The organism is Acidocella aromatica (assembly GCF_014201825.1).
Classification (GTDB): Bacteria; Pseudomonadota; Alphaproteobacteria; order Acetobacterales; family Acetobacteraceae; genus Acidocella; species Acidocella aromatica.
Window position 1 is genome coordinate 1 of record NZ_JACHFJ010000013.1, and the last position, 88,521, is coordinate 88,521.

Here is an 88,521-nt window from a genome sequence, read left to right on the forward strand (position 1 = left end):
TTCACGCCAGCCGTCTCAACGCCAGACTTATCCGACTTCACACGGACCTTCACGTTGTAATCAACCACGCGCTTCACAGCGACCAGCAATTTCATTTCTTATCTACCTCGCATCTGTCCCGAAATAGGGCAATATATTGATATGTGATGTTACAGGTTCTGGAAAGCCCGTCACCGCAGCCTGTAGAGCCGGTCCATCGCCGCCTCGATATCGGCCAGTTTCGCGCAATAGCTCATGCGCATGTAGCGCCCGCCACGCACGGGATCGAAATCATAGCCCGGCGTAGTCGCAATCTTGTGGTCCTCGAGCAACCGGGCGCAAAAATCAGCGCTGTCCTCGCCCCGGCCTTGCAGGTCCACATAGATGTAAAACGCGCCATCCGGTGGTGAAAATACGGTGAACCCGGCGGCACTCAGCCCCTCCGTCATCACCTTGCGGGCGATTGCGTAATTGCGCCGGTTGGCTTCCAGCTCCTCACAGCAATCCAGCGCCGCCTCGGCCGCCACTTGGGAGATATAGGGCGGGGAGACGAAGAAATTCGCCGCCAGACGCTCCACCACCTGCACCAGTTCCTCGGGCAGCACCATCCAGCCGATTCTCCAGCCGGTCATGGAGAAATATTTGGAGAAGGAATTGATGACAATGGCGCTCTCGGAGAACTGCGCCGCGCTGGCCTGCGGCTTGCCGTAAGTAAGGCCGTGATAGATCTCATCCGAGATCAGCCTTATGCCATTGGCATGGCAGTAGCGGGCAAGCTCAGCCAGGGCCTCAGGCGCCAGCATGGAGCCGGTGGGGTTCGCGGGGCTGGCCAGGATCAGCCCTTCTGGCTTACGCGGCAAGGCTTCGAGCATGGCGATCGTCGGCTGGAACCCGGTCTCGATGCCGCAGGGCACCACCACCGGCTTCAGCCCCAGCGCCACCGCGATATTCACGTAAGGCGGGTAATAGGGCGCGGCCAACGCAATCTCGTCGCCCGGATCGAACGCCGCGAGATAGGCCAGCGGAAACGCGCCCGAGGCGCCGAAGGTCACGGCGATGCGCGCGGGCGACACGTCCACGCCGTACCAGTCCTGGATATGCGCGGCGATGCTGCGCTTCAGCGAAGGGCGGCCCAGCGCCTCGGTATAGCCCAGCGTATCATTGCTGTTCAGCGCCGCCACCACTGCCGCCTTGGCCCCGGCGGGCAGACCGGTGCCGGGTTGGCCGACCTCCAGGCGCAGCACGCCGGGCGCGCCGGGCGGCTGCGCGGCCGCAAGGGCATTGGCCCGGATGACAACATCCATCACCCGGAAGGACGGCACATGCCGCCCAGCGCCGATCTTCATGATTTACCTGCCGCCGACAGCGAGGCCCTGGCCGCGGCTATCGGCCACCGCCATACAAGAACGCTCGCCGCCCGGCACACCGCCCGGGCAGGAGATGACATTGGCTCGCCCCGGCTCTGGCACCTGCGCCGCCGGATGGCCCGCCAGCGCGTTGGCCAGACCGATCTGCGCGGCCTCGGCGGCGCCACCCTGACCGGTGCCACTGGCGGCTGCACGGAAGGTACCATCGGTATAGGCCATGGCGGCGGCGAGATCGGGCGCCGGGTTGCTATGCGGCGAGGCAGCCAGCAGCACGCCCGTGCCCGGCGCAATGCGCCCGGTGCCAAACAAGTTGTTGAGCGAGGTCACGCAGATCACCACGCCGCCATTCTTGTCCAGCGCCATGAAGCTGGCGGAAGCAGGCAGCGTCTCCATGGCCGGGGTGGCCACGGGCAGCGCGGCGGTGCTGTAATTCTTCGCAGTGCCGAACACCGGCGTCTCAATGCGCGGCTTGGCGCTGCTGAGATCCTGCGCGGTCAGCCCGCCCCCGGCTTCCTGCGCGGCGGCGGCGAAGTTCTGTGCATACCCTCCGGCATAGAAGCCTTGCACGCCCTGGGTGCGCAGAACCTCCAGCGTCGCGGCAAGGTCTGGCTGCGCTAGATTTGCGCCGGCGGGCAGCAGCGTGCCGTTGGGGGCGAACACGGCGGCGGCGGATGGGTCGGCCAGCAGCGCGGTGCCGACCACCTGCAAATCGGTCTCCAGCACCGGCGAGAGCTGGGCGCTGGCGGCTAGGCGCTCGGCGGGGACGATGACGGCCGATTGCGAGAGCTGGCCATAGCCCGCCTGCAGCGCCAGCAGGCCGCGCGCCAGGGTAGGCACGGCGGCCGGGCGGTCACCGCTGGATGCGGCGGGCGAACCGGCGGGAAACATCAGCGCCACCGGCGGCTGCAACTGGCCTTGGGCGTTGGGCATACGCACAAGGCACGCGCCACCGCCGCCAAGTGCCGCGCGCGAAGGCAGCGTGACAGCCATGGCGAAACCCTCAGCCGCCGCAGCGTCGGCCGCATTGCCGCCCTGGTTGAGCACCTGCCGCCCGACCAGCGCCGCCTGCGGCTCATCAGCCACCGCATAGCCGAACACGGTCTGCCCCTCGCCGTTCTGGCTCGGGCCCGGAGAGGCGTTGGTGCCCAGGATCTGGTGGCTCAGCATGGCGCAGCCGGAAAGCGCGGTAAGGGAAACAGCGGCGGCTAGGCGGAAAAAGCGGCTGTGCAAGGTGGACTACCCTTTGGATTATGGCTGGAAACCTGCTTAGCGGCGAATGCCCCGCCCGGCAACGCGGGCCGGGGGGCAGGTTCAGGCCGCGGCCGGACGGCCAGGACGCAGTATGCCGCGCCGTTTGGCAAAGCCCTGGCGCAGCTTGGCGATGCGCCCGATTCCGGCCAGGCGTCGGTCGAGGAAAGCGAGCGTCCGCTCGGCGTCCACCGAGGTATCGGCCAACCAGTACAGCAGCGTGGCCAGATAAATGGCGCCCAGGCTGGCGCGCTTGGTGTACCAGGAGAAATCGGCGGATTTGTCACCGGCGGCAAACCAGATGGCATCCGCCGTAGCGGCAACAATGCGCGCCATGCGCGGCGCTTGCGAGGGCAGCGCCAGACAGGAGAGCGCGCGGCGGATGGCTTCCTTATCCCCTGCCGTCTGCTCCAGCCGCAGAGCGACAACGGCACGCACCCGCGCGGTCAGCCCGCCTTCCAGGTTCTGTGCGAACTCGATCATGCGCTGGTCGGCCAGGGCAAAATAGGACTCGATCATCTCCCCCGCCCCGCCAGCGAACACCAGCCCGGCCTCGGCGGCATCCCGCCCCAGCGCGCTCAGCGCCATGCCCAGCGCCCGGCTGGTCCAGCCATCGAAAGGCACGTTCGGCACCAGCGCATCCAGCACCTTGGCGGTTTCTTCATCGATCTGCATCGTCAAATCTCCGGCAGGGGCGCGGGGTTGCGCTCCAACTCTTCATTATAGCCAAAATAGCGAAAATCCTCCATCCGCATGGGGTAGAGGATGCCGTCCAGATGGTCCGTCTCATGCTGCGCCACGCGAGCGGCAAAACCGGTCAGCTCCTCGTCCACCCTGGAACCATCGGGGGTGAAGCCGGTCAGGCGGATATGCGTGAAACGCGGCACGGCGGCGCGCAGGCCGGGAAGCGAGAGGCAGCCCTCCCAGCCCAGCACTTTTTCGCCCGAAAGCGGCTCCACCACCGGGTTGATAACGGCGCGCCGGGGCAGCGCCACCCCGGTATCGGACCGGCTGGCCGGCACATGGAACAGGAAAACCCGTTGTGAAACAAACACCTGCGGGGCAGCCAGCCCCACCCCGCCGGAATCGGCCAGGGTGTCGGCCATGTCGGCCAGCAGGCGGGCCAGTACGGGGGTGGTGAGGTCACCAACCTCCGCCGCGCGGGCCAACAGAACCGGGTGCCCCATGCGGGCTATCTTCAAAATCGCCATATTTGCATGATTGCCCCGGCAGAAATGATTTGGCGAGAGGCGAATCTGTGCTATAGGCGCCTTCACCTTTGCGGAACCGGCCTTCCATGGGCCGCGTTCTGCTTTATCTTTTTGGCATTCTTTCAGGAGTTGGCGAGCCGGTGCAAGTTCTCGTTCGTGACAATAACGTTGATCAGGCGCTCAAGGCGCTCAAGAAGAAGCTCCAGCGCGAAGGCGTTTTCCGCGAGATGAAGCTCCGCCGCCACTATGAGAAGCCCTCCGAGCGCCGCGCCCGCGAGGCCGCCGAGGCCGTGCGCCGCGCCCGCAAAATGGAGCGCAAGCGCATCGAGCGCGAAGGCTTCTAAGACCTTTTCACGAGATTTCGCCGGATTGAGCCGTGGATGGGACACCATCCACGGCTTTTCCTGTTTCTACCCCTTCTGGATCACCAGCACCCAGCTCCCGTCCTCCTGCTCGATGAGGTCCAGCGGATCGTGCCCATGATCGGCGGCGGCGCGGGGAACGTTACGCAGCGGATCCTCGCCCTTGAGCCGTACGAGAAGGATCTGCCCGGTCACCATCGTCTCCAGCGCAAGGCGGGTACGCACATAGGTCATCGGGCAAGTCTCGGCGGTGATATCAATGGCTTTGTCGTGTTGCGGCAGGGTGGATAATGGCATGGTAATTCCCGATAAAGGCTGGACCGGAGCAGAAACTTGGGCCACAAGGCACCGCGATGGATATAAGCATCGAGCGCCTGTGCATAGAGAACGGGCTGAAGATGACAGGACCGCGCCGGGTTATCGCGCGGGTGTTGTCTGAGGCAACCGACCACCCGGATGTGGATGAGCTGCACCGGCGGGCTACGCGCGTCGATAGCCGGATCTCGCTTGCCACCGTGTACCGCACGGTGCGCCTGCTCGAATCCAAAGGCATCCTCTCCCGCCGCGACCTCGGCAGCCGCCGCGCGCGCTACGAGGCCAGCGGGGACAAGCATCATTTCCACCTGGTGGACAAGGAAAGCGGCACGATCGTGGAATTCGACGCGCCACAGGCCGAGGCCATGCTGCGGGAGATCGCCAAGGCCCAGGGCTTTGAGGTGGACACCATTAAAATCGAGCTTTTTGGCCGGCGGACGGCCAAATGAACCAGGTTCTCATGCCCGAGCTGCCGCGTTTCACCATCGGCAATGCCGCCCCGAGCTTCCCCGAGCTGCGCGCAGGGAATCTTGGCGTGCGCCTTGCCACCACAACCGATGAGCTGGAAGCCGCGCAAGGCCTGCGCTATCGCGTCTTCTATGAGGAGATGGGTGCGAAAGCTGATGCCGCCACTATCGCCACCCGGCTCGACCGCGACGAGTTCGACACCATCGCCGACCATCTGCTGGTGGTGGACCACGACCTCGGCGAAGGTGCGGCCAGCGTCGTCGGTACCTACCGGCTGATCCGCCAGGAGGCGGCGGAACGCTTCGGCCGGTTCTACTCCGAGAGCGAGTACGATATCAGCGCGCTGAAAGCCTTCCCCGGCAAGAAGCTGGAGCTTGGCCGCAGTTGCACCGCCGCCGCCTATCGTTCCCGCGCCGTGCTGCAACTGCTCTGGCGCGGCATCGCCGCCTATGTGTTCCATCACGGCGTCGACCTGATGTTCGGCTGCGCTAGCCTCTCCGGCACCGACCCGGACGCGCTGGCCGAGGAGCTGACCTATCTCGCAACCCATCACCTCGCGCCCGAGGCGATCCGCCCGCGTGCCCTGCCCTCGCGCTATGTGGAGATGAAGCGGCTGGATGCGGCCAGCATCAACCCGAAAACCGCGATGATGCGCTTGCCGCCGCTGGTCAAAGGCTACCTGCGCCTGGGGGGATTCGTCGGTGCGGGCGCCGTGATCGACGAGCAGTTCAACACCACCGACATCGCCGTGGTGGTGCAGACCGACCTCGTGACTGAAAAATATTACCGCCATTACGAGCGGGAAGCGCGCGAAGCCTAAGCCGCGCCCCGGGAGAGTGTAAAATGACCGACGATGATGTGACCATACCCGATTCGCTGCTGCCCTATGACGAATGGACACAGGATGCGCTGCGCCAAGTCGTGGTAAGCGCTTTGCGACATGTTGCGCATGAGGGACTGCCCGGCGGGCACCATTTTTATATCAGCTTCAAGACCACCTATCCCGGTGTGGTCTTGCCTGAGCGTCTGCGCGCCCAGTACCCGGACGAGATGACAATCGTGCTGCAGCACCAATTCCACGCCCTGAACGTGGACGAGGCCGCCGGCACAATGTCCGTTGGCCTTTCCTTCTCTGGAATCCCCTCCAACCTCACCATCCCCATCGCCGCCATCACCAGCTTCGCCGACCCGGAAGTGCGCTTTGGCCTGCATTTCGACGTGACGGTGCCCGAGCCGGTGAAGGTGGCGGACATTCCGGCGCCGGAGGGCGACGACGTGCCCGCCCGCCCGAATGACGGCCCGGCCGCAGTGGTGAGCCTGGACGCTTTTCGTAAACGGCAGAAAGACTGAAGCCATGAACGCAGTGACCAAGCCAAGCCCCGCTTTCACCTATTCGCCGATGTTCCCGCTGGGCGCGGACACCACGCCCTACCGCAAGCTGGACATTGATGGCGTCTCCACCATCGAGGTGGAAGGCAAGACCGTGCTCAAGGTCTCGGCCAAAGCGCTCGAGGAGCTGGCCTTCACCGCGTTCGACGACGTCTCCCACCTGCTGCGCCCCGGCCATTTGCAGCAGCTCGCCAATATCCTGAAGGACCCCGAGGCCAGCGAGAACGACCGCTACGTGGCCATGGAGTTCCTCAAAAACGCCGTGATCGCCGCCAAGGGCGTGCTGCCCATGTGCCAGGACACCGGCACCGCCCTGGTCTTCGGCAAGAAGGGCCAGCGCGTCTGGGTCGAGGGCAACGAGGAAGAGGCGCTCTCCTACGGCGTGCATCGCACCTATACCGAGACCAATCTGCGCTACTCGCAGATGGCCCCAATCTCGATGTTCGAGGAAAAGAACACCGGCAACAACCTGCCTGTGCAGTTCGACCTCATGGCCTCCCCCGGCGACTACCACGCCGATGAGTTCCATTTGCAATTCATGGCCAAGGGCGGCGGCTCGGCCAATAAGACCTATCTGTTTCAGGAAACCCGCGCGACGCTGACGCCGGAGAAGATCTACTCCTTCCTGGAAGCCAAGATCAAAACCCTCGGCACCTCGGCCTGCCCGCCTTACCATCTCTGCATCGTCATCGGCGGCACCTCCGCCGAGCTGAACCTGAAGACGGTGAAGATGGGCTCCACCCGCTATTACGACGCCCTGCCCACGCATGGCGACATTTCCGGCCATGCCTTCCGCGACCTGGAGATGGAGCAGAAAGTGCTGGAGATCACCCAGAAGATCGGCATCGGCGCGCAGTTCGGCGGCAAGTATTTCTGCCACGATGTCCGCGTCATCCGCCTGCCGCGCCACGGCGCGTCGCTCCCCATCGGCATCGGCGTCTCCTGCTCGGCCGACCGCCAGATCAAGGCCAAGATCACCAAGGACGGCGTGTTCCTGGAGCAGCTCGAGACCGAACCCGCCAAGTACCTGCCCGAGATCCACGATGAGCATCTGGGCGGCGAGGTTGTGGCCATCGACCTGAACCGGCCGATGAAGGACATCCTGGCGGAACTCTCCAAGCACCCGATCAAGACCCGCGTGGCGCTGACCGGCACCATCGTCGTCGCCCGCGACATCGCCCACGCCAAGCTGAAGGAACGGCTGGACCGTGGCGAGGGCCTGCCCCAGTACATCAAGGACCATCCGGTGTATTACGCCGGCCCGGCCAAGACGCCCGAAGGCATGCCCACCGGCAGCTTCGGCCCCACCACCGCCGGGCGCATGGATTCTTACGTGGACCTATTCCAGGCCGCCGGCGGCTCGCTGGTGATGCTGGCCAAGGGCAACCGCTCCAAGGCCGTCACCGAAGCCTGCCATAAGCATGGCGGCTTCTATCTCGGCTCCATCGGCGGCCCGGCCGCCGTGCTGGCCCAGAACAACATCAAGAAGGTCGAGGTTCTGGAGTATCCCGAACTCGGCATGGAAGCCGTGTGGAAGATCGAGGTGAAGGACTTCCCGGCCTTCATCGTGGTGGACGACAAGGGCAACGATTTCTTCGCCGGACTCGCATGAAGTTCACCGTCGACCGTATCGACCATATCGTGATGGTGTGCCGTGACCTTCAGGTCACGGCCGCTTGGTATCAGCGCGTGCTGGGCATGGAGCGCGAGGAGTACGGCGGCAAAAACCGCACGGCCCTGCGCTTCGGCGCGCAGAAGATCAACCTGCACGAAGCGGGGGCCGAGGTGGTGCCGCACGCGCAGGACGCACGCCCCGGCGCGCTGGATCTGTGCTTCGTCGTGGCCGTACGGCCCGAGGACGTGGTGGCGCAGCTCCATGCCTGCGGTGTTGCCGTGGAGCGCGGGCCGGTGACGCGCATTGGCGCGCTGGGGGATATCGTCTCCGTCTATTGCCGCGACCCGGACGGCAATCTCATCGAACTCGCCTCGTATCTGGGGGACTGATTCATGATTGCGCACGCCAAGGGGCGCGCGGCCCCTTTGGGGGCGCGGCCATGAACCTCTCCGATTTCGACTATCATCTGCCCGATGAACGCATCGCCGTGGCTCCCGCCCGGCCGCGCGACTCCGCGCGCCTGCTGCATGTGGCGGCTGACGGGCTGCACGACCTCATCGTGCGCGACCTCCCCTCTTTGCTCCGCCCCGGCGATCTGCTGGTGGTGAACGACACCAAGGTGATCCCGGCGCAGCTCTCGGCCATGCGCGGGAACGCCAAAATCGGCATCACGCTTGATCGCCGCCTGGATGACGGCTCCTGGCGTGTGCTGCTGCGCAACGCCAAGCGCGTGCGCGCGGGCGATGTGCTGGTCATCGACCCGGAATTCTCCGCCGAGGTGCTTCAGGTGCTGGAGGGCGGCGCCGCCCTGCTGCGCTTCCAAGCGGATAATTTCTACGCCGCCCTGGCCCGCTCCGGCGCGCTGGCCCTGCCGCCCTATATTGCCCGGCCCGGGGGCATCACCGAGCAGGATAAGGCGGATTACCAAACCCTTTTCGCCACCAATGAAGGCGCCGTCGCCGCCCCCACGGCGGGTCTGCATTTCACGCCCGAGCTGCTGGCGGCGCTGGCCGCGCGCGGGGTGGAGACCACGCGGGTGACGCTGCATGTGGGCGCTGGCACCTTTCTGCCCGTGCGGGTGGAGGATGTGACCCAGCACCGCATGCATGCTGAGCGCGGCTTCGTCACGGCGGAAACGGCCGCCAAGATCAATGCCACGCGCAAGGCAGGCGGGCGGATCATCCCCGTCGGCACCACGGCGCTGCGGCTGATCGAGAGTGCAGCAGACGCGGACGGCGTGGTGCACCCGTTCGACAGCGAGACGGACATCTTCATCATCCCCGGCTACCGCTTCAAGGTGGCGGATCTGCTGTTCACCAATTTCCATCTGCCGAAATCCACGCTGCTGATGCTGGTCTCGGCCTTCGCGGGCATGGAGCGCATCCGCAGCGCCTATGCCCACGCCATCGCGGCGGGATACCGGTTCTACTCCTATGGCGATGCCTGTTTGCTGGAGCGCGCATGAGCTTTTCCTACGACCTTCTGGCCACTGACGGTTCCGCCCGCGCGGGGATGCTGCACACCGCCCATGGCGACGTGCCGACCCCCACCTTCATGGCCGTAGGCACGGCGGGCACGGTCAAGGCCATGACCGCCGACGCCGTGCGCGCCACCGGCGCCAAGATCGTGCTCGGCAACACCTATCACCTGATGCTGCGCCCGGGTGCCGAACGCGTGGCCAAGCTTGGCGGCCTGCACAAGATGATGGACTGGCCCGGCCCGATCCTCACCGATTCCGGCGGGTTCCAGGTGATGTCCCTCGCCAAGCTGCGCAAGATGGACGAAAGCGGCGTCACCTTCCGCTCCCATATCGACGGCACGCCCTATCACCTCACGCCCGAGCGCTCGACGGAGATCCAGCATCTGCTGGACGCCACCATCACCATGCAGCTCGACGAATGCACCAAATTCCCCGCCACGCATCAGGAGGCGGCGGAGTCGATGCGCCTTTCCACCCGCTGGGCCAAGCGCTCGCGCGATGCCTTCGTCCGGCGCGAGGGCTACGGCCAGTTCGGCATCGTACAAGGCTCCACCTACCAGGATCTGCGCCGCGAATCCGCCGATGCGCTGGCCGCACTTGAGTTCGAGGGCTACGCCATTGGCGGCCTCGCCGTGGGCGAAGGCCAGGAGATGATGTTCGAGGTGCTGGACTACACCACCCCGATGCTCCCCGCCCACAAGCCGCGCTACCTCATGGGCGTCGGCACGCCGGACGATCTGCTCGGCGCCGTGGCGCGCGGGGTGGATATGTTCGACTGCGTGATGCCCACCCGCGCCGGGCGCACCGCCCGCGCCTTCACCTCGCGCGGCATCTTCAACCTGCGCAACGCGCGCTTTCAGGACGATACGCGCCCGCTGGACGACAACTGCTCCTGCCTGGCTTGCACGCGGCATACACGGGCCTATCTGCACCATCTCTTCCGCTGCGAGGAGATACTGGGGCCGATGCTGCTCACCGCGCATAACCTTACCTATTACCAAAGCCTGATGCAGGGCGCGCGGGATGCGATTCTCGCTGGCAATTACACGGAATATTGCGATACCGTGCGCGCCGCCTGGGCCGCAGGAGACACCGACACATGACCGACGACCGTTACGCCGGGCTGCAACAGCTCGGCACAAAAACCGAAGCCCCGCAAAGCCCGCAAGAGGCCGTGCTGGAACGCGTGGCCGCTCATACTGGCGGCAAGAATGCCGTGGTGCGCTTCGTCTGCCCGGAATTCACCTCGCTTTGCCCGATGACCGGCCAGCCGGATTTCGCGCATATCGTCATCGACTACATCCCCGACCAATGGCTGGTGGAGAGCAAGTCGCTAAAGCTGTTCTTCCACTCCTTCCGCAACCATGGCGGCTTCCACGAGGCCTGCACGCTGATGATCGCCGACCGGCTGATCGAGCTGCTAGCGCCGAAATGGCTGCGCATCGGCGCGTACTGGTATCCGCGCGGCGGTATTCCCATCGACGTGTTCTGGCAGACCGGCACCCCACCCGAGGGCGCCTGGATCCCAGACCAGGGCGTGCCGCCTTACCGTGGCCGGGGCTGACCTAAAAGCCCAGATCACGGCCCGCGCCGAGGCCCTGGGCTTCGACGCTATCGGTTTTACTGCCGCCACCCTGCCCGAGGCGGCGCGCGAGCGGCTGAACGAGTACCTCACCGCCGGATACCATGGCGGCATGGGCTGGATGGAAGAGCGCGCCGAGCAGCGCGCACATCCGCAAGCTTTGTGGCCCAAGGCGGTAAGCGTCATCTCGCTGGGCCTGAGCTACGCTCCGCCCGGCGATGCCCTGGCCAACCTCACCCGGCCAGAAGTGGGCAACATCTCCGTCTACGCCCGCAACCGGGACTATCACGACATCATCAAGGGCAGGCTGAAAACACTGGCCCAGTTCATCGCCGCGCGCGGCGAGGGCGTGAAAGTCTTCGTGGACACCGCCCCAGTGCTGGAGCGTCCCCTCGCCGCCCAAGCTGGCCTGGGCTGGCAGGGCAAGCACACCAATCTCGTCTCACGAACACATGGCTCCTGGCTATTCCTGGGTGAGATTTTTACGACTCTGCACCTGGAACCCGATGCCCCGCACCCGGACCATTGCGGCTCCTGCACCGCCTGCCAAAGCGCGTGCCCCACAGGCGCTTTCCCGGCGCCATACCAGCTCGATGCGCGGCGCTGTATCTCCTACCTCACCATCGAGCATGCCGGGCCAATCCCCGAGGAATTCCGCATCGCCATCGGCAATCGCATCTATGGCTGCGACGACTGCCTGGCCGTCTGCCCCTGGAACAAGTTCGCCCAGGCCGGACGGGAGCAGAAACTGGCGGCGCGCGAGGACCTGACAGCGCCCTTGCTCGCCGGGCTGGCGGCGCTAGACGACACCGCCTTCCGCGCCAAATTCTCCGGTTCACCGATCAAACGAATCGGCCGCAACCGATTCGCGCGCAATGTCGCCATCGCCATCGGCAACAGCCTCACACCGGCCCTGCTTCCCGCCGCCGAAACCTTGGCTACGGATGCCGACCCGGTGGTGGCGGAGGCCGGAGCCTGGGCGGCGAACAGGATAACCCTTAAACCAGAAAGATAAATTTCCGTTAGCAACGTTTTATACAAAAAACCAAAATTAGTAGCTCTACAACTAACACATAAATCGATATCGTTATTTTAATTTTATCGAGTCAAAAAGCCACATCTTTAAAATTTGACAAAGAAAATAATTAACCACAAAAAGTCAAAAATAGTTCGCAGACGATACACTTGACTCATCCAAAACAAATTAGCTTTAATTCATGTATTGTCGAACCAAGGATATTCATCTCGATGAAGAAGCAAACAAAAGTTGCCGTGATTTCAGCCTGCTTCATTCTCACTGCCTGCCAGCAGCCCGGCGCTAATCTGGGGGCAAATGTTTACCAAGCGGATCAACTAAACCAATCCCAGGACGCTAAGGTTATTAATATTCTCTCTCTGTCACCAGCCAAAGTTGAAGTCAGCAACGCGCAGAATCAACGAGCCGCTGAAGTTGCTGGCGGCGTTCTTGGCGCAGTCGCAGGCGGCCTGATCGCCGGCAATGTCGGTGGCGGCAGTGTTGGCACCGGCCTTGGCGGCGCGGCTTTGGGTGGCGTCGGCGGTGCAGCCGCAGGTTCCCTCGTTTCCTCCAGCACGCTGGTTGACGGGGTAACAATTGGCTACACTGAAGACGGAGGCCTTCATACCTCAACGCAAGTTGGCGAGATGTGCCAGTTCAAGACGGGCCAGGCACTCGTGGTGAGTACGCAACAAAACGAAACGCGCGTGCAACCCAACGCCGAGTGCCCGCCCAAAAACAGCTAACCTGAACATTTTGATATTTCCTGGCATAGTATGAAATATTTCGTTCCACTTCTGACCCTCGCTGCATTCGCCGCGCCTGCTTTCGCGCAGGACAGTCAGGATCAAGCTGGTGTGGGCCTTGCCGCGATGGCGCAAGCCCAGACGCAGAACCAAGCCGCGGCTGAAGCTGAGCAAGAAGCCGAGGCACGCGCCGAAGCCGCTGCCGAGCACAGGCGGGAAGCCGCAGCAGCAGTTGCCGAGCGTCAGCGCGAGGCCGCAGCCGCTGCTGCCCAGGCTGCGGCGGAGGCGGACAAAAAACGTGATCAGGGCTTCCAGGACCAGGAGCGGGAACTGCTTATCGAACAGCAGAAGATCGAGCTGCAAAAAGAGCAGACCGACGCCAACCGCGAAAACGACATCGTCAACGCACAGCTGAAACAGCAGAACGCGCAGGCCGATGTCACCCAGTCTGAGGCCGATACAAACCGCGTTACCGCCCAGGCCAACGCCACGGCCACGGTGGACCAGGCTCAGGGCGCGCAAGCGCTGATGACCGACACCGGCAAGGCAGCCCTGAAAAAGTCCAGCGGGTTCCTGGGTACCGGCCTCGGAAATTAACCCACGCAACGAACAGGCTGCCCTAGCGGCAGCCCGGCCTTGGGATAGCAAAACTAGCCAATCCTGCGCCATTACCTTCCCTTTTGCGCGCAAAACAGCTAATCCATTGCCCCATGAGCTGGCTTACCGAATTCGTCCGCCCCAAAATCCGCACTTTGCTTGGCCGCAAGGAGGTGCCAGATAATCTCTGGCACCAATGCCCGTCCTGCCAGCAGATGATCTTCCACCGCGAATTGGAGGCGGCGAAAAAAGTCTGCCCGCATTGCGGCCACCATATGCGCGCCACCGCGCAGGAGCGTCTGGCCTGGACCTTCGATGACGGCCAGTTCACCCGCATCGACCTGCCCAAAGCCGTGCCGGACCCGCTGAAATTCCGCGACCAGAAGCGCTATACCGACCGCCTCAAGGAAGCCCGCGACAAGACCAAGCAGGATGACGCCATCCTGGTGGCGCATGGCACCGTTGGTGGCAACAAGGCCGTGGTCGCCGCCATGTCGTTCGAGTTCATGGGCGGCTCGATGGGCTCCGCCGTGGGCGAGGGCCTCGTCGCCGCCGCGCGCCTCGCTGTGCTCCAGCACGCGCCGATGATCGTCTACACCGCCTCGGGCGGCGCGCGCATGCAGGAGGGTGCCATCAGCCTGATGCAGATGCCCCGCTCCACCATCGCCTCGATGATGGTGAAGGAAGCCGGGCTCCCCTACATCGTGGTGCTCACCGACCCGACCACCGGCGGCGTCACCGCCTCCTTCGCCATGCTGGGTGATATCCAGATCGCCGAGCCGAACACGCTGATCGGCTTCGCCGGGGCGCGCGTGATCGAGCAGACCGTGCGCGAGAAGCTGCCCCCTGGCTTCCAGCGCGCCGAATACCTGCATGAGCATGGCATCATCGACATGGTGGTGAAGCGCGGTGACCTCACCGCCACGCTGGCCCGGCTGATCGAGTTCACCACCGCCAATCAGCGCCCCGCGGCGTGACCAACGAGCTAGCGCGCGAGCCGGGCGCATCGGCCTCCCGTGTGCGCGTCAGCGCCGCACTGGAGCGCCTGCACAGCCTCTATCCCAAGCTGATCGACCTCAAGCTCGAACGGCTTGAGCGGCTGCTGGGTGATCTCGGCCATCCAGAGCGCCAGCTTCCCCTGGTCCTCCATGTGGCGGGCACCAACGGCAAGGGCTCGGTCTGCGCCCTTGCCCGCGCCGTGGCCGAGGCCGCGGGCCTACGCGTGCATGTGTTCACCTCGCCGCATCTGGTGCGCTTCAACGAGCGTATCCGCCTCGCAGGCAAGCTGGTGACGGATGAACAACTGGCCGAGGCGCTGGACGCCATCGAGGCCGTGAACGGCCCGCAGCAGATCACTGTGTTCGAGGCCATCACCGCCGCCGCCTTCTGGCTCTTCGCGCGCACGCCGGCTGATCTCTGCATCGTCGAGGTCGGGCTGGGCGGCAGGCTGGACGCCACCAACGTCCTCCCCCCCGCCGCCTGCGCCATCACCTCCATCTCGCTCGACCACCAGGATTTCCTGGGCGGCACGCTGGAGGCCATCGCCGCCGAAAAGGCCGGGATCATCAAGCCCGGCATCCCGGTTGTTACCGGCTTCCACCCGCCCGAGGTGCTGGCGCGCATCGCCGCCATCGCCGCCGAAAAAGGCGCGCCGCTGCTGCGCTGGGGTCATGAATGGAACACCGAACCCACCGCCACCGGCATGGTGTTCGACGGCATCGCCCTGCCCTCGCCCGCTTTGGCTGGCGCGCATCAGGTGGAAAACGCCGGCATCGCGCTGGCTGCCCTGCGCGCGGCTGGTTTCACCATCTCGCCGGAGGCCATGGCCAAGGGGCTGCAGGCCGCCGAATGGCCCGCCCGGATGCAGCGCCTGCGCGGCGCGCTGGCCAAGGCCCTGCCCGAAGGCTCCGAGCTATGGCTGGACGGCGCGCACAACCCCGGCGGGGCGGAAGTTCTGGCCGCCCAGCTCGCCTCCTGGAATGGCCCAACGACGCTGATCCTGGGCATGAAGCAGTCCAAGGACGTCTCCGAGGTTCTGCGCATCCTCACCCCCCGCGCCGCCGCCGTGTACGCCGTGGCCGAACCGGAGCAGCATCTGGCCTTGCCTGTGGACGCCATCATCGAGGCCTCGGGCGGCATCGCCAAACCAGGGCCGGATATTCGTGGCGCGCTGGCGCAGATCACCGCCCCCACCCGCGCGCTGATCTGCGGCAGCCTGTATCTGGCTGGTGAGGTTCTGAAGCTCGACGAGGCGTAAATATCGCCAAATTGTCGCGGACAAGCGGGGCGCGGTTTTGCTATCCCTCCCGCATGATGCTCACACGCCGCGAATTCGTCTCTTCCGCCGCCATCCTGGGTGCCGGAGCAGCGCTCTGCCCGTCCGCCAGCGCCGCCGAGACTGGCCTGCCCTTCATCCTGGTTGGCGATTGGGGCCGCGAGGGCAAGGACGGCCAAACCGCCGTGGCCCAGCAGATGAGCCGCACCGCCACCGCCATCGGTAGCCGCTATACCGTCTCGGTCGGCGATAATTTCTATGAGAACGGCGTCGCCTCTGTGGACGATCCGCAATGGCAAAGCTCCTTCGAGCAGATCTACACCGCCGAGTCGCTGCAAACACCGTGGAAGGTGGTCCTCGGCAACCACGATTACCGTGGCAATGTGCAAGCCCAGCTCGACTATTCCGCCCGCAGCCATCGCTGGCAGCTCCCCGCGCGTTATTACGCCGAAACTCTCGCTTTGCCCGACGGCGCCAAGGCAGCCTTCTACTACCTCGACACCTCGCCCTTCATCAAAAAATACTACGGCTCCAAGGTACGGGTGGAAGGCCAGGACACCCAGGCCCAACTCGACTGGCTGGACGCCAAGCTCACCGCCTCCACCGCCGAGTGGAATATCGTTATCGGCCACCACCCGGTCTTCACCGCACTCGAAAACGCCGATGGCGAGGAGCACGACCAGCCAGACCTCGTCGCCCGGCTCAATCCGATCCTGCTCAAGCACAACGTGCCGGTCTATATCTGCGGGCACGACCACACGCTGCAAGCCGTGAAGCAGGATGGCATCACCTATGTCATCACCGGCGCGGGCTCGCAAACCTACACGCCCAAACCCGCCATACGCGGCGGCTTCGCCTCCGGGGCGCACGGCTTCATGGCCGCCAAGCTCTCCGGCTCACGCTTCGACTACAGCCTCATCGACTCCACCGGCACCGCCCTGTTCTCGCAATCCATCCTACGGGCCTAAGGGGCTAGGGACGTAGGACCTCACCTCGGGGGACGCCGTCCCCCCTGCCAGGAACCGAGTTCCTGGACCTCAATATTCGGCAAATAAAAAGGGCTCCCTTGTGGAGCCCTTTTTATTTGCCGGGTGGGTTCCAAGGGCCTCTCGGCCCTTGGCGGGGGTTCGGGGGCAGCGCCCCCGAGGCAACGTCTACGCCCGCCCCTCAATGCCCCGCGTTGGTGGCGGAGAAATCGGGAGTGAGGCCGGAAGCGGCGAGCTGGGCGGCCAGCGCGGCCTTGAGGCGTTCCAGACCGGCCTCGGAGGTGCTTTCCGCGCGGGCGACCAGCACCGCCTGGGTGTTGGAGGCGCGCAGCAGCCACCAGCCATCTGCGGTGTTCACGCGCACGCCATCGGTGTCGGAGACCTTCTCGCCCGCGTCCTTCAGGCGCGCGGCGACCTCGGCCACCACGGCGAATTTGCGGTCCTCGTCGCAGTCGAAGCGCAGCTCCGGGGTGTTCAGCACGGCGGGCAGGCTGGCGCGGAACTCGCCCACGGTGCCCGGGGTGCGGGAGATCACGCCCAGCACGCGCACGGCGGCGTAGAGCGCGTCGTCGAACCCGTACCATTTGTCGTTATAGAAGATATGGCCCGACATCTCGCCCGCGAGCGGCGAGCCCAGCTCCGCCATCTTGGACTTGATGAGCGAATGCCCGGTCTTCCACATCAGCGGCTGGCCACCGGCCTTGGCCACTTCGTCGAACAGCACCTGGCTCGCCTTCACATCGGCGATGATCGTCGCCCCCGGATGCTGGCGCAGCACGTCGCGCGCCATCAGGATCAGGAACTGGTCGCCGAACAGGATGTGCCCCTCATTGTCCACCAGGCCGATGCGGTCGGCGTCGCCGTCGAACGCGATGCCGACATCCGCCCCTTCCGCCGCCACGGCGGCGATCAGCTGCTCCAGATTCTTCGGCACGGTCGGGTCCGGGTGATGCGCGGGGAAGGTACCATCGATCTTCGCGTTCAGTACCTTGTGCTCGCCGGGCAGCTGCTCCAGCAACTTCACCAGCACGTCGCCCGCGGCGCCGTTGCCGTTATCCCACACCACCTTCAGCTTGCGCTCGCCGTCCCAGTCCTGGACCATGCGGGCGACATAGGCGTCCGAGATATCCTTCTGCACCACGCCGCCCTGGCTGGCGGGCACCACCTGCCCCGCGGCGGCGCGGGCGCCGAGATCCTGGATCTGCTTGCCGAAGAACGGCTTGTTCTTCAGCATCATCTTGAAGCCGTTATAGTTGGGCGGGTTGTGGCTGCCGGTCACCATCACCGCGCCATCGGCGGGCTCGGTGAAGGATGCGTAATACAGCATCGGCGTCGGCCCCTGGCCGACATCGACCACATCCATGCCGCTCTCGGTCAGCCCCTTGATCAGCGCCGCCGCCAGAGCGGGCGAGGACAAGCGGCCATCGCGCCCCACGGCGACCTTGCGCCCGCCCGCCTCGGCGACCATCGAGCCGAACACGCGGCCAATGGCGAAGGCATCGGCCTCGGTCAGCGTCTCGCCGACAATGCCGCGGATATCATATTCGCGCAGCGAGCTGGCGTGGAATTTGTGGGAAAAGGTCATACTTGCCTCATGCGGTGCTGATCTAAAATCCAGCAGGGTTGTGGCTTGAATTTGCGGCTAATTTTGGGCCGCGCGGAGATAAAAAAGGCCCGCCGGTTTGGGCGGGCCTGCGGGCAGCCTTAGCTGTTGACGTAATTCTTGAGGAACTCGCGCACGGCGGGGCCGAGATCCGGGCGGGAGAGCGAGAAGGCGATCTGCGCCTCCAGGAAGCCGATCTTGTCGCCGCAATCGAAGCGCTTGCCCTCGAATTTCAGGCCATGGAACGGCGTGTGGCCGATCATCTTGGCCATAGCGTCGGTCAGCTGCACTTCGTTGCCGGCACCGGCCTCCATGCGGGAGAGATAGCCGATCACCTCCGGCAGCAGCACGTAGCGGCCGATGATGGAGAGATTGGAGGGCGCGTCCTCCGGCTTGGGCTTCTCGACCAACCCGGTGACCTCCACGCGGTCGCCTTCGGTTTCGCCCACCTTGAGGATGCCGTAACGGCTGGTGTGCTCGCGCGGCACCTCGGAGACGGCCACGACATTACCGCCGGTCTCGTTATACACCTTCACCAGCTGCTCGGTGCAGGGCGTCTGGCTCAGCACCAGATCATCCGGCAGCAGAATGGCGAACGGGTCGTCACCAATGAAGGTGCGGGCGCACCAGATGGCATGGCCCAAGCCCAGGGGCACCTGCTGGCGCACGGTGGTGATGGCGCCCGGCGGCATCGCCTCCTCGCGCAGCAGCTCCAGCGCCTCGCGCTTGTTGCGCTCGGCCAGGGTGGCTTCCAGCTCGAAGGCGATGTCGAAATGGTCGATCAGCGCCGTCTTGCCGCGGCCGGTGACCATGCAGAATTGGTCGATACCAGCGGCGCGCGCTTCGTCCACCGCGTACTGGATCAGCGGCTTGTCGACGACCGGCAGCATTTCCTTGGGCATCGCCTTGGTGGCGGGCAGGAAGCGCGTGCCGAGACCAGCAACAGGAAGCACAGCCTTACGCAACGGTTTTACCAAGAGTTCCTCCTTATTCGGTGGTCTCGTCGTTCAGTGCCACGCCCCAGCGGAGCGGGCAAGCTGAATGACACCCGAGCAATACGTTTCCAACAGAGAACGACTCAGGCCGGGTTGGCCTGGGCCTGATCGGCGGGCACCTTCATCATGGTTCCGGTCATCGGGATGAAGAAGCAACCCATATCGCGGCGGGAATGGATCTTCCCTGCGGCATCTTTATGGTAAACATAGAAAACCTGCCCCTGCTTGAAGGGCTGGCCGATGGGGATGATCATGCGCCCGCCCGGCTTGAGCTGCTGGAACAAAGCGGGCGGCGCGTACTGGGCCGCGCAGGTGACGATGATGACATCGAACCCGCCCTGCACCTCGGGCCAGCCGTAATAGCCGTCGCCCACCTTGGTGGTGACGTTGTCGTAACCCAGCGGCGCGAAAATCTTCTTCACCGCATTGCCCAGCGGCTCGATGATCTCGATGGAATAGGCATGGTCCACGATGCGCGAGAGCAGCGAGGACTGGAAGCCGGAGCCGGTGCCGATCTCGAGCGAGACGTCGCCCGGCTTCGGGGCGATCACCTGCGTCATGTAGGCCTGACCCAGATAATCCGAGAGGGCCGAACCATAGCCTAGCGCCCAGGGTTTGGGCGGCTGGTCGTACGCGTCGCCGCAGGTGGAGCGATGCTCCTGGTAGTTGTAGTGGTAATATTCGCGCGGCAGGGCCTCGAAGGCCGCCAGCACCAGCGGGTCGGGCTTGCCCAGGCGCTCGGTAAGGTACTGGGCGATCAGCTTCATCGCGGCGGGCTTGCGGGCCTGGATGGCGTTGAACTGGTCGTCCGCCAGCGTGACCGGACGGCCCGAGGCGGCCATCGCGGCCTCGAAGGCAGCCCTATCCCACGGCTTGCCGTTCGGGGTGGCCGGAGTGGGCAGCAGCGGGACGGCGGCCTGGGCCGGAGCCGGGCTGGCCGCGGGGGCTTCCGGGGCGATGGCGGGGGCGGGCGGAACGGCGCTGTTATCGGCGGCGAAAGCCGGGGCGGCGGCGCAGGCGGCAAGGCCCGCGATCAATCCGCGGCGGCTGAGCGTTTCAGAAATGGAGTCCAAGCAATCTGTCCTTCAAGCGCGGGAAAGCTGAGCGCGGCGATAGTGTACAGAAGAACGGCACCGCCTAAAACCGCATGCAAGCCTATAGTGCGGAGCAGCAAATTGGCAAAGGGGGTCGCAACGACCGAGAACGCCCCGTTCAGCCCCCAGGCCCAGGGCAGGAAGAACTCGCCCCTGAGTTGCCGCAAGCCCAGCGGGAATGGCAGCCCCATGGCGAAGCTGACCGGGGCGAGGCACAGCACGATCAGCCCCACGCGCAGCACCAGCGGCAGCCCGCCAGCGGCCAGGGCAGCGGTGCCGGAGAGCCAGAGCATCGCCACGCCCCAAAGCGCCACAGCCACCCAGGCGAGCCGCATGGCGGCGGTTGCATTGGCGATGCGCCCGGAGACAAAGCTGCCCAGGCCGGAGAACACCAGCATCGCCCCCAGCACCAGGGAGAAGCCCATGGCCCGGTCATCCAGCACCAAAGAGGCGCGCTCAATGGCGAACAGCTCTAGGAACAGGAAGCCCAGCGCCAGGACGGAGAAATACACGGCTGGGCGCAGCACCTCATGCCCCTGCCGCGCGCGCCGGGGGGCGGCCAACGGCACCAGCAGCACCAGTGCCGCGATGATCACCGCCTGGGCCAGCACGGCAAGGTTCACCAGCGCGCCAATCTCGGCCTGGGGCAGGATCTGCAACCGGGCCAGCAACAGCTTGAGCTGGCTGAGACGCAGAATGGCGTAGAAGGCCGGGCGGTCATCGGTGACGGGGCGCAGGTCGAAGGCGCTGGAGGAAGGCGTCACCTGCCCTGCCAGAACGCCGGGGGCCTCGTCGGCCAGCGAGTCGTCATCGCCCTGGGTATCCATGGTGCCGTCGGTAAAGGAGACGGCCGGGAGGTCGTTATACAAATTGGAGCGGGCCGCCACGGCGTCGAAGCCCTGGTAGTAGGAGATGTCGAAGGAGCGGTCGTTGCACCATTTCGCGGCGGCGGCGATGTCGGCGGCGGTGAACGGTGCCGGGCTGGCCAGTAGCCGCGCGTTCCAGGCCGAGCGGTAGAGGATGAGATGCGCCCCAGGATCCGCCACGCCGCGCAGGATCAAGGCCTCGCGCATGGTGGCCATCATGCGCAGCGCATAGGCCGGAAAATCCTGGATCGAGACCGGCACCGAGAGGACACCATTATAGGAGAGCGCCGCGAGATCGGCGGCGAAGGCCTGGGCCGAGACAGCATAGACATTGGCCGGAGCTTCGTCGAGGAAATCAGCGGAGATGTCGATGACATCATACCCCGCTCCCGGCGTGACCACGGCACGCGGATTGTCATTGAAAATTCTCAAATCCGGCGCGGATGGCACGGGCGGAGAACCGTCCAAGCCCTCGCGCAGGGCTTGGTAGAGCACCGGGTCCGGCTCCAGCGCGGTGAGCGGGCCAGCGCCCAGCGCCCGCGTCTCGGCGATTCGCATCCCGCCCGAGGCGCCGATCAGCAGCGTGTCGGGGTGCGGGCGCAGCGTGTAGGGCAGAGCGTCCAGCGCGCCAAGGGCGTAGCCCGTCTGCGCCCCCACGCCCGGCATGGGCAGCGAGGCGATACGGATACCGTCGCGGTACAGGCCATAAGAGCGCGGCGGACTGGGATAGCCCATCATGCCGGAATTATTGGAGATGTCGGTGTTCACCCGCTCGGTGAAATCGTCGAGCAGCATGTACTCGCCGCGCGGGCTATGCACGGTGGCCAGCACCTTTGCCCCGGGCGTGTGCAGCGGCGGGTAGATGGGCTTGTACTGGCTGATGGCCGCCTGCGGCCCGAGGCCCAGCAACGCCTCGCCCGCCAGCAAGGCGACCAATGCCGCCGCTCCTGCCCGCTTGCGCAGCCGCCCCGCCCCCAGCGCTGCCAATGCCAGCAGCGGCAGCAGGTAGGGGATGAGCGCGAAGGGCGAGACCAGATACATCAGCCCCAGCACCAGCACCGAGCCCAGCCCCGCGCCTAACAGATCCGCCGCATAGACCGCGCCCACCCGCGTGGCGTTGGTGGCGAAGCAGAGCGAGACATACAACCCGGTGAGGAAGAAGAAGGGCAGCAGCGCCACGTAATACAGCGCGATCAGCCCGAGCTGCGGCGCGTAGGTATCCGGGTTTTGCAGCGCCAGCGGGTTGAACGGATTAACGATGACGCCCGCATAACCCAGCGCCGCGCTCAGGCAGAGCAGCGCCGGGAGCGTGGCGAACAGCCCCGCCGCATGGCGCTGCAACCGCCCCTGCCCTAGCGCCAGCACCACGCCCGAGAGCGCGAACCCGACCATGACGATGGAGATGACCCAGTAGCCATAGTCCGACCAATTGGCCACGGCGAAGTAGCGCGTCAGCGCCGTCTCCATGCCGACGGCGGCGGCGGAGACAAGAAACAGCGGCCAGAATCTCATAAGCGGGCTTTGGTCTCCAGGAATTGCCGCATCAACGCGTCGAAGCGGCTGGCGTCATCGACGAACAGCGCATGGCCCGCATTCGGGAAAATCGCAATAGAGGTGTTGGGCCGGTCGATGAGCAGGTTCTGCGCCTGGCCCTGAAGGCGCGGGCGCACGGCGTAGAGCAGCGGCACATCTGTGGAAAGGATGGCGTCCTTCCAGTAGCTGCGCGGCACGGGATAGCGCAGCAGCTCCTCGGCCTGGGCCGGAGGCACGCGCAGGCAGGATACGGTAAGCCGGTTGAGATACGATTCCGCCGGGCAGGTGCGGAACATGCCCTCGACAAAAGCGCGCATCTTGGCCTCGCGGCTCCTTGGCACCGGCATGGGAGGCTGGCGCGAGCCGGGCTGCGGCACCGGGGCTGGGGTCTCGCCCACGGAATTGTCGATGAGTACCAAGCCAGCCAGCTTGTCGCTGCCGCCCTGGTGGATCCAGGCCAGCGTATCCAGCACGCCCAGCGACCAGCCGATGACCACCACCTTCCCCGGCAACCGGTCCACCAACTCGCCCAGATCCTCACCGCGCCGGTCCTGGTTATAGCCGGTGGCTGTGACCTCCGAGCTACCCTGGCCACGCGGGTCGAACAGCACGACATGATACGACTGGCTGAACGCCTTCAGCTGCGGGCTAAAAATCCAGCCTGGCATGGTCCAGCCCGGCACAAAAACGAGAAACGGCGCCCCGGCGGGGCCGGCTTCCGTGTAGTGCAGGCGTGCGCCGTCCGAGGTGGTGAAGTAGTAATCCGCCGCCCGCGCCGGGGTGGCCAGCAAAAGGCCAAGCAGGGCTGAGAGCCAGAACCGCATGCGCCATTTGCCCCTGTGCGGGGCAATGCTGTCAAATGAATTCCGGGACTGGTTTAGCGAGGTGCGGCGGCGCGGTTCAGCCGGTCGTTAATGGCCAGCCCCAGCCCGGTGGCCGGGATCGGCTGCACCGCGATGCATCGCAGCCCCAACGCCTGGGCACGGTCATCCAACTCATGCAGCCCCTCGAACAACCGGGCGGCGGCCTCGCGCAGATCGCCGCTGGCGGAGAGCTGGAAACACAGCTTGGCACCGGCCAGAGGCGGGCCGAAAGCGAGCAGCGCCTCGTCGGCACCGATTTCCGTGGCATTGAGCCGCACTTGCAGTCCGGGAGCGTAATGCGAGGCCAGCATACCCGGCGAGGCCGGGGCCGACGCCTCACCCATGGCCCGGGCGATGGGGCCGATCTCGGCTTCCAGCGCCTCCAGTGTCACCCCGCCCGGGCGCAGCAGCACCGGCGTTTCGCCCGAGAGATCCAGCACCGTGGATTCCACCCCCACCGGGCACGCCCCCGAATCGAGCACGGCGGCAATCCGCCCGCCGAGTTCCGCCAGCACATGCTGGGCCGTGGTGGGGGAGATGCGCCCGGAGCGATTGGCCGAAGGGCCAACAACCGGCCCGCCGAAAGCTTCCAGAAGTGTTAGCGCCACCGGCTGCGCGGGCACGCGCACAGCGAGCGTGGCCAGCCCCGCCCCCGCAAGCTGCGAGACAGGACAGCCCTCCTGCCGTGGCAGTACAAGCGTGAGCGGCCCAGGCCAGAATTTGGCCGCGAGCTTCTCCGCCAGGGCATTGGCTTTCACGTAGCGGAAGGCCGTAGCCGCTGAGGCAAAATGGCAGATCAGGGGGTTGAAGCTCGGCCGCCCCTTGGCGGCATAAACCGCCGCCACAGCATTGCCGTTACGGGCATCGGCACCGAGTCCGTACACAGTCTCAGTGCCAAAAGCGACGAGTTCCCCCGCGCGCAGCAGCTCCACCGCCCGGCCGATCTCGTCAGGGGTCAGGCGCTCGGTCATGCGCGGGAGGTCTAGTCTTTGGACTCACCGAGATCGCGCGCCACTTCCGGCTTGTGCAGGATCTCGTTGATCCGCGTCGCTTCCTCCATCGCCTCATCGGCGACGAATTTCAGCTCCGGGGTCACCCGCAGCCCCAGACGCGGCGCGATCTGCGCGCGCAGGAACGGCGATACGCGCTTGAGCGCGGGCAGCAGCGGGGCGATGTCCTTGTGCCCAAGCACGGTGGCGAACACCAGGGCGTGCTTCAGATCCGGGGACATCCGCACTTCCGACACGGTGATGTGCTCGCGTGCCAGCACAGGGTCGTGAAACTCGGTGCGCAGCATCACATCGGAGAGGATATGACGGATTTCCTCACCCACCCGCAGCTGGCGCTGCGAGGGGCCGGAATTAGGCTGGGATGATCTCGGTTTCATAGCACTCGACCACATCGCCCTCACGCAGATCCTGGAAGCCGGCGAAGGACAGGCCACACTCGTAACCGCGCGCCACTTCCTTCACATCATCCTTGAAACGCTTGAGCTGGGACAGCTCGCCCTGGTGGATGACCACGTTGTCGCGCAGCAGGCGGACACCGCAACCGCGCTTGACCACGCCCTCGGTGACGTAACAACCTGCGACCTTGCCGGTCTTGGTGATGTTGAACACCTGGCGGATTTCCGCATAGCCCAGGAACTTCTCGCGCACGATTGGCGCCAGCTTGCCCTTGACCAGCTTCTCGATGTCATCCGCGACCTCGTAGATGATCGAGTAATAGCGGATATCCACGCCCTCGCGCTGCGCCAGTTCCCGCGCTTGGCTGTTGGCGCGCACGTTGAAGGCGACGATGATCGCGTCCGACGCCTTGGCCAGCTGCACGTCGCTCTCGGTGATCTGGCCGACGCCCGAGTAGACGACGCGCACGCGCACCTCCTCGTTGCCGACCCGCGTCACCACCACGCCAATCGCCTCGGCAGAGCCCTGCACATCGGCCTTGACCACAAGGGCCACTTCCTTCTGCGCACCGGCCTGAATCCGGGCCAGCATCTCTTCCATGGTGCCGCGGCCGGCGGTCTGCGCGGCCACCTGGCGCTCGCGCAGCTTCTGCTGGCGGTACTCGGTGATCTCGCGAGCGCGCTGCTCGTTCTCCACGACCACGAAGGGCTCGCCCGCCGTGGGCGCACCGGAGAGGCCGAGAATTTCCACAGGCAGCGAAGGCGGAGCCTCCTTCACGGGCTGGCCCTTGTCGTTGAGCATGGCACGCACGCGGCCCCACTGGGCGCCTGCCACCACGATCTCACCCTGATGCAGCGTACCCTTCTGCACGAGCACGGTAGCCACCGGGCCACGGCCACGGTCGAGGCGGGATTCGATGATCGCGCCCTCGGCCGAGCGGTCCGGGTTCGCCTTCAGCTCCAGCACTTCCGCCTGCAGCAGGATCGCCTCTTCCAGCTTGTCCAGGCCGATCTTCTTCAGTGCCGAGACTTCCACATCGATGGTCTCACCGCCCATGTCTTCCACCACGATCTCGTACTGGAGCAGCTCGTTGCGGACGCGGGTGGGATCGGCGCCGGGGCGGTCGATCTTGTTGATCGCCACGATGATCGGCACGTTCGCCGCCTTGGCGTGTTTGATCGCCTCGATCGTCTGCGGCATCACACCGTCATCCGCCGCGACCACTAGCACAACGATATCCGTCGAGGCGGCGCCACGGGCGCGCATGGCGGTGAAGGCCTCGTGGCCCGGCGTGTCGAGGAAGGTGATCTGCTGGCCGGAAGGCAGCGTAACCTGATAGGCGCCGATGTGCTGAGTGATGCCACCGGCCTCACCCGCCGCCACGTCGGTGTGGCGCAGCGCGTCCAGCAGGCTGGTCTTGCCGTGGTCGACATGGCCCATGATGGTGACAACCGGCGGGCGCGGCTGCAGCTCGGTTTCCGTGTCTTCCTCGCCCTCCAGGCCGATTTCCACGTCCGAATCCGAAACGCGGCGCACCTTGTGGCCGAACTCCGTAACCACTAGCTCGGCGGTATCGGCGTCGATGGTCTGCGTGATGGTCACCATCACGCCCATCTTCATCAGGGCGCGCACCACATCGCGCCCCTGGGCGGCCATACGGTTGGCCAGCTCCTGCACGGTAATGGTCTCGGGCAGCACGACCTCGCGCACCACTTTCACGCCATCGGAGCGCAGCAGCTCCAGCTCGGCTTGGCGGCGCTCACGCTCGCGCTGGCGGCGCACGGAAGCGAGCGAACGGGTCTTCTCGTCCGTACCCTCGATGGCGGCCTGCACGTCGATGCGCCCGCTGCGGCGGTTGCCATCGCCCAGCTTCTTGGGCGGGGCCACGGGGGTGCCGCGCCGGGGCGCCGGAGTGGCGGGGCGGCGAACGCCGGAGCGCGCTGCTTCTTCCTCTTCCTCGGCACCGGCCGGACGGCCGCCTGGCTTGAGCTGCAACGTCTCCCGCGCAGCCGGAGAGACCGGGCGCGCAACCGGCGCGCCGGGGCGCGGCGGCACGGGCTTGACCGCAGCCGGCGCGGCGGGAGCCGCCTTCGGCGCGGGGACACCGGCCGCAGCAGCGGCCTGCGCCTTGGCCTCTTCCTCAGCCTTCAGGCGGGCTTCTTCCGCAGCCCTCACCAAGGCCTCTTCAGCGGCCTTGGCTTCTTCCTCTGCCTTACGGCGGGCTTCCTCGGCGGCGGAGAGGATGGAAATCTTTTCCTGTTCGCGGCGCTCGGCCTCGCGCTGCGCGGCAAGGCGCTGCTGCTCGGCCAGCACGCGCTGGCGAGTCGCCTGCTCGGAAGCTGTCAGGGCTCGGCCACCGGGGCCGGAGGCCTGACGCGGGCGCGGCGCCTGGGGCGCCGGGGCTTGGCCGGCGGGGCGCTCGGCGGCGGGTTTCAGCGCGACCGTGGCCGGTGCCGCTGGAGTGGGCGCCGCCGCGGCGGCGCCAGCCGGAGCCGGGCCCGGGCCACGCTTCTTGCGCACTTCCACCTGCACCACCTTGGAGCGGCCATGCGAGAAACTCTGGCGTACGGAGCCGGCATCGACAGTATGCCCCGCATCCCCACGCGCCGCTGGGCGCAGCGAGAGCCTGCCTTTGGTTTCATTCTGGTCGTTGCCGTCACTCATGCCTAATCCGGTCCAATCCACTCAGTCTTGGCCGGGGTCAACCGGCCTTGTTGGGCTCTACTGCCCGCTTGTTACTTCCACCGCAACACCTTGGAGGCGTCGGGCTTCGATTTCGATCATCCTGGCCAGCCGCCCGGGGGCGATAACCACATGCACCGTGTGCTCACGGCCAAATATCTTCCCCAGCGCGGCGGCACTCAGTACCACCGCCATGGGCACATCCCGCCCGCCGACAAACCTCGCCCGCTCTTCCGGGCTGCCATCCGCCGCCTGCACCACCAGCCCAGCCTTGCCGGCCTGCAGCCATTCCCGCGCCTTCTCGAAGCCGGATATGGCGACGCCACCGCGCCGGGCCAAGCCCAGCAAATCAGCCACGCGGCGAATGAGTGCCGCACGCACCTCTGCCAGGAGATCAGGGGGCAGAACAACCTGTCCCTTGGCGGCGCGGGCGAACACACCACGCCGGATCGCTTGGTGTAGCACATCGGCGCTGGCACTCAACCACAAGCCTCGTCCGGGCAGGGTTGCAGCGGCGTCGAACACCAAGCGCCGCTCCGGCCCCACGACGAAGCGCAAGGCCTCCTCGCGCGTGACTTCCTTGCGGGTGACAAGACAGCGGCGCAACGGACCGCGTTCCGGCTCGTCATCCAGCATGATATCGGGCGCGACGACCGTGGATCCGTCCGTCTGAACGGCGGATCGAAGGTCTGAATCGCGCCCGTTTTCAGGTTCAGCCTGCGTTGCCATTCTCCCCTTCGAACCAATGCGCGCGGGCGGCCATGATGATCTCGTTGGCCTGCTCTTCGGTCATCGTGTCCTTGCCGAGGATCTCCACCAGCTCGTCGCCGGCGAGGTCCGCTAGGTCGTCGAGCGTCTTCACGCCCTTTTCGCCCAAGGCGATCAGGTCCTTGGCGGAGAACACCTCGAAAGCGGCGATCTCGTCGGTCACACCGAGCGCGACGCGCTTCTCTTCCTGCTCAGCGGCTTGGCGCTCCAGGAAGGTGCTGGCGCGGCGCAGCAGCTCGGTGGCCACGTTCTCGTCGAAGCCTTCGATGGCGGCAACCTCCTCTTCCGGCGTGGCGGCGAGGTCCTCGATGGTGTCGAAACCCTCCTGCACCAGCAGGCCGGCGATCATGTCGTCCACGTCCAGCCCCTCGACGAACTGCCCGGTCTTACGGCGGAACTCCTCCTGGCGGCGCTCGGATTCCTCGGCCTCGGTCAGGATGTCGATATCCCAGCGGGTCAGCTGCGAGGCAAGGCGCACGTTCTGGCCGCGGCGGCCAATCGCCAGACTGAGCTGGTTATCCGGCACCACGACCTCAACCCGTCCAGCTTCCTCGTCCATCACCACCTTGGAGACTTCGGCAGGAGCCAACGCGTTCACCACGAAGGTGGCAACGTTGGGCGACCAGGGGATGATGTCGATCTTCTCACCCTGCAACTCAGCCACCACCGCCTGCACGCGCGAGCCGCGCATACCCACGCAGGCGCCGACCGGGTCGATCGAGCCATCGCGCGAGATCACCGCCATCTTGGCACGGGAGCCAGGGTCGCGGGCCACGGCCTTGATCTCGATAATGCCATCATAGATTTCAGGCACTTCCTGCGCGAACAGCTTGGCCAGGAAGCCGGGATGGGTGCGCGAGAGGAAGATCTGCGGGCCGCGCGGCTCTTCGCGCACATCGTAGATATAAGCCCGCACACGGTCGCCGTTCTTCAGGTTCTCGCGAGGAATGCACTCGTCGCGGCGCAGCAGCGCCTCGGCCCGGCCGAGATCGACCATCAGGTTGCCGTACTCGGTGCGCTTGACGACACCGTTGATAATCTCGCCAACGCGGTCCTTGAACTCGTTATACTGCTTGGCGCGCTCATACTCGCGCACGCGCTGCACGATCACCTGCTTGGCGGTCTGCGCGGCGATGCGGCCGAAATCGATCGGCGGCAGCGGGTCCACGATGAAGTCGCCGACCTCCTTCTCCGGCGCGAACTTCTTGGCGATGGCGACGGGGATCTGCGTCTCCTCGTTCTCCACGGTGTCCACGACCTCGGTCCAGCGGGAGAGGCGGACATCGCCAGTCTTGCGGTCGATGACGGCGCGGATGTCCTTCTCATGCCCGTATTTGGCGCGGCCGGCTTTCTGGATCGCCTGCTCCATCGCCTCGAGCACTTCATCGCGATCGATCTGCTTCTCGCGGGCCACGGCATCGGCAACGAGCAGCAGTTCCGGGCGGTTGACTGAGGTATCCATGAGTATCCTCTAGTTGGTCACATTAGGTTGGGTGGTGAAGGCGATCAGCGCGTCCGTCAGCACGAGCTTGGCCTTGCGGATATCGGCACGCTTGAGTTCGACGATCTCATCCTTCTCCAGGCGCAGGCGCACGGTTTCGGCATCGGCGTCCACCAGCTTGCCGGTGAAGCGCTTGCGGTTGCCGGGACCGGGGAAGTTCAGCTCGATGCGCGCGTCGAACCCGGCATAGCGGTTGAAATCCTTGACGCGGGTCAGGGGCCGGTCGATCCCGGCGGAGGAGACCTCCAGCGTCCAGGCGGAGTCGATCGGGTCTTCCACGTCCAGCACGGCGGAGAGCAGATGGCTCACCGCCTCGCAATCCTCCAGCGTGAAGGACGCACCGTCGGCCCGGTCGGCCATGATCTGCACGGTCGGGGTTTCGGTGCCCATCACCTGCACACGCACCAACTCGTAACCCTGGGCCTCCAGCGGCTCCATGATGATCTCGGCGATTCGGCCCTCGAGGCCGGTATGGGTCGGACGGTTTTCGGACAAGCGGCAAAAATCCAATAAAAAAGGCGGCCTGTTTAGGGCCACCCTGCGGGAATGCGGGTATTTGTTGGCCGTTATGTACGCCTGCCCGCCGCAAACGGCAAGGCATTTTTTTCCCGCTCCCAAAACAAAAACGGCGCCCGAAGGCGCCGTTTCCGCAAAATCCGTTATTAGGCGGAGTAGTACATCTCGAACTCGACCGGGTGCGGCGTGTGCTCGAAACGGTACACTTCCTTCCACTTGATTTCCATGTAGGACTCGATCTGCTCCTTGGTGAACACATCGCCCTGCAGCAGGAACTCGTGGTCGGCTTCCAGCGCCTGAAGCGCCTCGCGCAGCGAGCCGCAAACGGTCGGGATGCCCTTCAGCTCTTCCGGCGGCAGCTCGTACAGATCCTTGTCCATCGGGTCGCCCGGGTGGATCTTGTTCTTGATGCCGTCGAGGCCGGCCATCATCAGCGCGGCGAAGGAGAGGTACGGGTTGCAGGTCGGGTCGGGGAACCGGACTTCAACGCGCTTGGCCTTCGGGCTGGTGGTGTACGGAATACGGCAGGAGGCCGAACGGTTGCGGGCGGAGTAGGCCAGCAGCACCGGGGCTTCGAAGCCAGGGATCAGGCGCTTGTAGGAGTTGGTGGACGGGTTCGAGAAGGCGTTGATGGCCTTCGCGTGCTTGATCACGCCACCAATGAAGTACAGGCACATCTCGGACAGATCCGCATAGCCGTTACCGGCGAACAGCGGCTTGCCGTTCTTCCAGATGGAGGCGTGGGTGTGCATGCCCGAGCCGTTATCGCCATAGATCGGCTTCGGCATGAAGGTCGCGGTCTTGCCGTAAGAGTGGGCGACGTTGTGGACGCAGTACTTATAGATCTGCATCTGGTCGGCCATCTTGGTCAGCGTGTTGAACTTGGTGCCAAGCTCATGCTGGGACTGCGCCACCTCGTGGTGATGCTTCTCGATCGGCAGGCCCATCTCGCCCATGGCGGAGAGCATCTCGGCGCGCAGGTCGGCATCGCCATCCACGGGGGGAACCGGGAAGTAGCCGCCCTTGACGCCCGGGCGGTGGCCCATGTTGCCTTCCGGGTAGTCCTTCAGCGAGGAGCCGGGGCCCTCGATGGAGTCCAGCTGGTAGGTGCCAAAATTGCCGCCGGTGCCGAACTTCACGGAGTCGAAGATGAAGAACTCAGCTTCGGCGCCGATGAAGGCGGTGTCGCCGATGCCGGTGGACTTCAGGTAAGCCTCGGCCTTCTTGGCGGTGGAGCGCGGGTCGCGGGCATAGCCCTGGCCGGTGGCGGGCTCGACGATGTCGCAGAACAGGATCAGGCTCGGCTTGGCCGAGAACGGGTCCATCACGGCGGAGTCCAGGTCCGGCTGCAGGATCATGTCGGACTCGTTGATCGCCTTCCAGCCGGCGATGGAGGAGCCGTCGAACATGAAGCCGTCCTTCAGGGTGTCCTCGTCGATGGTGCTCACGTGCTGCGCCGTGTGCTGCCACTTGCCCTTCGGATCGGTGAAGCGCAGATCGACGTATTCGACCCCGTTCTCCTTGATAAGATTGAGAACCTTCGCGACGGCGTCGTCGCCTTCGGCCTTCTTAGCCATGTTTAACCCTCGTTATATGTAAATGTTACCCGTGAACCTCGCAGGGGAACACCATGCGCCCCCAACCTGATTACGCGCAGCGCCGGCATGTTAGCACGCGCGCCGTCGCGGGCAATGGCGGCTTAGACCGCCGCCTCACCCTTCTCACCAGTACGGATGCGGATCACTTCCTCGACCGTGGAGATGAAGATCTTACCGTCGCCGATGCGCCCGGTGCGCGCCGCGTTCATGATCGCCTCAACCGCGCGCTCGACCACGCCATCCTCGCAGATGACCTCGATCTTCACCTTCGGCAGAAAATCCACCACGTATTCAGCGCCGCGATAGAGCTCGGTATGCCCCTTCTGGCGGCCAAAGCCCTTGGCCTCGACCACGGTAATACCCTGAAGCCCGACTTCGTGCAGCGCTTCCTTCACCTCGTCGAGCTTGAACGGCTTGATGATCGCTTCGATCTTCTTCATCTGGTCCACGCCGGGCCGCAAGGCCCGCGTCCTCCTCTGTGTTTCCTGCGACAGCGCGAATGCGCGCCAGCCAATGGGCTGACAAGTGCCTTATAGCACGGTTCATGCCAATACCGATTACGGCCCGAAACCGTGGGCGAAGCTATTTAAGGAAAGATAAAACCGCCGTCCTGCCCCCTGAGGCGGCGATTTTTGCCTAAATTTTACGCTAACTTGCCGCCTTATAGTTGAGCAGGTTAATCTACCCTTCAGTAAGGAATTGCAGCCGTGAAACCCGCCAACACCCTCCTGGCCCAGACGGGCACCACCATCTTCACCGTGATGTCGGCCCTGGCCGCGCAGCATGGCGCGATCAATCTTGGCCAGGGCTTCCCCGACACGGAAGGCCCGGCCGACGTGGTGCGCGCCGCCGCCGATGCGCTGCTGGACAACCGCAACCAGTACCCGCCCCTCACCGGCATGCCGGAGTTGCGCCAAGCGGTGGCGGCGGCGAATGAACGCTTCTACGGGCTGAAGATCGACGCCAATACAGGGGTGTGCGTTACATCCGGCGCCACGGAGGCGATCACCGCCTGCCTGATGGCGTTGCTCAATCCCGGCGACGAGGCGGTGTTGATCGAGCCGCTCTACGACACCTATCTGCCGGTGGTGAAGCTGCTTGGCGCCACCGCCCGGCTGGTGCGGCTGGAGCCACCGCGCTGGGAGCTGCCACGCGAGAAACTGACCGCCGCCTTCGGCCCCAACACCAAGCTGCTGCTGCTGAACTCGCCCATGAACCCGACCGGCAAGGTCTTCACCCCCGAGGAGCTGGACTTCATCGCCAGCCTGCTGCGCGAACACGACGCCTATGCCGTGTGCGACGAGGTGTACGAGCATCTGGTGTTCAAGGGGGCCAGGCACATCCCACTGATGACCCTGCCGGGCATGGCGGAGCGGTGCGTGCGAATCGGCAGCGCCGGCAAGACCTTCTCCCTTACCGGCTGGAAGGTTGGCTACGTCTCCGGCCCAGCCGAGCTGATCTCGCTGGTGGCCAAGGCGCACCAGAACCTCACCTTCACCACCGCCCCCAACCTGCAACGCGCCGTGGCCTACGGGCTGGGCAAGGAGGACGCCTATTTCGCCAGCCTGGCGGACGAGCTCCAGGCCAAGCGCGACCTGCTGGAGACCGGACTGAAGCGCCTGGGCTTCGCCACCCTGCCCGCCGATGGCAGCTACTTCATCACCGCCGATTTCTCGGCCCTGGGCTATAACGGCGACGACGTGGCCTTCTGCCGCACCATTACCGAGGAAGCCGGGGTGACGGCGATTCCCGTCTCCGCCTTTTATGTGGACAACCCGCCCCGGCACTACGCGCGCTTCGCCTTCTGCAAGAAAAACGAGGTCCTGGAGGCGGCATTGCAACGTTTAGAGCGCTGGATGGCATCAAGGCCATTGACTGCATCGGCCTGACCGCGTTAGGACGCCCCACCCTGGATGGCGGACGTAGCTCAGTTGGTAGAGCGCCGGTTTGTGGTACCGGTTGTCGCGGGTTCGATCCCCGTCGTTCGCCCCAGGGTCTCATCTGAGAGCCAGCCCGCCCTTCCCGGCGGTTTTTTTGTTTTTATGCCCAACAAAAAACCCCGGCGCTTCCCGCCGGGGCTGTTCTGGCGCGTAAGCGCGTTACTTGAGAACGATCTCGACGCGGCGGTTCTGCGGCTCACGCACGCCCGGGCCGGTCGGCACCAGCAGATGCGTCTCGCCATAGGCATGGATCTCGATCTCGGAGGCAGGCACGCCATCCTGCACCAGCTGCGCGGCGACAGCCTTGGCGCGGCGCTCGGACAGGCCCTGATTGTACTGCGCGGTGCCCGAGGTATCGGTATAGCCGGAAACGTCCAGGGTGGTGACGTTCTGCGTCTTCGAGTCGGACGCTGCCTGGGCGATGATCTGCGTCGCGCGCGGGGTCAGGTTGTACTTGTCCCAGTCGAAGAACACCAAGTAGGTCTTGGCCGGAGCCGGGGCCGGGGCCGCCATCGGGGCCGGAGCGGGCGTGGGCGGCGGCGCGGGCGGCGGGTTGAAGAGCTGATAGCGCAGGCCCAGCAGGAAGGTATGACTGGATTGCTGCTCGACATTCATCCCCACACCAGGAATGGTGGTGGAATAGTCTCGATTAGCGGTCAGTTGCATGAAGCGGTATTCGGCGGTGGCGGAGAGGCCCGGCACCCACGGCAACGGATAGGACAGGCCGGCGATCACATCAAAGGCAAAGCTACCCTCAGTTCCGCCAACCTTGATGAGGCCGTTGCCAACATCCGAATTTGCCTTCGCCCACTGATACCCAAAGCCGCCACCGACATACGGATAAACCGGCCAGTCGGGGTTGAAATCATACAACGCGTTGACCATCAGGCCGTACGTGTTCTGGCCACCGAAGATACGGTTGTGAGTACCCTGGATATCGGCCTCATGTGCGGTGTTCCTGAGGAAATCCATACCCAGCTGCACGCGGAAGCCATTGCCAAAGCCGTAGCCAACATCCGCAACACCGGCATAGGACGGACGCCACAGCGCCTTGCCCGATATCGTGCCATTATCCTGAATCGACACGGTCGTCGGAGCCAGAATGCTCGTACCCGCCCCCAGGCTGATATACGGACCGGTAACGGGCTGGGCGTGGGCCGCGAGCGGCAGAGCAAGGCAGGTCGCCGCAGCAAGAGCCAGACGGATCTTCATGACATATCCTCCGTTGTTTTATTTTGTTTCTTGAGACTAATCCAAGGCTTTGGCCGGAGCCATCATAAATGCTGGGCGGCGGCGAAATCGTTTCTATTGTGTCATTTTTAACACAGTTCCGCCACCGTGACGTTATAGCTGCCGGGGCGGCGTGGGCGGCGGCAGGAAATCCTGCAGATGCGACCACAAAGCGCTGTCGGGCGTCTTGGTCAGGTCCTTGTTCAGCGTGCCGCCGAGCTTGGCATGCGTCTCGGTATTCAGCTCCCGGCGGATGACGTTGAGCGTATGCGCGGGGGCGGCGACGATCAGCACGTCGAACGCGGCCTCGCCCTCCATGACATTCAGCTCATGCGCAACATGCTTGGCGAATTTCTCCGCCTCCAGCTCCTGCGGATCATGCCGGGGCGCGATGCCGTGATGCACTGTGGCGTCGCTGTGGAACGAAGCGCCCGGATGGTCGCTGCGCAGATCGGAAGACTGCTTATGCGCGGCCGTGGACTCGATCCAGCGCTCGGTATGCAGCACGTTATGGGCATCGCCGCGGACGATGCGGGCGTGTTCGCCATCGGCGATGGCGACGAGAAAACGCTTCTGGGTGGACATCCCAACTCCTCCTCTTGACCCCTCAAGCCTAGTCTGTTGCCTGGACAAAAGGTTTGACCCAGGTCAAGTTTCTGTGTTCCGCGCGCTACGGTTTGTGTTCCACGGTTTAGCGTGCCGCTCCCTCCCCCGGATATGTTGCGCGACAGGAAAACGCCTTGAGGTACAAAACATCATGACTGCCCCCCTTCGTCTCGTCGCACTCGAAACCAGCCCGCCGGCCTTCTCCACCGAGGCCGCCGCCAGCATGGCCCGGGAGATTTTCGGCGTGGACGGCACGGCGCATCCGCTCTACGGCGAGCGCGACCAGAATTTCCGTATCAAGACCGCCTCTGGCCCCGGTATCATCTTCAAGATTCTCGGCCCCAACGAGGACCCGGGCAGCGTCGAGTTCCAGACAGAGGCGCTGGGGCATATCGCCATGATGGACCCCACCCTGCCCGTGCCCCGTGTGCGCCGCACCGTGAGCGGCGAGGCCTATACCCGCATTACCGACGAGCGCGGCGTACCGCATATCGTCCGCGCGTTGAATTTCCAGCCCGGCCGGGTGATGGACGGCGTTCAGCCCTCCCCCGCCCTGCTGCGCCATGCGGGCTCCACCCTGGCCCGGCTGAACCTCGCCTTGGGCAATTTCTTCCACCCAGCGGCGGGACAGCGCATCGTGTGGGATCTTCGCCGGATCGTCGATCTGCGCCCCTCGGCCAAGCTCATCGACGATGCCGAGACCCGCAAGCTCATCGAAGCCGTGCTCGACCGCTTCATCGCCTTCCTCCCCGATCTGTCCCGCCTGCGGCACCAGATGGTGCATAACGACCTGCACCCCGGCAACATGCTGGTGGACGACGACGCCACCCAGATCACCGGCCTGCTCGATTTCGGCGACATGATCCACGCCCCCTTGCTGTTCGACGTGGCGGTGACCGCCGCCGAGACGGTGGGGGAGATGCCGCCCCTCGACTACGCCGCCCAGATCGTGGCCGGGTACAACGCCGTCCTGCCACTGCGAGACGAGGAATTCCCCGCGCTGTTCGAGGCGATCATCGCCCGCCACGCGCTCGCCGCCACCATCCACGCCTGGCGCCGCCATAACGACCCGGCTGGAGCGGAGAAGCTCGGCGCGCTCTCGGCGCTCGGCGCTCCGGCCATTGATGCCCATTTGAGCGCCGGGCGCGACGCCGTGGTGGCCAAATTCCGCGCCGCCGCGGCGGCCAAGCCGGGTGTCACCAACCTCGCCGAACGACGCTTCCATGCGCTCGGGCGTGGACTGGAACTCTCCTATCAAGAGCCGCTGCATTTGGTGCGCGGCGAGGGCGTGTTCCTCTACACGCCGGATGGCACGCGCTATCTCGATGCTTATAACAACGTCCCCTCCGTCGGCCACGGCAACCGCAAGGTGGCGCAAGCCATCGCCCGGCAGATGGAAACGCTCTGCACCAACACGCGCTATCTGCACGAAAGCATTGTGGACTATGCCGAACGCCTGACAGCCACCATGCCCGATGGGCTGGATACCTGCCTGTTCGTCAATTCCGGCTCGGAGGCGAATGATGCCGCTTACCGCATCGCCAAGATCGTCACCGGCAAGACCGGCGCCATCGTCATGGAACACGCCTATCACGGCGTGACCGATGTTGTGGCCGCCCTCTCCCCCTATTACGGGCCGTTCGCCCAGCCGCTCGCCACCTTCGTGCAAACCCTGCCCTCGCCGGATACCGGTGCCGACCCAGCGGAAGCGGCGCGACGGGCGATCGCGGCGCTACAGGCGAGCGGCCATGGCGTGGCTATGCTGCTCATCGACTCCGCCTTCGTCTCCAACGGCATCGTCAACGTGCCGGAGGGCTGGTTCGCCGCCGTGGCGGAAGAGGTGCGCAAGGCCGGCGGGCTGGTGGTGGGCGACGAGGTGCAATCCGGCTTCGGCCGCCTGGGCGATGAGTTCTGGGGGTTCGCCACCCATGGCGTGGAGCCCGACCTCGTGACCCTGGGCAAGCCAATGGCCAATGGCCACCCCACCGGCGCGGTGGTGGCGCGGCGCGAGCTGCTAAAAACCTTCACCGACAAGATCGACTTCTTCTCCACCTTCGGCGGCAACCCCGTCTCGGCGGCGGCAGCGCTCGCCACGCTGGAGGAACTGCAAAGCCGCGACCTGCAAGGCAACGCCCGCGCCACAGGGCAAAAGCTGCGCGAGGGCATAGCGGTGCTGAACCACCCCGCCCTAGGCGAGGTGCGCGGCAAGGGGCTGATGGTCGGCGTGCAGGTGAACGGCAACGCGGCTTTGGCCAAGGGCATCGCCAACGCCATGCGGCGCAACCGCGTACTCATCGGCACCGAGGGGCCGCAGGGCAACGTGCTGAAAATCCGCCCGCCTCTGCCCTTCGGAGCCGAGCATGTGGAGATTTTTGTCGAAGCCCTGCGCGCCAGCCTGGATTAGTCGAGGAAATCCAGCCCTATATCCAGCACCCGCGCCGAGTGGGTGAGCCATCCGGCGGAGAGCAGGTCCACCCCGCTCTCCGCGATGGCGGGGGCGGTCTCGGCATTGATCCGCCCGGAGGCTTCGGCCACGGCGCGGCCATTTATGCGCAGCACCGCCTCACGCAGCATCTCGGGTTTCATGTTGTCGAGCAGGATCGCATCCGGGCCGAAGGGCAGCGCCTCGTCGAGCTGGTCCAGCGTGTCCACCTCGATCTCGATCTTCACCAGATGCCCCGCCGCCGCGCGGGCACGAGTCATCGCCGCCTCCACCCCGCCCGCGATGGCAATGTGGTTGTCCTTGATGAGAATGGCATCATCCAGCCCGAAGCGGTGATTCGCCCCGCCGCCCGCGCGCACCGCGTATTTCTCGGCAAAGCGCAAGCCGGGCGTGGTCTTGCGGGTGCAGCTTATCTTCGCCTTGGTGTGGGCGATGGCATCGGCAATGCCCCGCGTGGCCGAGGCGATGCCCGAAAGATGCCCCAGGAAATTCAGCGCCACACGCTCGGCGGTGAGGATACTGCGCGCTGGACCTTTAATGTCCGCGATAATGTCGCCGGGCGAAAGCCGCGCGCCATCGGCCAGACGCGGGGTAAAACGGATTTCCGGATCCACCAACTTGCAGGCGATGCGCGCGAAATCCAGCCCCGCCACCACGCCATGCTCGCGCGCCACCAGCGCCACGCGGGCCTGGGCCTCGGGCGGGATCACGGCGTCCGAGGTGATATCCCCCGCCCGGCCCAAATCCTCCAGCAGCGCGGCACGCACCGAAGGTTCGATCATGATGTCGGGGAGGGCAAGCAGGGTCATCAGGCAGCCTTGTGGATTTGGGTGGCATCGGCGCGGGCATGCGCGCCAACAGAGGTTTCGCGTGCCAACGCCGCCTGGGCAATGCGCAGGCAAAGCGCGGCGGCGGGATTGGCGGGCGCCATCGCGGCGAAAGCCTCGGCGGCTTCGCTCATCCCCGCCGCATCGCGCAGCACACCGAGATGCGCGGACATCAGCTCCTGCAAGGGCGCGGCGTCAGGCTTAGGCGGGGTTATCTCGGGCAGCGCCCGGACCGGCTTGGCCTCCATCCCCGCCATAACCCGCCCCGCCGCCTCACCGCAGATCGCGGCTTCCAGCAGCGAGTTGCTGGCCAGACGATTCGCCCCGTGCAGCCCGGTGCAGGCAACCTCACCCGCCGCGAACAGCCCCGGCACGCTGGTGCGGCCCTCGGCATCGACCGCCACGCCGCCCATATGGTAATGCGCCGCCGGACGCACTGGAATGGGCTGGGTCGCCGGGTCGATGCCCGCCCGGGCGCAGATGGCATGAATCGCCGGAAAGCGCGCGGCGAAGCGTTCGCCAATCCCCCGTGCGTCGAGATACACTTCATACCCGGCCTGGGCATGGGCGAACACGGCGCGGGCCACCACGTCACGCGGGTCGAGGTCGTTGCCGCGCATGAAGTACGCCCCGGTCTCGTCGATAAACCGCGCCCCCTCGCCGCGCACGGCCTCGGAGATTAACTTCAGCGAGCCGCTACCCGGCACATCCAGCGCCGTGGGGTGGAATTGGATGAACTCCAGATCGCGCAGCTCCGCCCCCGCGCCCATGGCCAGCATCAGCCCCTGGCCGATGGCCCCGGGCGGGTTGGTGGAGTAGCGGAACAGCCCTCCAATGCCACCCGTGGCCAGCAGCACGCGGTCGGCGGGCAGGGCAATGGTCTCATCGCCACGCGTGGCCAGCACACCGGTCACGCCGGAAGCATCGGTGAAGATATGCCGCGCCGTGGCATCCAGCACGGTAATGCTTGTCGTGGCGCGCACGCGCTCGATGAGCGCGCGCAGGATTTCGGCACCCGTGGCATCGCCATTGGCGTGCAGGATGCGATGGCGGGCATGCGCCGCCTCCAGCCCAAGCGCCAGCGCGCCGGATTTGTCGCGATCGAAGCGCACGCCCAGGCGCAGCAGTGTCGCCACCACCGCCGGTCCCGCGCCGATGATCCGCTCCACCGCCGCGCGGTCGCACAACCCCGCACCGGCGGCCAGGGTATCAGCCACATGCAGGGCCACGCTGTCGTCGCCCCCTATGGCAACCGCCATGCCGCCCTGCGCCCAGCCGCTCGCCGCCTGAACGCCCAGCTCTCCGGCATTCAGCAGCGTCACCGGATGCGGGGCGGCGGCCAGAGCGGCCATCAACCCCGCCACGCCACCGCCGATGATGATCATTTGACCGCCAGCATGCGTTCGACTGCCCGCCGCGCCGGTGCAAACAACTCGGCCGGAATGGTCACCTCGGTCTGCATCTCCTCCAGCGCCCGGCGGATATTCTTCAGTGTGATCAGCTTCATGTGCGGGCAGAGGTTGCAGGGGCGCACAAACTCCGTCTCCGGCGCGTTCTGGGCGATATTGTCGCTCATCGAGCATTCGGTGATCAGCGCCACGCGGGCGGGCTTCTTCTCGCGCACGTAATCGGCCATCACCGCCGTGGAGCCGGAGAAATCCGCGACCTCCACCACCTCGGGCGGACATTCAGGGTGCGCCAGGATCACCACGCCCGGATGCGTCTGCCGCAGTTGCAAAATCTCCTGCGGGGTGAAGCGCTCATGCACCTCGCAATGCCCCTTCCAGGCGATGATTTTTACCCCCGTCTCCTTGGCCACGTTCTGTGCCAGGAACTCGTCGGGCAGCATGATCACCTCCGGCACGCCGAGCGATTCCACCACCTTCTTGGCGTTGCCCGAGGTGCAGCAGATATCGCTCGCGGCCTTCACCTCGGCTGAGGTGTTCACATACGCGACCACCGGGCGGCCGGGGTACTTGGCGCGTAGCAGCGCGACATCGGCGGCGGTGATGCTCTCGGCCAGCGAGCAGCCGGCATGCGCGTCGGGGATCAGCACGGTCTTGCTGGGGTTCATCAGCTTGGCCGTCTCGGCCATGAAATGCACGCCCGCGAGCACGATCACATCGGCATCGGCCTTCTCAGCCTCACGCGCCAACGCCAAGCTGTCGCCCACAATGTCCGCCACGCCGTGGAAGATGTCGGGCGTCTGGTAGTTATGCGCCAGGATCACGGCGCGGCGCTCGCGCTTGAGCTTCAGGATCGCCTCGGCGTCCTCCGCCATGGTGGCCCATTCGATGGGCGGGATGACACGGGAAACACGGTCGTACAGATCAAGCGGCATGGCGCACTCCTTTTATACTCAACGTGAGTATAAATCTTACGGGCGCAGTTATACTCAGCTTGAGAATAATCGTGCAACAATTATTTCACGCGGGGCAGCTTTGTGCCGGAGACCCCACGCTCCTCCAGCACCGCCTGGCGGAAACGGAACAGCTTGGCCGGACGCCCCGCCAGCCCTGAGGTGGTCTTGCCGGTTTCCTCCACCAGCTCCTGCTGCTCGATCAAGCGGCGGAAATTTGGCTTGTGCAGGGTCTGCCCAGCCAGGGCCTCCATGGTCTGTTGCAATTCCAGCATGGTGAATTCGCGGGGCAGCAGCTCGAACACCACGGGGCGATATTTGATCTTGGCGCGCAACCGGGCGATGGCCGTGGCCAGGATGCGCCGGTGGTCATGCGTCATCTCCCGGCCCGGCACGGTCCCGCCCTCGTCCGTATGGGGGCGCCGCGCCTCTGGCACCAAAGCAGCCTCCCAGAGCAACTCGTAGCGTTGCAGCACCAACTCCTCGTTCCACCCCTCGGCGCCGAACAGCCCTTCCACCCGCGTCTGACGGGCGGCATCATCCCCTGCCCAGGCGCGCAGGCGTGGTAGGATGGCCGCCACATAAGGCGCGGAACGGCTATGGCGGGCATCCTCCCAGGGGAAGTATTCGTACCAGCCATGCCATTCCGCGCCGGGATATTCCGTCATCGCCTCGCGGCTCAGGCCTAGATACGAGATGGAAATCCCCCGCGCCGCGCCGGGAAGCTGACCCGCGAAGGTGTAGAGCTGCTCCACATAGCCCAGCGGATGATGCGTCTGCCGCTCCACCCAGGCGCGCAGGCCGGTTTGCAGGGAGCGATGCCCCTCCTCTAGCGGGCCCGAGGGCAGCGCATAGCCGGAGCCGATGGTCAGCACACGCGGCTCGCCATCCGTCACGGCGGCAAGCACCGCAATCAACTCCGCCTGGACCGCTCCACCTTCCATACCTCTTTCTCGCGCATTTGCGGGGATGCGGGAAGGCGCTCAATCAAGCGATTTCTGGAACCTCAGCACGCTGACGCCGAGCATGACGCCAGCCAGCAGCGCCAGCCCCAGGAAATCCGGCCACAGCACGGCAAACCCCACGCCCTTGAGGAACACGGCGCGCAAGATGACGATGAAATAACGCAGCGGGTTGATGAAGGTGAACCATTGCAGCGCCGCCGGCATGGCCGAGATGGGAAAGGCGAAGCCGGAGAGGATGAAGAGCGGATTCACCAGGAAGAAATTGAGCGCGAAGGCCTGCTGCTGCGTGCGCGAGGCAGTGGAGAGCAACAGCCCCAGCCCAATGGCCGCCAGCAGGAACAGCGATGAACCGAACAGCAGCACGAACGGGCTGCCCACGAACGGCACATGGAACCACGCGGCCCCCAGCACGGTAACGAGCGCGACATCCGCCAGGCCGATGATAAAGAACGGCACCGTCTTGCCCAGGATGAACTCCACGCGACTGATCGGGCTGACCATGATCTGCTCCAGCGTGCCCATCTCGCGCTCGCGCACCACGGCGAAGGCGGTCAGGCTCACCACCTGCATCAGCGCCAGCGTTCCGATCACGCCGGGGATGAAGAACCAACGATCCTCCAGCCCCGCGTTGAACCATGGGCGTTCTTGCAACGAGACGCTCACCGCCCCCGGCGCGGCACCGCTGCTGACCCCCAGGGCGTTGGCGTAATCAGCCTGGAAGATGGTGACGATCTGGCTGACATAGCCGAGCGCGATAAGCGCGGTGTTGGAGTTAGTGCCATCCACCACCACCTCCAGCGGCGCGCTCTGGCCGTTGAGGAGTTTCTTCGCGAATTCAGCATGAATGATGATCCCCGCCACCGCCGTGCCTGTATCGATATCGCGGTTGAGCGATTGCTGGCTCGTCACGTTATCCACGATCTCGAAACGTCCTGTCGCCGGGAAATGCGAGATGAGATCGCGGCTGGCCTGACTGCGGTCGAGGTCCAGCACCACGGTGGACACATGGTTCACGGTAAAGGTGGCTGCATAGCCGTAGATGAAAAGCTGGATGACTAGCGGCGCGACGAGGCGGAAGATCGCCCAGGGGTCGCGCTTGAGTTCCAGAAACTCCTTCATCAGCATGACGCGAATGCGTTCGAACATGGCTAATCCAGGCTTTTACGGAACGCCCGCGCCGCCGCGCGGATGATGACCGCCGCATAAATCAGCAAGGCGATGACCGGCACCGCCATATCCCACAGCGAACTGCCCTTGAGAAACACCGAACGCAGAATGGTGACGTAATAGCGCGCCGGAACCAGCCAGGAGATGGCCTGCACCGCCTGCGGCATCTGGTCGAGCGGAAAGGTGTAGCCCGAGAGCATGGTGGTGGGCAGCATGGTGAGCATCAGCGCGATCTGGCTGGCTCCAAGCTGGCTATGGATACGCACCGAGAGCAGATAGCCAATGCCCAGCACCACCAGCGCGAACAAGGCCGTGGTGAGGACGAGCGTGAACAAACTGCCCCTGAACGGCACATGGAACCAGAAGGCGGCGGTGCCAAGGCAGAACACCGCGTCCAGCAGCCCGATGACAAAATACGGCGTCAGCTTGCCGAACATCAGCTCCAGCCCCGTCACCGGCGTGGAGATGAGCTGCTCCATCGTGCCGCGCTCCCACTCGCGCGAGACGGTGAGCGAGGTAAGCTGCGAGCCGACCAGCGCCAGAATGATGGCGACCACGCCGGGCACGATGAAATTACGGCTGTCCAGCCCCTCGTTGAACCAGACGCGCGAGGCGAGATCCACCGTGCCCACGCCGCGCACCGTCTCGCCATGCGCCCCCTGCCAGTTCGCATTGAGATCGGCATCGAGTTGCGCGACGATGCCTTGCGCGTAGCCGGTGGCGATGTTGGCGGTGTTGGTGTCGGTGGCATCGAGCACCACCTGAAGGCTGTCCTGGCCGGTCATATACAGGGTGCGGGAGAAATTCACCGGTATCACCAGTGCTGCGATGCAATCGCCATGGTCCATGGCTGCGCGCAAATCGCGGTCGGTTTGCAGCACCGCGACTTGGCGGAACCAGTCGGAGGAGGTGAAGCGGTTCACCACGCCGCGGCTGAGCTGGCTGTTCTCCTGGTCGTACACGCACAGCGGCACGCGCTTGATGTCCAGGCTGACGCCGTAACCCAGCAGCCCCATCTGCATCAGCGGCATCAGCAACGCGATGGCGAGGCTGCGCGGATCGCGCCAGATCTGCAACGTTTCCTTATACGCGATGGCGAGCAGGCGGCGCAGGTTCATGCCGCCTCCGGCGCTGGTTTGCGCGAAACGAGGCGGACGAATACATCTTCAAGGCTTGGGATGATCGGCTTGGGCGGTGTAGCGGTGAGCCCGTGCGCCACGAGGAACCGCGCCAGCGCCGCGGCGTCCGTGCCCGGCGCCAGCAGCACATGCAGCCTGTCGCCAAAGATCGCCGCCTCCACCACGCCCGGCGCGCCATGCAGCGCCGCCAGCGCCGCGCCGGGCTGGGGGCTTTCCAGCTCCACCAGCGCGCCGCCGAGATCCCGCCGCTTCAACTCGCCGGGGCTGCCGATGGCGATGAGATGTCCGGCGGCGATCAGTGCGATGCGGTTACAATACTCCGCCTCGTCCATGTAATGGGTGGAGACGAGAATGGTCACGCCATCCGCCGCCAGACTGTGGATCAAATCCCAGAACCGCCGCCGCGCCTCGGGCTCCACGCCGGAGGTTGGCTCATCGAGAAACAGCACCGGCGGGCGGTGCAGAATGGCGCAGCCCAGCGCCAAACGCTGCTTCCACCCCCCCGCCAGCGTGCGCACCAGCGCGTCCTCGCGCCCGGTCAGCCCCGCCATGGTGACGGCGAATGCCATCCGCTCCTTCAACTCGGCCCTCGGCACCCGGTAGAGCCCGCCGAAGAAGCGCAGATTCTCCGCCACCGTCAGGTCGCCATAAAGCGAGAATTTCTGCGACATATAGCCGATATGCGCGCGCACGGTCTCAGGCTCGCGGACAATATCATACCCCGCGACGGTGGCCGTGCCCGCACTTGGCCGCAGCAGGCCGCACAACATGCGGATGGTGGTGGACTTCCCCGCCCCGTTCGGCCCGATGAACCCCACGACCTCGCCCTTGGCGATGTCCAGATCCAGCGCGTCCACAGCGACAAACGCGCCGAAGCGCTTGGTCAGTCCGCGCGCCTGCACGGCGGGCGGGGCGCCGTTCACGCCGCCCCCGCGCCGGTCAGGGCGACGAACACATCCTCGATCCCCGGCTCCACCTGGGCGATGTCGCCATAGGCCACGCCCCGCTCATGCAGCCTTGCGGCAAGCTCCGGGGCGCGGGCGGCGCTGTCGGCGCGCAAATTCACCCGGTCGCCCATCAGCAGCGCGCCCAGCACGCCGGGGGCGTCCTGTAACGCGGCGCGTACGGCACGCGGGTCCGGCGCGGTGACGGCGAAGAGCACGCCGGGCATGGCCTGCTTCAGCCGGGCTGGGGTGTCGCAGTCATGCACCCGTCCCTCATGCATCAAAGCAAGGCGCGAGCAGCGCTCGGCCTCGTCCATATAGGCGGTGGAGAGCAGAATGGTGACGCCGGATTCCCGCAGGCTGTAGAGAATCCCCCAGAACTCCCGGCGCGAGACCGGGTCCACCCCGGTGGTCGGCTCGTCCAGCAGCAACACGGTGGGGGTATGGATCAGCGCGCAAACCAACCCCAGCTTCTGCTTCATCCCGCCCGAGAGCTGGCCCGCCAGACGGCGGCGGAAGGGCGTCATCCCGGCGGCGTCCAGCAACTCCGCCGCGCGGGTTTTGCGGGCCTTGCGCTCCACGCCGAACAGTTCGGCATAGAAGAAGATGTTCTCATCCACGCTCAAATCTTCGTACAGGCCAAAACGCTGCGGCATGTAGCTCAGCCGCGCCTTCGCCGCCTCCGGGTCGGCCAGCACGTCCACGCCGTCCAGCACGATCTCCCCTTCATCCGGCCGCAACACCCCAGCCAGCATGCGCATCAGCGTGGTCTTGCCCGCGCCATCCGGCCCGACCAGCCCGAAAATCTCGCCCTGCTTCACGCTGAGGCTGATCCCATCCACCGCCGCCAGCGCGCCGAAATGCCGCCTCACCTCGCGGGCGGCGACCGCCACCTGCCCGCCTGCCCCGCTCATGGCCCCGGCGGCAGCAAAGCGATGCGCGCATCCGCCGGCATGCCAGGCAGCAGCTCATGCGTCGGGTTGGCGACGTCGATACGCACCCGGTACACCAGCGTCACCCGCTCGGCGTAGGTCTGCACGGTCTTGGGTGTGAATTCCGCCCGGGGCGAGATGAAGCTGATATGGCCGTGATAGATCTTGCCCGGATAGGTGTCGGTGGCCACGTCCACCGCCTCTCCCAGACGCACCTTGCCTATATTCTGCTCGTTCACATAGGCGCGCAGCCAGGGGTGGTCGAGATCGTCGAGCGTGAAGATGGAAACCCCTGGCCCGGCCAGCTCTCCCAACTCCGCCTCGCGTACCGAGATTGTGCCCGAGAACGGCGCGGCGAGCGTGGCATAACCCAGCGTCACTTCGTCGAGATGCAGCTTGGCCTGGACAGCGGCAAGATTGGCCTGCGCCAGCCCGATATTCGCCTGGGCCTGCAGCACCACCGATTGGTCGTGCGCCAGCGTGGCTGCGGATTGCTTGGCCGCCGTGGCGGCGAGGTCGCGCGTCTGCACTGAGACGGCCCTGGCCGTCACCAGCGCCTGGGCGCGTTGGTAATCGAGCTGCTTCTCGGCGTAATCGGCTTCGTCGCTCACCACATTGTGCTGCGCGGCGGCAAGGCTGGCCTCATTCACCACCACCTGCGCCTGGGCCACCTGCACATTGGCGCGGTCGATCTCCACCTGCCTTTGATAAAGCCGGTCATCCACCCGGGCCAGAACCGTGCCCTGCTTCACGTTGGCCCCTTCGTCGAAGGGCAGCTCCACGATCGGCGCCTGCACGCTGGTGAAGCTCAGTACGCTCTCATGCGCCTCGATATTGCCCGAGACGATGACATACCCCTTCCCCGCCGCGCCGAACGGCCCGGTCTGCTCCTCATTCCAGCGCCACGCCGCGTACAGCCCGGCGGCCAGAAGGCACGCGGCGGCAACCGCCAAGGCGCGGCGGCGGTTCATGCGGGGCGCGGCTTGCAAGACGTTATCATCCAGCAATCTCGTAATCGCCCGCCATTCCCGCCGCTTTGACCTGCGTCAACCGGCTTCTATTGATCCCGTGGGCGCGAGGGCATAGGTTGCGCCATCCCCGCCGCCCCCCCCCGCGCGGCTTTGTGTTTATTGGCGGCACCCGCCCATTTGATGGTCTAGCATGAGAGTTTTGTTCGCTTTCGAGAATCCTCTGCCGAACGCCGAGGCCGATGCCGAAGTGTTCGCCACGACCGCCAAATACCTCGCCCCGCACACGGACGGTGCTTGGCTGCATGCCCCCGTGGCCGAAACCTCGACGCCCGAGGCCGTGAGCCAGATGACCGGCATTCCGCTGGTGCGCGCCTGGGCTCCGCTCACGCCCGCCGCGCTGCGGCATTTCTGCTGCGGCATCACCATTCCGCTGCGCAAAGCCTTCCGGCGGGCGGACTTCATCTATACCCGCAATCTCTGGGTCTCCTGGGTCTCCATCCTCTGCGGCCAGCGCGTGGTGTTCGACCATTACCGCCCCTGGCCGGACCAGATCCCCCCGCTGCAATACTGGCTCTACAAGCTGTTCACGCATGAGCGCTTCATCGGCAGCATCTGCCACTCGGAATACACGCGCCAGAAATACATCGAGCTGGGCGTGCCGGCCTCCAAGCTGCGCTGCGTGCATAACGGCTTCGAGCCCTCGCGCTTCGCGGCGGCGATTCCGCTCGACGAGGCCAAGCGCCAAATCGGCGTGCCGCCCGAGGCGAAGACGGTCGTCTATACCGGGCGGATCAACCACAAGAAGGGGCTGGACCTGGTGCTCGACGCCGCCCGCCAGCTGCCCGAGCTGACCTTCATCCTGGTCGGCTCCTATGGCGAGGGGCCGATCGAGCGCATGGCCGCCACGCTGCCGAATGTGCGCATCGTGCCCTGGCAGACCGAAGACACGCTCGGGCGCTATATCTTCGCCGCCGATGTGCTGCTCATCCCGCCCTCCTTGCAGCCTCTGGCCAAGTTCGGCTCCACCGTGCTGCCGCTGAAGCTGTTCTTCTATCTCGGCTCAGGCCGCCCCATCCTGGCGGGCGACACGCCGGACGTGGCCGAGGTTCTGCGCAACGACGAGACCGCCCTGCTGGTGCCACCCGACTCCCTGCCCGCACTGGTGGAGGGCCTGAAGCGCCTGACCAGCGACGAGGCTTTGGCCGAACGCCTCTCCAACGGCGCGCGGGAACATAGCCGCAACTACACCTGGGCGGCGCGAGCCAAAAAGATCGCCGATATCATCACCCATTGGCGGCAATCCCCCCCGCACGGGCCGGGCCATTGGGGCAAGGCGCAAACGCGCAACTGGCTGGCGCAGTCGCGCCGCTGGTTCGTGCATTTCGTCCGTACCCGCTCCTTCATCCTGCCGCCCGGCAACACCTCATCCAGCTAATTCATGGCCGACGCGGAAAAGCCACCGCAGGATGCGATGGCGCAGCACCGGCGGCATCTGGGCCGTGGGTTCAACTGGCTGGGCGGCGCCACGATCATCGCCAAGGTCACGGATTTCTCCACCATCCTGGTGGTACTGCTGTGCCTGAGCAAGGCGCAGATGGGCATCGGCTCGCTGGTGGTGTCCATCGGCATGGTGGTGGAGGCGTTCGACGGTTTGGGCACGGGCGACGCACTGGTGCAGGCCAAGGGCGTGAACCGCCGCCAGCTTGATTCGCTGTTCTGGTTCATCCTGGCCGCCGCGGTGCTGATCGCGCTCCTCACCCTGGCCGCCGCCCCGCTGGTGCAGATGATTTACGGCGTGCCGGGCATGGCGGCGTATTTCGTGCTGGTGGCGGCCAAGCAGCCGCTGGTGGGCATGGCGGTCATCCCGCTGGCCCGGCTGAACCGGGCTTTGCGCTATGAGCGGATCGCCGCCATCAATGTCGGGGCCACGTTTGGCGCGGCGCTGGCGCGGGCGGGCATCGCCTTCGCGGGCGGCGGGGCCTGGGCCCTGGCGGGGGGCTATGCCGCGAGCGGCGTGTTCATCCTGGCGGGCGCGCTGCTGGCGAGCCCGTTCAGACCAAAACCGCGCTTCAACTTCGCCGAAATCGCACCGCTGCTGCAATTCGGCTGGCGCTCATCCTCGGCCAATATTTTCGAACAGATCTTCAAGAATATCGACTTCCTGCTCGTCGGCTGGTTTTACGGCGCAGCGCCGCTGGCGGTGTACCGCGTGGCGTTCGACGTGGCGATGGAACCGGCCATGGCCATCGGCACCATCATCAACCGCACCGCCCTGCCCGTCTTTGCCCGCGCCGCCGCCGTGCCCGAGCACCTCACTGGCGCGCTGTTATGGTCCTTGCAACGGCTCACCGTACTCAACGCGCCGCTGATGGCCGGGATCATGCTACTGGCAACACCACTTGCCTCTTTGCTGCACGACAGCCAGGGCCATAGCTACGCCGCCGCCGCGCTGCCAATGCAAATCCTGGCCCTGGCGGCGATCCTACGCATTACCTCGCAACTGCTCACCCCGGTGCTGCTGGCCAGCGGCCAGCCGGGACAAGCGGCACGGCTCTCCGCCGCCACGCTGGGGCTGCTGGGTACGGGTATACTCGCGGCCGGATGGTGCTTCCCGGCGCAGACCGGCATCGTCGCCGTCTCCACCGTGTGGCTGGCGGTGTATCCACTGCTGCTCGGCTGGGGGATGGTCTATCTGTACCGGCATTGGCGTATCCGCCCCGGCGCACTGGTCCGGCCCTTTCTCGCCCCAGGCCTCGGCATCGCCATCATGGTCATCGGCACGGAAACAATTCGCCATCTCACCGCCGGGTTCGGGCAACAGGTGCAGGCCGGAATCGCACTGGCCGCCACACTGCTCACCTATGGCGGACTCTCCCTGCATGCGCGCATGACGCAGCATGCAACGGTAACGGTCGGGTCTAAGCGCTAGTCCAGCACCCGCGCAGCTTTGCCCCAGCGCCATAGGCGCAAGCGGGAAATGTCGAGCAGCGTCTCGCCATGCAACGGGTGTAGCGCTCCCGCAGGGGGCTGGGCGTAGAGCGTCTCACGCCGGGGCCAGCGGTAAGAGAGTATCCAGGTCCAGGCGCCATGGCGCAGGTAGGTCCAGGCCCAGCGCCGGGCCAGGAGCACGTTGGGCCGACGGAGTTCGCGGCTCGTCCAGCAGGGCTGGGCAGCCAGTTGCCGGGCCAAAGGCAAGCTCAGTGGTGCCACATAGTTGGAGAACCAGACCGTAAAGCCCAGTTCCGCTTGCAACGCGCAGACCGCTCGGTACACCTGCACATGTTCAGGATGCCCGTATTCGCCCCAAGGATTATGGGTGAATACATTGCCATACCCCGCCAGCACGGGACGCAACGCCGACACCAGCTTGGCAAAATTCGCCTCGTAGCGCGCCCTGCCCTCAGGTTCGGCGATCTCGACGCCATAGGGCGTGGGCTCAGCGCGCTCCCAATCCACCAGCTTGCGCACCCCGCTCTCGGGTATTTGCAGGTCGGTGAGGTTGGGCAAAGCCAGCGCCGCCACGGCGCGGCGGCGGGCGGCGGAGCGCTTGGGATTGCCGTACAGGTCGCCGAAGCAAAACACGATCTTGTCGGCGGCGGGCAAGGCGGAACTCAGCCAGAGGATCTCGTCATCCGGGTGCGCCACCACCACGGCACTCTTGCCCGTCGTCATTCCTGTTCCAGCAGCGAGTCGTAGAGGTCTTCCAGCACCGCCGTCTGCCGCGTGATGTCGAATTTCTGCGCCGCACGTTCGCGGGCCGCAGCCCCCATGTTCCGGCGCAGCGTTTCATCGCCCAGCAGAGCGCCGATTTTTGACCCCAAAGCTTCCGGGGCACGCTCGGGCACCAGAAACCCGGTCTGCCCATCCGCCACCACCTCGGGGATGCCACCCAACGCCGAACCGATCACCGGCACGCCGGTCGCCGCCGCTTCCAGCGTGACCATGCCCAGCCCTTCGACCCGCCCGGACGAGGTGCGCACGCTGGACAGCACCAGCATGGCGGCCCGGCGCATGCGGGCGAGCACCTGCGCGTGCGGCATCGCGCCCAGGAACGCCACGCGCCCCGCCAAGCCGCAAACTTGGGCCAGCTTCTCCAGCTTGGCGCGCAACGGCCCATCGCCGATGATGACCAACCGAGCGTTAGGATGTTGGGGGGCTGCCAGAGCGAAAGCGCGGATCAGGTATTCCGTGCCCTTCACCTCCACCAGCCGGGCGACATGCAGGATTTCCAGCGCTTCTTCCTCGGGCGCGCGCGGGATGATCGCGCCGCAATCCACCCCGATATAATGCACGCGCGTCCGCTCTGCGGGAAAACCCATGCCGAGCAGCCGCTCGCGGATGAAATCCGACGCGCAGAGGAACATCTGGCCATACCGCGCCAGACGTTGCCGCCCCAGCGCGTAATGCGCATAGGCCGGCGAGGCGAGCAGGGCTGCGGTGGAGAGCGTGGCGTCGAAGCCATGGAAGGTGGTGACAAGCGGCACGCCCAGCCGCTTCGCGACCGGCAGGGCATAGACCCCCTCCACCCCGAAATGCGCATGGATCAGCGCCGGACTCCGACCTTTCAGCAGGCGCAGGTAGGGGGCCGGGTCCAGCGTGAGCATTTGCCGGGCGATGAAAGGGATCGGCCAACCTTTCACCAGATCGGACAGCGCCAGCGATTCCGCCCCCGGCGGTGGGGCGCCGTAGCGCAACCGCCCCACGTAAAGCGGGTGGTAACGGCGCAGATGCTCCGCCTGCTCGGTGATGAAAGGTTCCGACACCTTGAACAGATTGTGCCGGAAGATGGCGACCTGGCGCATCTGCCCCTCGGGCGCGGGCGGGGTTCCGCCCATGCCGTTACTTCGCTATGGCGAGGACGGGTTCGTCCTGGCTCTTGGCGCCGGCAGCCGGGATCAGCCCCATCTCGCGCCCGGCCTCGGCGAACATCTCGATGGCATGGTCGATCTGCGCCGGGGTGTGCGCGGCGCTGACGCTGGAGCGCAGCAGGGCCAGCCCCTTCGGCGTGGCTGGCGGCAGGCTGACATTGGTGTAGAGCCCGCCATGCAGAAGCCGCGCCCAGAAGGCGAACGCGGCTTCCGGCGAGGGCATAACGGTGGAGACCACCGGGCTCGGCTCCGGCCCAACGGTGAAGCCCAAAGCGGCCAGGCCGTTATACAAACGGTTGGCGTTCTCGGTGAGCTGGCGGCGCAACACTGGGCGGGTCTGCAACTGGTGCAGGGCTTCCAGCGTGGCGGCGATGACGCCCGGCGGCAGTGAGGCCGTGAACATATAAGGCCGGGTGACGACGCGAAGGATGTCGAAGCCCTCGGCATCGCTGACGCAGAAGCCGCCGACGCCGCCCAGGCTCTTGGAGAAGGTGCCGACGACGAAATCCACGTCCGCCTCGACGCCCGCGGCCTCAGCCAGACCGCGCCCGTTCTCGCCCAGAACGCCCATCGAATGCGCCTCATCCACCACCAGATAGGTGTCCGGGTAGCTGCGCTTCACCGCCGCGAATTCCTTCAGCGGCGCGGTGTCGCCCAGCATGGAGTAGATGCCCTCGACGACGATGACCTTGTCGCCCGGCACGTCCTTCAGGCGGCGCAGGCGGTTGTCCAGATCCTCGGGGCTATTGTGGCGAAAGCGCGTGACCTGCGCGTAGCCGAGCCGTGCGCCATCATAGATGCTGGCATGCGAATCAGCGTCCAGGATCAGGTGGTCGTCCTTGCCCGCCAGGGCGGAGAGCATGCCGAGATTGGCCTGATACCCGGTGGAGAACACCATGCCATGCTTGCGGTTGAAGTACGCCGCCAGCGCCTGCTCCAGCTCCTTGTGCCCGGCATAGCTGCCATTGGCGATACGCGAGCCAGTGGTGCCAGTGCCGTACAGCTCCGTGGCCTTCACCGCCTTGGCGATGACGGCCGGATCGTAGGTCAGGCCCAGATAGTTGTTCGTGCCAAGCAAAAGGACCTTCTGGCCCTTGAGCACCGCCTCGGTGGGCGAAAGCACAGAGTCGAACGACACGTTGAAGGGATTAGCGCCAGCTTCCTCAAGCTGACGGTACTGCGCCGCCAGGGACGCGAACTTGGTAAACAGCGACATACGCTTAAGAGCCAGCCTTCAAATTTTGCATGGCAGCGATCAAGTCGCCGACCGTTTCAATCTCAGCAATCTTGTCGAGCGGCACGGAGATATCCAGCCGGTCCTCGATCTCCATCACGAAATCCATCACCGCGACGGAATCGAGCCCTAGATCCTCGACGATATGCGTTTTTTCGGTAATCTCGACCGGTTTGGGCAAAGATGAGCGCAACGTCTCGAAAATGATCTCACGGATATCCCCGACCAAATCACCCATGTCCTTGCTGCCAAACTGTTGAGTGAACCCGCCCGCGCGAACGCCAAACGCCGTGCAACGACAAATTCATATCAACGCCTATACATGCCACGGCAAATTATTTAAAGAGCAAGCAGGTCGCGATGGCTGTCTTTTACGGGCAGGCCTGCGGGGTTCCCTTGTGCCGCGCGCTGCCCCATGGCTTGGCAAGGCACCGGCAAGACCGGGAATGAATGGTTTAACGCTTTGATCCTCAACCGTTATCTGACCCGGGAAATCAGCCGGCCATTCGCTGTCATCCTCGGCATTCTCTGCGTGCTGTTCACGGGCTATTCCGTCGCCTCCATCCTTTCGGACGCGGTGAGCGGCCTGCTGCCCACCCTCACCATCGCGGAGTTGACCGGGCTGAAGCTGCTGATCGCGCTGGACGTGCTAATCCCGATCTCGCTCTATTTCGCGGTGCTGCTCTCCTTCGGGCGGCTCTATGGTGATAGCGAGTTCACCGCCATGTGGGCGCTGGGGGTTCAGCCCACGCAGATCGCGCGGATCGTGCTGTCTCTCGCCGGGATCGTTGCCCTGGCGGTGGCCGCGCTCTCGCTGGAGGTGCGGCCCTGGGCTTATCAGACATCGCACAGCGTGACCTGGCATGGCGCCACCAGCCTGGATGTGAACGCCATGCAGGCCGGCACCTTCTATACCAGCGAGGACGGGCAGCGAGTGATCTTCCTCACCCACCGGGCCGGCCCCGGCGCCCCCGCGCAGGACGTGTTCGTACGCCGCCAGCTCGCTGGCCATACCGAGGTGATTTTCGCCAAGCTGGCGTCATCGCTGCAGCAGAGAGCCGCGAGCGGCCAGCATGAGGTCTACCTCACCAACGCGCATGTCTATGAGATCTACCCGCCCGAGAGCGCGCAGAACGACCAGATCCTCAATGCGCAGGGGCTGATCATCGACCCCGAGAGCGCGCCCGGCGCGGCTCCGGCCTATAATCCCATCACCGCCGACAGCCTGGATCTCATGCGCTCCAGTTCGCCGCGCGACATCGCCGAGCTGGAATGGCGGCTCTCCACCCCCATCTCCACCCTGCTTCTCGCCCTGCTGGCCGTGCCGCTGAGCTACAGCAGAGTGCGGCAGGGTAAATATGCCAAGTTCGGCCAAGCGATCCTGATCTATGCCGGGTACTACCTGCTCTGCACCACGGCGCGCACCTGGGTGGAGCACGAAATGATCGGCACGCTGCCCGGCATTTGGTGGGCGCCCGCTCTGCTAGCGCTGGTGCTCACACTGATCCTGGCCACCCCGCATTGGCGCAACCGGCGCGCCGCCAAGGCCAGGGCCGCAGCCGCAAAAGCGGGAGCCAACGCCTCATGAACCTGCTCGACCATTACATCTCGGCCACGGTGCTGCGCGGCTTTCTGCTCATCGTCGCGGTGCTGACCGTGCTGTTCAGCCTGCTCGCTTTTGTCGAGCAGCTCGGCTTTGTCGGCCAGGGGCATTACAGCGCCAAGGACGCGCTGCTCTGCGTGCTGCTCACGGCACCCTACCGCGTGGTGCAGATCACCCCCGTGGCCATGCTGCTGGGCGCGCTGCTGGCACTCGGTGGCCTCGCGCGCAATTCGGAGCTGATCGCCTTCCGCGCTCTGGGCGTGTCGGAGACACAGATCGTCGGGGCGCTGATGAAGCTCGCGGTGCCGATCGCCGTCGCGCTGTTCCTGATCGCGCAATTCGTGATCCCGCCGGGTCAGCTGATGGCCCAGCACGTCCAGGCCGCAGCCTCGGGCGAGGAAGCCCCCCTGCGCAGCGCCGGGGGGTTCTGGGTGGAGCATGACCGCCAGTATCTCAACGTGCAACGCTTCGGCTACGGCAATGTGCCTGAGAGTATCGACATCTACACCTTCAACGACGACGGCAGCCTGAACAGCTACACCCATGCCAAGCGCGCCGAGGTGGAGCCGGATGGCACATGGATGCTGATCGGCGTGCTGCAGAAAACCGTCGACGCCACGCATTTCACCACCATCACGCTGGACGCGCTGCCCTGGCCGTCCTTCATCTCCTCGCATCAGTTGCGGCTACTGATGCTACCGCCGGAGATGATGCCGCCCATCGCGCTGTACCGCTATATCGGCGAGCGCAAGCGCCTGGACCAGCAGGCCCAGCGCGACGAGCTGACATTCTGGACCATGGTCAGCGTGCCGCTCTCGCTGTTCGGCATGGCCATGATCGCCGCCCCATTCGTGTTCGGCGTGCAGCGCATGCAAGGGGCCGGACGGCAGCTGCTCATCGGCGCGCTGCTCGGCATCGGGTTTCAGGTCGGCCAGCAGGTGATTTTCTATCTAGGCCTGCGACTCAGCCTGAACCCGGCCATCACGGCGTTGGCGCCCTCGGTCGCGCTGATAGGCTGCGCGGCCTATCTGATCCGCCGTATGCAGGTGGAGCTGAAGTAAAGTTTAGAGCCGAGCCGCGTGGTCGAGGAACAGCCGGTAGCGCCGGCGCTGGCTGGCCAGCAGCCAAGCCATGATGGCGCTGAAACCGAAAACCTCGAACAGGAAATAGAACATCGGCATGCCCGCCACCGCGAACAGGAAAATCGCGATGGTGCGGTAATTCGCCGAGAGGATAGACCAGCGGCGCACCGAGGGGGCAAACGTCTCGCGGTAGTCCCGGCGCAGTACGGCCTCGCATTCCGGCTTGGCGGCTAGAATCGTCTCCAGCTCCCGGTTGAATCCGGCGGCACCGCCCGTGGCCGCAATCTGAACCCGCGCGTATAGGCCATGCAGCAGATTGGCCGCGCGCTTGAGCATGGGCTGCCCCTGGCGCTCCGCCTGCGGCGGATGCAAATCCGGCAGCGCGGCGGATTTCCGCCCCCAGCCCCAGAAATTATATTGCTGGCGCTGCAGCTCATAGGCAGCCGACTGCACCGCGTGGCACAGCCCCGAAACCGCCACCAGCCCCCAGACCCAGGTGCCGACATAGCGGCTGAGCGTCAGCGCCAGGGCGACATAGACGGCGGTGAATGTGACATAGTCGCAGATGCCATCGATGATCTTGCCCAGCTCGGAAAACGAGTTGGTGAGCCGGGCGAGTTGGCCGTCGGCGCCGTCCAGCACATGCCAAGCAAACATCAGCGCGAAGCCGAGCACGCAGAACCACGGATGCGGGTACCAGTGATAGGCGAGCGCCGCCGCCACACCGCAGCCCATGCCGGCCAGCGACACGGCATTAGGCGAAATGCCCAGCCGCGCACAATGCGGGACAATCCAGGCGGAGAGAGGGTGGATGACGTAGAGGTTGGTCGGCTCCTCGATTTCCGAGGTACGGCGGACGGGTTCGGCTGGTGCCGCCCCACCGGGAATGTCCTGCTGCATGGCGGAGGTTACAGCTGTCCGGCTTCGAGCAGCTGTTCCGCCTTGGCGAAGGCGGCCGGGTCGTCGACGTCGACCCAGAGGCGGTTCTTAATGTCGAACACGCGGGCCTTGCCCCATTCGGCCAGCACATTCATCGCACCGGAGATGCTGTCATCGCCGCGGGACTGGCTTTCCACCAGCGCGTCGAACATCACCGGGGTGCAGAGGAACACGCCCGTGTCGAAGCAGTTGAAGTCGCGGATAACCTTGCCGATGTGCATGAGCTTGTCGCCCTGGCACTTCACGCGGGTCACGTCCTCGGGATCGTTCAGCGGGCTGTCGATGTTGAAATCCACGGCCAGCGTCACGGTACCCGGCTCGAAGGGTGCTGCTATCAGCGCCCGGAAGATCTCCGGGTCCACCAGATGGTCACACATCGTCAGCAGAAAAGGTTCGTCGATAAACTGCTTGGCCGTGAGCACGGACACGCCATTGGCGCGGTCCCAGGCACGGTTGAAGATGCGGGTGATGCGCACGTCAATGCGCTTGGCGATCTCACCCAGCTTCTCCTGCAGCGTTTCCGCCCGGTAGCCGGTGACGACGAAAAACTCATCGACTCCGGCAGCCTGGGCATTGCCGATCACGCGTTCGATCAGCGGCACGCCCTTGATGGGGATCAGGGGCTTCAGCTCGCCTTTTTCACGGAGCCTCGTGCCCTGACCGGCCGCGACAATCAGGCATTTCATCCGACGGCCGAGACCTTCACCGGCGCGGAGTAGCGGTTGATGAACGTCTCGGTCATCTCATACGCCACATCGTCGGTGTACTGCACCGGGGGATGCTTGCAGAAATAGGCGCTCGGGCCTTCCAGAAGGCCACCAATACCGTGATCCAGCGCCAGCTTGCAGCAACGGATCATGTCGATGACCACGCCAGCGGAGTTCGGCGAATCCTGCACCGAGAGGCGCAGTTCCAGATCCATCGGGACATCGCCGAAGAGCTGGCCTTCCATGCGGATGAAGCAGATCTTGTTGTCGTTCTGCCAGGGCACGTAGTCGCTCGGGCCGACATGGATGTCTTCGTTCTCCATGCGCTTCTTGGCGACAGCCTGCACCGCCTCGGTCTTCGACTTCTTCTTGGAAGCCAGGCGGTCCTGGTTCTTCATGTTGAGGAAGTCGGTATTGCCGCCGGTGTTGAGCTGGTAGGTGCGCAGCAGCTTCACGCCGCGCTTGGCGAAGATATCCGTCAGCACGCGGTGGGTGATGGTGGCGCCCAGCTGGGACTTGATGTCGTCGCCGATGATGGGAATGTTGCGGGCCTTGAAGCGCTCGGCGTAGCTCTTATCCGAGGCGATGAACACCGGCATGTTGTTGATGAAGGCCACACCGGCCTCCAGCGCGCATTCGGCGTAGAAGCGAGCGGCCTTCTCGGAGCCCACCGGCATGTAGTTCAGCAGCACTTCGGCGCGGGTGCGCTTCAGCTCGGCCACGATTTCTTCCTTGGTCAGCTCCGTGGCGGTGGAGCGCACGAAGGTGCGGTCCTCGTCATAGGCGGCCATATGCTCGGAGATGCCGTCCAGCACCTGGCCCATCTGCACGGTCACGCCGCTGTCCGGGATGTTGGACTCGAACACCTTGGTGCAGTTCGGCTTGGCGAAGATAGCGCGGCTAACGTCCTGGCCGACCTTGCGGGCGTCCACGTCGAACGCGGCGACGACCTCAATATCGCACGGCTTGTAGCCGCCGATCTCGGTGTGCATCAGCCCGACCACGCCTTCGCGGCAGCGCTCCGGAGTATAGTAGTGGATGCCCTGAATCAGAGAGCTCGCACAATTCCCGATCCCGGCAATCGCAATCCGGATGCGGCTTTTATTCGCCATGATGAACCTCGTACACGATAAAAATTCTTTGGAAAAACAACGAAGAAGGAGAGACAGCGCGCACAAGCGCAACCGCCCCGCCCATCCAGACGGGGGCCTCGACCGTACCGTTCATTTGCGCCGCCCGGGCTTTAAACCCCTGCCAGCCTGCACCCAGATCTCCGCCGTCCCCAATCCAACTCTCTCCTGCCAGCGCGGCACCGCCAACCCGAGGCTTTGATCACTCAACGCCATGACCGAGCAATCCTTTGCCCGGCCTGCCTGCCTTGCAACCTCCGGCCATTGGCGGAAACGCAACAGGGTTAGGTCATAAACACTGCGCTTATAGTAGTGGGCCAACCTACAATGTTGGCGGATATGTCGCAAGCATGACAGCCAGCATAACCTTACAACCGGGGCAAAGTCACGCTAATCCTGGCAGCCCGTGGAGGGCGGAACAGACCAGCGCGCTGTACAGTTGGCTGTCGCGGTGTTCGCGCACATAGCCGGGGCTGATGCGCGCGACGTAAGGCTTACTGCGCACCGAGGCATACCAATGCACGACTCTGGTATCCGGCGGCAGTACCTGTTCCAGCCTGGGGGCGCGGCTGGGCCTGAACCAGTGCTCCGAAATCTCCGGTGCCAGCGGGTAGAACACCGGTGGCGGATGGATGGTCAGCTCCTCCGCCGGGTAATGGCTGATAAGCGCCTGCAGCAGGTCCGGCCCCAGGGCGTAGGGTTCTGTCTGGCGTTCCCGCGGCAGCGCCAACATGGCGCGCAGATAAGCGCCGAACAGCGCCGCCCCCGGTGTTGCGCCCATCACGGCGTTGTTCACGCCGGGGAAATACCACTCCTCAACACGCCGGAACGCCCGCCAGCCGCCGGGGAGTAGGCGCATGGCCTTGCGCAGCACATCTAGCGTGAGGTGCTTGGCCCAGATGAGCGGCGAGCGCGAGCTGCGCACCGCATGCGGCCAGACGATGAATTCTGAGCCGACGAATTGCGGCACCCCGAGCAAGGGGCGCAGCGAGGCGACGGTGATGGTGTCCAGATCGAGATAAATCCCGCCTTCAAGATACAGGATGGCGGCGCGCAGGACGTCGGCGCGCATCACCGGGCTGGTCAGCCTTGCATAAAGCGCGGTCAGGCCTTCCCCTACCCCAAGCCTAGTCTGCGCCTGGGCAAGGCGGGCCATGGGGTCGGTCAGCTCCAGGCGCACACCGGAAGCTTGGCGCAGGGCGCGCAACTCGGGGCCGTCTTCCAGCTCATCGGTATGGTGCAGGACCACTTCGTCCATCCCGCCACGCTCGGCGGCGGAAAGCACGGCGAACACATAGGCCCAGGGAAGACGCTTGCCGATCCAGCAGAAATGCACGCAGGCGGGAATGGTCATGCGGAGCTGGTCTGCCAATGGTGGGGGTCGCAAATGGGCGGGGTAGATAGGCCGGGGCGGGATGGGCCGTCAACCGCCCCCGTCTGACGCCAAGCTGGGCTCATTGTAACGGCATTGCCATTCCAACTCGACTCTGTTAGCCCGGAAAGCCGTATCAACGCCTTATCCCAGCAGTATGACAGAGCTATCGCCAACCCGTTTTTCCGGGCAGACCATACGTTACGCCGACTTCGGCACCATTGCCGAGGCGCTGGACTATGCCGCCCAAGGTAACGCCGGGTTCAACTTCTATTCCGGTAAGGGACAGTTGGTTGAAACCCTGCCCTACAGTGCACTGCGCGAGCAGGCGCTGAGCCTTGCCGCACGCATGCTGGGAGCCGGGCTGCGCCCGGGCGACAAGGTCGCGCTGATCGCCGAAAGCGATGGCGACTTCACCCGCACCTTCTTCGCCTGCCAATATGCCGGGCTGGTGCCCGCCCCGCTGCCGCTGCCCGCGGCCTTCGGCGGCAAGGACGGCTATATCGCCCATCTGCGCCGCATGGTCGCCAGCGCCCATGCCGTGGCCCTACTTGGCCCAGCCGTACTGGAGGCGTGGCTCGCCGAGACCGCGCAAGGGCTGGATCTGCGCCTCGCCGGCACCTTCTCCCTGCTGGATAACGTGCCCCCCAGCACCGAGCCCCTGCCCGCGCAGAACCCCAATTCGCTCGCTTATCTGCAGTTTTCCTCGGGCAGCACGCGTTTCCCGCTGGGTGTGGCCGTCACGCAACATGCCTTCATGGCGAATGCCCATTGCATGGCGCGCTACGGCCTCGCGGTAACTGCCGAGGACCGCTGCACCACATGGCTGCCCTATTACCATGACATGGGTCTGGTCGGCTTTTTCCTGATGCCGATGGCATGCCAGCTCTCGGTGGACATTCTGCCGACGCGCGAATTCGCCCGCCGCCCGCTGCTCTGGCTGGACCTGATCGGCCGCAATCGCGGCGCCGTCTCGTTCAGCCCGTCTTTCGGCTACGAATTGTGCCTGCGCCGCGCGGAAACCGCCTCCATCGAAGGACTGAACCTCTCCAGCTGGCGCCGTGCCGGCATTGGTGGCGACATGGTGCGCCCCGCCGTGCTCGAGCGCTTTGCCGAGCGCTTCGGCCCGCAGGGCTTCTCCACCGGAGCCTTCGTGCCCTGCTACGGCATGGCAGAGGCGACCCTGGCGCTCAGCTTCACCCCGCCCGGCCAGGGCGCGGTGCAGGATGTCATCGACGGCACAATCCTGGAAGACGAGCACCGCGCCGTGCCCGCTCATGCAGGCAGTGCCCGCACCCGCAGCTTCGTTTTGTGCGGCCGCATGCTCCCGGACCATGAAGCCGAAATCCGCGACGAGAACGGCGAACTTCTGCCTGACCGGCAGGTGGGGCGCATCTATGTGCGCGGCCCTAGCCTGATGCTCGGCTATTATGGCGAACCGGAAGAAACCGCTCGCGTGCTGGACGCCGATGGCTGGCTCGATACCGGCGATCTCGGCTATTTCCTGGACGGCCAGCTCGTCATCACCGGCCGCGCCAAGGACCTGATCCTGGTGAATGGCCGCAATGTGTGGCCGCAGGACCTGGAATGGGCGGCGGAAGCTGATATGCCCCTGCTACGCAGCGGCGATGTCGCGGTGTTCTCGGTCGATAATGGCACGGCTGAAGAGGTTGTGGTTCTGGTGCAGTGCCGCACCACCGATCCGGCGGCACGCGAGGCGCTGATCCACGACATCACCAAGTTCTTCCGCGGCCGCCATGGCCTGGAGACCCGCGTGGTTCTGGTTCCGCCGCGCAGCCTGCCGCAGACCTCGTCGGGCAAGCTCAGCCGCAGCCGCGCCCGCGCGATGTATCTCGAAGGTGCCTTCCAGCCGGCCAAGACCTCCAACGCGGCATGACCCCCCCCTTGTCGCCGTAACCGGCGCAACGGGGTTTCTCGGCCTGCATCTGGTAACGGCCCTCGCCAAGGCGGGGGCCAATATCCGTATTCTGGTGCGGCGCGACCCGGCGCATGAAGCCTGGAAAGGCTTAAGTTTCGAGACGATCCGAGGCAGTTTGGAGGATGAGACCGCCCTCACCCGGCTGACCAAGGGCGCAGATGCCGTCATCCATGCCGCCGGGCTGATCAAGGCGCTAGACCGCGCCACTTTCCTTCGCGCCAACCGCGACGGCACTGCGCGAGTGACCCGCATGGCACGGCAGCACGCCCCAGGGGCGCGATTCATCCTCATCTCTTCCCTCGCCGCGCGGGAGCCGCAGCTTTCCTCCTACGCCTTCAGCAAGCGCGCCGCCGAGGACACAGCATGGCAGGTATACCAAGATGCGCCGGAGCGGCTCGTGATCGTCCGCCCCCCCGCTATTTACGGCCCGTGGGACCGCGAAACCCTGGCAATCTTCAAATCCGCGCGCTTTCCCATCGTCCCGCTGGCAAGTCAGAGCCGTGTAGCAACAATCCACGTCTCCGACGCCGCCGAAGCCATTGCGCGACTCGCGCTGGGGGCTGGTGAAGCTGGGCTCTATGCCCTCGCCGATGACCACCCGGAAGGGTATCCGATGACGGAGCTACTGGCTGAGGCAGCGCGCGCCATGGGCCGGGGGCAGCCCCGGTTCCTGCCACTTCCGGCGCGCATCACCCGGCTAGCTGGCCGGGCCTCGGGTGCTTGGGGCCGGCTGCGCGGTCAGGCTCCGGTGTTCACGGCAGAAAAGGCCGAGGAGATCCTGCATCCCGATTGGTCGGTGAGCGCCGCCGAGCTGCTGCCTGCTTATGTGCACGAGCCCCGCCTCGGTCTGGCCGAAGGGTTTGGACAGACCGCCGCTTGGTACAAGGCAAAAGGCTGGCTAAAATAAAAGGTGCCGCCTTTGAAAAAAAGCGGCACCCAAAAACTTTTATTCGTGATTACAGAGGCTTTTCGTAGATCCGGTAGGTCTTGTAGGCCTCCGACCCCAGACTCTCATTCATTCGCCGCATCGGGAAATTGTCCTCAAGAATCCAAGACAGCTCGATATGGGTGAAGCCTTTTTTCAGCCCCTCGCGGCGCACGGCATCCACCATCAGGAAGGGCAGCAAACTGCCGATCATGTCCTGCGCGGCCGTGCGGCGAACGCCCATCAGCGGCACGCGGGCCGTCTTCAGCCCCTTCACCTTCAGGCGCCACAACAGCTTGGCCCAGCCAAAGGGCAGCAACTTGCCGTTCAGCCCGCGAATCGCCTCGTTGAGGTTGGGCAACGCGATGAGGAAGCCCACCGGCTCGCCATTGCGTTCCACCACGCTGGTCAAACGCGGGTCGAGCAGCGGCTTCAGCGATTTGGCGAGATAATCCGTCTCCGTCTCGGTCAGCGGCACGAAGCCCCAGTTACTCGCCCAGGCATCGTTGAAGATGCTGGTGACGGTGCGGATTTCCTCATTATAGCGCTTGAAGTCGATCTGTCGGACAGTCAGGTCCTTGGGCAATGGACGGTCGAGCAGGCGGCGCACGCTGGCGGGCAGGTCCACGGTCATATCGTAGAGATAGGCGTAAACGTCCTTCTCCTTGACCAGCCCGTATTGCTCCAGGCGCGGGCCGATATAGGGCTTGTCATGGCCCATCAGCAGCATTGGTGGTGTATCGAACCCCGCCACCAGCAGCCCGGTTTCCTCGTTGATGTTCAGGTTAAACGGTCCCTGCATGCGTGTCATGCCGCGCGCGCGCAGCCAGCCGGCGGCGGTGTCCAGCAGGGCCTTGAAGATGGCCGGGTCGTCTTCGGCGGCGATCATGCCGAAGAAGCCGGTGCCGTCCGGGCGTAGGGCCAGGGCCTGTTTGTCGATCTGCGCGCTGATGCGGCCGACGTCGCGGCCATTGCGCTCAGCCAGCCAGAACTGCACCTCGGCATGGCCGAAGAACGGGTTCTTCGGCGTCAGCGCCTCCTGGCGCTCAAGGTGCAGCGGCGCGATGTAGTGCGGATCGTCCCGATACAGGCGTTCGGGGAGAAGGATAAAGCGATTAAGCAGCGCCCGGCCAGTGACCGGGACGATCTTGATGTCGCTCACACGGCCTCCGCAGCCGCGGCCTCACGCTCCAGCCCGGAGGGGGGCTTGTCCCGCGGGGGCGTGCCAGTGATCTCCATCACCCAGGGGTAGCGCTTCGCCTCTTCCACATCGTAGCCCAGGTTGAACACGGTCGGGCTCTTCGGGCACTCCTTCGCGGTGGGGACATAGGAGTGGAAGATATAGTCCGGCGTGAAGCTGACGATGCCCATGTTGATCTTCTCGCTGTGGAAGTGGTGCAACAGGTGGTCGCGCTTGAGCTTCTGGATGAACTGGCTCTTGGGCTTGTAGTTAAGGTGCTGAATACAATGGAAGAACTCATACACGCAGGTGGTGACGAGCGCCGTGGCGAAGGCCGCCGTGCCGCCCGCCCAGCCGCCGATGGCATAGCCGATCGGCCCGGTGATGATGAGCATGGTGGGGATAGTGTTCAGCGGCGAGCCGAACAGCACCTCCAGCAGATGCGGGTCCTGGTGATGATCGAAATGGATGCGCTTCCATAGCCCGGCGGTCCATTTCATCCGGTACAGCCAGCGGCCATGCAGGACGTAGCGGTGCAGCCCGTACCAGACGAAGGGGTAAACCAGGCACACGGCCAGGATGGGCAACGCGATATCCTGCCAGCGCTTCGCGAGGCTGAGCGCCGCCCCGCCGGAGAGCACGGCGAAGAGGGCGTAGAGGTTGATCGCCGGATAAGTAAGGTAGGCCCGCCACAAATCGGGCAGGGTCATGCGCCCAAGATCATAGCTGCGCCCATGCCAAGCCCGGCCCCAAACAAGTTTTTCCGCCATGCTGCCTTTACCCTATTCTGCAAGCGCGGAGTCCCGCGTCTGACCTTGGGTGGATAGCAGCGCCGCCACCCTCTGGCAAATAAATGCCTAACCGGGCTGCGGGGCTTTTACCGGGCCGGGAACCCAGACGTTGATTTCAGGCGTGTGCAAGGCGAGGTTGTAATGCTGCGCCAGGGCTTGCAGGAACGCCTTGGAGAATCGGGTCGTGCGCTCCGGTTTTCCCAGGTCGGTGTCGCCGATCTCCACGACGCCGAAGCGCTGGGACTCGACCATGGCTACGAACTCCCGCGGGTCGAGCTTGCCCAGGCTGATCTGGTCCTGGACATGGTAAGGGTCGAACGCGGAAGGCTTGCCCGCCTCGTCGCACATCAGCAGATTCTCGCACACCACAGGGCCGGAGGCTTGGCGCAGCAGGGACACACCGGCGGCAAAATCCGCCTCGTGCTGGGGCAGCGCGCGCCATTCGGTGGCGCCGGAGACGATGCTGTACGGCAGCTTGCTCAACGGAAACAAAATCTGGCTGAGCGGAAACAGCATGGGCAACACGCAGACCAAGGCAACCCGGCCAAGCGTGGCACGGCTATGGCCAGCGAAATAATCGGCGCAGGCGATCACACTGATGACCGCATCCAGCAGGATCGCCTCGAAGAAGATGTTGCGGGCCACGCCATCCCCCCCCGCCCAGGCGAAGGCCAGCACATGCGCCACCGCCCAACTCCAGGCCAGCGGAGCACGGCGCCCGTCACGCCAGTTGCGCCAGGACCAGACACCGCCAAGCAATACGAAAGGCAGGAAAATGATCAGGTAGGTACCAATATTGTGCAGCGTATCGTGTAGATCATAGGCACGGGGTTGCAGCATGTGCTGCAGGAAATACGGTCCGTCGAGACGAAGCGTGAGCCAGAACAACGCACAGGCGGCCAGCACGCCCGCGCCCCCCCAAAGGATGAGGCGCCGCCAATCCCACCTTGTCAGCAAGGCGAGCCCCACCCCGAGCGGCAGGGCCAGCAGATTGTGCTTGGTGAACACCGCCAGGGCGAAAAGCGGCGCGCTGCGCCATCCATTCTGCCCGCGCTGCACGGCGCGGACGAAACCGTAAAACCCGAGCAGCTCGAACGCCATGCCGAGCAATTGCGGATCGTTCACGCCGATCCGGCGCGGCATCCACATTTCCAGCCATAGCGCGAAGAGTAGTGCGGCGCAGGTGCCCACATGGCGGGCCGGAACAAAAAGACGCGCCAACGCCCCAGCCAGCACGCACAGTGCCACCAGCGCGGCCAGAGACAGAAACCGCCCGGTTTCGTTGGCGTCGCCGGTCAGGAGGCTGAGCAGGCCGACAATATGAAACGAGAGCGGCGGGTAGTTGGTGATGTCCAGCCCCGGCGGGGCGGCATAGAGCGGCAGGAAATGCGCGGCCTGCTGCTGGCGGAGGGCATTCCAGCCTTCGTCATAGTCGAGCTGCACCATGGCGGTGCTGCGCAGCACCAGCGGCCAGCCAATAACCATAACCAGCACCGCGAGCACCGCGGCGGCGGCGCTCCAGACGCGTTGAGATGACCTTGCGATAACGGCGGGCAGTCCGGCCTGGTCGAACAAAATCGCCTCCCTGCGAATATCTGCAGAAGTCGCACGGAAACCGGCACCATGCCAGCCTCCATCCGCCCCTCGCATTGATCGCGCACTCCTATAGCTTTATGTTTTGAATAAGGCAGCCCGTTGCAGGATTACAAAAAATGACGGAACTTACATGAAAGTTACAAATAAAATTACGCAGATCCTGAAACACGAGCTTGCTTTACTCCTTTTCCTGACCGCCTCTTGCGCTTTTTATTTCAACCCCGAACCAGTTTCCGCCACCACATACTTTGGCAGTGGGCCTGACCCTCTTGGTTTCATCTGGTTCCTGAACTGGCGGGTTTTCAGCGCGCAGCACCATCTGCCGTTCTTCTTTACCTATTTCGCCAACGCACCGGCCGGAACCGACCTGTCCTGGACAACAAACGTGCTCAGCCTCGGGCTGCTGACTGCGCCATTAACCGCCAAGTTTGGCGCCTTTGCTGTTTATAACGGGCTGATGCTGGCGGCACCGGCCCTCGCCTGCTGGGGAGCGTATCTGGCGGCCTTCGAGTTGACGGAGGATTACCTCGCCGCGCTGACGGCCGGGCTGCTGTTCGGATTCTCCAGCTATATGCTCGGCCAGTTGCTGGACCATCTTAATCTATGCTTCATCTTTGCCGTACCATTCTGCCTGTGGGCGTGCATCGCCGCCGCCAAGCACGGCTGGGGTGCATGGCGGCTAGGGGCGTGGCTTGGGCTGGGGCTGGCATTCCAGTTCGGTGTCAGCCAGGAAATCTTTGCCAGCCTGGTGATGTTCGCGGCCATCGCGGTTGTTGTGTTGCATATTTTGCACCGCGCCGGCCGGTCAATGCTGCGCCGCCTGCTGCCAGGCATGGCGCTGGGGCTGGGCTTGAGCCTTGTGCTCATCTCTCCGTTGATCTGGGACATGCTGCGCCACTATGCCGATGCGGGGCGCAACGTCGCCGCCGCCAAGAATTATTCGACCGATCTACTGGGCTTCGTCATTCCCACGCCGATCGACTGGCTCGGCGGCAATCTGTTTAAACCGGCAACAAAAATATTCCAAGGTAATTACGCCGAGGAAGGCGCGTATATCGGCCTGCCGCTTCTGGTATTGCTGGCATCACTGGTCTGGCGCAACCGTGCCGATCCACGCTTCAGCGTCCCCGGCGCCTTCGCGGTTGCCGCCGCCATATTGTCGCTCGGTCCTTACGCTCATGCACTCGGGCACGAAATGAGCACCGCGCCATGGATTGTGGCATTCAAGCTGCCCTTCCTGAAATCCATGCTGCCAATGCGTTTCATGCTCTACGCTTGGCTGGCCATTGCGGTGCTGCTGGCCACATGGCTTGCGGCACCTGGGCGCAAATACCCGCGCTATGCGGCCCTCGCCTTCTGCCTGCTGTTTCTTACGCCCTCCCGCGCTTATGACCGCAACTGGACACGCCTGACCACGCCCGCCATGCTGACCGACAGGGGGATTCCGCCAGATAGCCGGATTCTGGTCCTGCCTGAATATTTCAACGAGATGGGATACCAGTACGAATCAGGAATGAATTTCACGCTAGCCGCGCAGGGTTATCTGAGCGGCGGGCTGCCGGACCCCTTCGCCAAATGGCCTTTATACCGAACGATCTTCCGGGAGAAATACCAGCCATATATTCCGATGGTTGATCCGCACATGCTAGCGGCATTTCTGGCCACGTATCAGGTGCAATATGTCGTACTCACCGGCAGCGCCACCGACTTTGCCGATAGCCAAACCCAAAGCGCGGAACTCGCGGCGCTGTTGCAGCAGGCCGGGTGGACGGCGGTGCGCACGGATGCGGATGCGCGGCTCTACCGTCCCGCCCCCCCGCAAGCCGTGCCGGATGCGGCGGAGATCGAGGCATACATGCACGTACAGCGGCCCGAGAACCGCGCACGAGCCATCGATTACGAGACTTACTGGGTCAGGAGCATTCGCTCATTGGCACATCTGGCGGGGCTGAACGCCCAATCCCTCCTCGATATTTATGTGGCCCATGCGCACCCACCCTTGCCGGTCAGCGCCATTGAGGGAGAACTCTGGTAATGGCCTCCAACACGATTTGGGTTGCGCTGATCAGCGCCGGATTTGTCTTCAGAGATGCCAAACGCCAGAAAATGCCCCAACCGCTGGCTTGGACGGGCGCCGTGCTGATTTTCTGGGCTGCGGCGCTGCCCTGGTATCTATGGCAGCGACACAGAGATAAATTGGCTTCAACCCAGCCCTGCACAGAGCTGAGCTGAGCCGAACCAAAAATGCCCAAAGCTAAAGCATTTGTGATCGAGCATGCCCAAAACTAAAGCTTTCGTGATTGGCGTTTTGAAGAGCGCTTAGGTATCCCGTGTCCTTAAGCATGCGGGAGCAATTTTCCCGCCATTCGTCACCAAGGATTCGAGTTACTATGTTTTGGCAGACCAAAAAGGCGGACAACGGCGCCGCCGAGATCGCCGAGCTGAAGCGTCAGCTCGAGAAAGCGAAGGAGCAGATCACCCAGCTGCTGCTGGAGCGCATCCAGATGAAAAACGAGATCGAGTTGCTGAAGGACTACCGCGGCGCGCCGCCGCAGGTTGTTGTCCGCCCGGTTGGGATTGTCTCGGATATCAGCGCCGTGCCCGCGCCCGCGAACTCCCAGATCGGCTTGCTGCACACCAAGGAAGCCGGCTAAGCGGCTGGCGGCATTCCGCTTGCCGCCTGTCCGGCGGCAAGCTCGATAATCTCCGCCGTAATCTCGTCCTGCCGGACGATCCGGCGCGTGAGTTCCAAACCCTGCAATTGCTGGTCGATATGCCGGTGCGCCGCCGCCATGGTGGCCATCCGCGCCTCGTTCTCGGCCACAAAGCTGTGCAGTGCCGCCTGGCACAGCGCGGCATGCACGTAATCAACCGTCAGCGAGGCCAAAAGCGCCCCCGGTGGCAGGTTAAGCAGCGGCGGGTTGCGCAAAGCCGTGGCAGGGAAATCCGCCGGGTCCAGCGGCAACAGCCGGCGCTGTGCGGCTTCCAGCCCCTTCCCCGGGCGCCAGCTCTGATACACGGCATCAATCCGGTCGACGCCCTCCGCCGCGATGCGGGCATAGAGTTCCGTCGCCACCTGCCGGGCCAAACGCGGCACTCCGGCCGAGGCGGCGGGCAGCGGGTGCGACCAGACCGACGCCAGCCCGCGCTCCGCCGCGAGCATCCCGCCGCGTGTGCCGAGCAGGAACAGCGCGGCCTCGGGAGCCGCATGGTCCAGCACATGCTCGCTGAACGCCCCGGCAAAGCCCTGCTCGGCACAGAACAGCAATTGCGCCGGTTTTTGCGCGCGGGATGGCGCGGGGATTGCGGTGGCGGCCAGCAGCGTTCCTATGGCGGCGGCGATGGTCGCGGCATAGGTCTCCACCGCCTCCAGCTGCGTCCGCGCCGCCTGGGCCCGCGCCCCGGCTATGCCGCGCATAGCATTCACCACCGTGCCAAGCTGGCGGATATTCTCGATCCGCGCCGAGACATCGGCCAGACGCCCGGTCATCCGGCGCAATCCTTGGCGTAGGCTTGCAGCACGGCCAGCAACGCGGCGCGTTTGGCCTCGTCCAGCCGCCCGGTGGTGGCCACCATCTGCACCTCCGCCCCGGCATCGCGCATCAGCCGCGCCCCCAGCCCAGCGCGGAAGGCGGCAAGCTTATCCGGGGTGAACGCATCCAGCAGGCCGGATTGCACCGCTGTCACCAGCGCCACTTCCTCGGCCAAGGGCAACGGCGCATGACGCGGCTGGGTCAGTATGGCGCGTATTTGCCTCCCGCGGGCGAGCTGATCCTTCACTCGCGCATCCGACATGCCACCGAACCGGGTGAAAATCTCCAGCTCCAAAAACTGCGCGTAGTCCAGCCGAAGCGTGTCCGCCGCCTCACGCAACGCCCGCGCCTGCGTCTTGCCGCCCACGCGGCTGACGCTGAGCCCCACATCCACCGCTGGTTTCCGCCCCTCATGAAACAGCCGGGCATCAAGGACGATCTGCCCGTCGGTGATGGAGATCAGGTTGGTGGGGATATAGGCGCTGAGATTCCCGGCATCGGTCTCGGCTATGGGCAAAGCGGTGAGCGAGCCGCCCCCCTTCTCGGCGCTCAGCTTGGCGGCGCGCTCCAGCAAACGCGCATGCACATAGAAGATGTCGCCGGGATAAGCCTCGCGCCCCGGCGGCATGCGTGTGAGCAGCGCGATCTCGCGATGCGTGGCGGCATGCTTGGTCAAATCGTCGATCACCACCAGCGCGTGCTGGCCACGGTCACGGAAATACTCGGCCATGGTGAAACCGGCGAACGGGGCGATCCATTGCAGCCCCGGCGTGGCGGCCGCGGGGGCGGCCACCACGATGCAGCGCTCCGGCGCGCCGTGTTCCTCGATGGCCGCGATGGCCCGGCGCAGGCTGGAGGTTTTTTGCCCCACCGCGACGTAAACGCAAATGATGTCACTGTGCTTCTGGCTGATGATGGTGTCGAGCGCGATGGTGGTCTTGCCGATGGCGCGGTCCCCGATGATCAGCTCGCGCTGCCCGCGCCCCAGGGCGAAAAGGGTATCGACCACCAGCAGCCCGGTCTGCACCGGCTGGGTGACCAGATCGCGGTCGATAATCTCGGGGGCCGGGCGCTCCACGGGCTCGTGGGAGGCGGCTGCGATCGGCCCCTTGCCATCCAGCGGGCGGCCCAGCGGGTCCACCACCCGGCCCAGCAAGCCTGGGCCAACCGGCACGCGCACCACATCGCCCGTGCCGCGCACCGTGTCCCCCACCCCCACGTCGTCCGGCGCGTCCAGCAGCACGCAGCCGATATGCCCGCGCTCCAGCACCTGGGCGAAGCCGTATTGTCCGCCGGAGAAGTGCAGCAACTCGGAGAGCCGCGCCCCCGGCAGGCCGGAGATCTGGGCCACGCCGTCGGCCACCTCCTCCACCCGGCCGATGGCCTCCGTCTGCGGCCCCAGCTTCATCGCGCCAAGTTTGGCGCTGGCCTGGGCCAGCCAATCCGCGTCAGCCGGGCTGGTCATGCGTCAGCTCCTCGCGGATGCGCGCCAAATCCGCCCGCCAGCTATTGGTGAGACGCAGATGCCCGGCTTGCAGCTCCAGCCCGCCGAGCAACGCCGGGTCCACCTGGAACGTGACCTTGAGCGCCGGGCCGAACAAAGCCGCTAGACGCTGCGAGGCCTCCTGCTTCTCCTCGGGCGGCAGTTCGGCGGCGCTGGTCAGGGTGAGTTCCGCAATATCCTGGCGCATCTCCGCTGGCTGGACCGCGAGTTCGGTGATCGCCCCATCCAGAAACGCGGCACGCAGGGCGGTGCCGTCGAACCGGGAGACCAGTTTGCCAGCGATGTCCACCGCCAATTCCGTCGCCTGGGCTCGCAACCGGGCCTGGGCCTCCTGCTGTTCGGTGGCCAGGGTTTCACGCGTCTCGGCCGCCAGCTTTTGCGCCGCCGCGGCGGCTTTGGCCTCAGCGGATTGCGCCAGCCTTGCCGCCTCTTCCTGGGCCGCCGTCAGAATCGCCGCGCGCTCCTGGGCGAAACCAGCCCTGGTTTGCTCGATGCCCGCGCGCTCGGCCTCGGCGTCCTTACGGGTCTGTTCGGCCTTGGCCAGCATCGCCTGCGCCGCCGTGCGCCGCTGCGCGATGACCCCCGCCACGGGACGCCAGAAGAACTTTTGCAACAGCCAGATGAGGATAAGGACGTTGACGGTCTGTAGAACCAGCGTCCAGAAATCGATCCTCATGCGCTCATTTCAGCAGCGGGTTGGCGAAGAGCAGCAGTAGCGCGATGACCAGGCAGTAGATCGCCATGGTCTCGATCATGGCGAGGCCGACGAACAAGGTGCGGGAGATGGTGTTCGCCGCCTCGGGTTGGCGGGCGATGGCGTCCATGGCGGCGGCGACGGCGCGGCCCTCGCCCAAGGCCGGGCCGATGGCCCCAAAGGAGACCGCCAGCGCGGCCGAGACAATGCTGGCGAGAGCCAACCAGTTCATGCGTCACTCCTGTTGTTGTCGGGTTTCGCCTCGCCCACCGCCTGGGCGATGAACACCATGGCCAGCACGGCGAAGATATAAGCCTGCACCGCGCCGGTCAGCAGGTCGAGCGCCATCAGCGGGATCGGCACCAGCAGCCCGGCCAGCGAAAGCACGATGCCGATGACGAACACTCCGCTCATCACATTGCCAAACAGGCGCACCAGCAGCGAGAAGGTGCGCGTCAGGCTCTCGACGAAGTTCAGCGGGATCATCACCGGGTTGGGCGTGGCGAAGCTGGCGAGATACCCCCGCACCCCGCCCGCGCGGATGCCGAACACGATGACGGCGAGGAACACCAGCAAAGCCAGGGCGGCGTCGGTCTCCAGATGCGCGGTGGGAGGCTCCACGCCAGGGAGAAGTTCCGACCAGTTGGCGGTGAAGATGAACAGGAAGAGCGTGCCGATGAAGGCGCGGTACGGCTCAGGCTCGGTGCGCATGGTATCGCGGATCTGCTGATCCACGGTCTCCACCACCAACTCCAGCACCGCCTGAACTGAGCCGGGCACCAGCGAAAGACGGCGGGTAAGCAGGAAGGCCCCAAGGCCGAGCGCCAGCATGATCGCCCAGGTGACGAGTACCGGCGAGGTGACGGGCACCGGCCCGAGATGAAACAACGCCGGATTTTCCAGTGGCGAGTTCACGCCGCCTCCGGCCGCAGGCGCCGCACCACCGCGCCGCGCCCCGCCAGCACGCCCAGCACCATGGCCAGTAACGGCAGAACACCGGAATGACTGGCCAGGAACAGCGCGAACCCCAGCCCGGCGAATCGCACAGCCCCGAGCAATGCCGCCATCACCGGCTTCGCCCCGCTGGTCAGCAGCCGCACATTCCACCAGAGCACGCGGAAATACAGCAGGCCGAGCCCGCAACCAGCGATGAACCAAAGCCCCAGGGCGCAGCTTTGCCGAAAAACGTCCAGGCCGGCGAGTGTCATGCGCTGTTAACCCACTTCCATGCCGACCAGCAGCCGAGCCCCAGGCCCAGCATCAGCAGCGGCGCAGTCCAGAAGACACCTGTATCGAACGTTCTGTCCAGCCAACGGCCGAGAAAAATGCCGCCGAGCGCGGGCACCACGATGATCCAACCCAGCACGCCGATCTGCGCCAGACGGCCCGCGACGGAAGGCTCCCCGCCCTCGCGCAGCCAGCGCCTGTGCCGCTCGCCGTGCTTGCGGGCACCTTCCACCAGCCTGTCCGGTTCTTCGGGCTTGCTGGTCATAGCCGTACCTCAGCCCGGCGCCCGGCCTGCAGATGCCGCATGATCTGGCGGATGGCGTTGAGTTGCAGCCGGGCCTGCTCCACGTGTTCCACGCGCTCGGTCTCCTCGCTGGCCTGGAAGCTGGCGAGAATCGTCTCGTCCAACCGCAGCAGATCGTCGCCCACCACACCCTCGGGGGTGGCGATAGCAATCTCCCGCCCGCCCGCGACGGTAAGCACCCCTCCGCGCACGGCGCAGTAACGCTGGGTAGCATCGGCACGGCGCCAGGAGACGACGGAGACCTCCAGCCGGGTGAGGAAATCCGCATGGCCGGCGAGAATGCCGAAGCCGCCCGAGGCATCTTCGGCGCGCAGGGAGGTCACGCCCTCCTCGTCCACCAGAACCTCAAGCGGGGTGGTGATGCGTAGCCTCATGCCGCGTTGGCGCCGCCGGCCGCCATCTCCTTTCGCCGCGCATCCTCCAGCGTGCCGACCATATAAAGTGAGGACTCGGCCCATTGGTCGGTCTCGCCCTCCAGAATGGCCTTGCAGCCCGCCAGCGTATCAGCGAGCGCCACGCTGCATCCGGGAATGCCCGTGAAGGCCTCGGTGACGGTGAAGGGCTGGCTGAGGAAACGTTGCAGCCGCCGCGCGCGGGCAACCACGAGGCGGTCGGCGCTGCCCAGCTCCTCGACGCCCAGCAAGGCGATGATGTCCTGCAATTCCTTGAAGCGCGCCAGGGTTTGGCGCACCCGCTCGGCGATGCGGTAATGCGCCTCGCCCACCACCAGCGGGTCGAGCAGCACGGAGGTGGAGGTCAGCGGGTCGATGGCCGGGTAGAAAGCCTGCGCCGCAAGATCGCGCGAGAGCATCACGATGCTGTCCATGTGTGAGGAGATGGCGGCGACGGCGGGGTCGGTGAAATCGTCGGCGGGGACGTACACGGCCTGGATGGCGGTGATGGCGCTTCCCGCGGCGGAGGCGATGCGTTCCTGCAAGGCGGCGACCTCGGTCATCAGCGTCGGCTGGTAGCCCACGCGGGAGGGCAAGCGGCCCAGCAGGGAGGAAATCTCCGCCCCGGCCTGCACGAAGCGGAAGATGTTATCCATGAGCAGCAGCACGTTGCGGTGGGCGTCGTCGCGGAAATGCTCGGCGATGGCGAGTGCGGTGAGCGGCACGCGCCAGCGGGCACCGGGGGGCTCGTTCATCTGGCCATAGACCAGCACGGTGCGGGCCAGCACGCCGGAGCCTGTCATGTCGGTGAGCAGCTCATGCCCCTCGCGCGAGCGCTCTCCCACCCCGGCGAAGACCGAGATGCCCTGGTATTTCTCGACCATGGCGTGGATCAGCTCCATCACCAGCACGGTCTTACCCACACCGGCACCACCGAACATCGCCGCCTTGCCGCCCTGGGCCAGCGGGGCCAGCAGGTCGATGACCTTGATGCCGGTCTCGAAAATCTTATCGCTCGCCTGCCCGGCCTTCAGCGCCGGGGGGGCGTTATGGATGGGCCGGTGCGGCGTGCCCGAGGGCAGGTCCGGACCACGGTCCCGCAGCTGGCCGGTGACATCCAGCAACCGGCCGAGCACGGCCTCGCCCACCGGCACTTCCAGCGCCGCCCCGGTTGCACGCACCCGCACGCCACGCGCCAAGCCAGCCGTGGCCTGGAGCGCGATGGCCCGCACCGTATGTTCGTCGGCATGGCCCTGGACTTCCAGCACCAGCGGTTCCGGCTGGTCCCACTCGGCCACGAGCACTGTATTGATGGCGGGCAGCGCCCCGGCCGGAAACCCGACCTCGACGACGGCGCCATGCACCGACACCACGCTGCCCCATGCGGCTTCCGCTTTCATGGCGCCGCTTATACCGCAACGCGGCGGGAAAAATCTTGACCCTGATCAAACCCAGATCAGGCGAGAAGCGGCTGCACCGCCTTGGTCGAACCGCGCACCACGCAGCGCCCACCCAGCACCACCTTGCGCACCGGCGCACCCGGGGTTTCCAGGCGCTCCAGCAGCAGGTGCATCGCCGTGCGGCCGATCTCGGCTACGGGCTGCTCGATCACCGTCAGCCCTGGCCCGGCCAGCTCGGTCCAGCTCTCATTGTCGAACCCCGCCACGGCCAGATCCTCGGGGATGCGCTTGCCCGCCGCGCGGATTGCCTTGACCACGCCCATCAGCAGCAGGCCGTTACTGGCGACCACCGCCTCGGGTGCATGACCGTGGCTGAGCCAACTGGCGATTTCCGCTTCCGCCGCCTCGATGCTCGGGGCCACGAAGCGCGATTCTGGTTGCAGCCCGAGGCGCTGCATGGCGGCGGTGAAACCGGCATGACGCTCGATGCCCGTGGTGCTGGCATTGCCGAACAGCCCAGCAATGTGCCGGTAGCCCTGGCCGTGCAGATGCTCGACAAGCATGGTCGCGGCGGCGGCATTGTCCAGCACCACCGCATCCTGCCCGCTGGCAATGTCCGCACGGTCGATCAGCACGATGGGATAGTTGAGCCGCAGCTTGCCCAGCCTGCCCGCCGTGGCGCGGGTGGGGGCGAAGATCACGCCGGTGACGCGCTCCTCCTCCATCAGCTGCAGATACATCGACTCCTTCTCAGGGTTTTCATCGGTGTTGCAGAGGATCACGCGCAGGCCCGCCTTGTAGGCCTCGTCCTCCACCGCGCGGGCGACGGCGGTGAAGAACGGGTTGCAGATATCCGCGACGATAAGCCCGATGGTCTGCGATTCCTGCGAGCGCAGCCGCCGCGCGGAGAGGTTGGGCCGGTAGCCGGTGCGATGCACGGCGTCCTCCACCTGCGCCCGTAATTCGGCACTCACCTTGCCGCCGCTGAGCGCGCGCGACACCGTTGCCGGAGATACACCCGCCGCCCGTGCGACATCTTTGATGCTGACAGTCATTGTTTCCGCCCACGCCTAGAAAACGTTCTCATGCAATTCAGCACATCACGCCCAAATCCTGCAAGGGTTTAGCAGCATTGTGCAGCGCAGTACAGGCGATTTGCAGAATAGTGCTTGACATTCAATCGTGAAAACGTTTTCTTAAGCTCCAAGAGTCTGAGGAAACATCCAATGTCACTAGCCATTGAAGACGCCCTGCTGGGGCGTGAACTGGTCCGCCTGAACGCCGCCCCCGTGAGTAAGGACGCCGCCATCAGCGAGGCGTGCCAGCTGCTGATCGCCGCAGGCTGCGTGGCGCCGGATTTCGCCGCCAGCATGCTGCGGCGCGAGGCGGTGGCGAACACCTATCTCGGCCATGGCGTGGCGATTCCGCATGGCATGGGCGAGGATAAAGGCATGGTCCGGCGCGATGGCATCGCCGTGCTGCAGGTGCCGGGGGGGATCGAGTGGAACCCCGGGCAGAGCGCGCGGCTGATCGTGGCCATCGCGGCGCAGGGCGACCAGCATATCACCATTTTGCGCCGTCTCACCCGGCTGATCCAGGACGAGGCGCGGCTTGAGACGCTGTGCGCCACGCGCGATGCCAATACGATCATCGACGCCCTGACCCAGGACAACCCCGCCCCCGTCCACGTTACCGCCGCTCCGGCCGATCTGGCCGAGAGCTTTGACTGGGTGGTGGATTATCCCGCTGGGCTGCACGCCCGCCCGGCCTCGGCCTGGGTGGAAGCCGTGCGCGCCACCGGGCTGCGCGTGCAGGTGCGCCATGGCAACGAAACCGCCGATGCCCGCAACCTCGTGGCGCTGCTGCAACTCGGGCTGCGCTTGGGCGATCGCATCACCGTCTCCGCCGAGGGCGAGGACGCGCTGGCCGGGCTGGCCCGGTTGCAGGCGCGCATCACCGGGCTGACGGCGCAGGAGAAAGCCGACGCCGCCAAGGCCGCCGCCCGCGCCGCCGCCCAGCCTCAACGCGGCTGGGTGCCGCCGGGCGAACTGGCTTTTATCCAGGGTATTCCGGCGAGCCCAGGCATCGCCATCGGGCGGTTGCACACGCTCGCCACCCATGAGCCGCAGATCGCGGATGTGCCGGCCTCGCTCATCGACGGCGGCAACACGCTGAACGAGGCGCTGACCGCCACCCGCCAGCAGATGGTGGCGCTGATCGACGATACCTCCCGTCGCCTCGGCCCGCAGGATGCCGCGATCTTCAAGGCGCAGGCGGAGCTGCTGAACGATTCAGACCTCATCACCCTCACCTGCCAGCTGATGGTGGAAGGGCATGGCGTGGCATGGTCCTGGGCCGAGGCGGTGAACCGCCTCGCCGCCCGGCTGAGCGCGCTGGGTAACCCGGTGCTGGCGGCGCGCGCGGCGGATCTGCACGATGTCGGCCGCCGGGTGCTGGGCAAGCTGGACCCGTCCGCCGCCACCGGCTCACTGCGCGATCTGCCGGACGAGCCCTGCATCATCGTGGCCGAGGATCTATCGCCCTCCGACACCGCCTCGCTGGACATGAACCGCGTGATCGGCCTCGCCATGAGCCAGGGTGGCCCAACTTCGCACACCGCCATCCTGGCGCGCACGCTGGGGCTGCCGGCCATCGTGGCTGGCGGCGCGGGGCTGGAGGCTGCGGGCAGTGGGGCCATGGCGATTGTCGATGGCTTGAACGGGCGGATTTATGTTTCGCCATCCGAGGCGGATATCGCCTCCGCCCGCGCCTGGGCGGCGGAGTTGCAGGCGCAGCGCGAGGCCGAGATGGCCAAGCGCGCCGAGCCCGCCACCACCAAGGACGGCGTGCGGCTGGAAGTGGCCGCCAACGCCAACCGCCCCGACCAAGTGAAGCTGGCGCTGGAGGAAGGGGCCGAGGGCGTGGGGCTGATGCGCACGGAATTCCTGTTCCTGGAAGCCAGCGCCAGCCCGACCGAGGACGAGCAGGCCGAGACCTATCGCGCCATGGCCGAGGCGCTGGGCGGACGGCCGCTGATCATCCGCGCACTGGACATCGGCGGGGACAAGCAGGTGGCGCATCTGCATCTGCCGCGCGAGGAAAACCCGTTCCTGGGCGTGCGCGGCGCACGGCTGCTGCTGCGCCGCCCGGATCTGCTGCTGCCGCAGCTGCGGGCCATCTATCGCGCCGCTGCTCAGGGCGGCGATATTTCCATCATGTTCCCGATGGTGACTTCGGTGGGCGAGATCCTGCGCCTGCGCGAGATCTGCGAGGAGGTGCGCGCCAGCCTGGGCGCACCGGAACTGCCGATCGGCATCATGATCGAGGTTCCCGCCGCCGCCGTTCAGGCCGATGTACTGGCCGAGCATTGCGACTTCTTCTCTATCGGCACCAACGACCTCACCCAGTACACCCTGGCCATGGACCGGCAGAACCCGGAGCTGGCCGCCGAGGCGGATAGCATGCACCCGGCGGTGCTGCGCCTGATCGCCCAGACCGTGGCAGGGGCGAAGAAGCATGGCCGCTGGGTGGGCGTGTGCGGCGGGCTGGCGGGCGATCCGTTCGGGGCGCTGCTGCTGGCCGGGCTGGGGGTGAAGGAACTTTCGATGACCCCGCGCGACATCCCCGCCGTGAAGGCGAAGCTGCGCGAGGCCGATTTCGCCGCCATCGAGGCCCTGGCCCAGCGCGCTCTGACCGCCGCCACCGCCGCCGATGTGCGCGCCCTGGAAGGAAACGCCTGAATGACCGCGCTGACCGTCACCCTCAACCCGGCCATCGACCAGACCGTGCTGCTCGGCCATCTGCGCCCCGGCCATGTGCATCGTGCGCAGGGGGTGAGCTTCAACGCCGGCGGCAAGGGCGTGAACGTGGCGAGCTGCCTGGCCGATTGGGGCGACAAGGTTTCCGCCACCGGCTTCCTGGGCGAAAACAACACGCTGCGCTTCGAGACGCTGTTCATGACGAAGCTGATCGAGGATGCGTTCATCCGCATCCCTGGCGAGACGCGCACCAACATCAAGCTCAGCCATGATGGCGACACCACCGACATCAACCTCCCAGGCCTGACACCAAACGCTGAGGAATTACAGGCGCTGGTGTCGCGCATCAACGCCCTGGCCACCACCGGCACGCTGGCGCTTCTGGCAGGTAGCCTGCCGGGCGGGGTGGATGAGGGTTTCTACGCCGCGCTGACCGAAGCCCTGGCCAAGCGCGGGGCGCGGGTATTGCTGGATACCAGCGGCGCGCCGCTGAAGGCCGCGCTGGCGGGGGCGGTACTGCCCTTCTGCCTCAAGCCCAACCGGGCCGAGCTGGAACAGTTCGCGGGCCACAACCTGACGAGCGATGCAGCGGTGATCGAGGCGGCTCGCGGGTTGATTGCGCGAGGGGTGCAGCTTGTCGTGGTCTCGCTGGGCGAGGATGGCGCGCTGTTCATCACCCAAAGCCAAGTGCTGCGCGCCTCGCTGCCCGTCGTGCATGCCGCCAGCACGGTTGGCGCGGGGGATGCCATGGTCGCCGGAATCATGGCGGCCTTGCGGGAAGAAGCGGGGCTGGAGCGTATCGCCCGGCTCTCCACCGCCTTTGCCGCCGGAAAACTCACGCTCGCGGGGCCAAATCTGCCGCCGCGTGGCGACATCGAGGCGCTGAGCGCCAATGTTAAAATTCAAAACATCCAAGAATAAAAACGGGAGTTTTAGATGAGCGAGATCATCGCCTCGGTCGCGGCCGAGGGGACAACAGTCACCGGGGTGCTGGCCGCGCAGGCATTGCGCAAGGCCGCCACCGCCCAGGGCAAGAGCATAGAAGTGGAAGTGCGCACCGCCGAGGGCGTGCTGAACAAGCTGAACGCCAGCCAGACGCGCGATGCGAGCCTCGCGGTGCTGGTGGGTGAAGGTGCCATCCTGCCCGAACATACAGCGGTGAGCCGGACGATCCGCGCCACGGTGGACCAGGTGCTGGCCGATGCCGCCGCAGTGCTGCAAGAGGCCCCCGCGGCTGGCCGCAAGAAGATCGTGGCAGTGACCTCCTGCCCCACCGGCATCGCCCATACCTTCATGGCCGCCGAGGGGTTGCAGCAGGCGGCGAAGGCGCTGGGGCATGAAATCCGCGTGGAGACGCAAGGCTCCGTCGGCGCGCAGACGCCGCTGACGGCGGAGGAGATTGCCGCCGCTGATCTCGTGATCATCGCCGCCGATAAGAATGTGGAACTCTCGCGCTTCGCCGGGAAGCCGCTTTTTGAGAGCGGCACCAAGGCCGCGATCAATGACGGACAAAACCTGATCCGACGCGCCTTCAAACAGGCGACCGCGCAGGGTGGCACCGCCACTGTGAACCCTGCCGCCGCGCCCAAGAGCGGACCGTATAAGCACCTGATGTCGGGCGTGTCGTTCATGCTGCCCTTCGTCACGGCGGGCGGCTTGCTTATCGCGCTGGCCTTCGCCTTTGGCGGCATCTACGCCACCGAGCCTGCCGCCGCGCATACATTCGCGGGCGCGCTGTTCCAGATCGGCGCGAAGGCCGCCTTTACCCTGTTCGTGCCGATCCTGGGCGGGTTCATCGCCTATTCCATCGCCGACCGGCCGGGCCTGGCGCCGGGCATGATCGGCGGGTTGCTCGCCTCGCAGATCGGGGCGGGCTTCATCGGCGCCATCGCCGCCGGGTTTCTCGCAGGCTATGTCACGCTGTTCCTCACCCGCGTGATCAAGCTGCCGCGCGCCATGCAGGGGTTGATGCCTGTTCTGGTGCTGCCGCTGCTCAGTTCGCTGATCACGGGCTTGGCGATGGTCTATGTCATCGGCACGCCGATTGCCGATATCCTTGCTTTCCTAACCAACTTTCTGAAATCCATGCAGGGCTCCTCGGCCATTCTGCTGGGGCTGCTGCTGGGCGGGATGATGGCGTTCGACATGGGCGGGCCGGTGAACAAGGCGGCCTACTCTTTTGGCGCGGCGCTGCTCTCGGCCCAGGTGTACACGCCGATGGCCGCGGTGATGGCGGGCGGCATGACCCCGCCAATGGCTATCTTCCTGGCCACGCGCCTGTTCCCCAGCCGCTTTACGGAAGAGGAGCGCGAGGCTGCCATCTCCGCCGGGGCGCTGGGCCTGTCCTTCATCACCGAGGGCGCCATTCCCTTCGCCGCCAAGGATCCGTTCCGCGTGATTCCCGCCAATGTCGCCGGTTCGGCGCTGGCCGGGGCGATCTCGATGTTCGGAGGCGTGGAGCTGAAAGTTCCGCATGGCGGCGTCTTCGTCCTGCCAATCCCCGATGCCGTAACGCATCTTGGCATCTACGTCATCGCCATCGCCGCTGGCACGCTCCTCACGGCGCTCATCCTTGGCGTTGTCAAACCCAAACTCAACCCGAAAGCGGCGTAACCACCGCAAAAGACGATCAATGAAAACCAATAAGGTTAGCAGGAAAATACTCAAGAATTTGCTTTGCGGCGCCAGCCTTCTGGCGCTCGCCACCGCCGCGCATGCCCAAACGGCAACGCAGACTGGAACACTTGGCCAGAAGCTTTACGATGATGGTGTGTCGATCTCGCTGAATTATACGGGAGAAGCTGCGGGCAATCCTTACGGCGGTATCCGCCAGGGTTCGCAATATGCCGGGCAGCTTTACCTCGGCGGCGATTTCGATATGGGCAAGATCGCCGGGCTGGACGGCATGACCATCCATATCGCCGTGACGCAGCGGCATGGGCGCAATCTGGAGGAGGACGATATCGGCAACAACACCTCGGTGCAGGAGATCTGGGGCACACAGAACCTTCATTTGGCGAATTTCAGCATCGAGCAGAAGCTGTTCGGCGGCAGGCTAGATGTCAACTTTGGTCGCGTGGCATCGAACATCAGTTTCTTCACCTCGCCGCTTTACTGCCAGTTCCAGTCCAACTCGGCCTGCGGCAACCCGACCTTCATCTTCAAGGACGCCAACTTCACCTACTTCCCAGCCTCCGCCTGGGGTGGCGATGCGAAGTTCCTGTTCACGCCCAACACCTATGTGCATGGCGGCGTGTATGAGGTGAGCCCCATCGACAAGACCTTTGTCGATCATGGGTTCAATTTCGGCGGCAAGGGCGATACCGGCGTGGTGATGCCGGTGGAGTTCGGCTACACCCCGGCGGGCGGACTGTACGCCATCGGCGCGTGGTACGATACCGGCGCTTATTCCGACCCGTTGAACGACGCCACCGGCCAACCAGCCCTGCCCGCCAATCAGCCCTATGCCCAGCACCACGACCGCTCCGGCTTCTTCCTGCGCTTCAACCAGCAGGTGACGCCGCAGGGGCTTTCGGTCTTCGGCGTGTTCATGACCAAGATCACGGGCGCCGTGGCCGAGGACCGCTATTACGAGCTGGGCGCCGTGCAGCAGGGTATTCCCTGGGGCCGCCCGCGCGATACGCTGGGTTTTGTGGTCAACGATCAAGAATTCTCGCGCGCCTTCATCCAGAACATCGCCGATGCGCGTGAGTCTGTCGGCGGTACGGGCTGGGGTATTCCGCACCGCGAGATCATGATGGAGCTGAACTACGATGCGCGCATCGGCAAGGCGTTCACCATTACGCCGAACCTGCAATATATCCTCAACCCGGACCAGTCCGCCGAACCGTTCCGAAAAACCAACATCCCCGATGCCTTCGTGCTCGGTGTGAAATTCACTGTCGACCTCGCCGAATTGGGGGGGGCTTTGCGGCACCTCAATAACAGGAACACCGGGGCGGGGTATTCCGGATACAAGCCCCCGCCATCATTTGATTGAATGGAAGAGCCATGACCAGCCGTGTAATTCCCGTCTCTCCCTTTGCCCTGGTGGTGTTCGGCGCCACCGGGGATCTGGCCAAGCGCAAACTGCTGCCCGCCATGTTCCAGCGCGACCTCGCCGGGCAATTGCCCGAGGAGGCCACGGTGATTGGCGCGGCGCGGGCGCATTTGCGGGAGGATGAATTCCTGGCTCTGGCGCGCGAGGCGATCGAGGAGCATGTGCCAGCATCGGAACGGGATGCTCAGGCAATGGAACGCTTCCTGGCACGCTTGCGCTACGTGGCGGTGAACGCCACCGGGGAGGAAGGCTGGCAGGAGCTGGCTCAGGCGCTCGCACCGACCAAAGAGCGCATCTGGGTGTTCTACCTCGCCACCGCGCCGTCGTTGTTCGGACCGATCTGCGAGCATCTGGGCCGGTTTGGCTTGGCGGGGGGCAATGCCCGCGTGGTGGTGGAAAAGCCGGTGGGGCGGGATCTTGCCTCGGCCAAGGCGGTGAACGAGGTGATCGGCCGGGTGTTCCCCGAGGAGCGGATCTACCGCATCGACCATTATCTTGGGAAAGAGACGGTGCAGAACCTGATGGCGCTGCGCTTCGCCAACGGGCTATTCGAGCCGCTTTGGAATGCCGCGCATATCGACCATGTGCAGATCACCGCCGCCGAGAGCCTCGGCGTGGAAGGCCGCGCCGGATATTACGACACCGCCGGCGCGCTACGCGACATGGTGCAGAACCATCTGCTCCAGCTGCTCTGCCTGGTGGCGATGGAACCGCCGGCGCAGCTGGACGCCGACGCCGTGCGCGATGAAAAGCTGAAGGTGCTGCGGGCGCTGAAGCCGATTGCCGATGCGCTGTCCTCCCAGAACGTGGTGCGCGGGCAGTACCGGGCGGGGGCCTCCGCCGGTGGAGCTGTGCCGGGCTACCTCGAAGAGCTGGGCGCGGCGGAGAGCATGACCGAGACCTTCGTGGCGCTGAAGGCGGAGGTGGAGACCTGGCGCTGGGCGGGCGTGCCGTTCTACCTGCGCACCGGCAAGCGGCTGGCCGAGCGTGTGTCGGAGATCGTGATCGCCTTCCGCCCGGTGCCGCATTCGGTGTTCGAGCCCTCGGCCGGGCCGATCAAGCCCAACCAACTCGTCATCCGCCTACAACCGGATGAGGGCGTGCAGTTGCGGTTGATGATCAAGGACCCCGGCCCGGGCGGCATGCGCTTGCGCCAGGTGCCGCTGGATATGAGCTTCTCCACCGCATTTGGCGTGCGCAACCCGGACGCCTATGAACGGCTGGTGCTGGACGTGGTGCGCGGCAACCAGACGCTGTTCATGCGCCGCGACGAGGTGGAGGCCGCATGGCGTTGGATCGACCCGATCCTGGAGGCCTGGAGCCATGCCGAGGAGCCGCCGAAGCCCTATACGGCGGGCACATGGGGGCCGTCGGCGGCGATCGCGCTGATCGAGCGTGATGGCCGCACCTGGGCGGATGGCGGCTCGTGATGCGGGCGTTTTCCTCCCCCGAGGCTCTGGCCGAAGCGCTAGCCGAAAGCGTGGCGACGGCGCTGCGTGGGCGCATTGCGCACGAGGGCTTTGCCGCGCTGGCGGTCTCCGGCGGCACCACGCCGGTGCGGTTCTTCCAGGCCCTGTCCACCCAGAAGCTAGACTGGGCGAAGGTGACGGTGACGCTGGTGGATGAGCGCTGGGTGGATGAGAGTTCTCCGCGCTCCAATGCCGCGCTGGTGCGGATGCATCTGCTGCAAGGCCACGCGGCGGCGGCTCGGTTCCTGCCGCTCTACAGCGGCGCGGCCACGCCCGAGGCGGGCTGTGCGCTAGTACAGGCGGCCCTGAGCGCGCTGCCTTTGCCGTTTGCCGCCATCGTGCTGGGCATGGGCGCGGACGGGCATACGGCCTCGTTCTTTCCCCGCGGCGATCATCTGGACGCCGCACTTAACCCCACAGGCGCCGCGCTGGCCCTGCCGATGCACGCGCCGGGGGCAGGCGAGCCGCGCATTACCCTGACGCTGCCGGTGCTGCTGGCGGCGGATTATCTGGCTTTGCACATCGAGGGCGAAGCCAAACGCGCGGTTCTGGCGCAAGCCAGCGCCCTGCCGGTGGGGGCTGTGCTGGCCCATCGTCCCGGCACCGAAATTTTCTGGAGTCCCTGAGCCATGGTTCATCCCAAGATCGAGCACGTTACCGCCCGCATCGCCGAGCGCAGCCGCAAGACCCGCGAGGCTTATATCGCGCGCATCCGTGCCGCCGCCACGCACACGCCGCGCCGCAAGGGGCTGGGTTGCGCCAACCAGGCACATGGCTTCGCCGCCTGCGCGCCGGGCGACAAAGTGGCGCTGACGGGCGGCAAGGCCGCGAGCCTCGCCATCGTCACCGCGTATAACGACATGCTCTCGGCGCATCAGCCTTATGAGCATTACCCGGACATCATCCGCGACGCCGCGCACAAGGCGGGCGGCGTGGCCATGGTGGCGGGCGGCGTGCCCGCAATGTGCGACGGCATCACCCAGGGCGAGGCGGGGATGGAACTCTCGCTGTTCTCGCGCGATGTCATCGCGCTCTCCACGGCCATCGCGCTCTCGCACCAGACGTTCGACGCGGCTGTTTACCTGGGCATTTGCGACAAGATCGTGCCGGGCCTCGTCATCGGCGCGCTCAGCTTCGGGCATCTGCCTGCGGTGTTCATCCCTGGCGGGCCGATGACCTCGGGGCTTTCCAACAGCGAGAAGGCGAAGATCCGCCAGCTTTATGCCGAGGGCAAGGCCACGCGCGAGGAGCTGCTGGAGGCCGAGGCCAAGGCGTATCACGGCCCCGGCACCTGCACCTTCTACGGCACGGCCAACACCAATCAGATGCTCATGGAGATCATGGGGCTGCATCTGCCGGGCTCGTCCTTCGTGAATCCCGGCACACCGTTGCGCGAGGCCCTGACCCGCGCCGCCGCCGAGCGCGCCCTGGCGCTGACCGCCCTGGGCGGCAACTACACCCCGGTGGGCGAGATGCTGGATGAACGCAGCTTCGTGAACGCCGTGGTGGGGCTGCACGCCACGGGCGGTTCGACCAACCATACGCTGCATCTCGTGGCCATGGCGGCGGCGGCGGGCATCGTTCTTACCTGGGACGATCTCTCCGACCTCTCCGACGCCGTGCCGTTGCTCACGCGCGTTTATCCCAATGGTTCGGCGGACGTGAACCACTTCGCGGCTGCGGGGGGCACTGGGTTCCTGATCCGCGAGTTGCTGGATGCCGGGCTGCTGCACCCGGATGTGCGGACCGTGATGGGTCAGGGGCTTGCCGCTTATGCCTGCGAGCCCTGGCTGAACGAGGGCAAGCTGGATTGGCGCCCTGCCCCAACCGTCAGCGGGGATGAAGCCGTGCTGCGCGGGAACAAAAACCCGTTCCAGCCAACGGGCGGGCTGAAGCTCCTCACCGGCAATCTCGGCCGGGCGGTGATCAAGACCTCTGCGGTGGCGCCGGAGCGCCATGTCATCGAAGCCCCGGCACGCGTGTTCCATGCACAGGAAGACGTGCAGGCGGCCTTCAAGGCTGGCGAGCTGAACCGCGACGTGGTGGTGGTAGTGTGCTTCCAGGGTCCCAAGGCCAACGGCATGCCGGAGCTGCACAAGCTGATGCCGCCGCTGGGCGTGCTGCAGGACAAGGGCTTCAAGGTGGCGCTGGTCACCGATGGCCGTCTCTCTGGCGCCTCCGGTAAGGTACCAGCGGCGATCCATGTGACGCCGGAAGCCGCCGAAGGCGGGGCAATCGCCAAGGTGCGGGATGGCGACATCGTGCGCGTGGACGGCGTGACCGGCGAGCTGACCGTGCTGACGGATCTTTCAGCCCGCAAGGCTGTGGTGGCGGATCTCTCCGCAAATCATTACGGTGTCGGCAGGGAGTTGTTCGGCGCCTTCCGCCATGCTGTCGGCACCGCCGATGCCGGTGCTTCGATTTTCTCCAATGGAGGTCAATAATGTTGCAAGACGGTCTGGAACAGATCCTGCGTGCCGCCCCGGTGGTGCCGGTGGTGATTATCGACGATGCGGCGCTTGCCGTGCCGCTGGCGCGGGCACTGGTGGCTGGCGGCCTGCCCGCCATTGAGATCACGCTGCGCACCGCCGCCGGGCTGGAAGCGATCCGCGCCATATCCGCCGAGGTTGAAGGGGCGATCCCCGGCGTGGGTACGGTGATGGAGGCCGCGCATTACACCGCCGCCGCCAAGGCCGGGGCGCGCTTCGCGGTTTCGCCCGGCGCCACGCCAAGGCTGCTGGACGCCGCCGAGGATTGCGGCATCGCGCCGCTGCCGGGCATTGGCACGGTGTCCGAGGCGATGACGCTGATCGAACGCGGCTACAGCTTCGCCAAGTTCTTCCCCGCCGAGGCGGCCGGCGGCGCGGCGTTCCTCTCCTCCATCGCCTCGCCCCTGCCGCAGTTGCGCTTCTGCCCCACGGGCGGAATCATACCCGAGATCGCGCCGCGCTATCTTAGGCTGCCCAATGTCATCTGCGTCGGCGGCTCCTGGATGGTGGGCCGCGCCGCCATCAATGCGGGCGACTGGGCGGGCATCACCACCGCCGCCGCCGCCGCCGCCCAGCTCGCCAACCAATAAAAAACGAAAACGGAATGTCCAAGTTCAGTGAAATATGGCGGCAACTCGCCGCTAGCCCCGCGCCGCGGATTACCGCGCTTTTCGACGCTGACCCCGCGCGTTTTGCCAAGTTTTCCGCCCGTTTTGGCGAGATGCTGCTGGATTTCTCCAAA

General features: G+C 65.4%; 84 protein-coding genes, 1 tRNA gene and 1 pseudogene. 35 read left to right on the top strand and 51 right to left on the bottom strand.

Annotated elements, in window-relative coordinates; all coding sequences use genetic code 11:
- The 5 genes and pseudogenes from HNP71_RS14255 to HNP71_RS12090 form a co-directional block, all read right to left on the bottom strand.
- A pseudogene (locus HNP71_RS14255) lies at positions 1-95 on the bottom strand (electron transfer flavoprotein subunit beta/FixA family protein); the annotation flags it as partial.
- A 75-nt stretch (positions 96-170) separates the two neighbouring features.
- The gene (locus HNP71_RS12075; RefSeq protein ID WP_183267187.1) at positions 171-1,325 is read right to left on the bottom strand and encodes a pyridoxal phosphate-dependent aminotransferase; all 1,155 of its coding nucleotides are present in this window, start codon (positions 1,323-1,325) and stop codon (positions 171-173) included.
- 3 nt (positions 1,326-1,328) lie between these two features.
- Positions 1,329-2,576, bottom strand: a complete 1,248-nt coding sequence (locus HNP71_RS12080) for a gamma-glutamyltransferase (protein WP_183267188.1) — start codon at positions 2,574-2,576, stop codon at positions 1,329-1,331.
- 81 nt (positions 2,577-2,657) lie between these two features.
- Positions 2,658-3,269, bottom strand: coding sequence for a COQ9 family protein (locus tag HNP71_RS12085; protein WP_183267189.1), 612 nt, complete (start codon positions 3,267-3,269; stop codon positions 2,658-2,660).
- Positions 3,270-3,271: 2 nt separating this feature from the next.
- On the bottom strand, positions 3,272-3,805 hold the full coding sequence (locus HNP71_RS12090; RefSeq protein WP_183267190.1) for a peptide deformylase: 534 nt from the start codon (positions 3,803-3,805) through the stop codon (positions 3,272-3,274).
- 140 nt (positions 3,806-3,945) lie between these two features.
- On the opposite strand from HNP71_RS12090, the gene rpsU reads away from it, so the two are divergent.
- On the top strand, positions 3,946-4,149 hold the full coding sequence (rpsU, locus tag HNP71_RS12095; protein ID WP_007421557.1) for a 30S ribosomal protein S21: 204 nt from the start codon (positions 3,946-3,948) through the stop codon (positions 4,147-4,149).
- 66 nt (positions 4,150-4,215) lie between these two features.
- On the opposite strand, the gene HNP71_RS12100 is transcribed toward rpsU, so the two are convergent.
- Positions 4,216-4,464 (bottom strand): sulfurtransferase TusA family protein, encoded by a 249-nt coding sequence (locus HNP71_RS12100; RefSeq protein WP_183267191.1) that lies wholly within the window; start codon positions 4,462-4,464, stop codon positions 4,216-4,218.
- A gap of 56 nt (positions 4,465-4,520) precedes the next feature.
- Here HNP71_RS12100 and HNP71_RS12105 point away from each other — a divergent pair, with 56 nt between their 5' ends.
- From HNP71_RS12105 to HNP71_RS12170, 14 genes are all read left to right on the top strand, one after another.
- The gene (locus tag HNP71_RS12105) at positions 4,521-4,931 is read left to right on the top strand and encodes a Fur family transcriptional regulator (protein ID WP_183267192.1); all 411 of its coding nucleotides are present in this window, start codon (positions 4,521-4,523) and stop codon (positions 4,929-4,931) included.
- A complete protein-coding gene (locus HNP71_RS12110; protein ID WP_183267193.1) occupies positions 4,928-5,770 on the top strand; it encodes a GNAT family N-acetyltransferase in 843 nt (280 codons plus the stop codon). The genes HNP71_RS12105 and HNP71_RS12110 overlap by 4 nt, the downstream gene beginning before the upstream one ends.
- Before the next feature lie 23 nt (positions 5,771-5,793).
- Positions 5,794-6,300 carry an SspB family protein gene (locus HNP71_RS12115; protein ID WP_183267194.1) on the top strand — a complete coding sequence of 169 codons (507 nt, stop codon included), beginning with the start codon at positions 5,794-5,796 and terminating at the stop codon, positions 6,298-6,300.
- A gap of 4 nt (positions 6,301-6,304) precedes the next feature.
- Positions 6,305-7,951 (top strand): fumarate hydratase, encoded by a 1,647-nt coding sequence (locus HNP71_RS12120; RefSeq protein WP_183267195.1) that lies wholly within the window; start codon positions 6,305-6,307, stop codon positions 7,949-7,951.
- Positions 7,948-8,343, top strand: coding sequence for a VOC family protein (locus HNP71_RS12125; protein WP_183267196.1), 396 nt, complete (start codon positions 7,948-7,950; stop codon positions 8,341-8,343). The genes HNP71_RS12120 and HNP71_RS12125 overlap by 4 nt, the downstream gene beginning before the upstream one ends.
- A 50-nt stretch (positions 8,344-8,393) precedes the next feature.
- Positions 8,394-9,419: a tRNA preQ1(34) S-adenosylmethionine ribosyltransferase-isomerase QueA gene (gene queA, locus HNP71_RS12130; protein ID WP_183267197.1), complete on the top strand. Its 1,026-nt coding sequence runs from the start codon at positions 8,394-8,396 to the stop codon at positions 9,417-9,419.
- The gene (gene tgt / locus HNP71_RS12135; RefSeq protein ID WP_183267198.1) at positions 9,416-10,537 is read left to right on the top strand and encodes a tRNA guanosine(34) transglycosylase Tgt; all 1,122 of its coding nucleotides are present in this window, start codon (positions 9,416-9,418) and stop codon (positions 10,535-10,537) included. Before queA ends, tgt begins: the two co-directional genes overlap by 4 nt.
- Positions 10,534-10,998 (top strand): preQ(1) synthase, encoded by a 465-nt coding sequence (queF, locus tag HNP71_RS12140; protein ID WP_183267199.1) that lies wholly within the window; start codon positions 10,534-10,536, stop codon positions 10,996-10,998. Before tgt ends, queF begins: the two co-directional genes overlap by 4 nt.
- Positions 10,985-12,031 carry a tRNA epoxyqueuosine(34) reductase QueG gene (queG, locus tag HNP71_RS12145; protein WP_183267200.1) on the top strand — a complete coding sequence of 349 codons (1,047 nt, stop codon included), beginning with the start codon at positions 10,985-10,987 and terminating at the stop codon, positions 12,029-12,031. Before queF ends, queG begins: the two co-directional genes overlap by 14 nt.
- A 233-nt stretch (positions 12,032-12,264) precedes the next feature.
- Positions 12,265-12,777, top strand: a complete 513-nt coding sequence (locus HNP71_RS12150; RefSeq protein WP_183267201.1) for a hypothetical protein — start codon at positions 12,265-12,267, stop codon at positions 12,775-12,777.
- Between the two features lie 30 nt (positions 12,778-12,807).
- Complete coding sequence (locus HNP71_RS12155; protein ID WP_183267202.1) at positions 12,808-13,374, top strand: DUF5384 family protein; 567 nt, start codon at positions 12,808-12,810, stop codon at positions 13,372-13,374.
- 113 nt (positions 13,375-13,487) lie between these two features.
- Entirely contained in the window at positions 13,488-14,351 is an 864-nt protein-coding gene (gene accD, locus HNP71_RS12160) for an acetyl-CoA carboxylase, carboxyltransferase subunit beta (RefSeq protein ID WP_183267203.1), read from the top strand.
- Positions 14,348-15,631, top strand: coding sequence for a Mur ligase family protein (locus tag HNP71_RS12165; RefSeq protein WP_183267204.1), 1,284 nt, complete (start codon positions 14,348-14,350; stop codon positions 15,629-15,631). The genes accD and HNP71_RS12165 overlap by 4 nt, the downstream gene beginning before the upstream one ends.
- Before the next feature lie 53 nt (positions 15,632-15,684).
- Positions 15,685-16,617 carry a purple acid phosphatase family protein gene (locus HNP71_RS12170; RefSeq protein ID WP_183267205.1) on the top strand — a complete coding sequence of 311 codons (933 nt, stop codon included), beginning with the start codon at positions 15,685-15,687 and terminating at the stop codon, positions 16,615-16,617.
- Between the two features lie 199 nt (positions 16,618-16,816).
- Here the strand turns inward: HNP71_RS12170 and pgmG are convergent, their stop codons facing one another.
- The 13 genes from pgmG to HNP71_RS12235 form a co-directional block, all read right to left on the bottom strand.
- Positions 16,817-18,220, bottom strand: a complete 1,404-nt coding sequence (gene pgmG / locus HNP71_RS12175) for a phosphoglucomutase/phosphomannomutase PgmG (protein WP_183267206.1) — start codon at positions 18,218-18,220, stop codon at positions 16,817-16,819.
- Positions 18,221-18,339: 119 nt separating this feature from the next.
- Complete coding sequence (gene galU, locus HNP71_RS12180) at positions 18,340-19,215, bottom strand: UTP--glucose-1-phosphate uridylyltransferase GalU (protein ID WP_183267207.1); 876 nt, start codon at positions 19,213-19,215, stop codon at positions 18,340-18,342.
- Between the two features lie 101 nt (positions 19,216-19,316).
- Entirely contained in the window at positions 19,317-20,306 is a 990-nt protein-coding gene (locus HNP71_RS12185) for a protein-L-isoaspartate O-methyltransferase family protein (protein WP_221246875.1), read from the bottom strand.
- The gene (locus HNP71_RS12190) at positions 20,267-22,705 is read right to left on the bottom strand and encodes a spermidine synthase family protein (RefSeq protein WP_183267208.1); all 2,439 of its coding nucleotides are present in this window, start codon (positions 22,703-22,705) and stop codon (positions 20,267-20,269) included. Before HNP71_RS12190 ends, HNP71_RS12185 begins: the two co-directional genes overlap by 40 nt.
- Positions 22,702-23,550, bottom strand: coding sequence for an alpha/beta fold hydrolase (locus HNP71_RS12195; RefSeq protein WP_183267209.1), 849 nt, complete (start codon positions 23,548-23,550; stop codon positions 22,702-22,704). Before HNP71_RS12195 ends, HNP71_RS12190 begins: the two co-directional genes overlap by 4 nt.
- 53 nt (positions 23,551-23,603) lie before the next feature.
- Positions 23,604-24,560, bottom strand: a complete 957-nt coding sequence (locus HNP71_RS12200; protein WP_183267210.1) for an L-threonylcarbamoyladenylate synthase — start codon at positions 24,558-24,560, stop codon at positions 23,604-23,606.
- A gap of 11 nt (positions 24,561-24,571) precedes the next feature.
- Positions 24,572-24,976, bottom strand: a complete 405-nt coding sequence (gene rbfA, locus HNP71_RS12205) for a 30S ribosome-binding factor RbfA (RefSeq protein WP_246344206.1) — start codon at positions 24,974-24,976, stop codon at positions 24,572-24,574.
- The gene (infB, locus tag HNP71_RS12210; protein WP_183267212.1) at positions 24,951-27,659 is read right to left on the bottom strand and encodes a translation initiation factor IF-2; all 2,709 of its coding nucleotides are present in this window, start codon (positions 27,657-27,659) and stop codon (positions 24,951-24,953) included. The genes rbfA and infB overlap by 26 nt, the downstream gene beginning before the upstream one ends.
- A 57-nt stretch (positions 27,660-27,716) precedes the next feature.
- On the bottom strand, positions 27,717-28,406 hold the full coding sequence (locus HNP71_RS12215; RefSeq protein ID WP_246344207.1) for an RNA-binding protein: 690 nt from the start codon (positions 28,404-28,406) through the stop codon (positions 27,717-27,719).
- Positions 28,390-29,907, bottom strand: a complete 1,518-nt coding sequence (gene nusA / locus HNP71_RS12220) for a transcription termination factor NusA (RefSeq protein WP_183267213.1) — start codon at positions 29,905-29,907, stop codon at positions 28,390-28,392. The genes HNP71_RS12215 and nusA overlap by 17 nt, the downstream gene beginning before the upstream one ends.
- 9 nt (positions 29,908-29,916) lie before the next feature.
- Positions 29,917-30,441, bottom strand: coding sequence for a ribosome maturation factor RimP (rimP, locus tag HNP71_RS12225; RefSeq protein ID WP_183267214.1), 525 nt, complete (start codon positions 30,439-30,441; stop codon positions 29,917-29,919).
- A 167-nt stretch (positions 30,442-30,608) separates the two neighbouring features.
- Positions 30,609-32,039, bottom strand: coding sequence for a type I glutamate--ammonia ligase (gene glnA, locus HNP71_RS12230; protein WP_183267215.1), 1,431 nt, complete (start codon positions 32,037-32,039; stop codon positions 30,609-30,611).
- Between the two features lie 122 nt (positions 32,040-32,161).
- The gene (locus tag HNP71_RS12235) at positions 32,162-32,500 is read right to left on the bottom strand and encodes a P-II family nitrogen regulator (RefSeq protein ID WP_183267216.1); all 339 of its coding nucleotides are present in this window, start codon (positions 32,498-32,500) and stop codon (positions 32,162-32,164) included.
- A 267-nt stretch (positions 32,501-32,767) separates the two neighbouring features.
- On the opposite strand from HNP71_RS12235, the gene HNP71_RS12240 reads away from it, so the two are divergent.
- Together HNP71_RS12240 and HNP71_RS12245 are read left to right on the top strand one after the other, a co-directional pair.
- Positions 32,768-33,949, top strand: coding sequence for an aminotransferase (locus HNP71_RS12240; protein ID WP_183267217.1), 1,182 nt, complete (start codon positions 32,768-32,770; stop codon positions 33,947-33,949).
- 27 nt (positions 33,950-33,976) lie between these two features.
- Positions 33,977-34,052: transfer RNA gene (locus tag HNP71_RS12245), tRNA-His, on the top strand.
- A gap of 107 nt (positions 34,053-34,159) precedes the next feature.
- On the opposite strand, the gene HNP71_RS12250 is transcribed toward HNP71_RS12245, so the two are convergent.
- Both HNP71_RS12250 and HNP71_RS12255 read right to left on the bottom strand, forming a co-directional pair.
- Positions 34,160-35,212 carry an OmpA family protein gene (locus HNP71_RS12250; RefSeq protein WP_183267218.1) on the bottom strand — a complete coding sequence of 351 codons (1,053 nt, stop codon included), beginning with the start codon at positions 35,210-35,212 and terminating at the stop codon, positions 34,160-34,162.
- A 132-nt stretch (positions 35,213-35,344) separates the two neighbouring features.
- Positions 35,345-35,815 carry a host attachment protein gene (locus HNP71_RS12255; protein ID WP_183267219.1) on the bottom strand — a complete coding sequence of 157 codons (471 nt, stop codon included), beginning with the start codon at positions 35,813-35,815 and terminating at the stop codon, positions 35,345-35,347.
- Between the two features lie 172 nt (positions 35,816-35,987).
- On the opposite strand from HNP71_RS12255, the gene HNP71_RS12260 reads away from it, so the two are divergent.
- On the top strand, positions 35,988-38,240 hold the full coding sequence (locus tag HNP71_RS12260) for an aminotransferase class III-fold pyridoxal phosphate-dependent enzyme (RefSeq protein ID WP_183267220.1): 2,253 nt from the start codon (positions 35,988-35,990) through the stop codon (positions 38,238-38,240).
- On the opposite strand, the gene nadC is transcribed toward HNP71_RS12260, so the two are convergent.
- The 9 genes from nadC to HNP71_RS12305 form a co-directional block, all read right to left on the bottom strand.
- The gene (gene nadC, locus HNP71_RS12265; protein WP_183267221.1) at positions 38,237-39,088 is read right to left on the bottom strand and encodes a carboxylating nicotinate-nucleotide diphosphorylase; all 852 of its coding nucleotides are present in this window, start codon (positions 39,086-39,088) and stop codon (positions 38,237-38,239) included. The two genes, HNP71_RS12260 and nadC, sit on opposite strands and share 4 nt — an antisense overlap.
- A complete protein-coding gene (locus tag HNP71_RS12270) occupies positions 39,088-40,491 on the bottom strand; it encodes an L-aspartate oxidase (RefSeq protein WP_183267222.1) in 1,404 nt (467 codons plus the stop codon). The genes nadC and HNP71_RS12270 overlap by 1 nt, the downstream gene beginning before the upstream one ends.
- A complete protein-coding gene (gene nadA / locus HNP71_RS12275) occupies positions 40,488-41,447 on the bottom strand; it encodes a quinolinate synthase NadA (protein WP_183267223.1) in 960 nt (319 codons plus the stop codon). Before nadA ends, HNP71_RS12270 begins: the two co-directional genes overlap by 4 nt.
- A gap of 80 nt (positions 41,448-41,527) precedes the next feature.
- Positions 41,528-42,409, bottom strand: coding sequence for an NUDIX hydrolase (locus HNP71_RS12280; RefSeq protein ID WP_183267224.1), 882 nt, complete (start codon positions 42,407-42,409; stop codon positions 41,528-41,530).
- Positions 42,410-42,448: 39 nt separating this feature from the next.
- Positions 42,449-43,576 (bottom strand): ABC transporter permease, encoded by a 1,128-nt coding sequence (locus HNP71_RS12285; RefSeq protein ID WP_183267225.1) that lies wholly within the window; start codon positions 43,574-43,576, stop codon positions 42,449-42,451.
- A gap of 2 nt (positions 43,577-43,578) precedes the next feature.
- Positions 43,579-44,715 carry an ABC transporter permease gene (locus HNP71_RS12290; RefSeq protein ID WP_183267226.1) on the bottom strand — a complete coding sequence of 379 codons (1,137 nt, stop codon included), beginning with the start codon at positions 44,713-44,715 and terminating at the stop codon, positions 43,579-43,581.
- Complete coding sequence (locus HNP71_RS12295; RefSeq protein WP_183267227.1) at positions 44,712-45,659, bottom strand: ATP-binding cassette domain-containing protein; 948 nt, start codon at positions 45,657-45,659, stop codon at positions 44,712-44,714. The genes HNP71_RS12290 and HNP71_RS12295 overlap by 4 nt, the downstream gene beginning before the upstream one ends.
- Complete coding sequence (locus HNP71_RS12300) at positions 45,656-46,594, bottom strand: ABC transporter ATP-binding protein (RefSeq protein ID WP_183267228.1); 939 nt, start codon at positions 46,592-46,594, stop codon at positions 45,656-45,658. The genes HNP71_RS12295 and HNP71_RS12300 overlap by 4 nt, the downstream gene beginning before the upstream one ends.
- Positions 46,591-47,583 (bottom strand): HlyD family secretion protein, encoded by a 993-nt coding sequence (locus tag HNP71_RS12305; protein ID WP_183267229.1) that lies wholly within the window; start codon positions 47,581-47,583, stop codon positions 46,591-46,593. The genes HNP71_RS12300 and HNP71_RS12305 overlap by 4 nt, the downstream gene beginning before the upstream one ends.
- A gap of 190 nt (positions 47,584-47,773) precedes the next feature.
- Between HNP71_RS12305 and HNP71_RS12310 the strand changes: the two genes are divergently transcribed.
- Entirely contained in the window at positions 47,774-49,018 is a 1,245-nt protein-coding gene (locus tag HNP71_RS12310; RefSeq protein WP_183267230.1) for a glycosyltransferase family 4 protein, read from the top strand.
- 3 nt (positions 49,019-49,021) lie between these two features.
- Entirely contained in the window at positions 49,022-50,512 is a 1,491-nt protein-coding gene (locus HNP71_RS12315) for an oligosaccharide flippase family protein (RefSeq protein WP_246344208.1), read from the top strand.
- Here the strand turns inward: HNP71_RS12315 and HNP71_RS12320 are convergent.
- Genes HNP71_RS12320 through HNP71_RS12335 form a run of 4 tightly spaced genes read right to left on the bottom strand, consistent with a single transcriptional unit; the run spans position 50,509 to position 53,923 of the window.
- Entirely contained in the window at positions 50,509-51,255 is a 747-nt protein-coding gene (locus HNP71_RS12320; protein WP_183267231.1) for a PIG-L family deacetylase, read from the bottom strand. The genes HNP71_RS12315 and HNP71_RS12320 overlap by 4 nt on opposite strands.
- The gene (locus HNP71_RS12325; RefSeq protein ID WP_246344209.1) at positions 51,252-52,418 is read right to left on the bottom strand and encodes a glycosyltransferase; all 1,167 of its coding nucleotides are present in this window, start codon (positions 52,416-52,418) and stop codon (positions 51,252-51,254) included. Before HNP71_RS12325 ends, HNP71_RS12320 begins: the two co-directional genes overlap by 4 nt.
- A 4-nt stretch (positions 52,419-52,422) precedes the next feature.
- Positions 52,423-53,667 (bottom strand): serine palmitoyltransferase, encoded by a 1,245-nt coding sequence (gene spt, locus HNP71_RS12330; RefSeq protein ID WP_183267232.1) that lies wholly within the window; start codon positions 53,665-53,667, stop codon positions 52,423-52,425.
- 4 nt (positions 53,668-53,671) lie between these two features.
- A complete protein-coding gene (locus HNP71_RS12335; RefSeq protein ID WP_183267233.1) occupies positions 53,672-53,923 on the bottom strand; it encodes an acyl carrier protein in 252 nt (83 codons plus the stop codon).
- A gap of 177 nt (positions 53,924-54,100) precedes the next feature.
- Between HNP71_RS12335 and lptF the strand changes: the two genes are divergently transcribed.
- Together lptF and lptG are read left to right on the top strand one after the other, a co-directional pair.
- The gene (gene lptF, locus HNP71_RS12340) at positions 54,101-55,273 is read left to right on the top strand and encodes an LPS export ABC transporter permease LptF (RefSeq protein WP_246344210.1); all 1,173 of its coding nucleotides are present in this window, start codon (positions 54,101-54,103) and stop codon (positions 55,271-55,273) included.
- Positions 55,270-56,349 (top strand): LPS export ABC transporter permease LptG, encoded by a 1,080-nt coding sequence (gene lptG, locus HNP71_RS12345; protein WP_183267234.1) that lies wholly within the window; start codon positions 55,270-55,272, stop codon positions 56,347-56,349. Before lptF ends, lptG begins: the two co-directional genes overlap by 4 nt.
- 3 nt (positions 56,350-56,352) lie before the next feature.
- Here the strand turns inward: lptG and HNP71_RS12350 are convergent, their stop codons facing one another.
- The 4 genes from HNP71_RS12350 to HNP71_RS12365 form a co-directional block, all read right to left on the bottom strand.
- The gene (locus tag HNP71_RS12350) at positions 56,353-57,270 is read right to left on the bottom strand and encodes a CDP-alcohol phosphatidyltransferase family protein (RefSeq protein ID WP_183267235.1); all 918 of its coding nucleotides are present in this window, start codon (positions 57,268-57,270) and stop codon (positions 56,353-56,355) included.
- Between the two features lie 8 nt (positions 57,271-57,278).
- On the bottom strand, positions 57,279-57,995 hold the full coding sequence (locus HNP71_RS12355) for a phosphocholine cytidylyltransferase family protein (RefSeq protein WP_183267236.1): 717 nt from the start codon (positions 57,993-57,995) through the stop codon (positions 57,279-57,281).
- Positions 57,992-59,128: an inositol-3-phosphate synthase gene (locus HNP71_RS12360; RefSeq protein ID WP_183267237.1), complete on the bottom strand. Its 1,137-nt coding sequence runs from the start codon at positions 59,126-59,128 to the stop codon at positions 57,992-57,994. The genes HNP71_RS12355 and HNP71_RS12360 overlap by 4 nt, the downstream gene beginning before the upstream one ends.
- 403 nt (positions 59,129-59,531) lie before the next feature.
- A complete protein-coding gene (locus HNP71_RS12365) occupies positions 59,532-60,500 on the bottom strand; it encodes a glycosyltransferase (protein WP_183267238.1) in 969 nt (322 codons plus the stop codon).
- Positions 60,501-60,675: 175 nt separating this feature from the next.
- Here HNP71_RS12365 and HNP71_RS12370 point away from each other — a divergent pair, with 175 nt between their 5' ends.
- Entirely contained in the window at positions 60,676-62,415 is a 1,740-nt protein-coding gene (locus HNP71_RS12370) for a fatty acyl-AMP ligase (RefSeq protein ID WP_183267239.1), read from the top strand.
- Positions 62,378-63,364, top strand: a complete 987-nt coding sequence (locus tag HNP71_RS12375) for an NAD-dependent epimerase/dehydratase family protein (RefSeq protein WP_183267241.1) — start codon at positions 62,378-62,380, stop codon at positions 63,362-63,364. The genes HNP71_RS12370 and HNP71_RS12375 overlap by 38 nt, the downstream gene beginning before the upstream one ends.
- Positions 63,365-63,413: 49 nt before the next feature.
- Here the strand turns inward: HNP71_RS12375 and HNP71_RS12380 are convergent, their stop codons facing one another.
- From HNP71_RS12380 to HNP71_RS12390, 3 genes are all read right to left on the bottom strand, one after another.
- On the bottom strand, positions 63,414-64,544 hold the full coding sequence (locus HNP71_RS12380) for a dATP pyrophosphohydrolase (protein ID WP_183267242.1): 1,131 nt from the start codon (positions 64,542-64,544) through the stop codon (positions 63,414-63,416).
- Positions 64,541-65,332 (bottom strand): sterol desaturase family protein, encoded by a 792-nt coding sequence (locus tag HNP71_RS12385; RefSeq protein WP_183267243.1) that lies wholly within the window; start codon positions 65,330-65,332, stop codon positions 64,541-64,543. Before HNP71_RS12385 ends, HNP71_RS12380 begins: the two co-directional genes overlap by 4 nt.
- 87 nt (positions 65,333-65,419) lie before the next feature.
- Complete coding sequence (locus HNP71_RS12390; RefSeq protein ID WP_183267244.1) at positions 65,420-66,928, bottom strand: ArnT family glycosyltransferase; 1,509 nt, start codon at positions 66,926-66,928, stop codon at positions 65,420-65,422.
- A 151-nt stretch (positions 66,929-67,079) separates the two neighbouring features.
- Here HNP71_RS12390 and HNP71_RS12395 point away from each other — a divergent pair, with 151 nt between their 5' ends.
- The 3 genes from HNP71_RS12395 to HNP71_RS12405 all read left to right on the top strand — a co-directional run bounded on the left by HNP71_RS12395 (position 67,080) and on the right by HNP71_RS12405 (position 69,603).
- Positions 67,080-68,984, top strand: a complete 1,905-nt coding sequence (locus HNP71_RS12395) for a hypothetical protein (RefSeq protein ID WP_183267246.1) — start codon at positions 67,080-67,082, stop codon at positions 68,982-68,984.
- Positions 68,984-69,181 carry a hypothetical protein gene (locus tag HNP71_RS12400; protein ID WP_183267247.1) on the top strand — a complete coding sequence of 66 codons (198 nt, stop codon included), beginning with the start codon at positions 68,984-68,986 and terminating at the stop codon, positions 69,179-69,181. The genes HNP71_RS12395 and HNP71_RS12400 overlap by 1 nt, the downstream gene beginning before the upstream one ends.
- A gap of 158 nt (positions 69,182-69,339) precedes the next feature.
- A complete protein-coding gene (locus HNP71_RS12405) occupies positions 69,340-69,603 on the top strand; it encodes a hypothetical protein (RefSeq protein WP_183267248.1) in 264 nt (87 codons plus the stop codon).
- On the opposite strand, the gene HNP71_RS12410 is transcribed toward HNP71_RS12405, so the two are convergent.
- Genes HNP71_RS12410 through HNP71_RS12455 form a run of 10 tightly spaced genes read right to left on the bottom strand, consistent with a single transcriptional unit; the run spans position 69,600 to position 77,058 of the window.
- A complete protein-coding gene (locus tag HNP71_RS12410) occupies positions 69,600-70,439 on the bottom strand; it encodes a F0F1 ATP synthase subunit gamma (RefSeq protein ID WP_183267249.1) in 840 nt (279 codons plus the stop codon). The two genes, HNP71_RS12405 and HNP71_RS12410, sit on opposite strands and share 4 nt — an antisense overlap.
- On the bottom strand, positions 70,436-71,947 hold the full coding sequence (locus HNP71_RS12415) for a F0F1 ATP synthase subunit alpha (protein WP_183267250.1): 1,512 nt from the start codon (positions 71,945-71,947) through the stop codon (positions 70,436-70,438). The genes HNP71_RS12410 and HNP71_RS12415 overlap by 4 nt, the downstream gene beginning before the upstream one ends.
- Positions 71,931-72,662, bottom strand: a complete 732-nt coding sequence (locus tag HNP71_RS12420; protein WP_183267251.1) for a F0F1 ATP synthase subunit delta — start codon at positions 72,660-72,662, stop codon at positions 71,931-71,933. Before HNP71_RS12420 ends, HNP71_RS12415 begins: the two co-directional genes overlap by 17 nt.
- Positions 72,663-72,666: 4 nt before the next feature.
- Positions 72,667-72,912 carry a F0F1 ATP synthase subunit C gene (locus tag HNP71_RS12425; RefSeq protein ID WP_183267252.1) on the bottom strand — a complete coding sequence of 82 codons (246 nt, stop codon included), beginning with the start codon at positions 72,910-72,912 and terminating at the stop codon, positions 72,667-72,669.
- Entirely contained in the window at positions 72,909-73,595 is a 687-nt protein-coding gene (locus HNP71_RS12430) for a F0F1 ATP synthase subunit A (protein ID WP_183267254.1), read from the bottom strand. The genes HNP71_RS12425 and HNP71_RS12430 overlap by 4 nt, the downstream gene beginning before the upstream one ends.
- On the bottom strand, positions 73,592-73,888 hold the full coding sequence (locus tag HNP71_RS12435) for an ATP synthase subunit I (protein WP_183267256.1): 297 nt from the start codon (positions 73,886-73,888) through the stop codon (positions 73,592-73,594). Before HNP71_RS12435 ends, HNP71_RS12430 begins: the two co-directional genes overlap by 4 nt.
- The gene (locus HNP71_RS12440; RefSeq protein ID WP_183267258.1) at positions 73,885-74,172 is read right to left on the bottom strand and encodes an AtpZ/AtpI family protein; all 288 of its coding nucleotides are present in this window, start codon (positions 74,170-74,172) and stop codon (positions 73,885-73,887) included. Before HNP71_RS12440 ends, HNP71_RS12435 begins: the two co-directional genes overlap by 4 nt.
- The gene (locus HNP71_RS12445) at positions 74,169-74,585 is read right to left on the bottom strand and encodes a F0F1 ATP synthase subunit epsilon (protein WP_183267260.1); all 417 of its coding nucleotides are present in this window, start codon (positions 74,583-74,585) and stop codon (positions 74,169-74,171) included. The genes HNP71_RS12440 and HNP71_RS12445 overlap by 4 nt, the downstream gene beginning before the upstream one ends.
- Positions 74,582-76,003, bottom strand: a complete 1,422-nt coding sequence (gene atpD, locus HNP71_RS12450) for a F0F1 ATP synthase subunit beta (protein ID WP_183267262.1) — start codon at positions 76,001-76,003, stop codon at positions 74,582-74,584. Before atpD ends, HNP71_RS12445 begins: the two co-directional genes overlap by 4 nt.
- A 56-nt stretch (positions 76,004-76,059) precedes the next feature.
- Positions 76,060-77,058, bottom strand: coding sequence for a LacI family DNA-binding transcriptional regulator (locus HNP71_RS12455; protein WP_183267263.1), 999 nt, complete (start codon positions 77,056-77,058; stop codon positions 76,060-76,062).
- Positions 77,059-77,229: 171 nt separating this feature from the next.
- On the opposite strand from HNP71_RS12455, the gene ptsP reads away from it, so the two are divergent.
- The 8 genes from ptsP to eda are packed head-to-tail and all read left to right on the top strand — an operon-like array spanning position 77,230 to position 88,369.
- On the top strand, positions 77,230-79,743 hold the full coding sequence (ptsP, locus tag HNP71_RS12460) for a phosphoenolpyruvate--protein phosphotransferase (RefSeq protein WP_183267264.1): 2,514 nt from the start codon (positions 77,230-77,232) through the stop codon (positions 79,741-79,743).
- Positions 79,744-80,682, top strand: a complete 939-nt coding sequence (pfkB, locus tag HNP71_RS12465) for a 1-phosphofructokinase (RefSeq protein WP_183267266.1) — start codon at positions 79,744-79,746, stop codon at positions 80,680-80,682.
- 15 nt (positions 80,683-80,697) lie between these two features.
- Positions 80,698-82,374 (top strand): PTS fructose transporter subunit IIC, encoded by a 1,677-nt coding sequence (locus tag HNP71_RS12470; protein ID WP_183267267.1) that lies wholly within the window; start codon positions 80,698-80,700, stop codon positions 82,372-82,374.
- A gap of 19 nt (positions 82,375-82,393) precedes the next feature.
- A complete protein-coding gene (locus HNP71_RS12475; protein ID WP_183267269.1) occupies positions 82,394-83,761 on the top strand; it encodes a carbohydrate porin in 1,368 nt (455 codons plus the stop codon).
- Positions 83,762-83,772: 11 nt separating this feature from the next.
- Complete coding sequence (gene zwf / locus HNP71_RS12480; protein WP_183267271.1) at positions 83,773-85,251, top strand: glucose-6-phosphate dehydrogenase; 1,479 nt, start codon at positions 83,773-83,775, stop codon at positions 85,249-85,251.
- A complete protein-coding gene (gene pgl / locus HNP71_RS12485; RefSeq protein ID WP_183267272.1) occupies positions 85,251-85,916 on the top strand; it encodes a 6-phosphogluconolactonase in 666 nt (221 codons plus the stop codon). Before zwf ends, pgl begins: the two co-directional genes overlap by 1 nt.
- A 3-nt stretch (positions 85,917-85,919) precedes the next feature.
- Positions 85,920-87,734, top strand: a complete 1,815-nt coding sequence (edd, locus tag HNP71_RS12490; protein WP_183267273.1) for a phosphogluconate dehydratase — start codon at positions 85,920-85,922, stop codon at positions 87,732-87,734.
- Positions 87,734-88,369 (top strand): bifunctional 4-hydroxy-2-oxoglutarate aldolase/2-dehydro-3-deoxy-phosphogluconate aldolase, encoded by a 636-nt coding sequence (eda, locus tag HNP71_RS12495; protein ID WP_183267274.1) that lies wholly within the window; start codon positions 87,734-87,736, stop codon positions 88,367-88,369. The genes edd and eda overlap by 1 nt, the downstream gene beginning before the upstream one ends.
- Positions 88,370-88,521: the final 152 nt, after the last annotated feature.

Excerpts from the sequence above, each read along its gene's own strand:
- HNP71_RS12075 (WP_183267187.1), bottom strand. The coding sequence starts at position 1,325 with ATGAAGATCGGCGCTGGGCGGCATGTGCCGTCCTTCCGGGTGATGGAT.
- HNP71_RS12085 (WP_183267189.1), bottom strand. The coding sequence starts at position 3,269 with ATGCAGATCGATGAAGAAACCGCCAAGGTGCTGGATGCGCTGGTGCCG.
- HNP71_RS12090 (WP_183267190.1), bottom strand. The coding sequence starts at position 3,805 with ATGGCGATTTTGAAGATAGCCCGCATGGGGCACCCGGTTCTGTTGGCC.
- HNP71_RS12100 (WP_183267191.1), bottom strand. The coding sequence starts at position 4,464 with ATGCCATTATCCACCCTGCCGCAACACGACAAAGCCATTGATATCACC.
- HNP71_RS12105 (WP_183267192.1), top strand. The coding sequence starts at position 4,521 with ATGGATATAAGCATCGAGCGCCTGTGCATAGAGAACGGGCTGAAGATG.
- HNP71_RS12110 (WP_183267193.1), top strand. The coding sequence starts at position 4,928 with ATGAACCAGGTTCTCATGCCCGAGCTGCCGCGTTTCACCATCGGCAAT.
- HNP71_RS12115 (WP_183267194.1), top strand. The coding sequence starts at position 5,794 with ATGACCGACGATGATGTGACCATACCCGATTCGCTGCTGCCCTATGAC.
- HNP71_RS12120 (WP_183267195.1), top strand. The coding sequence starts at position 6,305 with ATGAACGCAGTGACCAAGCCAAGCCCCGCTTTCACCTATTCGCCGATG.
- HNP71_RS12125 (WP_183267196.1), top strand. The coding sequence starts at position 7,948 with ATGAAGTTCACCGTCGACCGTATCGACCATATCGTGATGGTGTGCCGT.
- queA (WP_183267197.1), top strand. The coding sequence starts at position 8,394 with ATGAACCTCTCCGATTTCGACTATCATCTGCCCGATGAACGCATCGCC.
- tgt (WP_183267198.1), top strand. The coding sequence starts at position 9,416 with ATGAGCTTTTCCTACGACCTTCTGGCCACTGACGGTTCCGCCCGCGCG.
- queF (WP_183267199.1), top strand. The coding sequence starts at position 10,534 with ATGACCGACGACCGTTACGCCGGGCTGCAACAGCTCGGCACAAAAACC.
- HNP71_RS12150 (WP_183267201.1), top strand. The coding sequence starts at position 12,265 with ATGAAGAAGCAAACAAAAGTTGCCGTGATTTCAGCCTGCTTCATTCTC.
- HNP71_RS12155 (WP_183267202.1), top strand. The coding sequence starts at position 12,808 with ATGAAATATTTCGTTCCACTTCTGACCCTCGCTGCATTCGCCGCGCCT.
- accD (WP_183267203.1), top strand. The coding sequence starts at position 13,488 with ATGAGCTGGCTTACCGAATTCGTCCGCCCCAAAATCCGCACTTTGCTT.
- HNP71_RS12170 (WP_183267205.1), top strand. The coding sequence starts at position 15,685 with ATGATGCTCACACGCCGCGAATTCGTCTCTTCCGCCGCCATCCTGGGT.
- pgmG (WP_183267206.1), bottom strand. The coding sequence starts at position 18,220 with ATGACCTTTTCCCACAAATTCCACGCCAGCTCGCTGCGCGAATATGAT.
- HNP71_RS12190 (WP_183267208.1), bottom strand. The coding sequence starts at position 22,705 with ATGAGATTCTGGCCGCTGTTTCTTGTCTCCGCCGCCGCCGTCGGCATG.
- HNP71_RS12195 (WP_183267209.1), bottom strand. The coding sequence starts at position 23,550 with ATGCGGTTCTGGCTCTCAGCCCTGCTTGGCCTTTTGCTGGCCACCCCG.
- HNP71_RS12200 (WP_183267210.1), bottom strand. The coding sequence starts at position 24,560 with ATGACCGAGCGCCTGACCCCTGACGAGATCGGCCGGGCGGTGGAGCTG.
- rbfA (WP_246344206.1), bottom strand. The coding sequence starts at position 24,976 with ATGAAACCGAGATCATCCCAGCCTAATTCCGGCCCCTCGCAGCGCCAG.
- infB (WP_183267212.1), bottom strand. The coding sequence starts at position 27,659 with ATGAGTGACGGCAACGACCAGAATGAAACCAAAGGCAGGCTCTCGCTG.
- HNP71_RS12215 (WP_246344207.1), bottom strand. The coding sequence starts at position 28,406 with ATGGCAACGCAGGCTGAACCTGAAAACGGGCGCGATTCAGACCTTCGA.
- nusA (WP_183267213.1), bottom strand. The coding sequence starts at position 29,907 with ATGGATACCTCAGTCAACCGCCCGGAACTGCTGCTCGTTGCCGATGCC.
- glnA (WP_183267215.1), bottom strand. The coding sequence starts at position 32,039 with ATGGCTAAGAAGGCCGAAGGCGACGACGCCGTCGCGAAGGTTCTCAAT.
- HNP71_RS12235 (WP_183267216.1), bottom strand. The coding sequence starts at position 32,500 with ATGAAGAAGATCGAAGCGATCATCAAGCCGTTCAAGCTCGACGAGGTG.
- HNP71_RS12250 (WP_183267218.1), bottom strand. The coding sequence starts at position 35,212 with ATGAAGATCCGTCTGGCTCTTGCTGCGGCGACCTGCCTTGCTCTGCCG.
- HNP71_RS12255 (WP_183267219.1), bottom strand. The coding sequence starts at position 35,815 with ATGTCCACCCAGAAGCGTTTTCTCGTCGCCATCGCCGATGGCGAACAC.
- HNP71_RS12260 (WP_183267220.1), top strand. The coding sequence starts at position 35,988 with ATGACTGCCCCCCTTCGTCTCGTCGCACTCGAAACCAGCCCGCCGGCC.
- nadC (WP_183267221.1), bottom strand. The coding sequence starts at position 39,088 with ATGACCCTGCTTGCCCTCCCCGACATCATGATCGAACCTTCGGTGCGT.
- HNP71_RS12270 (WP_183267222.1), bottom strand. The coding sequence starts at position 40,491 with ATGATCATCATCGGCGGTGGCGTGGCGGGGTTGATGGCCGCTCTGGCC.
- nadA (WP_183267223.1), bottom strand. The coding sequence starts at position 41,447 with ATGCCGCTTGATCTGTACGACCGTGTTTCCCGTGTCATCCCGCCCATC.
- HNP71_RS12280 (WP_183267224.1), bottom strand. The coding sequence starts at position 42,409 with ATGGAAGGTGGAGCGGTCCAGGCGGAGTTGATTGCGGTGCTTGCCGCC.
- HNP71_RS12285 (WP_183267225.1), bottom strand. The coding sequence starts at position 43,576 with ATGTTCGAACGCATTCGCGTCATGCTGATGAAGGAGTTTCTGGAACTC.
- HNP71_RS12290 (WP_183267226.1), bottom strand. The coding sequence starts at position 44,715 with ATGAACCTGCGCCGCCTGCTCGCCATCGCGTATAAGGAAACGTTGCAG.
- HNP71_RS12300 (WP_183267228.1), bottom strand. The coding sequence starts at position 46,594 with ATGAGCGGGGCAGGCGGGCAGGTGGCGGTCGCCGCCCGCGAGGTGAGG.
- HNP71_RS12305 (WP_183267229.1), bottom strand. The coding sequence starts at position 47,583 with ATGAACCGCCGCCGCGCCTTGGCGGTTGCCGCCGCGTGCCTTCTGGCC.
- HNP71_RS12310 (WP_183267230.1), top strand. The coding sequence starts at position 47,774 with ATGAGAGTTTTGTTCGCTTTCGAGAATCCTCTGCCGAACGCCGAGGCC.
- HNP71_RS12315 (WP_246344208.1), top strand. The coding sequence starts at position 49,022 with ATGGCCGACGCGGAAAAGCCACCGCAGGATGCGATGGCGCAGCACCGG.
- HNP71_RS12320 (WP_183267231.1), bottom strand. The coding sequence starts at position 51,255 with ATGACGACGGGCAAGAGTGCCGTGGTGGTGGCGCACCCGGATGACGAG.
- HNP71_RS12325 (WP_246344209.1), bottom strand. The coding sequence starts at position 52,418 with ATGGGCGGAACCCCGCCCGCGCCCGAGGGGCAGATGCGCCAGGTCGCC.
- spt (WP_183267232.1), bottom strand. The coding sequence starts at position 53,667 with ATGTCGCTGTTTACCAAGTTCGCGTCCCTGGCGGCGCAGTACCGTCAG.
- HNP71_RS12335 (WP_183267233.1), bottom strand. The coding sequence starts at position 53,923 with ATGGGTGATTTGGTCGGGGATATCCGTGAGATCATTTTCGAGACGTTG.
- lptF (WP_246344210.1), top strand. The coding sequence starts at position 54,101 with ATGGCTTGGCAAGGCACCGGCAAGACCGGGAATGAATGGTTTAACGCT.
- lptG (WP_183267234.1), top strand. The coding sequence starts at position 55,270 with ATGAACCTGCTCGACCATTACATCTCGGCCACGGTGCTGCGCGGCTTT.
- HNP71_RS12350 (WP_183267235.1), bottom strand. The coding sequence starts at position 57,270 with ATGCAGCAGGACATTCCCGGTGGGGCGGCACCAGCCGAACCCGTCCGC.
- HNP71_RS12355 (WP_183267236.1), bottom strand. The coding sequence starts at position 57,995 with ATGAAATGCCTGATTGTCGCGGCCGGTCAGGGCACGAGGCTCCGTGAA.
- HNP71_RS12360 (WP_183267237.1), bottom strand. The coding sequence starts at position 59,128 with ATGGCGAATAAAAGCCGCATCCGGATTGCGATTGCCGGGATCGGGAAT.
- HNP71_RS12365 (WP_183267238.1), bottom strand. The coding sequence starts at position 60,500 with ATGACCATTCCCGCCTGCGTGCATTTCTGCTGGATCGGCAAGCGTCTT.
- HNP71_RS12370 (WP_183267239.1), top strand. The coding sequence starts at position 60,676 with ATGACAGAGCTATCGCCAACCCGTTTTTCCGGGCAGACCATACGTTAC.
- HNP71_RS12385 (WP_183267243.1), bottom strand. The coding sequence starts at position 65,332 with ATGGCGGAAAAACTTGTTTGGGGCCGGGCTTGGCATGGGCGCAGCTAT.
- HNP71_RS12395 (WP_183267246.1), top strand. The coding sequence starts at position 67,080 with ATGAAAGTTACAAATAAAATTACGCAGATCCTGAAACACGAGCTTGCT.
- HNP71_RS12400 (WP_183267247.1), top strand. The coding sequence starts at position 68,984 with ATGGCCTCCAACACGATTTGGGTTGCGCTGATCAGCGCCGGATTTGTC.
- HNP71_RS12405 (WP_183267248.1), top strand. The coding sequence starts at position 69,340 with ATGTTTTGGCAGACCAAAAAGGCGGACAACGGCGCCGCCGAGATCGCC.
- HNP71_RS12410 (WP_183267249.1), bottom strand. The coding sequence starts at position 70,439 with ATGACCGGGCGTCTGGCCGATGTCTCGGCGCGGATCGAGAATATCCGC.
- HNP71_RS12415 (WP_183267250.1), bottom strand. The coding sequence starts at position 71,947 with ATGACCAGCCCGGCTGACGCGGATTGGCTGGCCCAGGCCAGCGCCAAA.
- HNP71_RS12420 (WP_183267251.1), bottom strand. The coding sequence starts at position 72,662 with ATGAGGATCGATTTCTGGACGCTGGTTCTACAGACCGTCAACGTCCTT.
- HNP71_RS12425 (WP_183267252.1), bottom strand. The coding sequence starts at position 72,912 with ATGAACTGGTTGGCTCTCGCCAGCATTGTCTCGGCCGCGCTGGCGGTC.
- HNP71_RS12435 (WP_183267256.1), bottom strand. The coding sequence starts at position 73,888 with ATGACACTCGCCGGCCTGGACGTTTTTCGGCAAAGCTGCGCCCTGGGG.
- HNP71_RS12440 (WP_183267258.1), bottom strand. The coding sequence starts at position 74,172 with ATGACCAGCAAGCCCGAAGAACCGGACAGGCTGGTGGAAGGTGCCCGC.
- HNP71_RS12445 (WP_183267260.1), bottom strand. The coding sequence starts at position 74,585 with ATGAGGCTACGCATCACCACCCCGCTTGAGGTTCTGGTGGACGAGGAG.
- atpD (WP_183267262.1), bottom strand. The coding sequence starts at position 76,003 with ATGAAAGCGGAAGCCGCATGGGGCAGCGTGGTGTCGGTGCATGGCGCC.
- HNP71_RS12455 (WP_183267263.1), bottom strand. The coding sequence starts at position 77,058 with ATGACTGTCAGCATCAAAGATGTCGCACGGGCGGCGGGTGTATCTCCG.
- ptsP (WP_183267264.1), top strand. The coding sequence starts at position 77,230 with ATGTCACTAGCCATTGAAGACGCCCTGCTGGGGCGTGAACTGGTCCGC.
- pfkB (WP_183267266.1), top strand. The coding sequence starts at position 79,744 with ATGACCGCGCTGACCGTCACCCTCAACCCGGCCATCGACCAGACCGTG.
- HNP71_RS12470 (WP_183267267.1), top strand. The coding sequence starts at position 80,698 with ATGAGCGAGATCATCGCCTCGGTCGCGGCCGAGGGGACAACAGTCACC.
- HNP71_RS12475 (WP_183267269.1), top strand. The coding sequence starts at position 82,394 with ATGAAAACCAATAAGGTTAGCAGGAAAATACTCAAGAATTTGCTTTGC.
- zwf (WP_183267271.1), top strand. The coding sequence starts at position 83,773 with ATGACCAGCCGTGTAATTCCCGTCTCTCCCTTTGCCCTGGTGGTGTTC.
- pgl (WP_183267272.1), top strand. The coding sequence starts at position 85,251 with ATGCGGGCGTTTTCCTCCCCCGAGGCTCTGGCCGAAGCGCTAGCCGAA.
- edd (WP_183267273.1), top strand. The coding sequence starts at position 85,920 with ATGGTTCATCCCAAGATCGAGCACGTTACCGCCCGCATCGCCGAGCGC.
- eda (WP_183267274.1), top strand. The coding sequence starts at position 87,734 with ATGTTGCAAGACGGTCTGGAACAGATCCTGCGTGCCGCCCCGGTGGTG.